The sequence below is a fragment of the Streptomyces sp. NPDC052042 genome, assembly GCF_044548345.1.
Classification (GTDB): domain Bacteria; phylum Actinomycetota; class Actinomycetes; order Streptomycetales; family Streptomycetaceae; genus Streptomyces.
Window position 1 is genome coordinate 147,771 of sequence record NZ_JBIUBU010000008.1, and the last position, 115,343, is coordinate 263,113.

The 115,343-nt window shown below is 71.7% G+C and carries 88 protein-coding genes, 1 tRNA gene and 1 riboswitch; of the genes, 62 read left to right on the forward strand and 27 right to left on the reverse strand.

What is annotated here, in order from left to right; genetic code table 11:
• The coding region (locus ACIHCL_RS16225) for an SUKH-4 family immunity protein (RefSeq protein WP_399862094.1) at nucleotides 1-1,110 on the forward strand (1,110 nt) is incomplete at its 5' end.
• Between the two features lie 208 nt (nucleotides 1,111-1,318).
• Nucleotides 1,319-2,278 carry a cellulose-binding protein gene (locus ACIHCL_RS16230; RefSeq protein WP_399862095.1) on the forward strand — a complete coding sequence of 320 codons (960 nt, stop codon included), beginning with the start codon at nucleotides 1,319-1,321 and terminating at the stop codon, nucleotides 2,276-2,278.
• A gap of 146 nt (nucleotides 2,279-2,424) precedes the next feature.
• On the opposite strand, the gene ACIHCL_RS16235 is transcribed toward ACIHCL_RS16230, so the two are convergent.
• The 3 genes from ACIHCL_RS16235 to ACIHCL_RS16245 all read right to left on the reverse strand — a co-directional run bounded on the left by ACIHCL_RS16235 (nucleotide 2,425) and on the right by ACIHCL_RS16245 (nucleotide 3,736).
• On the reverse strand, nucleotides 2,425-2,652 hold the full coding sequence (locus ACIHCL_RS16235) for a DUF397 domain-containing protein (protein ID WP_399862097.1): 228 nt from the start codon (nucleotides 2,650-2,652) through the stop codon (nucleotides 2,425-2,427).
• A gap of 66 nt (nucleotides 2,653-2,718) precedes the next feature.
• Entirely contained in the window at nucleotides 2,719-2,859 is a 141-nt protein-coding gene (locus ACIHCL_RS16240) for a DUF397 domain-containing protein (protein WP_399862099.1), read from the reverse strand.
• Entirely contained in the window at nucleotides 2,822-3,736 is a 915-nt protein-coding gene (locus ACIHCL_RS16245) for a Scr1 family TA system antitoxin-like transcriptional regulator (RefSeq protein WP_399862309.1), read from the reverse strand. The genes ACIHCL_RS16240 and ACIHCL_RS16245 overlap by 38 nt, the downstream gene beginning before the upstream one ends.
• Nucleotides 3,737-3,915: 179 nt before the next feature.
• On the opposite strand from ACIHCL_RS16245, the gene ACIHCL_RS16250 reads away from it, so the two are divergent.
• Nucleotides 3,916-4,443: an ATP-binding protein gene (locus ACIHCL_RS16250; RefSeq protein ID WP_399862101.1), complete on the forward strand. Its 528-nt coding sequence runs from the start codon at nucleotides 3,916-3,918 to the stop codon at nucleotides 4,441-4,443.
• Between the two features lie 108 nt (nucleotides 4,444-4,551).
• Here the strand turns inward: ACIHCL_RS16250 and ACIHCL_RS16255 are convergent, their stop codons facing one another.
• Nucleotides 4,552-6,189 (reverse strand): cation acetate symporter, encoded by a 1,638-nt coding sequence (locus ACIHCL_RS16255; protein ID WP_399862103.1) that lies wholly within the window; start codon nucleotides 6,187-6,189, stop codon nucleotides 4,552-4,554.
• On the reverse strand, nucleotides 6,186-6,632 hold the full coding sequence (locus ACIHCL_RS16260) for a DUF485 domain-containing protein (RefSeq protein WP_399862105.1): 447 nt from the start codon (nucleotides 6,630-6,632) through the stop codon (nucleotides 6,186-6,188). The genes ACIHCL_RS16255 and ACIHCL_RS16260 overlap by 4 nt, the downstream gene beginning before the upstream one ends.
• A gap of 917 nt (nucleotides 6,633-7,549) precedes the next feature.
• Here ACIHCL_RS16260 and ACIHCL_RS16265 point away from each other — a divergent pair.
• The 14 genes from ACIHCL_RS16265 (at nucleotide 7,550) to ACIHCL_RS16330 (ending at nucleotide 34,619) form a co-directional block, all read left to right on the forward strand.
• Nucleotides 7,550-12,844, forward strand: a complete 5,295-nt coding sequence (locus tag ACIHCL_RS16265; protein WP_399862107.1) for a DUF6923 family protein — start codon at nucleotides 7,550-7,552, stop codon at nucleotides 12,842-12,844.
• Nucleotides 12,845-13,268: 424 nt separating this feature from the next.
• Nucleotides 13,269-14,057, forward strand: coding sequence for an ABC transporter ATP-binding protein (locus ACIHCL_RS16270; protein WP_399862109.1), 789 nt, complete (start codon nucleotides 13,269-13,271; stop codon nucleotides 14,055-14,057).
• Nucleotides 14,054-16,639 carry an ABC transporter permease gene (locus tag ACIHCL_RS16275; protein WP_399862111.1) on the forward strand — a complete coding sequence of 862 codons (2,586 nt, stop codon included), beginning with the start codon at nucleotides 14,054-14,056 and terminating at the stop codon, nucleotides 16,637-16,639. The genes ACIHCL_RS16270 and ACIHCL_RS16275 overlap by 4 nt, the downstream gene beginning before the upstream one ends.
• Nucleotides 16,640-17,133: 494 nt before the next feature.
• Nucleotides 17,134-17,409, forward strand: a complete 276-nt coding sequence (locus tag ACIHCL_RS16280; protein ID WP_399862113.1) for a hypothetical protein — start codon at nucleotides 17,134-17,136, stop codon at nucleotides 17,407-17,409.
• Nucleotides 17,410-17,418: 9 nt separating this feature from the next.
• On the forward strand, nucleotides 17,419-19,422 hold the full coding sequence (locus tag ACIHCL_RS16285; protein ID WP_399862115.1) for a BTAD domain-containing putative transcriptional regulator: 2,004 nt from the start codon (nucleotides 17,419-17,421) through the stop codon (nucleotides 19,420-19,422).
• A gap of 5 nt (nucleotides 19,423-19,427) precedes the next feature.
• On the forward strand, nucleotides 19,428-21,839 hold the full coding sequence (locus ACIHCL_RS16290; RefSeq protein WP_399862117.1) for a TOMM precursor leader peptide-binding protein: 2,412 nt from the start codon (nucleotides 19,428-19,430) through the stop codon (nucleotides 21,837-21,839).
• Entirely contained in the window at nucleotides 21,829-23,904 is a 2,076-nt protein-coding gene (locus ACIHCL_RS16295; RefSeq protein WP_399862119.1) for a TOMM precursor leader peptide-binding protein, read from the forward strand. Before ACIHCL_RS16290 ends, ACIHCL_RS16295 begins: the two co-directional genes overlap by 11 nt.
• 77 nt (nucleotides 23,905-23,981) lie before the next feature.
• On the forward strand, nucleotides 23,982-25,562 hold the full coding sequence (locus tag ACIHCL_RS16300; RefSeq protein WP_399862121.1) for a nitroreductase family protein: 1,581 nt from the start codon (nucleotides 23,982-23,984) through the stop codon (nucleotides 25,560-25,562).
• Between the two features lie 69 nt (nucleotides 25,563-25,631).
• Nucleotides 25,632-28,415: a lantibiotic dehydratase gene (locus ACIHCL_RS16305; protein ID WP_399862123.1), complete on the forward strand. Its 2,784-nt coding sequence runs from the start codon at nucleotides 25,632-25,634 to the stop codon at nucleotides 28,413-28,415.
• Complete coding sequence (locus ACIHCL_RS16310) at nucleotides 28,412-29,539, forward strand: lantibiotic dehydratase C-terminal domain-containing protein (RefSeq protein ID WP_399862125.1); 1,128 nt, start codon at nucleotides 28,412-28,414, stop codon at nucleotides 29,537-29,539. Before ACIHCL_RS16305 ends, ACIHCL_RS16310 begins: the two co-directional genes overlap by 4 nt.
• An 80-nt stretch (nucleotides 29,540-29,619) precedes the next feature.
• Nucleotides 29,620-30,720, forward strand: coding sequence for a M50 family metallopeptidase (locus ACIHCL_RS16315; protein ID WP_399862311.1), 1,101 nt, complete (start codon nucleotides 29,620-29,622; stop codon nucleotides 30,718-30,720).
• A gap of 83 nt (nucleotides 30,721-30,803) precedes the next feature.
• Entirely contained in the window at nucleotides 30,804-31,790 is a 987-nt protein-coding gene (locus ACIHCL_RS16320; RefSeq protein WP_399862127.1) for an ABC transporter ATP-binding protein, read from the forward strand.
• Nucleotides 31,791-31,887: 97 nt separating this feature from the next.
• A complete protein-coding gene (locus ACIHCL_RS16325) occupies nucleotides 31,888-32,643 on the forward strand; it encodes an ABC transporter permease (protein WP_399862129.1) in 756 nt (251 codons plus the stop codon).
• The gene (locus tag ACIHCL_RS16330) at nucleotides 32,640-34,619 is read left to right on the forward strand and encodes a TOMM precursor leader peptide-binding protein (RefSeq protein ID WP_399862131.1); all 1,980 of its coding nucleotides are present in this window, start codon (nucleotides 32,640-32,642) and stop codon (nucleotides 34,617-34,619) included. Before ACIHCL_RS16325 ends, ACIHCL_RS16330 begins: the two co-directional genes overlap by 4 nt.
• A 180-nt stretch (nucleotides 34,620-34,799) precedes the next feature.
• Here the strand turns inward: ACIHCL_RS16330 and ACIHCL_RS16335 are convergent, their stop codons facing one another.
• Complete coding sequence (locus tag ACIHCL_RS16335; RefSeq protein WP_073790073.1) at nucleotides 34,800-34,976, reverse strand: thiazolylpeptide-type bacteriocin; 177 nt, start codon at nucleotides 34,974-34,976, stop codon at nucleotides 34,800-34,802.
• Between the two features lie 245 nt (nucleotides 34,977-35,221).
• On the opposite strand from ACIHCL_RS16335, the gene ACIHCL_RS16340 reads away from it, so the two are divergent.
• Both ACIHCL_RS16340 and ACIHCL_RS16345 read left to right on the forward strand, forming a co-directional pair.
• Entirely contained in the window at nucleotides 35,222-36,613 is a 1,392-nt protein-coding gene (locus tag ACIHCL_RS16340) for an amidohydrolase (RefSeq protein WP_399862134.1), read from the forward strand.
• Nucleotides 36,610-37,071 (forward strand): hypothetical protein, encoded by a 462-nt coding sequence (locus ACIHCL_RS16345; RefSeq protein WP_399862136.1) that lies wholly within the window; start codon nucleotides 36,610-36,612, stop codon nucleotides 37,069-37,071. The genes ACIHCL_RS16340 and ACIHCL_RS16345 overlap by 4 nt, the downstream gene beginning before the upstream one ends.
• A gap of 73 nt (nucleotides 37,072-37,144) precedes the next feature.
• Here the strand turns inward: ACIHCL_RS16345 and ACIHCL_RS16350 are convergent, their stop codons facing one another.
• Entirely contained in the window at nucleotides 37,145-38,143 is a 999-nt protein-coding gene (locus ACIHCL_RS16350; RefSeq protein WP_399862313.1) for a helix-turn-helix transcriptional regulator, read from the reverse strand.
• Nucleotides 38,144-38,979: 836 nt separating this feature from the next.
• On the opposite strand from ACIHCL_RS16350, the gene mfd reads away from it, so the two are divergent.
• Entirely contained in the window at nucleotides 38,980-42,513 is a 3,534-nt protein-coding gene (gene mfd, locus ACIHCL_RS16355) for a transcription-repair coupling factor (RefSeq protein WP_399862138.1), read from the forward strand.
• 79 nt (nucleotides 42,514-42,592) lie between these two features.
• The gene (locus ACIHCL_RS16360; RefSeq protein WP_399862140.1) at nucleotides 42,593-43,135 is read left to right on the forward strand and encodes a GntR family transcriptional regulator; all 543 of its coding nucleotides are present in this window, start codon (nucleotides 42,593-42,595) and stop codon (nucleotides 43,133-43,135) included.
• Between the two features lie 291 nt (nucleotides 43,136-43,426).
• Here ACIHCL_RS16360 and ACIHCL_RS16365 read toward each other — a convergent pair whose 3' ends face one another.
• Together ACIHCL_RS16365 and ACIHCL_RS16370 are read right to left on the reverse strand one after the other, a co-directional pair.
• The gene (locus ACIHCL_RS16365) at nucleotides 43,427-44,191 is read right to left on the reverse strand and encodes a hypothetical protein (RefSeq protein WP_399862141.1); all 765 of its coding nucleotides are present in this window, start codon (nucleotides 44,189-44,191) and stop codon (nucleotides 43,427-43,429) included.
• A 123-nt stretch (nucleotides 44,192-44,314) separates the two neighbouring features.
• A complete protein-coding gene (locus ACIHCL_RS16370) occupies nucleotides 44,315-45,136 on the reverse strand; it encodes a DUF4190 domain-containing protein (protein WP_399862143.1) in 822 nt (273 codons plus the stop codon).
• A 227-nt stretch (nucleotides 45,137-45,363) separates the two neighbouring features.
• On the opposite strand from ACIHCL_RS16370, the gene ACIHCL_RS16375 reads away from it, so the two are divergent.
• The 12 genes from ACIHCL_RS16375 to ACIHCL_RS16430 all read left to right on the forward strand — a co-directional run bounded on the left by ACIHCL_RS16375 (nucleotide 45,364) and on the right by ACIHCL_RS16430 (nucleotide 60,573).
• Nucleotides 45,364-47,556 (forward strand): N-6 DNA methylase, encoded by a 2,193-nt coding sequence (locus tag ACIHCL_RS16375; protein WP_399862145.1) that lies wholly within the window; start codon nucleotides 45,364-45,366, stop codon nucleotides 47,554-47,556.
• A gap of 188 nt (nucleotides 47,557-47,744) precedes the next feature.
• Nucleotides 47,745-48,488: a hypothetical protein gene (locus tag ACIHCL_RS16380; protein ID WP_399862147.1), complete on the forward strand. Its 744-nt coding sequence runs from the start codon at nucleotides 47,745-47,747 to the stop codon at nucleotides 48,486-48,488.
• The gene (locus ACIHCL_RS16385; protein ID WP_399862149.1) at nucleotides 48,485-50,056 is read left to right on the forward strand and encodes a protein kinase; all 1,572 of its coding nucleotides are present in this window, start codon (nucleotides 48,485-48,487) and stop codon (nucleotides 50,054-50,056) included. The genes ACIHCL_RS16380 and ACIHCL_RS16385 overlap by 4 nt, the downstream gene beginning before the upstream one ends.
• Nucleotides 50,057-50,672: 616 nt before the next feature.
• The gene (locus tag ACIHCL_RS16390) at nucleotides 50,673-51,329 is read left to right on the forward strand and encodes a SurA N-terminal domain-containing protein (protein WP_399862151.1); all 657 of its coding nucleotides are present in this window, start codon (nucleotides 50,673-50,675) and stop codon (nucleotides 51,327-51,329) included.
• Between the two features lie 290 nt (nucleotides 51,330-51,619).
• A complete protein-coding gene (locus ACIHCL_RS16395) occupies nucleotides 51,620-52,648 on the forward strand; it encodes a nucleoside triphosphate pyrophosphohydrolase (RefSeq protein WP_399862153.1) in 1,029 nt (342 codons plus the stop codon).
• A 228-nt stretch (nucleotides 52,649-52,876) separates the two neighbouring features.
• Nucleotides 52,877-54,160 carry a cytochrome P450 gene (locus ACIHCL_RS16400; protein ID WP_399862155.1) on the forward strand — a complete coding sequence of 428 codons (1,284 nt, stop codon included), beginning with the start codon at nucleotides 52,877-52,879 and terminating at the stop codon, nucleotides 54,158-54,160.
• A gap of 134 nt (nucleotides 54,161-54,294) precedes the next feature.
• Nucleotides 54,295-55,326, forward strand: coding sequence for a transglycosylase family protein (locus tag ACIHCL_RS16405; RefSeq protein WP_399862157.1), 1,032 nt, complete (start codon nucleotides 54,295-54,297; stop codon nucleotides 55,324-55,326).
• A gap of 302 nt (nucleotides 55,327-55,628) precedes the next feature.
• A riboswitch (cyclic di-AMP (ydaO/yuaA leader) is annotated at nucleotides 55,629-55,800 on the forward strand.
• A gap of 2 nt (nucleotides 55,801-55,802) precedes the next feature.
• On the forward strand, nucleotides 55,803-56,558 hold the full coding sequence (locus tag ACIHCL_RS16410) for a transglycosylase family protein (protein WP_399862159.1): 756 nt from the start codon (nucleotides 55,803-55,805) through the stop codon (nucleotides 56,556-56,558).
• A gap of 438 nt (nucleotides 56,559-56,996) precedes the next feature.
• The gene (eno, locus tag ACIHCL_RS16415) at nucleotides 56,997-58,277 is read left to right on the forward strand and encodes a phosphopyruvate hydratase (protein ID WP_399862160.1); all 1,281 of its coding nucleotides are present in this window, start codon (nucleotides 56,997-56,999) and stop codon (nucleotides 58,275-58,277) included.
• A gap of 139 nt (nucleotides 58,278-58,416) precedes the next feature.
• Nucleotides 58,417-58,887: a septum formation initiator family protein gene (locus ACIHCL_RS16420; protein WP_399862162.1), complete on the forward strand. Its 471-nt coding sequence runs from the start codon at nucleotides 58,417-58,419 to the stop codon at nucleotides 58,885-58,887.
• 77 nt (nucleotides 58,888-58,964) lie between these two features.
• Nucleotides 58,965-59,498, forward strand: a complete 534-nt coding sequence (locus ACIHCL_RS16425; protein WP_399862164.1) for a DUF501 domain-containing protein — start codon at nucleotides 58,965-58,967, stop codon at nucleotides 59,496-59,498.
• A gap of 133 nt (nucleotides 59,499-59,631) precedes the next feature.
• Complete coding sequence (locus ACIHCL_RS16430) at nucleotides 59,632-60,573, forward strand: exopolyphosphatase (protein WP_399862166.1); 942 nt, start codon at nucleotides 59,632-59,634, stop codon at nucleotides 60,571-60,573.
• 4 nt (nucleotides 60,574-60,577) lie between these two features.
• On the opposite strand, the gene ACIHCL_RS16435 is transcribed toward ACIHCL_RS16430, so the two are convergent.
• Both ACIHCL_RS16435 and ACIHCL_RS16440 read right to left on the reverse strand, forming a co-directional pair.
• On the reverse strand, nucleotides 60,578-60,847 hold the full coding sequence (locus ACIHCL_RS16435) for a type II toxin-antitoxin system RelE/ParE family toxin (protein WP_399862168.1): 270 nt from the start codon (nucleotides 60,845-60,847) through the stop codon (nucleotides 60,578-60,580).
• Entirely contained in the window at nucleotides 60,844-61,116 is a 273-nt protein-coding gene (locus ACIHCL_RS16440) for a type II toxin-antitoxin system Phd/YefM family antitoxin (protein WP_399862170.1), read from the reverse strand. Before ACIHCL_RS16440 ends, ACIHCL_RS16435 begins: the two co-directional genes overlap by 4 nt.
• Nucleotides 61,117-61,783: 667 nt before the next feature.
• Between ACIHCL_RS16440 and ACIHCL_RS16445 the strand changes: the two genes are divergently transcribed.
• Together ACIHCL_RS16445 and ACIHCL_RS16450 are read left to right on the forward strand one after the other, a co-directional pair.
• Nucleotides 61,784-63,169 (forward strand): NAD(P)/FAD-dependent oxidoreductase, encoded by a 1,386-nt coding sequence (locus ACIHCL_RS16445; protein WP_399862171.1) that lies wholly within the window; start codon nucleotides 61,784-61,786, stop codon nucleotides 63,167-63,169.
• A 448-nt stretch (nucleotides 63,170-63,617) separates the two neighbouring features.
• Complete coding sequence (locus ACIHCL_RS16450; RefSeq protein ID WP_399862173.1) at nucleotides 63,618-64,922, forward strand: class I SAM-dependent methyltransferase; 1,305 nt, start codon at nucleotides 63,618-63,620, stop codon at nucleotides 64,920-64,922.
• A gap of 270 nt (nucleotides 64,923-65,192) precedes the next feature.
• On the opposite strand, the gene ACIHCL_RS16455 is transcribed toward ACIHCL_RS16450, so the two are convergent.
• Nucleotides 65,193-67,721 carry an ABC transporter permease gene (locus ACIHCL_RS16455; protein ID WP_399862174.1) on the reverse strand — a complete coding sequence of 843 codons (2,529 nt, stop codon included), beginning with the start codon at nucleotides 67,719-67,721 and terminating at the stop codon, nucleotides 65,193-65,195.
• Nucleotides 67,722-67,875: 154 nt separating this feature from the next.
• Complete coding sequence (locus tag ACIHCL_RS16460; protein ID WP_399862176.1) at nucleotides 67,876-68,646, reverse strand: ABC transporter ATP-binding protein; 771 nt, start codon at nucleotides 68,644-68,646, stop codon at nucleotides 67,876-67,878.
• Between the two features lie 719 nt (nucleotides 68,647-69,365).
• Here ACIHCL_RS16460 and ACIHCL_RS16465 point away from each other — a divergent pair.
• The 7 genes from ACIHCL_RS16465 to ACIHCL_RS16495 all read left to right on the forward strand — a co-directional run bounded on the left by ACIHCL_RS16465 (nucleotide 69,366) and on the right by ACIHCL_RS16495 (nucleotide 75,240).
• Nucleotides 69,366-69,451 (forward strand) — tRNA-Leu (locus ACIHCL_RS16465).
• 474 nt (nucleotides 69,452-69,925) lie between these two features.
• Nucleotides 69,926-70,267, forward strand: a complete 342-nt coding sequence (locus tag ACIHCL_RS16470; RefSeq protein WP_399862178.1) for an ArsR/SmtB family transcription factor — start codon at nucleotides 69,926-69,928, stop codon at nucleotides 70,265-70,267.
• 77 nt (nucleotides 70,268-70,344) lie between these two features.
• On the forward strand, nucleotides 70,345-72,075 hold the full coding sequence (locus ACIHCL_RS16475) for a SulP family inorganic anion transporter (protein WP_399862314.1): 1,731 nt from the start codon (nucleotides 70,345-70,347) through the stop codon (nucleotides 72,073-72,075).
• Nucleotides 72,076-72,247: 172 nt separating this feature from the next.
• Nucleotides 72,248-72,700, forward strand: a complete 453-nt coding sequence (locus ACIHCL_RS16480) for an ATP-binding protein (protein ID WP_399862180.1) — start codon at nucleotides 72,248-72,250, stop codon at nucleotides 72,698-72,700.
• A 454-nt stretch (nucleotides 72,701-73,154) separates the two neighbouring features.
• The gene (locus ACIHCL_RS16485; protein WP_399862182.1) at nucleotides 73,155-73,502 is read left to right on the forward strand and encodes an ArsR/SmtB family transcription factor; all 348 of its coding nucleotides are present in this window, start codon (nucleotides 73,155-73,157) and stop codon (nucleotides 73,500-73,502) included.
• Nucleotides 73,503-73,821: 319 nt separating this feature from the next.
• Nucleotides 73,822-74,682, forward strand: a complete 861-nt coding sequence (locus ACIHCL_RS16490) for a Bax inhibitor-1/YccA family protein (protein WP_399862184.1) — start codon at nucleotides 73,822-73,824, stop codon at nucleotides 74,680-74,682.
• Nucleotides 74,683-74,922: 240 nt separating this feature from the next.
• Nucleotides 74,923-75,240 (forward strand): hypothetical protein, encoded by a 318-nt coding sequence (locus ACIHCL_RS16495; RefSeq protein ID WP_399862186.1) that lies wholly within the window; start codon nucleotides 74,923-74,925, stop codon nucleotides 75,238-75,240.
• 235 nt (nucleotides 75,241-75,475) lie between these two features.
• Here the strand turns inward: ACIHCL_RS16495 and ACIHCL_RS16500 are convergent, their stop codons facing one another.
• The 3 genes from ACIHCL_RS16500 to ACIHCL_RS16510 form a co-directional block, all read right to left on the reverse strand.
• Nucleotides 75,476-76,333 (reverse strand): hypothetical protein, encoded by an 858-nt coding sequence (locus ACIHCL_RS16500; protein WP_399862187.1) that lies wholly within the window; start codon nucleotides 76,331-76,333, stop codon nucleotides 75,476-75,478.
• 458 nt (nucleotides 76,334-76,791) lie between these two features.
• Nucleotides 76,792-78,012: an acetyl-CoA C-acetyltransferase gene (locus tag ACIHCL_RS16505; protein WP_399862188.1), complete on the reverse strand. Its 1,221-nt coding sequence runs from the start codon at nucleotides 78,010-78,012 to the stop codon at nucleotides 76,792-76,794.
• A 406-nt stretch (nucleotides 78,013-78,418) separates the two neighbouring features.
• Entirely contained in the window at nucleotides 78,419-79,531 is a 1,113-nt protein-coding gene (locus tag ACIHCL_RS16510) for an SGNH/GDSL hydrolase family protein (protein WP_399862316.1), read from the reverse strand.
• 178 nt (nucleotides 79,532-79,709) lie between these two features.
• On the opposite strand from ACIHCL_RS16510, the gene ACIHCL_RS16515 reads away from it, so the two are divergent.
• Nucleotides 79,710-81,116: a cystathionine beta-synthase gene (locus ACIHCL_RS16515; RefSeq protein WP_399862190.1), complete on the forward strand. Its 1,407-nt coding sequence runs from the start codon at nucleotides 79,710-79,712 to the stop codon at nucleotides 81,114-81,116.
• Between the two features lie 398 nt (nucleotides 81,117-81,514).
• On the opposite strand, the gene ACIHCL_RS16520 is transcribed toward ACIHCL_RS16515, so the two are convergent.
• Nucleotides 81,515-81,934 carry a hypothetical protein gene (locus ACIHCL_RS16520; RefSeq protein ID WP_399862192.1) on the reverse strand — a complete coding sequence of 140 codons (420 nt, stop codon included), beginning with the start codon at nucleotides 81,932-81,934 and terminating at the stop codon, nucleotides 81,515-81,517.
• A 320-nt stretch (nucleotides 81,935-82,254) separates the two neighbouring features.
• Between ACIHCL_RS16520 and ACIHCL_RS16525 the strand changes: the two genes are divergently transcribed.
• Nucleotides 82,255-83,100 carry a MurR/RpiR family transcriptional regulator gene (locus ACIHCL_RS16525; RefSeq protein ID WP_399862193.1) on the forward strand — a complete coding sequence of 282 codons (846 nt, stop codon included), beginning with the start codon at nucleotides 82,255-82,257 and terminating at the stop codon, nucleotides 83,098-83,100.
• 91 nt (nucleotides 83,101-83,191) lie between these two features.
• Here the strand turns inward: ACIHCL_RS16525 and ACIHCL_RS16530 are convergent, their stop codons facing one another.
• From ACIHCL_RS16530 to ACIHCL_RS16545, 4 genes are all read right to left on the reverse strand, one after another.
• Nucleotides 83,192-83,566 (reverse strand): hypothetical protein, encoded by a 375-nt coding sequence (locus tag ACIHCL_RS16530; RefSeq protein ID WP_399862195.1) that lies wholly within the window; start codon nucleotides 83,564-83,566, stop codon nucleotides 83,192-83,194.
• Nucleotides 83,567-83,635: 69 nt separating this feature from the next.
• The gene (locus ACIHCL_RS16535) at nucleotides 83,636-84,100 is read right to left on the reverse strand and encodes a roadblock/LC7 domain-containing protein (protein WP_399862197.1); all 465 of its coding nucleotides are present in this window, start codon (nucleotides 84,098-84,100) and stop codon (nucleotides 83,636-83,638) included.
• A 38-nt stretch (nucleotides 84,101-84,138) separates the two neighbouring features.
• A complete protein-coding gene (locus ACIHCL_RS16540; protein ID WP_399862199.1) occupies nucleotides 84,139-84,915 on the reverse strand; it encodes a winged helix-turn-helix domain-containing protein in 777 nt (258 codons plus the stop codon).
• The gene (locus ACIHCL_RS16545; protein WP_399862201.1) at nucleotides 84,912-85,334 is read right to left on the reverse strand and encodes a hypothetical protein; all 423 of its coding nucleotides are present in this window, start codon (nucleotides 85,332-85,334) and stop codon (nucleotides 84,912-84,914) included. The genes ACIHCL_RS16540 and ACIHCL_RS16545 overlap by 4 nt, the downstream gene beginning before the upstream one ends.
• 172 nt (nucleotides 85,335-85,506) lie before the next feature.
• Here ACIHCL_RS16545 and hutU point away from each other — a divergent pair, with 172 nt between their 5' ends.
• The 4 genes from hutU (at nucleotide 85,507) to hutI (ending at nucleotide 91,503) form a co-directional block, all read left to right on the forward strand.
• On the forward strand, nucleotides 85,507-87,168 hold the full coding sequence (gene hutU, locus ACIHCL_RS16550; protein ID WP_399862203.1) for a urocanate hydratase: 1,662 nt from the start codon (nucleotides 85,507-85,509) through the stop codon (nucleotides 87,166-87,168).
• 230 nt (nucleotides 87,169-87,398) lie between these two features.
• Complete coding sequence (locus ACIHCL_RS16555) at nucleotides 87,399-88,619, forward strand: allantoate amidohydrolase (protein WP_399862318.1); 1,221 nt, start codon at nucleotides 87,399-87,401, stop codon at nucleotides 88,617-88,619.
• Nucleotides 88,610-90,004 (forward strand): formimidoylglutamate deiminase, encoded by a 1,395-nt coding sequence (locus ACIHCL_RS16560; protein WP_399862204.1) that lies wholly within the window; start codon nucleotides 88,610-88,612, stop codon nucleotides 90,002-90,004. Before ACIHCL_RS16555 ends, ACIHCL_RS16560 begins: the two co-directional genes overlap by 10 nt.
• A 326-nt stretch (nucleotides 90,005-90,330) precedes the next feature.
• Nucleotides 90,331-91,503, forward strand: a complete 1,173-nt coding sequence (gene hutI, locus ACIHCL_RS16565) for an imidazolonepropionase (protein WP_399862206.1) — start codon at nucleotides 90,331-90,333, stop codon at nucleotides 91,501-91,503.
• Between the two features lie 367 nt (nucleotides 91,504-91,870).
• Here hutI and ACIHCL_RS16570 read toward each other — a convergent pair whose 3' ends face one another.
• Nucleotides 91,871-92,878 carry an RNA polymerase sigma factor SigF gene (locus tag ACIHCL_RS16570; RefSeq protein WP_399862320.1) on the reverse strand — a complete coding sequence of 336 codons (1,008 nt, stop codon included), beginning with the start codon at nucleotides 92,876-92,878 and terminating at the stop codon, nucleotides 91,871-91,873.
• Between the two features lie 340 nt (nucleotides 92,879-93,218).
• On the opposite strand from ACIHCL_RS16570, the gene ACIHCL_RS16575 reads away from it, so the two are divergent.
• The 6 genes from ACIHCL_RS16575 (at nucleotide 93,219) to ACIHCL_RS16600 (ending at nucleotide 99,280) form a co-directional block, all read left to right on the forward strand.
• Nucleotides 93,219-93,587 carry an STAS domain-containing protein gene (locus ACIHCL_RS16575; RefSeq protein ID WP_399862207.1) on the forward strand — a complete coding sequence of 123 codons (369 nt, stop codon included), beginning with the start codon at nucleotides 93,219-93,221 and terminating at the stop codon, nucleotides 93,585-93,587.
• 484 nt (nucleotides 93,588-94,071) lie between these two features.
• Nucleotides 94,072-94,587, forward strand: coding sequence for an ATP-binding protein (locus ACIHCL_RS16580; protein ID WP_399862209.1), 516 nt, complete (start codon nucleotides 94,072-94,074; stop codon nucleotides 94,585-94,587).
• Nucleotides 94,588-94,928: 341 nt separating this feature from the next.
• Nucleotides 94,929-95,612 carry a peptidase gene (locus ACIHCL_RS16585; protein WP_399862211.1) on the forward strand — a complete coding sequence of 228 codons (684 nt, stop codon included), beginning with the start codon at nucleotides 94,929-94,931 and terminating at the stop codon, nucleotides 95,610-95,612.
• Between the two features lie 31 nt (nucleotides 95,613-95,643).
• Nucleotides 95,644-96,741, forward strand: coding sequence for a hypothetical protein (locus tag ACIHCL_RS16590; protein ID WP_399862213.1), 1,098 nt, complete (start codon nucleotides 95,644-95,646; stop codon nucleotides 96,739-96,741).
• Entirely contained in the window at nucleotides 96,738-97,874 is a 1,137-nt protein-coding gene (locus ACIHCL_RS16595) for a hypothetical protein (RefSeq protein WP_399862215.1), read from the forward strand. The genes ACIHCL_RS16590 and ACIHCL_RS16595 overlap by 4 nt, the downstream gene beginning before the upstream one ends.
• Before the next feature lie 38 nt (nucleotides 97,875-97,912).
• Entirely contained in the window at nucleotides 97,913-99,280 is a 1,368-nt protein-coding gene (locus ACIHCL_RS16600) for a hypothetical protein (protein ID WP_399862322.1), read from the forward strand.
• Between the two features lie 197 nt (nucleotides 99,281-99,477).
• On the opposite strand, the gene ACIHCL_RS16605 is transcribed toward ACIHCL_RS16600, so the two are convergent.
• Complete coding sequence (locus ACIHCL_RS16605; protein WP_399862217.1) at nucleotides 99,478-100,968, reverse strand: peptide MFS transporter; 1,491 nt, start codon at nucleotides 100,966-100,968, stop codon at nucleotides 99,478-99,480.
• A gap of 492 nt (nucleotides 100,969-101,460) precedes the next feature.
• Between ACIHCL_RS16605 and ACIHCL_RS16610 the strand changes: the two genes are divergently transcribed.
• Both ACIHCL_RS16610 and ACIHCL_RS16615 read left to right on the forward strand, forming a co-directional pair.
• Nucleotides 101,461-102,138 (forward strand): response regulator transcription factor, encoded by a 678-nt coding sequence (locus ACIHCL_RS16610; RefSeq protein ID WP_399862218.1) that lies wholly within the window; start codon nucleotides 101,461-101,463, stop codon nucleotides 102,136-102,138.
• A 238-nt stretch (nucleotides 102,139-102,376) separates the two neighbouring features.
• A complete protein-coding gene (locus tag ACIHCL_RS16615; RefSeq protein ID WP_399862220.1) occupies nucleotides 102,377-103,642 on the forward strand; it encodes an ATP-binding protein in 1,266 nt (421 codons plus the stop codon).
• 41 nt (nucleotides 103,643-103,683) lie between these two features.
• Here ACIHCL_RS16615 and ACIHCL_RS16620 read toward each other — a convergent pair whose 3' ends face one another.
• A complete protein-coding gene (locus ACIHCL_RS16620; protein ID WP_399862221.1) occupies nucleotides 103,684-104,220 on the reverse strand; it encodes a GtrA family protein in 537 nt (178 codons plus the stop codon).
• 197 nt (nucleotides 104,221-104,417) lie between these two features.
• Between ACIHCL_RS16620 and ACIHCL_RS16625 the strand changes: the two genes are divergently transcribed.
• The 3 genes from ACIHCL_RS16625 to ACIHCL_RS16635 are packed head-to-tail and all read left to right on the forward strand — an operon-like array spanning nucleotide 104,418 to nucleotide 107,389.
• Nucleotides 104,418-105,611 (forward strand): 5-(carboxyamino)imidazole ribonucleotide synthase, encoded by a 1,194-nt coding sequence (locus tag ACIHCL_RS16625; RefSeq protein ID WP_399862223.1) that lies wholly within the window; start codon nucleotides 104,418-104,420, stop codon nucleotides 105,609-105,611.
• Nucleotides 105,608-106,147: a 5-(carboxyamino)imidazole ribonucleotide mutase gene (gene purE / locus ACIHCL_RS16630; RefSeq protein ID WP_399862225.1), complete on the forward strand. Its 540-nt coding sequence runs from the start codon at nucleotides 105,608-105,610 to the stop codon at nucleotides 106,145-106,147. Before ACIHCL_RS16625 ends, purE begins: the two co-directional genes overlap by 4 nt.
• 6 nt (nucleotides 106,148-106,153) lie before the next feature.
• Entirely contained in the window at nucleotides 106,154-107,389 is a 1,236-nt protein-coding gene (locus tag ACIHCL_RS16635) for a dipeptidase (protein ID WP_399862227.1), read from the forward strand.
• A gap of 156 nt (nucleotides 107,390-107,545) precedes the next feature.
• Here ACIHCL_RS16635 and ACIHCL_RS16640 read toward each other — a convergent pair whose 3' ends face one another.
• A complete protein-coding gene (locus tag ACIHCL_RS16640) occupies nucleotides 107,546-107,905 on the reverse strand; it encodes a VOC family protein (protein WP_399862228.1) in 360 nt (119 codons plus the stop codon).
• A 164-nt stretch (nucleotides 107,906-108,069) separates the two neighbouring features.
• Here ACIHCL_RS16640 and ACIHCL_RS16645 point away from each other — a divergent pair, with 164 nt between their 5' ends.
• The gene (locus ACIHCL_RS16645) at nucleotides 108,070-108,582 is read left to right on the forward strand and encodes a CGNR zinc finger domain-containing protein (RefSeq protein ID WP_399862230.1); all 513 of its coding nucleotides are present in this window, start codon (nucleotides 108,070-108,072) and stop codon (nucleotides 108,580-108,582) included.
• Nucleotides 108,583-108,850: 268 nt separating this feature from the next.
• Here ACIHCL_RS16645 and ACIHCL_RS16650 read toward each other — a convergent pair whose 3' ends face one another.
• Nucleotides 108,851-110,194, reverse strand: coding sequence for a UDP-glucose dehydrogenase family protein (locus tag ACIHCL_RS16650; RefSeq protein WP_399862324.1), 1,344 nt, complete (start codon nucleotides 110,192-110,194; stop codon nucleotides 108,851-108,853).
• A gap of 348 nt (nucleotides 110,195-110,542) precedes the next feature.
• Between ACIHCL_RS16650 and ACIHCL_RS16655 the strand changes: the two genes are divergently transcribed.
• Together ACIHCL_RS16655 and ACIHCL_RS16660 are read left to right on the forward strand one after the other, a co-directional pair.
• Nucleotides 110,543-111,700 (forward strand): acyl-CoA dehydrogenase, encoded by a 1,158-nt coding sequence (locus ACIHCL_RS16655; protein ID WP_399862232.1) that lies wholly within the window; start codon nucleotides 110,543-110,545, stop codon nucleotides 111,698-111,700.
• 1,005 nt (nucleotides 111,701-112,705) lie between these two features.
• Nucleotides 112,706-113,716, forward strand: a complete 1,011-nt coding sequence (locus tag ACIHCL_RS16660; RefSeq protein ID WP_399862234.1) for a DUF5954 family protein — start codon at nucleotides 112,706-112,708, stop codon at nucleotides 113,714-113,716.
• A 160-nt stretch (nucleotides 113,717-113,876) separates the two neighbouring features.
• Here ACIHCL_RS16660 and ACIHCL_RS16665 read toward each other — a convergent pair whose 3' ends face one another.
• Nucleotides 113,877-115,190, reverse strand: a complete 1,314-nt coding sequence (locus ACIHCL_RS16665; RefSeq protein WP_399862236.1) for an LCP family protein — start codon at nucleotides 115,188-115,190, stop codon at nucleotides 113,877-113,879.
• Nucleotides 115,191-115,343 lie beyond the last annotated feature (153 nt).

The window sequence follows — 115,343 nt, forward strand, 5'->3', positions numbered from 1 at the left end:
GCCGACCCGAGCATGGGTGGCCCCGGTGCTCCGCAGCCTCCCGGCCCTCCCGGGGTCCCTGGTGGGGCCGGTGCCGTACCGCCTCCTGGGCACACCCCGCCGCCTCAGGCGTACGGATATCCGCAGCCGTCCGGGCAGCCGACCGTCGGGCCGGGCTACCAGGCCGTACTGCGCTACCGCGCGCCCGACGGCAGCGAGCAGCAGCTGATCCGCCGCTCGGCGCCCGGGACTCCGCACCCGGAGTGGCAGATGCTCTACGAGCTGCGGGCGATGAACGTGCCGCCGCAGCAGGTCATCGAGCTGCACACCGAGCTGGAGTCGTGCGAGCTGCCGGGTGGCTACTGTGCGCGGATGATCCGTGAGACCTGGCCGCAGGTGCGGATCACCAGCGTCGCCCCGTACGGAACCGATCACGCCAGCCGGCAGCAGGGCATGCAGCATCTGCTGACGCATCAGGGCGAACTGCACCAGGTGGCGGACGGTCCGGCCCGTCCGGCGCCGGTGCGGGCGCCGCTGCCGCAGATGCCGCCCGCGCCCGCGCTGCCGCCGGACGGCATCGCCCAGGAGATGGTGCAGGCCTTCGGCCCGCAAGGCATCCTGCGCTTCGACCAGCGTTCGGTGTCCCGGCAGGGCGTGCCCGAGATCGTGGCGCAGGCGCTGGTGTGGGCGGGGCTGCCCGCCGACTTCGGGCCGTTCTTCTGGGCGCAGCCCGCGCAGCCGGTGGTGCCGACGCTGGCCGAGCTGGCCGCGCAGCGGCAGGTGCAGGCGGCGTCGGACGCGGGTGCGTACCTCGTGCTGGGGACCGACTTCGGCCGGGCGGTCTGTGTCCAGTACGGGACCGCGAACATCGTGGCCGTGCCGGTCGAGGCCGGGCCGGACGGGCAGCCTGGGGCGCCGCAGTTCGTGAACACCGGGCTGCCGGAGTTCCAGCGCTCGATGGCCTTGCTCGGCCGGATGTGGCGGCTGCGCTTCGGGCTCAACCCGGAGCAGGCGGGCCGCTGGACGGTCGACTTCCAGGCCCAGCTGGCCGCGTTGGACGCGGCGGCGCTGGCGTCGCCGGAGAGCTGGTGGTCCGTACTGCTCGAACAGATGTGGGACGGGCTGCTCTGACAGCGCGGATGGGCTGAACCGGCGAATGTGGTCGGGCCTGCGGGATCGGCGCCCGGCTCCTGGAAAGGGGCCGGGCGCCGTGGTGTGCGGTGCCTGTGATGCCTGTCGCTTCCGTCCGGAATGCAGCTGATCGATTCCGACTTCTTGGCCAATTGCCGCATCCTTGACGTATTGCTGCTGTTCGGCGAGTCGGAAAGAGGCTTGAGGCATGAGTTCTGCACCGGGGTCCGGACTTGGCTACGTCGGCGTACGGGGGCGCGGTTACCGTCCGGAGCAGGTGGACCGGTTCCTGGCCGGGTTGGTTGCGGAGCGGGACGAGTCAAGGGAGCGGGTGTCCCGACTGACCGCGAAGCTGGAGGAGCTGTCGGCCGAGGCGGTCCGGCTGCGTGAGGTGGTCGCCACGCTCGCCCCGCAGGACTACGCCTCGCTCGGTGAGCGCGCCCAGCGGATCCTGGCGCTCGCGGAGGGCGAGGCCGATTCCATGCGGAGCGCCGCGCAGGAGGAGGCGCAGACGGTGCGGGACGCGGCGGACGAGGCGGGCCGGGCGGTGCGCGGGTCGGCGCGGACGGATGCCGAGGCGATGCGTGCGGCGGCCGGGGAGTACGCCGAGGAGACGGTGGCCGCGGCTCGGAAGGACGCCGTGGGGATCGTTGCCGAGGCCGGTACGGAGGCCGAGCGGACGCGGGAGGACGCGCGGTTCGTGATGGAGGAGACGCGCCGTCGTACCGAGAGCGTCCTCGCGCACCAGGAGCAGGAGCACGCCGAGCGGTGGAAGGCGGCCGAGGACGAACTGGCCGACGCCGAGGCGGCGCAGGCGGCGCGTCACGACGAGCTGACCGACCAGGCGGAGGCCCGGCTGGTCGAGGCGCGGCGGGATCGGGACCGGGCGGAAGAGGCCGCACGACACACCCGGGAGGACGCGGACGCGCGAGCGGCGGAGCTGACGGCGGCGGCCAGGGCCGGCGAGGAGCGGGTGGTCCGGGAGACGGAACGGGTGCTGCGGGAGCACGAGGAGGCGCGAGAGGAGGTGCACGCGCACATGACGCATGTGCGCAACTCGCTGGCGGCGCTGACCGGGCGGGTGGCCCCGGCCCCGGCGGAGGAGGCGCCAGAGGCTGAGCCCGAGTCGGACGCGGAGCCGGGGTCCAGCGCGAAGCCGAAGGACTGAGCCGCCGGGTGACCTGAGGGTGGAAGCACGTGTACCAGGGCGTGGCCGCCCGGTTCGAGGTCACCCGACAGCCATCCGAGGCGGAAGGCCGGCCCCAGCCCCGACGACGGGCGGAGCGATGCATGCCACGGAGGCTCCGGCGTCGGCTACCGGCCGGGGTGGAAGCGGTGGTCGTTCTTCAGTTCGTCTATGAACGAGGTCCAGGAGTGCGTGGGGAAGGTGAGTGCCGGTCCGTCGGTCGTCTTGCTGTCACGGACGGGGACGGCTCCGGGGAATTCGTCCGCCACCTCGACGCAGTTGCCTCCCTCCTGATTGCTGTAGCTGCTTTTGCGCCAGGCGGCGGCGGTCAAATCGGGACGGGGCGGTCGCGTCATGGTGGTTGTCCTCCATCGCGGATCGGATCATGCGGTGGCGAGCGGGTTGTTCTGAGGGCCCGCTGATTACCGGCCGGGGTGGAAGCGGTGGTCCTTCTTCAGCTCGTCTATGAACGAGGTCCAGGAGTGCGTGGGGAAGGTGAGTGCCGGTCCGTCGGTCGTCTTGCTGTCACGGACGGGGACGGCTCCGGGGAATTCGTCCGCCACCTCGACGCAGTTGCCTCCCTCCTGATTGCTGTAGCTGCTTTTGCGCCAGGCGACGGCGGTCAAATCGGGACGGGACGGTCGCGTCATGATGGTTGTCCTCCATCGCGGATCGGATCGTGTCGAGCGACATATGAGGGGGCAGAGCCGCTGCCCGGAGGTGATCGTAGGTCACCGCGAAGCGCCTGACCTCCTCCGATTCCTCGATCAACTGGCCGTAGTGCGCGCCTTCCGTGTAGGCGGCCTCCGTGCCGTCGGGAAGGTCCAGAACGGTCAGTGAGCCGCCCAGGACATCATGCTCGCCGTGGGCGAACGGCAGTACCTGCACGGTGATGTGGGGTTCCTCGGCAGTGGCCAGCAGACGGGCCAGTTGGTCCCGCATGACGTCCGGCCCGCCCACCGGGCGCCGCAGCACGGCTTCGTCGAGGATCACCCACAGCTCGGGGCGGTCGGCACCGCGCAGGCGCTCTTGGCGGACCATGCGCGCCGACAGCCTCTCCTCCAGGTGTTCTTTGTTCCTGAGCGTGCGTCCGACGCTCAGGAGCGCCCGTGCGTAGGGCTCGGTCTGGATCAGGCCCGGCACGACATGCGCGGCGTACTCCCTGATCGCCCGCGCCCGTGCCGAGAGGGTCATGAACGCCTGCACCCAGTCCGGGAACGCCTCCCGATAGACGTACGGCCACAGGTCGACCAGCAGGTCGTCCGCCACCAGCGCGGCGTCCAGGGCCTGGGCCAGCTCCTCGGACGGCTTGGCCCCGGAGGCCCGCTCGATCTGGGTGATGCGGGTGCTGACGACGTGAGTCATGCGCCCCAGCTCGGCCTGGGTCAGCCCGGCCGCCTTACGGAGTCTGCGTACGCGTGAGCCGAACAAAGCGGCCATCGATTGCTGGGGGTCGATCGCTTTGGCCATGGCGTCACTTCCTCTGCTTACGGCCCGGATGGTAATGCTTCGTCACCTTCCGACCCTAGGTATGCCGGTCGATTCTTGACTGCGGAACGTAGCGGATTCCGCACTCTGTGGGATGCGTGAGGAACGATTGGATGGGAAGGGCGCGCACCATGCTCAGGACAGTGACTGTGCCGGACAACGGGCCGGAGCGGGAGCCGGATAGGGCTCAACACGCGGAAGTGCGGGAGCCGGAGGCGTGCGAAGGAGGCCAGCGGTCTTTCTTCTCACGCCAGTTCCCTTCCACCGCTCGCGGTGCCCGGCTCGCTCGGCGGGTGACGGTGAGGCATCTCGACCAGTGGGGGTTCCCGCCGATGTCGGATACCTCCTGCACTGTTGCCCTGGTGGTCGCCGAGCTCGCCGCCAACGCTGTGCGCCATGGCCGGGTCCGGAGCAGGAACTTCCTTCTGAGCGCGACGTATGAGACGAGCGTCCGGCGTATCCGCGTCGAGGTGTCCGACGCGTGCCCGGAGCTGCCGCCCGTCGACCCGTCCAGCCCGGCCGGTGACGAGGAGTCGGGGCGCGGTCTGGTCCTCGTCGACGTGCTGGCGGCTCGGTGGGGAGCGGTTCCCCGTACTCCCTTCGGGAAGACGGTGTGGGCGGAGTGCGACACCGAACCGACAGCCTTTGGCGGTCGGTGACCGGAGCGGTCGGACGATCCTCCAGCGCGCTGCACCGCCGCACCGATCGCACTCCCGGAGCGGTCGGGAGCCCCGCTCCGCTCGAAGCCCCCGCTCCGGTCGGATCCGTCATCCGCCACGCGACACTGGCGCCGCGCCTACTGGGGCCGCGCCCGCCAGGATGCGTGGTTCCTCGCCCTGGTAGAGGCGGCGGGCCACAGGTGCCGCGTGGCGGGGGAGGACCGTGCCGAGCCAGCCGGCCAGGAAACCGGCCGGGATGGAGACGAGACCGGTCGTGGTGTACGGGAACCAGTTGAAATCGAGGTCCGGGAAGACCGAGGAGGGCGAGCCCGAGACCAGGTTGGTGCCGGTGATCAGCACCATCACGCTGGCGGTGCCGACGATCAGGGTGCTGAGCAGCCCGGTGCGGGTGAAGCGTCGCCAGAACATGCTGTAGATGAGGGCCGGGGCCAGGGCGGATGCCCCGACGCAGAACGAGAGCGTGGCCAGGGCCTGCACGTTCCAGTGCCGGGCCCCGACGGCGAGGCTCGTGGCGAGGATTCCGACGACGATGGCGGACATCTGGGCCGCTCGCATCTCGGAGAGGCCCGGCAGCGGTTTTCTGGCGGGGTCGCGTACCCCGTGCAGTCCGTGAGCGAAGAGGTCGTGCGCGAGGGAGTTGGCGCAGGCCAGGATCATTCCGGCGACGGAGGCGAGCAGGGTCAGGAAGATCGCGGTCGTCATCGTCGTGACGACCAGGGCCCCGAACCGGCCGCCGCTCGCGACCGCCCCGGTGATCTGGAGGATCGCGCTGTTGCCGGAGGCCCCGGCGGCGGTGACGCGCTCGTGGCCGACGAACGCGGCGGTGCCGAAGCCGATCACGACGAGCAGCAGACAGATCCCGGCCACCACAGCGACGGCCCAGGACAGTGTGCGGCGTACGACCTGTGAGGACCGGGCGCTCGTCAGGCGCATGGTGACGTGCGGCAGACAGGCCGCGCCGAGCACGACGGTCAGTTCGGAGCTGACCATGTCGAGCCCGCTGCCATTGAACTGGAGCCCGGAGCGGAGGTACGCGGCTCCCGCGCCGCTGCCCTGCCGGGCGGCGGAGAGCAGGGCGTCGATGTCCCAGCCGAACCGGTTCATGACCATGACGGCGATGGTGAACGAGGCGACGAGGAGGACGACGGTCTTCACGATCTGGATCAGGGCGGTGCCCCGCATGCCGCCGATCGCCGCGTAGCCGATCATCAGCGTGCCGAGGCCGATGATGGCGCCCGTGCGGAACAGGGAGCTGTCGAATCCCAGGATGAAGGCGAGCAGGTCGCCGCTGCTGGCGAGTTGGACGACCATCATCGGGATGAGTGCGGCGATCGTGGTGGCGCAGGCGGCGATGCGGACCGCGCGGCCGGGGGCGCGGCGTACGAAGACATCGCCCATGGTGAACCCGCCGACGTTGCGCAGGGGTTCGGCCAGCAGGAACATCAGCAGGACGAGCGAGAGGGTGATGCTCAGGGCGAGGATCATCCCGTCGTACCCGGTGAGGGCGATGATGCCTGTGGTGCCGAGGACCGTGGCGGCGGAGAGGTAGTCGCCGGCGAGGGCGAAGCCGGCACGCCGCGGGGACAGGGTGCGGGAGCCGGTGTAGAACTCGTCGAGGTCGTCGCGGTCGGGGCCGACCAGCACGCAGAGCAGCAGGGCGAGGGTGCCGACGGCCATGAAGGCCACCAGCGACATCGACCGCGCGGACTCGTCGAATCCGTTCACTGTCCGGCTCCCCTGCTGCGGAGCCGGGCGGCGAGCGGGTCGACCGTGCGCCGGGCGGTCCGTTCGTATCGGACGATCGCGAGCAGGATCACGGGCAGTTGGCAGATTCCGAGTGCCAGACCGAGGGGGAGACCGCCGAACAGGGGTTGTTCGAGGCGTTCCTTGGCGAAGCCGGAGAGCACCAGGAAGACGAGGAAGTAGCCGAGTGCGGTCAGGACCGCGACGCGTCTGAGTGTCCGGTACGAGGTGCGCAGTCGGCGCAGATCGCCGTGGCGGGTGGGCCGTTGGTCGGGCGTATGGGCGGTGGGCGTCCGGGCGGGAGAGGAAGGGGGCGAGGAGGTTCCCGGCGTCGGCGTCGATGCCAGGGGCGGCAGGGGCTGCGAGTGCTGCCAGGGCAGCAGGTAGTCGGCCTGCTGCGGGGGTGGGGGGTTTCCGTGCGACATCGGCGTGCTGCTCCTTGCATGGCTCGGTTCCTGGCTGGACGGCAAGGCAGGAGTGCGGGTGGGGAGTGCTGTCGGAAGCGTGAACATTACTCGCCGGTATGCGGTGTTGGGGAGTCCTTGGCCCGAACTGCCGACGCGATTGGCTCAGTTGTGTGAGGTGACACCGGAGCCGAGTCGTCGGGGTGTCGTCGCGGTGCCGAGTGGGTGCCGCCCCGATGTCGACCGGGCGTCGTCCGGGCATCGTCCAGCGCCCCGCCGACGGAGCCGGGCATCGAGAGCGGGGGCGCTCCGGTGCCGCCCCGATGCCGTCCAGGTGCGGCTGTCGTCCGGGTGTGGTCCGGGAAGCGTCAGGGCCCGCCCGGTGCCCGTGCGACTCCTCGGTGCGCAGGGTGGCCGCGTGGGTCCCTCGTACGAGGGACCTCCGGCCTCGGACGGCCCGCCGCCGACCGTGTGGTCCCTGCTCATCCGGCCGAGGTTCTCCCGCCTTGTCTGGCACGGGCGAAACGCCATGTTTGCGAGAGAACCGGCAAATCATGCTGAACGGCCGGTTCGGTGCTTTACTTCGATCTTAGGTTTAGATGCCCACACCGTCACATATGTGGCCTCTATGGGTATCTGACGCCATGAGTCACTGGATGTCTCACATAGAGGGGTAGCCAGGAATGGATGGACTGAGGCGGTTCCGTGCCGTCATGCATGAGCCCGGGGGAGGACGGCCGGAGTGGTCGTCGGCGCCCCGACCTGGGACGCAGGGGGGCGAGAGGGCCCGCATGACATGGGGCGAGGCTCAGGGAGGCCGTGTCGGGCCCAGACGTAAGCCGGGAGGGTTCTGAATGGCCATCAAGCGCACCCGTCGGGGGCGACACAGACGAAGCCGTTCGCTCGCCGGTGTCCTGTCGATGGTGTTGGTGTCGGGGATGACCGCCCTCGCGGCCCCGCTGTTCACCGCCCCCGCCTCATACGCGGCGGCCGGTGACCCCTTCGACCCGGCCGACCCGACGGTCTTCGTCGCGCAGGACATGCCCACGCGCCTCTACAAGGCGATCACCGGGGCCTCCGGCAGCGTGACCTTCCAACCCGAGGGCGGGGCCGTAGCCGGACTCACCTACAACGCCATCGGCTACAACCCGGCGGACAACTACCTGTACGGGGTGGTCGGGGGCGCGTCGACCGCCATGCCGATCGGCTCGATCATCCGGATCGGGCAGGGGGGCGTCGTCACCCGCGTGGGCAACGAGGCCAAGGTGGGCTCGTTGAACTGGGGCGCGTTCGCCCCGGACGGCGGTCTCTACGTGGGTTCCACGGCCACCGACGTGGCCTATCGGGTGGACGCCGCCACCGGCAAGGTGACCTCGACGATCCAGTTGCCCATGGTGCCGACCGCCTCCGATCTCACGTACGCGGACGGCTACTTCTGGGGCCTCGATCCAAGTGGCAAGGTGGTCCGTGTCGACCTCCTGGGCGCGACCAAGACAGTCACGACCTTTGGCGCGGTGGTTCCGGCGACCGCCAGCGGATTCGGTGCGGCCTGGACGTTCGGTAATGGCAATATCGGCATCTCCGACAATGTGTCAGGCACCGTCTACCAGATCAAGATCACCAACCCGGGGTCGGCGAATCCGACGTTCACCCTCGTCTCCTCCTCACCCGGCCCCGCCAGCGGCAACAATGACGGCGCGGCCTCGCCCGGTCTGCCCACCGACCTCGCGCTCGTGAAGAAGGGCCCCGAGACGTTCAAGCCGGGGACCCCCGTCACCTACACCCTCACGGTGAAGAACAACGGGCCCGGCAACTCCAGTGGCTACACCGTCACGGACGTGGTTCCGGCACCGCTCACCAACGTCAAGAGCTCGACGCCGGGCTGCACGGTGGCCGGCAACACGGTGACCTGTGTCGGCGGCCGTACTCTCGCCGGTGCGGAGAACACGATCACCATCACCGCGGACAGCCCGGCCGGGATGACCAAGCCGGTGACCAACACCGCGAAGGTCGTCGCCAACGAGAAGGACCCGACCCCGGACAACAACGAGTCCTCGACCGAGGGCGCTCCCCTCGTCCCGGGGCTGTCCGTGCGTAAGACGGCCGACCCCCAGACCGTGAAGGCCGCGGGCGAGAAGATCACGTACTCGTTCGTGCTGACCAACACCGGGAACGTGGAACTGAAGGACCTGGCCGTCAAGGAGACCTCGTTCTCCGGCACCGGCACCGCGCCGGTGGCGGACTGCCCGGACGGCCCGCTGGCCCCGGGCAAGAGCGTGACCTGCACCGCCACGTACACGGTTACCCAGAAGGACATCGACGCGGGTTCGCTGGAGAACACCGCCACCGGCACCGGCACCCCGCCGGACGGGGGTGAGCCCGTGGTGTCGCCTCCGTCCGAGGCGAAGGTCTCTGCGCCGCCCGAGGCCGCTCTGACGGTTGTCAAGTCGGGGCAGAGCGAGAAGCCCGACAAGCTGGTGGCCGGCGAGAAGGTCGAGTACGCCTTCGTGGTGACGAACACTGGCAACGTCACGTTGAAGGACGTGAAGGTGAAGGAGGGGGACTTCACTGGTAGCGGCACGCTGTCGGACGTGGTCTGCCCGGCTGGTGCCGCGTCCCTCGCGCCTGGTGCGAATGTGACGTGTTCGGCGTCGTACGAGGTGACGCAGGCGGATGTGGATGCGGGTTCGATCAAGAACTCGGCGACGGCCACGGGTACGCCGCCGGGTGAGACCGAGCCGCCGGTGTCGCCTCCGTCGGAGGTTGAGGTTCCGGCGCCTGGAAAGCCTGACCTGAAGGTCGTCAAGTCGGCGACTACGGAGAAGCCGGGCGAGCTGGTGGCCGGTGAGAAGGTCGAGTACGAGTTCGCGGTCACGAACACCGGCAACGTCACGCTCAAGGACGTCAAGGTGAACGAGGGTGAGTTCACCGGGACCGGGAAGCTGTCCGACGTCGTCTGCCCGGCCGGCGCTGCATCGCTGGCACCTGGTGCGAGCGTGACGTGTTCGGCGTCGTACGAGGTGACGCAGGCGGATGTGGATGCGGGTTCGATCAAGAACTCGGCCACGTCCACGGGCACCCCGCCTGGTGGGACCGAGCCGCCGGTGTCGCCTCCGTCGGAGGTTGAGGTTCCGGCGCCTGGAAAGCCTGACCTGAAGGTCGTCAAGACGGCCACGACGGACAAGCCCGGCGAACTGGTCGTGGGCGAGAAGGTCTCCTACGAGTTCCTGGTGACGAACACGGGCAATGTGACGCTGAAGGACGTCAAGGTGAAGGAGGGTGAGTTCACCGGGACCGGGAAGCTGTCCGACGTTGCCTGCCCCGCCGAGGCCGCATCCCTCGCGCCTGGTAAGAGCGTGACGTGTTCGGCATCGTACGAGGTGACGCAGGCGGATGTGGATGCGGGTTCGATCAAGAACTCGGCCACGTCCACGGGCACCCCGCCTGGCGGGACCGAGCCTCCGGTGTCGCCTCCGTCGGAGGTTGAGGTTCCGGCGCCTGGAAAGCCTGACCTGAAGGTCGTCAAGACGGCCACGACGGACAAGCCCGGCGAACTGGTGGCTGGCGAGAAGGTCTCCTACGAGTTCCTGGTGACGAACACGGGCAATGTGACGCTGAAGGACGTCAAGGTGAAGGAGGGTGAGTTCACCGGGACCGGGAAGCTGTCCGACGTTGCCTGCCCCGCCGAGGCCGCATCCCTCGCGCCTGGTAAGAGCGTGACGTGTTCGGCGTCGTACGAGGTGACGCAGGCCGACGTCGACGCGGGTTCGATCAAGAACTCGGCCACGTCCACGGGCACGCCGCCCGGTGGGACCGAGCCGCCGGTGTCGCCTCCGTCGGAGGTTGAGGTTCCGGCGCCTGGAAAGCCTGACCTGAAGGTCGTCAAGACAGCCACGACGGACAAGCCCGGCGAACTGGTGGCCGGTGAGAAGGTCGAGTACGAGTTCGCGGTCACGAACACCGGCAACGTCACGCTCAAGGACGTCAAGGTGAAGGAGGGTGAGTTCACCGGGACCGGGAAGCTGTCCGACGTCGTCTGCCCGGCCGGCGCTGCATCGCTGGCACCTGGTGCGAGCGTGACGTGTTCGGCGTCGTACGAGGTGACGCAGGCCGACGTCGACGCGGGTTCGATCAAGAACTCGGCCACGTCGACGGGTACGCCGCCTGGTGGGACCGAGCCGCCGGTGTCGCCTCCGTCGGAGGTTGAGGTTCCGGCGCCTGGAAAGCCTGACCTGAAGGTCGTCAAGACAGCCACGACGGACAAGCCCGGCGAACTGGTCGTGGGCGAGAAGGTCTCCTACGAGTTCCTGGTGACGAACACGGGCAATGTGACGCTGAAGGACGTCAAGGTGAAGGAGGGTGAGTTCACCGGGACCGGGAAGCTGTCCGACGTTGCCTGCCCCGCCGAGGCCGCATCCCTCGCGCCTGGTAAGAGCGTGACGTGTTCGGCGTCGTACGAGGTGACGCAGGCCGACGTCGACGCGGGTTCGATCAAGAACTCGGCCACGTCCACGGGCACCCCGCCTGGTGGGACCGAGCCGCCGGTGTCGCCTCCGTCGGAGGTTGAGGTTCCGGCGCCTGGAAAGCCTGACCTGAAGGTCGTCAAGACGGCCACGACGGACAAGCCCGGCGAACTGGTCGTCGGTGAGAAGGTCGAGTACGCCTTCCTCGTCACGAACACCGGCAATGTCACGCTGAAGGACGTGAAGGTGAAGGAGGGTGACTTCACCGGGAGCGGCAAGCTGTCGGATGTGGTCTGTCCTGCTGGGGCTGGTTCTCTGGCGCCTGGTAAGAGCGTGACGTGTTCGGCGTCGTACGAGGTGACGCAGGCGGATGTGGACGCGGGTTCGATCGAGAACTCGGCGACGGCCACGGGTACGCCGCCCGGTGAGGGCGAGCCTCCGGTCTCGCCTCCGTCGAAGGTCAAGGTTCCGACACCCCAGGAGCCCGCGCTGACCGTCGTCAAGTCGGCGTCGACCGAGAAGCCCGGCGAGCTGGTGGCCGGTGAGAAGATCGACTACGCCTTCGTGGTCACGAACACCGGCAACGTCACGTTGAAGGACGTGAAGGTGGACGAGGGTGAGTTCACCGGGAGCGGCAAGCTGTCGGATGTGGTCTGTCCTGCTGGGGCTGGTTCTCTGGCGCCTGGTAAGAGCGTGACGTGTTCGGCGTCGTACGAGGTGACCCAGGCCGACGTCGACGCGGGTTCGATCAAGAACTCCGCGACGGCCACGGGCACCCCGCCGGGCGAGACCGAGCCTCCGGTCTCGCCTCCGTCGGAGGTCGAGGTTCCGGCACCGCCGAAGCCCGCGCTGACCGTCGTCAAGACGGGGAAGGCCGAGAAGCCCGGTCAACTGGTGGCCGGCGAAAAGGTCGACTACGCCTTCCTCGTCACGAACACCGGCAATGTGACCCTCAAGGACATCACGGTGAAGGAGGGTGAGTTCACCGGGTCGGGCAAGCTGTCCGAGGTGGTCTGCCCCGAGGGCGCCGAGTCCCTCGTGCCCGGTGCGAGTGTGACGTGTAAGGCGTCGTACGAGGTCACGCAGGCGGATGTGGACGCGGGTTCGATCGAGAACTCCGCGACCGCCACGGGCACGCCGCCCGGTGGGACCGAGCCCCCGGTCTCGCCGCCGTCGAAGGTGACGGTCCCGCCCACCGGTGAGGGACTGCTCGACCTGGTCAAGACCGCCAAGCCTGTCGACGTCAACAAGAACGGCAGGACCGACCTCGGCGACCGCATCGAGTGGACGCTGAAGGTGTCCAACAAGGGCACCCGTACCGTCACCGACATCAGGGTCTCGGACCCCACCGCCGGTCAGGTGACCTGCCCGGCGACGAGCCTGGCACCGGGAGCGTCGATGGACTGCACCGCCCCGGCGCACACCATCACCGCCAAGGACGTGACGAACGGAAAGGTCGTCAACAAGGCAACCGCCTCCGGGAAGTCGGGCGACAAGGAGATCTTCTCCCCTGAGGCCAGCTCCACGGTGAAGGTCAAGCCGGACGACAAGCCCACCGGACCGGGTGCCCCCAACGGACCGGGCACCCCGAACGGCCCGAACACCCCGTACGTCCCGGGTGCCGGACCGAATCCGCCGGTCCACAAGTCCTCCGGGCCGCTGGCGTCCACGGGTGCGAAGGCACTCACCCTCCTCGGGATCGGTGGCGCGCTGTTGGCCGCCGGTGGACTCGCCCTCGGCCTCAGCAGGAGAAGGAGCCGCACCAACTGAAAGATCTGTCCAACAGGTTGAACAGAACCGGCCCTGAACCGGCCCGGGACTGACTCGACCGCACCAGCCGGCGCCCGCCTGGCACACGGAACGACCGTGAGCCCGGCGGGCGCCTCATGTTTCCGGGCGGAGCTTTCCGGGGCGGAAGCGCCCTTAAGGGCCGCCCCCCACACAGACCGGGGGGTGGTTCGTCCCGTCGGAGGACGTGGTGGTGGCGAGCCGTTCCCTAGCGTGTTTGTCACAGCGCGCCGCCGTACCGCGAGCGCCGCCGGCCACGGGCCGGTCCGCAGCGGTGGCCGGGGCGGGGTGGGGAAAACCCCACTCGAAGACGGGGCCGCGCACCAGCGCGCCGGAGCCCCGCGAACACCAGGCTTGTACCCGTACACCGGGACATCCGACCAGCAAGCGAAATAGGAGACAAAGAGTGACAACGGCTGTGACCATTCCCAGGCATGCGGGCACTGGAAGGCGGACGGCCGTTGCCGCGCGGGCACGTCAGGTCGTCAAGGCGTACGGGTCGGGGGAGACCCGGGTCGTCGCGCTCGACCACGTCGACGTCGACATCGACCGCGGGCGGTTCACCGCCATCATGGGCCCGTCGGGGTCCGGCAAGTCGACCCTGATGCACTGCCTCGCCGGGCTGGACACCGTGACGGCCGGTCAGATCTTCCTGGACGAGACGGAGATCACCGGGCTCAAGGACAAGAAGCTCACCCAGCTCCGCCGCGACCGGATCGGCTTCATCTTCCAGGCGTTCAACCTGCTGCCCACGCTCAGTGCTCTGGAGAACATCACGCTCCCGATGGACATCGCGGGGCGCAGGCCCGACGCGGCCTGGCTCCAGCAGGTCGTGGAGACGGTCGGCCTCGCCGGGCGGCTGAAGCACCGGCCCACCGAACTCTCCGGCGGCCAGCAGCAGCGGGTCGCGGTGGCCAGGGCGCTCGCCGCCCGGCCCGAGATCATCTTCGGTGACGAGCCCACCGGGAACCTGGACTCGCGAGCCGGCGCCGAGGTGCTGGGCTTCCTGCGCAGGTCCGTCGACGAACTGGCCCAGACCATCGTCATGGTCACCCACGACCCGGTGGCCGCCTCCTACGCGGACCGGGTGCTGTACCTCGCCGACGGGCGGATCGTCGACGAGATGCGCGACCCGACCGCCGACCAGGTCCTGGACCGGATGAAGGACTTCGACTCGCGCGGGCGGACGTCGTGACCATCTGGAAGACATCGAGACGCAACTTCCTCGCGCACAAGGGACGTATGGCGCTGTCCGCCGTCGCCGTCCTGCTGTCGGTGGCGTTCGTGTGCGGGACGCTCGTCTTCACCGACACCATGAACACCACGTTCGACAAGCTCTTCGCCGCGACCGCGGCCGATGTCACCATCGCCCCGAAGACCGACGAGGAATCCGAAGGGCGGTCGGCGAACGGCAAGCCCGCCACGGTGCCCGCCTCCGCCGTCGCGAAGGCCGCCGCGGCCACCGGCGCGAAGGACGCCGAGGGAGTGGTGAGCAGCTCGTCCGTGACCGTCGTCGACGCGCACGACAAGAACATGGGCTCGACGACGGGCGCCCCGACGATCGCGGGCAACTGGACGAGGAACAGCCTGCGTTCCATGGAGATCGGATCGGGCCGCGCGCCGCGCGGGCCGGCCGAGGTGATGGTCGACGCCGACACCGCGGACAAGCACCACCTGAAGCTCGGCGACACCCTGCGCACCATCACCCCGAACGGCGACATCAGGGCGCGGATCAGCGGCATCGCCGTGTTCAAGGTCACCAACCCGGGTGCGGCGGTCGTCTACTTCGACACCGTCACCGCACAGACCAAGCTGCTCGGCGCCGACGACGTCTTCAGCGGGGTGCAGGTGAACGCCGAACCCGGCCTCTCGCACGCCGAGTTGAAGAAGAACGTGTCCGCCGCGCTCGGTGACACCGCCGGGTACGAACTGCGCACCCAGCAGGAGTCCGCGGACCTGAGCAAGGACTCGATGGGCGCCTTCCTCGACGTGATGAAGTACGCCATGCTCGGCTTCGCCGGGATCGCCCTCCTCGTCGGCGTCTTCCTGATCGTCAACACCTTCTCGATGCTGGTCGCCCAGCGCACCCGCGAGATCGGTCTGATGCGGGCGATCGGATCGAGCCGTGAGCAGGTCAACCGGACCGTGCTGATCGAGGCGCTGCTCCTCGGCGTCGTCGGCTCCGTGCTCGGCGTCGGCGCCGGGGTCGGCCTCGCCGTCGGTCTGATGAAGCTCATGGGCGCCATGGGCATGGAACTGTCCACCGGGGACCTCACCGTCGTGTGGACGACCCCGGTGACGGGGCTCGTGCTCGGTGTCGTCGTCACCGTCGTCGCCGCGTACATCCCGGCCCGGCGTGCGGGGAAGATCTCCCCGATGGCGGCCCTGCGCGACGCCGGGAACCCCGCGGACGGCCGTGCCGGACGGGTGCGGGGCGTGCTCGGCGCGGTCCTGACCCTCGCCGGTGGTGCCGCGCTGTACGCGGCGACGCGGGCCGACGCCTCGGGCGAGGGCTCGGCGTGGCTCGGTGCCGGAGTGGTTCTCAGCCTGATCGGCTTCATCGTGGTCGGCCCGCTGCTGGCCGCCTTCGTGGTCCGGCTGCTCAGCGCGGTCCTGCTGCGGGTCTTCGGCTCCGTCGGGCGGCTCGCGGAACGCAACGCGCTGCGCAACCCGCGCCGCACCGGGGCGACCGGTGCCGCCCTGATGATCGGCCTCGCCCTGGTGGCCGGCCTCTCCGTGGTCGGTTCCTCCCTGGTCGCCTCGGCCACCGACGAGCTCGACCGGTCGGTCGGCGCCGACTTCATCGTCCAGTCGACGGGGGGCTCGGGCGCGCTCATCGTGGACCAGGCGGCGAAGGCCGTGAAGGCCGTGCCGGAGATCGAGCACTTCACCTCCTACAAGTCCGTCGGCGCCAAGCTCACCAACCCCGACGGCAGCACCGCGCAGGAGCGGCTGTCCGCCGCCGACCCCACGTACCCGCGGGACCTGCGCCGTGTGACGGTCGCCGGGAAGCTCGCCGACGCGTACGGCGAGGACGCCATGTCGGTCGGGGAGAAGTACGCCGCCAAGCACCATGTGAAGGTCGGCGACCGGATCACCGTCGCCTTCGCGGGCGGCAGGACGGCGGCTCTGAAGGTGGCCGCGATCACCTCGGACGAGGCGAACGTCGACAAGGGCGCGCTGTACACCAACATCACGACCGCCGCCCGGTACCTGCCCGCCGACGCCATGCCGGACGACATGCTGATGTTCGCGAGGGCCGTGGACGGCAAGGAGAAGGAGGCCTACGACGGGCTCAAGGACGCCCTCGCCGCGTACCCGCAGTACGAGGTGCGGAACCAGGCGGACTTCAAGGAGATGATGGAGGACCAGATCGGCCAGCTCCTGAACATCGTCTACGGCCTGCTGGCGCTCGCGATCATCGTCGCGGTGCTCGGGGTGGTGAACACCCTCGCGCTGTCGGTGGTCGAGCGGACCCGCGAGATCGGCCTGCTGCGGGCCATCGGTCTCTCCCGCCGTCAGCTCCGGCGGATGATCCGCCTGGAGTCCGTGGTCATCGCGGTCTTCGGCGCCCTGCTCGGCCTCGGCCTGGGCATGGGCTGGGGCACGGCGGCGCAGCGGCTGCTGGCTCTGGAGGGGCTCGGCGTCCTGGAGATCCCCTGGCCGACGATCCTCACGGTCTTCGTCGGGTCGGCCTTCGTCGGCCTGTTCGCGGCCCTGGTCCCCGCCTTCCGGGCGGGCAGGATGAACGTCCTGAGCGCGATCGCCGCCGACTGAGACGCTGGCCGCCGACTGCGGCGCTCACCACCGGCTGCGGGGCGGCGCCGGCCCGGGTGGTCGGCACCGTCCGGGGCGAGCGGCACCGGTCGAGCCGGTCGAACCGGTTCGGTACCGGCTGGAGCGGCCGGCACGGGCCGGCGTGGTCGGCGACGGCCCAGGCGACCGGCGCCGGCCCGACACGACCGGCACCGGTCGGCGGGGAGCGCCGTCGATCGGGGTGGTGGCCGCCCGCGTAGGATGACCGATCGGCCCCGGGGTGTTCCTCCAACACCCCGGGGCCGTCGTCGTGTCATGCCGTGTCATGAAGTGTCGCGTCGTGATGTGCCCTGTCCGCGCTGCCCGGATGCTCCGTGTGCGGGGCGCCGGTTGCACGAAGCTGCCGCGCGGCGTGCAGCAAGCTGACACGACCGGGCCCGTTCGTGCCCCTTGCTCGCTGGCATCGTCGTCGTGCCGGGACCCCCCGGCAGGACGTACCAGCCGAAGGGGAAAACGTGTTCAGTTCTTCGCTTTCACGGAAGCCGGCCGCCCTCGTGCGTACCGTCGCCGCCACCGGCCTGGTTCTCGCCGCGTTCACCTTCGGCGCCGGTACGGCGTCCGCCGCCACCGTTCCCGTTGAGCGGACCGCCTCTTCGCAGGCCGAGACCGTCGGGGGCCTGCCCGCGTACGTCGTCCAGCGCGTCTGTACGGAGGCGGAGGCGATCGTGGCGCAACTGCCCCTGACCTCCGCACCGGTTCAGGTGTGCAAGCTGGTCAACGGCTGGGACTAGACAGCGGTGATGCGGTTTCAACTGCTGGGTCCGCTGACCCTCACGGACGGGCCCGAAGCCGTGGTGCTCCAGCCGTCGAAGCCGACCATCCTGCTGGCGGCGCTGCTTCTGCACGCCAACTCCGTCGTGTCCGCCGACCACCTCCAGCGGGCCGTGTGGGGGGAGGAGCAGCCGGCCACAGCCAAGGCCGCGCTCCAGACCTGTGTGCTGCGGCTGCGCAGGCTCTTCGCCAAGCACGGAGTGACCGAGACGTCGATCGAGGCGGTACCGGGCGGCTATCGGATCACCGCCGGACCGCACACCCTCGACCTGCTCGGCTTCCGGGAACAGGTGCGGCGCGCGGAGCTCCTGTCGCACGACCCGGAGGCGGAGCTGTGCGAGCTGAAGGACGCGTTGTCGCTGTGGCAGGGCTCCCTGCTGGCCAACGTGCGTTCCGACGTGCTGCACCGGGATGAGGTGCCGCGCCTGGCCGAGGAACGGCTGCGCAGTGTGGAACGGGTCTGCGATCTGCTCCTGGGGCTGGGCCGGTACGGCGAGGCCCTCGTCGAACTGTGGACTGCTACGCGCGTATACCCGGGACACGAGCGGCTGCACGAGCAGCTGATCGAGGCGCTGTACCGGACGGGGAGGCAGACGCAGGCGCTCGCCGAGTACCGGCGGGTGAAGGGGTTCCTGCTCGATGAACTGGGCGTCGACCCCTCGCCCGCCCTCCAGCAACTGGAACTCGCGATTCTGCGCGGTGAGGACCTGAGCGGTGCGGATGGTCGGGCGCCCCTGGTGCTGCGCCCCGCCGCACGGATCCTTGACGGGGGTGTCCGGGCGCTCGAAGGGCCGCCGGCCGGGGTGGCGGACGCTGCCGCACTCCCGGCGTCCGCCACCGTACGTCCGGCCGCCGCGCTCCCACCCGCGACGCCCGCGATTCCGCTCCCGGCGTCCGCGGGAGCGGATGAGCCGACGGCGCACGCGGACTTTGACGCGGCCGTAACGTCCGCCGTCACGGCCGCCCCGGGGCGGCCCACCGGCACGGCGGAGCCCGGAGCGATCGCCGACGCGGCCGGGCCGCCCGCCGTTCCCCCGGTGCCGAACTTCACCGGGCGGGAGGCCGAGACCGCCGCGGTGGCCGCCCGCCTCACCGCCCCGCTCGGCGAAGCCGTCCAGCACCCGCCCACGGTCCTGGTGTCGGGCGCGCCCGGCATTGGCAAATCGGCGCTCGCCCGGCACGTCGCCCACCTGGTGCGGGACCACTTCCCGGGTGGTCGGGCGCTGATCCGGATGACCCGGTCGGACGGAGAGGCGCGGGACGCCGACGGCATCGCGGCGGAGGCGACGGCCGCCCTGGGCGCCGGACGGGACGGCGAACGCGTCCTGCTCCTCCTCGACGACGTCGTGGACGCCGACCAGGTGCGTCCGCTGCTGCCCGCCGTGGCGCGGGCGCAGGGGGCCGTGATCGTCACCAGCCGGATGGGGCTCGCCGGACTCGTCGCCACGCACGGCGGCTGGGTGCAGCGGCTCTCCGCCTTCAGCGCGGCCGAATCGTACGCCCTGCTGCTCTCGGTGCTGGGTGGCGAGCGCGTCGAGGCGGAACCGGACGCCGCCCGGCGGCTGGCCGAGCTGTGCGGCCGGTTCCCGCTCGCCCTACGGATCCTGACGGCCCGTCTGCTGACCCGGCCCACGCTGGGGTTGGCCGACGCGGTCGACTGGCTCGGCGACGACCCGCTGGCCCGGCTCACCCTCACCGACTGTCCGGGGCTGTCCGTGACGGCGGTCCTCGACGGAGCCCTGGGCCGGCTCGACCCCCGACTGTCCGAGGCGTTCCTCCGGGTGGCCGCGGTCCCCGGGGACGGCTTCACGCCCGAGGACGTCCCGGCCGTCGGCGAGGCGGTCCTGGAACGGCTCGCCGACGCCGGGCTGCTGGAGGACGGCCCGCCCGGCCCGTACCGGATCCACGCACTGCTCCGCGCCCACGCACGAAGAACCGACCAGGAACGCATCCGCCGCACAGAGAAGGTGTGACCCCCATGGCCGAGACCCCCGAGAGCACCCCCGGCAGCGTCCGGAACACCGCCGAGAGCGCCCCCGACAGCCCCCGGAAGACCACCGGCGGCGCCTCGGCGTCCGCTGCCCCCGCGGCGCCCGCATCCGTGTCCACCGCCACGTTCGACGCGCTGGCCGCGACCAGGCCGCGCATCCGCCGGGACGTGCTGTTCACCGAGACGCCCGGCGGGGTGCTCTTCCACAACGCCGACGGCGGGTTCCACCTGGCCGGGCGCACCGCCTACCGCTTCGCCTCCCTCGTCGTCCCGCACCTCACCGGCCACCACCGGCTCGCCGACCTCTGCGCGGGCTTCGGGCCGTCCCAGCGCGCGATGGCGGCGGAACTGATCAAGACGCTGTACGAGCGGGAGTTCGCCCGTGACGTGCCCGAGCCCGGCACCGGGCCCGAGGCGGTGCCGGAGGAGGCCGCGGAGCGGTTCGCCGCGCAGATCGCCTATGTCGACCACTACGCCGACGGCGCGTCCGAGCGTTTCGCCCGCTTCCGCGCCACCCGGGTCGCGGTCCTCGGCGATGACGAGACCGCCCGCTGGTGCGCGCTGAGCCTGCTGCGCAACGGCTGCGTGCGCATCGGTACGACGACGGAGTTCGCCGACGTCATGGCCGAGGCGGGCCGGGTGGCGGCGCGCGCGGACCGGGTCACCTCCGGGGCGGGGGCGGGCTGGGCGGACCTCGACGGCTACGACGTGGTCGTGGTGACCGGCGCCGGGGCCGGGCCGCGCACCCACCGGCTGCTGGCCGCCGGGGTGCCCGAGGGCCGGACCCTGATCCCCGCCTGGCTGTTCGGCGAGCGCCTGGTCGTGGGCCCGCTCTCCACCGCGTCCTCCACCGGCTGCTGGTCCTGCGCCGTGCTGCGGCTGGGCGGCAACGTGGCCGCGGGGGAGGCCGCCGAGCTGTGGAGCCAGGCGGCGGGTGCCGCACCGGCGTCCCCGGTCGCCCTGGCCGGGCCGGTCGCCGCGATGGTGGGCAACCTCCTGGGCTACGAGATCTTCCGCCTCACCACGGGCGCGCTGCCCGCCGAGACGGACGGCCAGGTCCTGATCCAGGACCTGGCGTCGCTGGACGTGATGTCGGAGCCGGTCCGGCCGCACCCCCGCTGCGGGCGCTGCGCCGCCCTTGACGACCGCGAGCCCGCCGCTCTGCCCGAGGGGCTGGCGCTGCCGGTCACCCCGACCGTGGAGACCGCCCGTGACGCGGAGGCCATGGTCGACGAGCTGAACCGGTACAGCGCGGCCCTGGTCCGCCCGCACACCGGGATCTTCCGGCGCTGGGACGACGAGGCGCTGACCCAGACCCCGCTGAAGATCAGCCGGGTCGAAGTGGCGCTCGGGGCCGGGGAACGGCGGCGGATCGCCGCCTTCGACGTGCACCACCTGGCGGGGGCGCGGATGCGGGCCCTGTACGCGGCGGCGACCGCGTACGTCGAGCACGTGGTGCCCCTAGGGGCTGCCGGGGACGTGGTGGCGGACCGGGTGCTCGGGCCGGACGCGCTGACCACCGGCGGTGGCACCGGGGCGCTCCCGGACACCTGGACCGTGGCCACCTCGCTCATCGGCAAGGAGCCGGTCCGGGTGCCCGCCGCGGCCGTACGGAGCTTCGGGGCGCACAACCGGGAGCGCATCCATCTCGCGACCACCGCCGGCGCGGGCGCGGGTGCGGACGACCGGGAGGCGGCCGGCACCGGTCTGATGTCCGCGCTGGCGCACGACGCGCTGCTTCGGGCACTTCGGGGCGCGACGGAGGTCCGCCCGGTCGCCGCGGACGGAAAGGCGGAGGGAACGGGGGCCGTGGCCGGGACCTCGGACGGGACCGGATCCGGGACCTCGGCCGGCGACGGGACCGGAGCCGTGGACACGCGCGGGTCCGGGGCCGACCCGGAGCTGGTGTTCCTGCTGAAGTCGGCGGCCAACCTGGATCTCGGCGTGGAACTGCTGGACCTCGGCGAGGAGGAGCGCACCTCGGCCCATGTGGTGCTGGTCCGGGAGGCCGAGGGCGGGAACGCCCGGGGGCGCTGGGCGGTCGGCGCGGGGCTCTCGCGCCGCGCGGCGGCCTGCGCGGCGCTGCGGGACCTGCTCGGGCAGGCGCAACTGGCCGTCGAGGACCCGAAGACCCCGGTCGACACCGGGGACCCGCTGGTCCGTGATCTGGCGGCGGCGAGCATCGCGGTGACCGGCGGCCCGGTCGCCGTCGACGGGCCCACGACCACGTTCGGCGCGGTCCTCGACCGGCTCCGGCTGGCCGGACGTGACGCCCTGTACCTGCCGACCACCCCGGCCGACCTCGCCGCGGGCGGCATCAGCACCGCCCGGGTGCTGCTCACGGTAGGCGCGGCCGACGGCGGGACGGCGGACGGCGAGGGCGGCTCCGATGCCCGCTGACACGACCCACGCGGTGGGCACCGCCGCCCCGGCCGCCACCGCCGCCCCGGCCGCCACCGCTGCCCCGGCCGGCGCCCCGGTCCGGGAGGAGTCCCCGCCGGTCCGCTCCGCGCGTCTCCTCGCGGCGGCGCTCCGGGAGGCGCTGGCCCGCCACGGGACGCAGCCCCGGCTGGACGTGGCGCCGCTCGGCGTGCGCGACGCCTTCGCGGACGAGGCGGCGGCCCGAGCGACGGACGAACCGGTGGGCACCGGCCTCCCGGCCGCCCGGGAGGCCGGGGCGGCCGTCCCCGACGTGCCCGTCCGGTTCTACGGGCGGCACGCCGTGGTCGGTCCCTTCGCGCCCCGTGGGGGAGCCGGCGGCCGGACCTGTGTCCGGTGTCTGGAGCGGCGCTGGCAGGCGGTCCGCTCCGTGGCGCTGCGCGAGGCGCTGGAGCTCGGCTCGGGCACCCGGGCCGCCGGGGACTCCCCGTACGTCACCCCGTTCGCCGCGCACGCCCTCGCGGGGCTGATCGCCGCCCGGCTGGCCGGTGACGGGCCGGCGACCGGCGCCCGCCCGGCCGTGCACCTGGTGGACCTGGAGACCCTGATGGTCCGTCACTACCCTTTGGTGCCCGACCCGGAGTGCCCCCGGTGCGCGGAGCCGGAGCCCGACACCGCCGAGGCTGCGGTGCTCACCCTGCGCCCCGCGCCCAAGCGCCGCCCCGGCGGCTTCCGGGTCCGGGACATCGAGGCGTACGACCTGCCGATGGAGCCCTACGCCAACCCGGTGTGCGGGTCGCTCGGCCCGTCCGTCGTCCAGGACGTCTCCTCCACTTCCACGTCCGCCACCATCGGCTGTTTCTCCATGCGCTCGGCGGAGTACCTGCGCGAGACGTTCTGGGGCGGGCACGCCGACACCTTCGCCGAGAGCATGCGGATCGGGGTGCTGGAGGGCCTGGAGCGGTATGCGGGCATGCGGTCGCGGGCCAAGCGGGCCGGGATCACGGACTCCCTGGACGCGCTGCGGGCCCGCGGCGAGCACGCGCTCGACCCCAGGGTGTGCGGGCTGTACTCGGACGACTTCCACCGGGCCAACCCACGGGTCGTCCCGTTCGCCCCGGACCGTTCCATCCCCTGGGTGCAGGGCTGGTCCCTGCGCGACCGGCGCACGGTGCTGGTGCCCGAGGTCCTCACCTACTACCACGCGCCCGGTCTGGAGAACCGCTTCGTCCAGGAGAGCTCCAACGGCTGCGCCTCCGGCGGCTGCCTCGAAGAGGCCGTCTACTTCGGACTGATGGAGGTCGTCGAACGCGACGCGTTCCTGCTCTCCTGGTACGGGCGGGCCGCGCTGCCGGAGATCGACGCGGCCACCAGCCGCCGCCCCGCCACCCGGCAGATGGTCGACCGGCTGGAGATGTACGGGTACGAGGCCCGGTTCTTCGACACCCGGATCTCCTTCCCGATCCCCGTCGTGACCGGTGTGGCGGTGCGCCGGGACGGCGGGCCGGGCCTGATGTGCTTCGGCGCCGGGGCCGGACTCGACCCGGAGGCGGCCCTCGCCGGGGCGCTGTGCGAGATCGCCACCGACGCGGTGAACCTCCCCCAGCGCACCGGACGCGACCTGGAGCGGCTGCGCGCCATGGCCGCCGACTTCGACCGGGTCGAGGCGCTGCACGACCACCCGCTGGTCTACGGCCTGCCGGAGATGGGCCACCATGCCCGCTTCCTGCTCGGCGAACCGGGCGCGCCCCGCCCCCCGAAGCGGTCCTTCGCCGAGCTGTACGAGGACGGTTCGGTGCTGCCCGTCTCCGACGACCTGCGCGAGGACCTGACCGTCTGCGTGGACGCCGTCACCGCCGCCGGGTTCGACGTGATCGTCGTCGACCAGACCATGCCGGAACAGCGCGAACTGGGGCTCACCACGGTCAGTGTCCTGGTGCCGGGGCTGCTGCCGATCGACTTCGGCTGGAGCCGTCAGCGGGCGCTCGGCATGGACCGGCTGCGCACCGCCCTGCGCGCGGCCGGGCTGCGCGCGGACGACCTGACCGACGCCGACCTCAACCCCGCCCCGCACCCCTTCCCATGACCACCGGTCCCGACCCGCCCCGGCCGGGACCGCACCCCCGACCCCGCACCCCCTTTTCGTGACCGAGGAGCCCGCCCATGGGGTACGCCCATGAATACGCCGCCGCGATCCTTCAGCGCGGCCGGGTCCCGATGGACCCCGCCGACTTCGTGCCGAACTGGTCGGACGGCCCGCGCAAGACCAAGTTCTACCCGGGCACCGACAGCCTGCCGCTGCCCGACTGCGACTACCCCGCCCACGCGGACCTGGACCGGGGCCTGGCCCAGGACACCGGCGCGGACGACGCGTTCGACCTGGCGCTGCTCTCCGGGATGCTCCGCGACTCCTACGGACTGACCGGGCGCCGCCTCGGAGTCCAGGCCAACACCGACCTGAGCGCCCTGCCGTACTACCCGCTCGCCAACTGGTCCCGGGGGACCGCGTCCGGCGGCGGCCTCTACCCGGTGGCCGTGCACTGGGTCTCCGGGCCCAGCGGCCCCGTACCGCCGGGGGTGCACCACTACTCCGTCCGGCACCACGCGATGCGGCGGCTGCTGACCGGCGATGTGACCGGCGAGGTGCGGGCGGCGCTCGGGGACGGGGCGCCGGGGCCGGACACCGACCAGTACCTGGTCCTGACCATCAAGTACTGGCAGAACGCCTTCAAGTACAACAACTTCTCCTTCCACGCCGTGTCCATGGACCTCGGAGCGTGCGTCCAGACCTGGCGGCTGTGGGCCGGGGCGCGCGGGCTGTCCGTGGAGCCCGCGCTGTGGTTCGACGAGGAGCGGATCGGCCGGCTGCTCGGCGTGGACCCGGAGGCGGAGGGCGTCTTCGCCGTCGTGCCGCTGAAGTGGGCGGGCGCCACCGCCCCCGCGCCGTTCCCGTCCCCGCCGCCGGTGTCCGTGCGCCACCGGGACCAGGAGCGCTCGCGCACCGTCCTCGCCTTCGACGCGCTCCGGCGCATGCAGGCCGTCACCGCCGCCGGTGCCACCGAGCGCCCCGCACCCGAGGCGCTTGATCCCGCCGTCGCGCACCCCGCCGACCCGGACCGTACCGAGACGGCCCTGCCCGCCTGCTCGCCGCTCAGCACCGACGTACGCACCGCGCTGCGCACCCGCCGCAGCAGCTTCGGCCGCTTCGAGGCACAACAGCCCATCGGATCCGACCAGTTGGCGGCCTGCCTGGCGGCCTCCGTGGCCGGTTCACGGATCGGCGGGGACACCGGCGGGCAGCGGCTGGCCAAGCTCTACGCGTTCGTCTGCCACGTCGACGGCGTCGAGCCCGGCGCGTACGAGTACGACCCCGACGCGCACTCCCTGCGCCTGGTGAAGGCGGGCGATCCGGGCGGCTTCCTCCAGAAGAACTACTTCCTGTCCAACTACAACCTGGAACAGGCCGCCGCCGTCCTGGTGCCCACCGTCCGCACCGACGCCGTCCTCGACGCCGTCGGGGACCGGGGGTACCGCCTGGTCAACGCCGCCGTCGGGGCGATCGCCCAGACCGCCTACACCACCGCGTCCGCCCTCGGCATCGGCTGCGGGGTCGCGCTCGGCTTCGACAACATCTCGTACATCGAGGAACTCGGTCTGGAAGAGACCGGCGAGGCGCCGCTGCTGATCATGATGATCGGCAACGAGCGGCCCGCCCCGGCCGACTTCCGGTACGAGATCGCCTGAGCGCCTGTCGGGCGGCCACCCCGTGGCGACGACGAGACGACGACCTGAACGAGAAGGGGAGATCCCGACATGACGCCGGACCACCCGGCCACCGCCCCGGCCACCGCTGCCCCGACCGCGGCGGTCACCCGCCCCCGCTTCATGCTGCGGGTCGCCGGGCTGCCGGTCGACAGCGTGCGGGGGCTGCGCTGCCCGGAGAGCCGCCGCTGGGCCGACGAAGTCCTGCGCGCCACCGAACTGTTGCGCGCCGACGGCGAACGGCTCGGAGACCTGCTCCACGATCTCGTCGGCGGCAGCGACGACGAGGCACTGCGCCGCACCCTGCTCACCCTGCGCCGCGACGTCTTCAACAACCGGCTGCCGCGCGCCGGGGCCGCCGACCGGTCCCTGGCCCTGGTCCGCGGGCTCGACGCGACCGCCGGCGAGGCGCTGGCGGACTGGCTGACCGCCCGCCACCGCCTGGAGGACCACCGGGCGGCGGGCGCCGACCTGCTCGCCGCGGAGACCGCCCGCGCCCGCGAGGCCCTGCGCCGGCTGGCGGGGGAGGAGCGGCTGCGCAAGGGGCTGCTGCTCGCCTCCCCGGCGCTGGACGCCCAGCTCGACGCGTACACGCGCGCCGACCCCGCCGCGTCCCCGGACAAGAAGCAGCGCAAGATCGAGCGCTCGCTGCTCTCGTACCTCTACCGCACGGCCTGCAAGACCAGCCCGTTCTCCACCTTCACCGGGGTCGCCCGGGGAACCTTCGTCGACGGCGGCGGCCCCGGCGGCGCAGCGGGCGAGCCGGACCACGGGCTGCTGGCCCGGGTCGAGGACGTGTGGGACGGGCGGTTGCGGCTGAACGTCGCCGCCGTCGGCAGGCTCGCCGAGACCCTGGTCGCGGACCCGGTCCGCCGCGCCGACCTGCCGGTCGCCCCCGCCTCCGGCTGGGGACGCGACGACGACCGGGTCCGCTATGTGCGCCGCTGGGTCACCCAGGGCGACGAGGACACCGCGGTCACCTTCGACGCGGTGAAGGACCGGCTGTTCTTCCTGCGCCGCAGCGGCACCCTGGAACGCCTCCTCGGCCTGTTCGAGGAACGCGGCACCCTCCGCTACGGGGAACTGGCCGACTGGCTCGCGAAGGACCGGGACGCGGACCCGGAGGAGTGCGCCCACTACCTTCAGGCGCTCCTCGACGTCGGCATGGTGCAGGTCCCGTGCCTGCGGACCGAGGTCCACGACACCGATCCGCTGCGCGCCTTCCAGGACTCGCTGCGCGGCCTCGGCCGCCCCTGGGCCGACCGGCTCGCCGAACGCCTCGACGGCCCCGCGTCCCGCGTCGAGCGGTTCGCCGCCGCCGGACCGGACGAACGCCGCGCCCTCATGGGTGAGTTGCGCACCGCGCTGCGCACCCTCCAGGAGGAGGAGTTCGGCGCCGACCGGGCAAAGGTCCCGCAGACCCTGCTCTACGAGGACGTGGCGGCCGGACACCGCACCGAACTGTCCGCGCCCGCCTGGGAGGAGCTGGCCGCCGGACCGCTCGGCGCGGTGGAACGCGTCCTGCCCGCCTTCGACCTGACGCTCCCCCAACGCGTCACGTTCAAGGGCTTCTTCCTCGCCCGCTACGGACAGGGCGGGCGCTGCGACGACCTGCTGAAGCTGGTCCACGACTTCCACGAGGACTTCTTCGACCAGTACATGTCGTTCACCGCGAAACGCACCGCCTTCGACGAGGACGGCACCTACGTCCCCGAGGAGAACTGGCTCTCCCTGCCGCAGCTCAAGGCCCTCGACACGGCCCGGCAGACCTTCGTGGAGCGGATGCGCGCCCTGTGGGCGGCCTGGGAGATCGACCCCGCCACCCCGGAGATCCGGGTGGACGGCTCCCTCCTCGACGAGGTCGCCACCGAACTGGACACGCTGCGCGCCGAGTTCGCCCCGCTCGCGCACCATGTGCAGATCGCCGACCGGCCCGGGGACCCGCTGGTCGTGCTCAACCGCTCCTACGGCGGGGTGTCCTTCCCGTTCAGCAGGTTCACCCACCTCTTCGACGGGCTCGACGAGGAACTCCTCGCCGCCACCGCGGACCTGCTGCCCGACGACACCGTCCTCGCCGAGGTCACCGGCGGTCCCGTCACCAGCAACCTCAACCTGCACGGCCGGCTCACCGCGTACGAGATCGTCTGCCCCGGCGAACGCGGCACCCTGCCCGCCGAGAACCGGATCCACCTGGACGACCTCCACCTCGTCCACGACCGCGAGGCGGACCGGCTCGTGCTGCGCTCCACCCGGCTCGGCAAGGAGGTGGTGCCGGTCTACCTCGGCTATCTCGTCCCGCTCGCCCTGCCCGAACTGCCCCGCACCCTGCTCCTGCTGTCCCCGACCTCGATGTCCCCGCTGAACGTGTGGGGCGGGGTCCCCGAGGGCGCCCCGGTCGGCGGGGTCACCACCCGGCCGCGCGTCCGGCACGGCAGCGTGGTGCTCAGCCGGCGCAGCTGGAGCGCGTCCGCCGCCGTACTGCCGCTGCGCACGCCCGGAGCGGGGAGCGGGGGAGGAGGTGCCGGGGACGACGCGTGGTTCCTGGGCTGGCACGCGTTCCGCCGCGCCCACGGGCTGCCGGACCGGGTCTTCGCCACCATCGCCGACAGCGGGGCGCGCGGTGCGACCGGCGGCAAGCCCGCTTACGTCGACTTCGACAGCCCGCTCTCCCTGGCCGCGTTCGAGGCCCTGATCAAGACGTCCGGGGCGCGGGTCGTGTTCCGGGAGATGTTGCCCGACGAGGACGGACTGCACACCGTCTCCGGCCGGGGCCGCCACGTCGCCGAACTCGCGGTGGAGACCGCCGCCCCCGCCCGAAGGAGCAACCAGTCATGAGTTCCGCCCCACCCACCACCCCCGCCGAGCAGACCCGCCGGGCGGGAACCTGGCAGGCCACCCACATCTTCTACGCCGCCAACCCCCGCCCCATGCTCACGCAGTGCGTCCGCCCGCTGATCGAGGAACTGGAGGCGGACGGGCTGATCGACGGCTACTTCTTCATCAACTACTGGTTGGAGGGGCCGCACGTCCGGCTGCGGATCAAACCCGCCACCCCCGACGCCGAGGCCGAGGTCCGGCGCCGCACCGAGGCCGCCGTCGACGCCTTCCTCACCGAGCGGCCCGCCCTGTACGAGGTCGACTCCGGTTTCCTCAACGACTTCTACAACACCCTCTTCGACATCGAGTTCCCCGGTGCCGAACGCGGCCACTACACCGACGAGCAGGGCCGGATGCGGCTGCGCCCCAACAACTCGCGCAGCGCCGAGCCGTACGAACCGGAGTACGGCAAGTACGGCGGCCCGGCCGGGATCGAGCTGGCCGAATGGCACTTCCGGAAATCCAGCGACCTGGTCATCGACGCGTTCCGGACGAAGAACCTGCATCTGCGGACCGTGCTGCTCGGCACGTCGGCCCAACTGATGATGGTGATGTCCGCCGCCTTCCTGCCGGACTGTCAAGAACTGGCCGATTACCTGGACAGTTACTACGAGTTCTGGCACCGGGCGTTCCCCGGCACCGGCTTCATCGGCAGCGAGGAGTACGACCGCAACTACGCCGCCATGGCGCCGGGGCTGGCCGCCCGTTTCGCCCGGGTCCGCACCGCCGTGGCCGCCGTGGCCGACCGGGCCGGTGAGGGTTTCGGGACCGGCGGCCGGGACGGGGACGGGAACGCGGACGCGGAGGGGGACGACGCGGCACGGCTGCCGGGATTCCTCGCGGGGTGGGCCGATCACTGCGCCGAACTGCGGGAAAAAGCGGTCGAGTTGACGCTCAACGGTGATCTGGTGTTCCGCTCCTGGGACGGTGAGCACGATGAGCTCGTCACCGACCCGGCGGCCTCGCTGCCCCTGCTGCTCTCCCCGTACATGCATATGACCAACAACCGGCTGCATGTGACGATCCGGGACGAGGCGTACCTCTCGCACGTCCTCGGCCGGGCGCTGCGGGAGCCGGGGTGAGCGCCGCCCCGTCCGGGGCCGTCGAGGGCCTCGGCGACTACCGGCCCGAGCTGCGGCCCCAGGTGCTGCTGAGCGACGCCATGCTGCACGGCGCGGCGACGGTCCACCTGATCAAGGACACCGCCGATGGCGGCTCCTTCCGGGTCGGCCCGAAGGAGCACTTCCTCATCGCCCGGATGGACGGGCGGCGCAGCCTGACGGAGATCGGCGAGGAGTACGCGCGGGAGTACGGGCGCAGGCTGGACGTCGCCCGCTGGCAGCGGATCCTGCGGATGCTCGGTGCACGGGGACTGCTGGCCGGGGGGCCGGGCGGGGCGGCGGCCGGGACTTCCGGCGGTGCCGGGACCGGGGCGGCCGGGGCGGCCCGGGCCTCCGGGGCCGAGGAGGGCGGCGGGGACGACCGCCCGGCGCGCGGGGTGCTGCGCGGCAGCGTACGGCTGGTCGCCGACGCGGACGCCACCACGGACCGGCTGCACCGGGCGGTCGGCTTCCTGCTGGCGCCCGGATGGCTGGTGCCGCTGCTGGCGCTGGTGCTGGCGATGGGGGCGGTGATCGCCCTCCACATAGGCGAACTCCTTGTCAATACAAGGGAGTTGTTCACCAACCCGGTCTTGCTGATGGGGATCGCGACCCTGCTCTGGTTCAGCACCGCACTGCATGAACTGGCCCATGGCGTCGTCGCCCGGCACCACGGCGGCACGGTGGCCGAAATCGGCCTGCGCTGGCGGCTGCCTGTGGTCATCATGTACTGCACGGTCGACAACTACCTCTACCTGGGCTCTCGTTGGCAACGCATTCAGACGGCACTGGCCGGCGCGGTGATGAACCTGCTGTTCCTGCTGCCGTTCTGTGCGCTGTGGCTGTTCGCCCCGTTGGACGCCGCCACGCACGACGCCCTCGGCGCACTGCTGCTCCTGGGCAGTGTGCAGGCGTTGGCCATGCTGGTGCCGCTGCCGCCTCTGGACGGGTACCGGATCGCGAGCCAGTTGTGCGGGGCCACCGAACTGGCCGCCTCGACCGGCGCCTATCTCCGGCTGGCCGCCCGCCGCGCTCCCGCCGCGGGTGACTATCCGCACCACGCCCGGACCGCGTACCGCACGTACGCGCTCTGCGTGGTCCTCGTCCTCGCGGGCATCCTCGCCGCCGCCGTGGCGGCCGCCCACCATCTGCTGACCGCCTGACCACCCCCGCTCGGTACCCCCTGCCGACCGTCCCCCCGAAAAGTCCGACCCGCCGATCAGCGGCGGACAAGGAGAGAAGTCCCATGAGCCCCACCACCCCCACCGCCTCCCCGGGGAACCAGCCCGGCCCCGACGACGCCCGGTCCACCCCGGCCATCGTCCTCGACGCCGTGCACAAGAGGTACGGCGGGCGGCATGCCGTCGACGGGGTGTCCCTCACCGTGCCGCGCGGCGAGTTCTTCGGTCTGCTCGGCCCCAACGGGGCGGGCAAGACCACCCTCGTCGAGATCATGGAGGGCCAGCGCAAGGCCGACTCCGGCACGGTCACCGTGCTCGGCACCAGCCCCTGGCCGCGCAACCCGTCCCTGCTGCCCCGGCTCGGCGTGCAGACCCAGACCTCGGCGTTCTTCGTCCGCCTCACCGCCCGCGAGCACCTGCGCACTATGGCCGCCCTCTACCGGACCGACCACGCGGCGGCGGACCGGGCACTGGACTCCGTCGGCCTCACCGAGCAGGGCGACACCCGGGTGGACGACCTGTCCGGCGGCCAGCGCCAGCGCCTGGCCATCGCCTCCGCGCTGGTCCACGAACCCGAGCTGATCTTCCTGGACGAGCCGACCGCCGCCCTGGACCCGCAGGCCCGGCGCGCTCTGTGGCAGGTGCTGCGCGACCTCAAGGGCGAGGGCCGCACCATCGTCTACACCACCCACCACCTCGACGAGGCCGAGGCGCTGTGCGACCGGGTCGCCATCATGGTCGAGGGCTCCGTCGTGGCCCTCGACAGCCCGGCCCGGCTCATCGCCGCCGCCGCACCCACCACCCGGTTGGTCGTCCCCGACGACCGGCTCACCCTCGCCCAGGCCCGCGCCATCGAAGGCGTCGACGACGTCACCGAGGAGCCCGGCGCCCTCGTGCTGGAGACCCTCGAATCCGGCAAGGTCCTGGCCGCGATCGACGCCCTGGCCGGACTCCGGGGCGTGCAGACGCGCACCGCCGACCTGGAGGACGTCTACCTGGCCCTCACCGGCGCCGCCGAGGCCGCCGGAGCCGACGGCGCCCCGCGCCCGTAGCGTCCCCGCCCGCGATCCCACCGGACCGCCACCCAGCCCTCCGCGCACCCCAGCAGCGCGCCCCCCGCACCCCCAGCAGTGATACGGAGACACCCCGATGAGCGCATACACGGCGCTGAGCCAGGCCGGATTCCGGGCCTACACACGCGACAAGACCACGCTCTTCTTCACCTTCGCCTTCCCGCTCATCTTCCTCGTCGTCTTCGGACTGATCTTCCACGGCCAGACGGTCGAACAGAGCGGCAAGCCCTACATCAACTACATCGCCCCCGGCGTCCTCTCCTGGGGCGTCGGCAACGCCGCCGTGTTCGGCGTCGGCTTCGTCCTCATGCAGTGGCGGCGCGACGACATCCTGCGCCTCATCCGGATGACCCCGACGCCGGTCTCCGCCGTCCTCGCCTCCCGCTACGTCCTGGCGCTCGGCATCGGCGCCGTGCAGTGCGTGCTCTTCGTCTCCGTGGCCCTGCTGCCCTCGTTCGGACTCCAGCTGGACGGCCGCTGGCCGCTCGCCCTGCCCGTCCTGGTCATCGGCATCACCGCCTTCCTCGCCCTGGGCGTCATCGTCGGCAGCCATGCGAAGACCCCCGAGGCCGTCGCCGCCGTGGCCAACTGCCTGATGATCCCCATGGCGTTCCTCTCCGGTTCGTTCTTCCCGCTGGACGCCATGCCGGACTGGATGCAGAACCTCTCCCGCGTACTGCCGCTGCGCTACCTCAACGACGGCATCTCCGGCGCGCTCACCGGACGCGGCACCACCGGTGACATCTGGCTGGCCTGCGCGGTGCTCGCCGGTTTCGCCGTCATCCTGTGCGCGATCGCGCTCAAGACCTTCCGCTGGAGTGACAAGTCATGACGACGGTGACCGCCACACCGCCCGTGCGCGGCGAGACCCCGCTGGAGGCCGCCCGCGCCGACCTCCACGCCGAACTCACCCGGCGCCACCGGGAGACGACGGCCTCGAAGGCCCTGCCCGCGCCACTCGCCGCGCCGTTCGTCGTGCCGCTGGGCGCCGCCGACACGCTCGGCCACGGCAGCCCCGACCCGTACGCGGACACCCGCCCGGCCGCCAACGTCCAGCTGACCTCCCGCGCCGTGCTCATCGGCCCCTGGGGCGGCGGACCGGACGCCACCGCCTGCGGGCAGTGCCTCGCCATGCGCTGGCAGCGGCTGCGCAGCCGCTCGGAGCGCGAGGCCCTGGAACTCGGCCACCGTCCGAACGGCGCCGTCCTCTGGCCGGTCCTCACCCCGTACGCGATCGACGCCGTCTGGGCCGCCTACCGCGCGGTCCACGACGGCTCCCGCGAACTGCCCGACGTCACCCCCGCGGACCGCGCGCTGCCCCGTGTCACCCGGATCGACCTGGTGACCCTCGCCACCGCGACGTTCCCGATCCTGCCCGAACCCCTCTGCCCCTCCTGTGTCCAGGAGGTCCCCGACTCCGCCGCCTCGGCCCGCATGGACCTGGGCCCGGCCCGGAAACCGGACCCCGACGGCTACCGGCTGCGCCCCCTGTCCTCGTACCCGCTGCCGACCGCCGGGCTCGTCAACCCGGTCTGCGGCACCCTCGGCTCCGACCTCTGGATCAACCCGACGTCCACCACCACCGCCCCGGCCGCCGGCACCCATTTCGTCCGCGGCTACGCCGGACTCAACGACGTCACCTGGAGCGGTCAGGCCAACGGCTACGACACCAGCCGCGTCCTCGCCCAACTGGAGGGCCTGGAACGGTACGCCGGCACCAGGCGCAGGCGCGGCACCTCACCCGTGATCGGCAGCTACCGCGAACTGGCCGACCGCGCCCTCGACCCGGCCGCCTGCGGCCTCTACGCCCCCGAGACCTACGCGACCGACCCCATGGTCTCCCCGTTCGACCCCGAGCGACCCATCCCCTGGGTGTGGGGCCATTCGCTGCGCGACGACCGCCCGGTCCTCGTGCCCGCCCGGCTCGCCCACTACAGCGCCGGGGTCGAGGCCGACAACTTCGTCTTCGAATGCTCCAACGGCTGCGCCACCGGCGGCAGTCTGGAGGAGGCGATCCTCTACGGGCTGCTGGAGATCGTCGAACGCGACGCCTTCCTGCTGGCCTGGCACGGCCGCACCCCGCTCACCGCGATCGACCTCGCCACCTGTCGCTCCGCGGCGGTCCGCAGCATGATCGACCGGGCCGCGCTGCACGGCTACGACGTCCACGCCTTCGACACCCGGATGGATCTGGCCGTCCCCGCCGTCACGGCCCTCGCGGTGCGCCGGGACGGCGGCCACGGGACGCTGTCGTTCGCCGCCGCCGCCGGGTTCGACCCCGAGGCCACCGTCGAGTCGGCGCTGTCCGAGGTCCTCACCTACATCCCGCACCTGCCCTACCAGGTCGCCGAGCGGCACGCCGAACTCACCGCCATGGCAGCCGACTTCACCCTGGTGCGGCAGCTCAAGGACCATGCCCAGCTCTACGGGCTGCCGGACATGGCCGTACACGCCAGGGAGTACCTGGAGCCGGTCGCCGTGCGCCCGCTGGCCGACACCTTCGCCGACTGGGAGCCCCGGCGCCCCCGCACCGGGGACCTGCTGGACGACCTGAACCTGCTGCGCGATCTGCTGGTGGCCGCCGGGCACGACGTCATCGCCGTCGACCAGACCACCCCCGAACAGCACCGGATGGGCCTGCACACCATCGCCGCCGTGGTCCCCGGCCTGCTGCCGCTCGACTTCGGCTGGACCCGGCAGCGCGCCCTGCTGATGCCCCGGCTGCGGACCGCGCTGCGAGCGGCGGGAAGACGAGTCGACGACCTGCCGGAGTCCGAGGTCAAGCGCGTCCCGCACCCGTTCCCGTGACCTCCCGGGCGGCGGCCCTTCACGACGCCCCTCGCGGCTCCTGCCACGGCCGTCCGCGCGGGGCTTCCCGTCCCGCTCCCCGCCACCGGGGAGCGGGACGGGAACCGCGAAAGCCCCCTTCGCGCGCACCGCGCGAAGAGGGCTTGCGGACGTACGAACCGTGCGCGACCGAGGGACGGGTCAGGCGCAGCAGGAGGTGGTGCTGGTGGTGCTGGAGCAGGTCGACGTCGAGGAGCAGGACGTCGAACCGGCCAGCACGACCTCCGCGGCGTCCGAGTAGTCCGAGATCTCGAAGGTCTCCGACTCCAGCTCCAGGATCTCGTCGGCGAGGGTGGCGAGCTCGGTCTTGGGGGCCATGGTGTTCTCCCTTGGTCCACGGGGACGGGCCGGCCGCTCCGGCGCCGTTCCCCCGCTCTGACGCCATTGCAGCCCGGTCCGCTGTCAGATCGGCCGTGGTTCCGCTGTCACATCGCTGGCACCCCCTGACAGCGGAACGCCGGATTCCTGAAGTCGGGGCGGCGCAGGCTGATGATGCCGGCCCCACACGTGCCCGGCGGGCACGGAGCACGACCGGCCCGCCCAGCGGAACGAGGTGAGTTGACATGCAGGAGAAGCCCCTGCCCCCTCCTGACATCCCGCGCCCGCCCTCAGATACGCCCCGTTCCCCGGACCGGCCCCCGTCCCAGGCGTCCCCGGCTGCCCAGGCGTCCCCGGGCAGGGCCCGGGCTCCGGCGGCGGCCGAGGGGGAGGCCGCGGTCCGCCCCGGGGCCCCGGAGGTGCCGCGCGAGGTCCTGCGTCCGGCGTTGGAGCTGTACCTCGACGCGCACGCCCACCCCGAACTGTCCGGGGCCGAGCGGCGCACCGCGGATCTGCTCGCCGCCCGGCTGGAGGCGAGCGGCTGCGAGGTCACCCGGGGGGTCGGCGGCGGCCACGGACTCGTGGGCGTCCTGCGCAACGGCCCCGGCCCGACCGTCATGCTCCGCACCGAACTCGACGCGCTCCCGGTCACCGAGCGCACCGGTCTCGCCTACGCGAGCACCGTGCCGGGCGTGATGCACGCCTGCGGCCACGACCTCCATCTCGCCGCGGTCGCCGGGGCGGTGGCCGAGCTGGCCCGGACCCGCTCCGCGTGGCGGGGCACGGTCCTGGTGGCGGGCCAGCCGGCCGAGGAGACCCTGACCGGAGCGCGGCAGATGCTGGCGGACGGCCTGTACGAGCGGTTCGGCACCCCGCACGCGGTGCTCGCCCAGCACACCTCGCCCGCGCCCGCGGGCACCCTCGCGCACGCCGCGGAGTTCCGTACGCCGCTGATGGCGGCCGGTGCGGCGGTGGACGTCACCCTCTACGGGCGCGGCGGCCACGCCGGCACCCCGCACCTCACCGTCGACCCGGTCCTCACGGCGGCGGCCACGGTGCTGCGGCTGCAGTCCGTGGTCTCGCGGGAGACCGCCCCGGACGAGCAGGCGGTGCTGACCGTCGGCGGGCTGCGGGCCGGCGGGCCCGGCAACGTGATCCCGGAGACGGCGGAACTCTCCCTGTGCGTCCGGGCGTCGAGCGAGCGGGCGGTCGACCGGATGACGGATGCCGCGCTGCGGATCGTCCGGGCCGAGTGCGCGGCGTCCGGCTGCCCGAGGGACCCGGACTTCACCGTCTCCGCCCGCTCGCCGGCCCTGCTGACCGACGCCGCGGCCACGGCCGCCGTGCGCCGGGCGCACGAGGAGCTGTTCGGCCCCCAGAGGGTCGGCGACAGCGGTCGGCTCAACGCCACCGAGGACTTCGCGTGGTTCGGTACGGAGGGCGTGGCGACGGTCTACTGGCTGCTCGGCGTGACGGGGGTACGGCAGTGGCGCGGGGCCCGGGACGGCGGACCACCGGTGCCGCCGAACCACGCGCCGGAGTTCGCCCCGGACGTCCGTACCGCCCTGCCGACCGGGATCATGGCCATGGCGTCGGCGGCCCGGCGGTTACTGGACCCGGAAGGGAGCGTCTCGTGACCGGTCCCGCCGGGGAGACGCCGTACGGAACCGGTCAGGGAACCGGCCCTGCCCGCGGCACCGGCTACGGAACCGGCCGCGGCACCGGTCACGGAATCGACGACGGCCGCGCCACCGATCGTGGCACCGGCCACGGCACCGGACCGTGCCGGGGCGCCGATCGCGGCACGGGCCACGGCACCGGTCATCCGGGCGGCACCGGGCGGGGCACCGGTCACGGCCATGTCGACCTGGTGACCGTCCGCCGCGACCGGGCCGCCCCGACCGGCGAGACCACCGTCGTACGGCTGCTGAGCCTGCTCCCGGCCGACTGGGCCTGTGCCCCCCGGTCCGTGGGGACCGACCGGATCGCCCTGCGCATCGCCCTGGACCACACCGTCGACGACCGCACGGTCCGCAGCGCTGTCGCCCGTGCCCTCGCCGACCGGACGCTGGACGGCTGGGCGCAGGAGCCGTGAGGCCGACGGGGCGGGGCAGGGGGCGCCCGCAGCGCCCCGCGCCCCGCCCCGGGCCACCGACCGGCCCGCGCCCTCAGATCCAGCCGCGCTCCCGGGCCAGCAGGGCGGCGTGCGCGCGGCTGGCGGCGCCGAGGGTCTGGAGGAGATCGGCGACGTACCGCCGGTACGTCCGTACCGAGACGCCCAGTTCGCGGGCGCCCGCCTCGTCCTTGCCCACGGTGCACATGGACACCAGGACCCGCTGCTCGATCTCCGACAGGCCGACGTCCGGCGCCCCGCCGTCCTCACCGCTGATCCGTGAGAGGTCCTCGGCCTGGTCCCAGATCTTCTCGAACAGGGCGATGATGTTGCGTACCAGTCCGCCGCGGTGGGCCAGCAGCGCACCGCGCGAGGTGTCGTGCGGGTCCAGCGGGACGAGAGCGGCCTTGCGGTCGTACACCAGCAGCCGTTCGGCGCTCTGCTCCGTCACCCGGATCATGGCCCCGTTCTCGGCCAGCTCCCGCAGATACGCGGCGGTCGCCGGATCCCGCAGCGCCGCGCTGATCACCACGTTCCGGATCTTCACACCGCGTCGCAGGCACCGCAGGTCCAGCGGGCGCGAGCGGGCGATGTTCTCGGGCGACAGCTTGGTGTACGGCTCGACGGAGAGGATTTCGTCCCGGGCGAAGAACGCGAGGTCGTCGATCCGATTGCGGATCTGGGCCAGTCCCTCCAACTGCTCGATGCCGGGCGGAGGAGGTCTGCGCGCCCCCTGCTCCGCGCGTAGACCGTCGATGACGTGGCGTGACCGGGTGACGCGCTGCAACTCCTGGTGCAGGGCGTGCAGGCGTAAATCGATGAGCCTGGCCACCGCGATCTCCGGGTCGGTCGGGAAGACACGCCGATCGGGCCCCTCGGGGCGGAGGAGACCGAGCTCCTGGAGCCGGTCGACGCACCCGCGCGCCGCCTGCGGGTCCGCGCGCAGCAGGAGGTGCAGATCGTCGGTGGCGGTGCCGGGATTGCGTAGAAAGTGCCGGTAGACCTCTTCCTCGGCCTCCGAGATCCCGAATATGGACATCTCGTTCTCGCCCATGCGTGCCCCCGCTGCCTGGTCCCTGCGCAGCCGTGTGCTCCGGGGGTCGCCCGCGAGCACCGGTCCACGGCTGCTGTCGCTCACTGCCCGTGCAACTGTTGCGGAATCTTTCGGCCAAAGAGTAGACGCTGAGATCATTTCTGTGAGGGGGCCGGACACAACTGTGTGAGATGCGGAGATGAACGGTGTGCGTCCGGCGATGAGCGGCCCGGCGCGCGCGACGGATGGTCCGGACCGGGACAGGGGCCGTCCCCGCCCGCCCCGGCCTCCGTCCACCCGCTCCTCACCGCCCGGGTCTTCGCCCCCGCCCGCCCCTCGCCGCTCCGGCCCCTCGTCCGGCCCGGCCCCTTTGCCGTCCGCCGCCGCGAGGGCGCGGGGCCGCCCGCTCCCGGCGCCCGAATCCGGCCGCACCCGGCCGCTCCGGGTGGTTGCGGACGCGGCTGTCACGGGGGAGTCGTAGGCTGGGAGCCCCCGGCCTGCCCGGGGGCGGCTCCTGGATCATGCCGGGCCCGGCTCGCGAGGCGACCGAGCGCACCCGCGAGGGTGGGCACGCGCGCCGCCGCGTGAACGCGTTCGCCGAACGCCGTACCGACCGGTGCGTACGGGCCCGCGAGCGGCGGTCCGCGGTACGAGGGTCCGTCGCGTGAGACGGTTCGTCCGAGCGGACGGCCCGCCGTACGGGACGGTTCGTCGTGCGCGGCGGCTGTGCACCCGGCACGCCCGGAAGCCGCCCCCCGTACGCGCCGGGTCGTTCGCGTTGCCCCGGCCCCGGCAGCAGGTTGCCGGGCCCCCAAGCCGTTTGCCCTCGTCACCTCGTTACCCGGACGGAAGCCTTCATGAGTCTGCACGGTCTGCTGGATGTCGTCGTATGTGACCCGGCACTCTCCGAAGCGGTGAAGGCCGCCGGCGACGGCCACCGGATGCACGTCGACCTGGTCGGGCCGTCCGCCGCCCGCCCCTTCGCCGTGGCCGCGCTGGCCCGCGGGACCGGGCGGACCGTGCTCGCCGTCACCGCGACCGGCCGGGAGGCGGAAGACCTGGCCGCGGCGCTGCGCAGCCTGCTGCCGCCGGACACCGTCGCCGAGTTCCCGTCCTGGGAGACCCTGCCGCACGAGCGGCTCTCGCCCCGCTCCGACACCGTGGGCCGCCGCCTGGCGGTCCTGCGGCGCCTGGCACACCCCAGCGCGGACGACCCGGAGACCGGCCCGGTCAAGGTCGTCGTCGCCCCCATCCGCTCTGTGCTCCAGCCGCAGGTCAAGGGCCTCGGAGAGCTGGAACCGGTCTCGCTGCGCATCGGGCAGAGCGCCGATCTCGGCCGCATCGTCGACGCGCTCGCGGCAGCCGCGTACGCCCGGGTGGAACTGGTCGAGAAGCGCGGTGAGTTCGCCGTGCGCGGCGGCATCCTGGACGTCTTCCCGCCGACCGAGGAGCACCCCCTTCGGGTGGAGTTCTGGGGCGACGACGTCGAGGAGATCCGCTACTTCAAGATCGCCGACCAGCGGTCGCTGGAGATCGCCGAGCACGGTCTGTGGGCGCCGCCCTGCCGGGAGCTGCTGCTGACCGACGAGGTGCGGGAGCGGGCCGCCGCGCTGGCCGAGAGCCACCCGGAGCTGGGCGAACTGCTCGGCAAGATCGCGGAGGGCATCGCGGTGGAGGGCATGGAGTCCCTCGCCCCGGCCCTCGTCGACGACATGGAACTGCTGCTCGACGTGCTGCCCGCGGGGTCGATGGCGCTCGTCTGCGACCCGGAGCGGGTCCGTACCCGTGCCGCCGACCTCGTCGCCACCAGCCAGGAGTTCCTCCAGGCGTCGTGGGCGGCCACCGCCGGCGGGGGAGAGGCCCCGATCGACGTCGGCGCGGCCTCGCTGCGGGGCATCGCGGACATCCGGGACCGGGCCCGCGAGCTGGGCATGATGTGGTGGTCGGTCTCCCCGTTCGCCGCCGACGACGCCGACGAGGAGGACGACACCCTCAAACTCGGCATGCACGCCCCGGAGGCGTACCGGGGCGACACCGCCCGCGCCCTGGCCGACACCAAGGGCTGGCTCGCGGACGGCTGGCGCACGGTCTACGTCACCGAGGGCCAGGGCCTCGCCTCGCGCACCGTCGAGGTGCTCGGCGGGGAGGGCGTCCCGGCCCGGCTGGACCCGGACCTGGCGGAGATCTCGCCGTCCGTGGTGCACGTCTCCTGCGGCGGCCTCGACAACGGCTTCGTCGACCCCGGGCTGCGGCTCGCCGTCCTGACCGAGACCGACCTCACCGGCCAGCGCACCGCCACCCGGGACCTGGGCCGGATGCCGGTGCGGCGGCGCAAGACGATCGACCCGCTGACGCTGGAGGCCGGCGACTACATCGTCCACGAACAGCACGGCGTGGGCCGGTACATCGAGATGGTGCAGCGCACGGTGCAGGGCGCCACCCGCGAGTACCTCCTCGTCGAGTACGCCCCCGCCAAGCGCGGCCAGCCCGGCGACCGCCTCTACATCCCCACCGACCAGCTGGAACAGGTCACCAAGTACGTCGGCGGCGAGGCCCCCACCCTGCACCGGCTCGGCGGCGCCGACTGGACGAAGACCAAGGCGCGCGCCAAGAAGGCCGTCAAGGAGATCGCCGCCGACCTGATCAAGCTGTACTCGGCCCGGATGGCCGCCCCCGGCCACACCTTCGGATCCGACACCCCCTGGCAGCGCGAACTGGAGGACGCCTTCCCGTACGTGGAGACGCCCGACCAGCTCTCCACCATCGCCGAGGTCAAGGCGGACATGGAGAAGTCCGTCCCGATGGACCGGCTGATCTGCGGTGACGTCGGCTACGGCAAGACGGAGATCGCGGTCCGCGCGGCGTTCAAAGCGGTCCAGGACGGCAAGCAGGTCGCCGTCCTCGTCCCCACCACCCTCCTCGTCCAGCAGCACTACGGCACCTTCACCGAGCGCTACTCCCAGTTTCCGGTCAGCGTGCGGGCGCTCAGCCGCTTCCAGTCCGACACCGAGTCCAAGGCCACCCTCGAAGGGCTGCGCGAGGGCTCCGTCGACCTGGTCATCGGCACCCACCGCCTGTTCTCCTCCGAGACGAGGTTCAAGGACCTGGGTCTGGTCATCGTCGACGAGGAGCAGCGCTTCGGCGTCGAGCACAAGGAGCAACTGAAGAAGCTCCGGGCCAATGTGGACGTCCTCACCATGTCCGCCACCCCCATCCCCCGCACGCTCGAAATGGCCGTGACGGGCATCCGCGAGATGTCGACGATCACCACGCCCCCGGAGGAGCGCCACCCGGTCCTCACCTTCGTCGGCCCGTATGAGGAGAAGCAGATCGGCGCCGCCATCCGCCGTGAACTGCTCCGCGAGGGCCAGGCGTTCTACATCCACAACCGCGTCGAGTCGATCGACCGCGCCGCCGCCCGGCTCCGCGAGATCGTCCCCGAGGCGCGGATCGCGACGGCGCACGGCCAGATGTCCGAACAGGCCCTGGAGCAGGTGGTGGTGGACTTCTGGGAGAAGAAGTTCGACGTCCTGGTCTCCACGACGATCGTCGAGTCCGGCATCGACATCTCCAACGCCAACACCCTGATCGTGGAGCGCGGCGACAACTTCGGCCTCTCCCAGCTCCACCAGTTGCGCGGCCGGGTCGGCCGGGGCCGCGAGCGGGGCTACGCGTACTTCCTCTACCCGCCGGAGAAGCCGCTCACGGAGACCGCCCACGAGCGCCTGGCCACCATCGCCCAGCACACCGAGATGGGCGCGGGCATGTACGTCGCCATGAAGGACCTGGAGATCCGCGGCGCCGGGAACCTCCTGGGCGGCGAGCAGTCCGGCCACATCGCGGGCGTCGGCTTCGACCTGTACGTCCGCATGGTCGGCGAGGCGGTCGCCGACTACCGGGCCTCCCTCGAAGGCGGCGTCGAGGAGGAACCGCCGCTGGAGGTCAAGATCGAGCTCCCGGTCGACGCCCACGTCCCCCATGACTACGCCCCGGGCGAGCGGCTGCGCCTCCAGGCGTACCGGGCCATCGCCTCCGCCAACTCCGAGGACGACATCAGGGCCGTCCGCGAGGAACTCACCGACCGCTACGGCAAGCTCCCCGAACCCGTCGAGAACCTCCTCCTGGTCGCGGGCCTGCGCATGCTGGCCCGCGCCTGCGGCGTCGGCGAGATCGTGCTCCAGGGCTCCAACATCCGCTTCGCCCCGGTCGAACTGCGCGAGTCCCAGGAGCTGCGCCTCAAGCGCCTCCACCCCAAGTCGGTCGTCAAGCCGGCCGTCCACCAGATCCTGGTCCCCCGCCCCACCACCGCCAGGATCGGCGGCAAGCCGGTGGTGGGCCGCGAACTGCTGGCGTGGACCGGGGAGTTCCTGACGACGATCCTGGGAGCGTAGGCCGGACCGCCCCGCCGCCCAGACCCGCCTACGGTGTGATGCGGCAGGCCGGTGCAGGGGCGGCGAAGGGAGACATGGTGTGAGCGGTGGGGAATGGGTCGGCACCTCGGTGCCGTACCTCACAGGGTCTGCCGGTACCGGCAGCGACGCCTGGGCGGCGGAGGCCGCGGCGGAGGGCCGCCGGGGCAGCCAGCGGATCGTCCGGGCGGGCGAGACGGAGCCGCCCGACGCGGTCGCGGAATTGCTGGGAACACCCGCCGGACAGCACGTCATCGCTCGCCGCAGGATCATGTACCTCGACGACGAGCCCTGCGAGTTGACGGACACGTACTACCCGCTGGACATCGCGGCCGGCACCGGCCTCGCCGGAACCGCCAAGATCCGTGGCGGGGCGATCCGGCTGCTGGCGGACCTGGGGTACGTCGGTGTTCACGTACGCGAGGACGTGACCGCGCGCTCGGCGACCGGCCATGAGCGTGAGCAACTGCGGCTGACGGCCGGTGAACCCGTGCTGCAGCTGACTCGGCTCACCCTTGACCGGGCGGACCGGCCCATTCAGGTCGACGTGATGGCGATGTCGCCGCGACGTCAGAAGCTGCGATACGAGATCAGGATCGGATGACCGTGCCCAGACCCGAAACGGATGCCGCCGACCGCCGCTCACTGCACGAACGGATCGCCGCCGATCTCAGGGCGCAGATCATGGGCGGGGACCTCGTCCCGGGGGCGTCCAGTCCGGCGGCGCGGCGGATGGTGCGCCCGGCGCATGGCGACGGCCGTACGGACCGGCGGCGCCCTGTGCGTTGCGCCGCCGGTCCGTACGGCCGTGCCTGTGCCCTCACCGCCCCGTGCCCGCCGGTGGGCCTCCCCGTGCCCGCCGGTGGGCCTGCCGGTCAGCCGGTGGGCCTGCCGGTCAGCCGGCCAGGTTGCTCGGGTCGACGATGTCCTTGGCGTCGGGAGCCTTCACCTCGACGGGCTTGTCGAAGTCGGAGAGCGTCATCTTCGTCGGTTCCTCGGCGTTCTCGACGTCGACCTGGAGGATGTACGGCTCGCCCTCGGCGGCCACCAGCATCGTGTAGGTGCCCTCGTCGTCCTTCTCGACGAGGCGCAGCGCGCGCTTGCCGTCGACGGTGGTCTCGCCGTCCTTCTTCGCGACGTTGTCGTTGGCCTCGATCTCCTTGAACATCGTGGCCAGGTCGCAGAGTGCGAGCATCTCCTTGCTGTCGGGGTCCGAGACCCCGGACTTCATCCAGCGGCCCGCGAGCAGCTCGACCGCGGCGTCGACGTCCGCGGCGGGCTCGCCCTTGGACTGCTCGCGCAGCAACGCCTCGTCGAACTTCGTGTAGACGGTGCCACCGGTCTTGCGGATCTCCATGCTGCCGGCCGGGCCGATGGAGATGGTTCCCATGCAGTCGCCGGGGGCCGCGGCGGTGAGGCGGGCCGAGACCGCGCCCTCGTCCGTCTTCGTGTCCACGGTGATGTTCATGGACTTCGCCTTCTTGGTGGTCTCAAGGGCCTTGTTGACGACCTCGGGACCCGACATGTCCGCGAAGGGAGCGGGGGCCTTCGACGAGGCCTCGGTGACCTTCGGTGAGGATGTGTCGGTGCCGCAGGCGGCCAGGCTCACCAGGGTGAGGGCACAGAGGGCGGGAACGGTGGCACGGGCGAGAAGACGCATGACGGAAGACTTTCCGGAAAGGCCGAACGGAGGAGGGAGGCGGAGCGGAGGAGAAGGACGGAGCGGGGGGAGAGGGGGAGCGGAAGCGGGGGAGAGGAGAGGGGGAGCGGAGGGGAGCGGACGTCAGAGCTTCAGGTCCCACTGAGTGGCGTCGTAGGTAAACCCGGGGTTGACCTCCACGGTCAGGTTCCGGGCTTCCGCGGGGGCGTCGAAGGCGAAGTCGACCGTGACCTTCTTGCCCGGCAGGATCGTGCCGCTGAAGCCCGTGCCGACCTCGTCGTCGAAGATCTGCTCGGCTTCCACGCCGTTCTCGCCGGCCCGGGCCGTGAGGGTGACGAGGGCGGTGTCGAACTTCTCCTTGCCCGCGTTCTCGATGACGACGGAGACGCGGTAGGACTTGTTGCCCTTGGTGTGTCCGGCGGCGTACTCGTCCGGGGTGTACGGGGCGGCGTCGCCGACCGTGACCGTCAGATCGTCGTCGTACACGGCCGAGTCACCGGCCGCCAGCGCCCCGTCGCCCTTCTTCTTGCCGGCGCCGCCCTTCGCGCCGTCACCGCCGGGCTTCGGCTTCGCGGAGGCCGTGGTATCCGACAACGCCTTGTCGAGTTCGGCCACCGCGTCGCCCACGGCCATGAACGTGATCACCGCACCGACCACCGCCAGGACCAGCGAGACCAGACCGAGGGCGGCGCCGAAGGTGGCCACGCCCTTGTTGGTGGCCTCGCCGCGCTTGACCCGGCCCCGGCCGGACAGGCCCAGGATCAGGGCGATGATGCCGAGGATGCCCGCCAGCCAGAACAGGAGCGGGATCAGGCCCGACACGGCACCGATGACACCCAGGACGAGTGCGGCGATGCCCAGTCCGTTGCGGGCCGGGCGTGCGCCCGGCATCTGGGCGGGTGCGTACGGCTGCTGGGGCTGCGGCGACGGCGTGGACGCGGACATGGCTGTGCCCTCCGACGAAAGACGGGAATGGGATGTGAGCGGTTGACCCATCGCTGTTGTGCAGCGACGGGTCAATAAGACCAAAGCTTGTGAACCGAGTCAACACTGTTCACGATGAACGGGTGGCTGCACGCTGTGAATCGGTCACGTGCGAACGGAATCGGTATGCTCGCCGCCACCGCACAACGACAAGGGCCAGGACCAGGGCCAGGACCAGGAGAAAGTCAGTGCCGGAGAACTCGACAGAGGTGACCGCTGCCGGGATCGCCCGACTCGCCGGTGTGGGGCGTGCCGCCGTCAGCAACTGGCGGCGCCGTCACGCGGACTTCCCCAAGCCTGTCGGCGGCACCGAGACGAGCCCGTCCTTCTCGCTGACCGAGGTCGAGCGATGGCTGCGCGACCAGGGGAAGCTCGCCGAAGTCCCGCTCCGCGAACGGGTCTGGCAGCAGCTGGCCGGGCATCCGCTCGGCCCGGTCCCCGCCCTGATCCACAGCGGCTGTGTCCTGCTGGTGCTGCGGAACGATCCCGCCGCATGGCGGGAGATCGCCGCCGTGCCCGACGAGGCGATGGCCGGCGTGCTGTCCCTCGTCCTCGACGACACGCTCGGCGAGCGGTTCGGTCCGGCCGAGGAGCGCGGGCGGGCTGTTCACACCCCCGGCCGCGCGGAACTGCTTCCGTCCGTCCCGATGCTCCGCGGTGTCGCCGAGCTCGCCGCCGAGAGCGGCGCCCGGGAGACCTTCGAGTTTCTGCTGGGCCGTCAACTGGACGCGAACCCACGCCAGTACACCCTCACCCCGGCCGGGCTTGCCGCGCTCATGGCCGCCTTGGCGGACGCCGGGGAGCGGCCCGCCCGCACCGTCCTCGACCCCGCGGCGGGCACCGGCGCCCTGCTGTGCGCCGCCGGCCGCCGCGACGCCCTGTACGCGCAGGAGGCCGACTCCGACCTCGCCTCGCTCACCGCGCTCCGACTCGCCCTCCACGAAGACACCGGTACGGGCCGCACCATCCGGGTGCGCACCGGCGACACCCTCCGCGCCGACGCCTTCCCCCGGCTCGCCGTCGACGCGGTGCTCTGCCACCCGCCGTTCAATGAACGCAACTGGGGCCACGACGAACTCGCCTACGACCCGCGCTGGGAGTACGGCTTCCCGGCCCGCACCGAGTCCGAACTCGCCTGGGTACAGCACGCCCTGGCCCGTCTGCGGGAGGGCGGCACCGCCGTGCTCCTGATGCCGCCCGCCGCTGCGTCGCGCCGCTCCGGCCGCCGCATCCGCGCCGATCTGCTGCGGCGCGGCGCCCTGCGCGCCGTCATCGCGCTCCCGGCCGGAGCCGCGCCCCCGTACGGCATCCCGCTCCACCTCTGGGTGCTGCGCAAGCCGGGCGGCGGGGTGCGCACCTCGCCGGAACTCCTCCTCGTCGACACCGCCGAACCGGCCGAAACACCCGCGCCGGGCCAGCCGGCCGCCACCCCGGCGGGCGGGCGCGACCGGATCGACTGGCAGGCGGTGCACGGCACCGTGCTCGACGCCTGGCGGCCGTTCGCGAGCCAGGGCGAGGGGGGAGCCGACGGCGGCGAGGGCGAGGGTCGGGCGGAGCAGGCCGGGCCCGGACGGCCCTCACCGGCGCCCTTCGGAAACGGCCGTCCCCCGTCGGCCGCTTCCGGTGCCGCCCGAGCCGTTCCCGTCATCGAACTCCTCGACGACGACGTCGACCTGGCCCCCGCCCGCCATCTCCCGCCACCGGCGGTCACGGGCGGACCGACCGAATTGGCCCGGGTACGCGAACGGCTGGCCGAGACCCTCGGCCGCACCGGCGCCCTCACCCCGCCGGCCGTGGTCCCCTCCGAGCCGGCCCACTGGCCCCTCACCACCGTCGGCGAACTCGCCCGCGCAAGCGCGCTCCGGTTGCACACCGGCGGCGCCGGCAAGGGGCCCGCCACCGTTCCCGTCCTCACGGAACACGACGTCCTCGGCTTCACCGCCCCCTCCGGCACGCTCCCCGCCGACGGTCCGGCCGAGGAGCCGGTCCTGGTCGAAGTGGGCGACGTCGTGGTGCCGGTGCTCGGCGGCGGTTCCGTCGTCCGGGTCGTCGACGACGCCACGGCCGGTGCGGCGCTGGGCCGTAACCTCCAGTTGCTGCGCCCGGACCCGACCGCCCTCGACCCCTGGTTCCTCGCCGGATTCCTGCGCGGCACCGCCAACAACCGCCAGGCCAGCAGCTACGCCTCCACCGCCATCCGGCTCGACGCCCGCCGCCTCCAGGTTCCCCGGCTGCCCCTCGCGGAACAGCGCCGGTACGGTGAGCGGTTCCGCGCCCTGGCCGAATTCGAGGAGGGGCTCAGACTGATCGGCCGGCTCGGCGGCCGACTGGTCCAGGGAATGTACGACGGGCTGACGGACGGCACGGTCGCCCCGAAGTGATCGGAACCACAACGGTTCGGTACAACCCCGCGCCTGTTGTCGTTGTCGCCCTTTACGCTCGGATCCGCGTACATGGACGCATGTGCGCGGACGTTCCACGACCAGGTCTCCAGGGAGCAGCCATGTACGCCCCGGGTCTTTCACCGACACCGCCGCGTCGGGTTTCCAGCAGGGCCTGGATCATCTCGATGCGCGTGCTGTTCGTCGCGCTCGCGGTGTGCTCGGTGGGCCTGCTGCTGTGGACCCCGCTGCTCCGGCTGGCGATCGTGCGGCGCCGGACGGTCGACTGGTGGCTGACCGGGGCCGGTTTTCTGTTCGTCTGCATCACCCTGCCGATCCTCGGCAGGGAAGGGAGCGATGAACCGGCCGGTATCGACTTCGTCCTCATTCCGCTGCTGCTGGTGATGATGGCGGCGGCCGTCGGGTACTACGTGGTCGAGGACATCCGGTACTACGAACAGCTCACGCGACCGAGGCCCATGGGCGGATACAGGGCCGTGACGGTACCGGGGTACGGATACCCGCCCTCGGCGCTGACGGGCGTACCGGCCGTCACCCCCGTCCCCGGCTCCGTGCAGCCGCCCGCCGCCTTCCCGTACCAGTCGGCGCAACCGCCCGCCGTGTCGCCGCAGCCGCAGCGGTATCCGCAGCCGCAACCACAGCCGCAGCCGCAACCACAGCCGTTCGCCGGGCCGCCGCAGCCGCACCCGGCACACGCGCCCCATCCGATGGGGCCCCAGGACCCTGCGCCCGCCCCCGCCGCTCACCCGTACCCCGCTTCCGGCTCCGCCGCGCCCGACCCGTCCCCACAACCCCAGCAGCCCCAGCAGCCCCAGCAGTCCCAGCAGTCCCAGCAACCCCAGCGCATCGAGCAGGTCCGCGCGGAGCTGGACGAGCTGAGCGCCTACCTCCGCAAGGAGGAGGGCCGATGAGCGGACGCGTCATCGCCGGGCGGTACGAACTGGCGACGGTCATCGGCCAGGGCGGCATGGGCCAGGTCTGGACGGCCTACGACCAGCGGCTGGACCGCCGGGTGGCGGTGAAGCTGCTGCGCCCCGACCGGGTCGCCGGCCCCGTCGACAGCCAGGGCGCGGACGAACTGCGCCGCCGCTTCGTCCGCGAGTGCCGGATCACCGCACAGGTCGACCACCCCGGCCTGGTCACCGTCCATGACGCGGGCAGCGACGCCGAGGACATGTACCTCGTCATGCAGTACGTGGAAGGCGCCGACCTCGCCGACCACCTCGCCGAGCACGACCCGTACCCCTGGCCGTGGGCCGTGTCCGTCGCCGCGCAGTTGTGCGCCGTGCTGTGCGCCGTGCACGCGGTCCCGATAGTGCACCGCGACCTGAAACCCCGCAACGTGATCGTGCGTCCGGACGGCGCCCTCACCGTTCTGGACCTCGGCGTCGCCTCCGTACTGGACACCGACACCACCCGTCTCACCCACACCGGCTCGCCGATCGGCTCCCCGGCCTACATGGCGCCCGAGCAGGCGATGGGCGGCGCCGTCGGCCCGTACACCGATCTGTACGCACTCGGCGCGCTCCTCCATGAACTGCTCAGCGGCGACGTGCCGTTCGCGGGAACCACCGCCCTGGGCGTGCTCCACCGCCACCTCCACGAACCGCCGGTCCCCGTCCGCCGCGTACGGCCCGACATCCCCGAACCGCTCGAAGCGCTGGTGCTGCGGCTGCTGGCCAAGGACCCGCAGCAGCGCCCGGCCGACGCCCAGGAGGTCTACGAGCACCTCGCCCCGCTGCTTCCCGCCCGGGGCACCGGGCTGTCCACCGGGCCGCTCGACCCGACCCGCCCCTTCCTGCGCCCGCACGCCCCCTGGCCCGACCGGAGCACCGTCCCGTCGCCGTCGCAGGTGCCCCCGCCCGTCCTTCCGCCCCCGTCGGCCGCCCCGGCGGGGCCCGCGGCGGCCCGGCCCGATGTCGCCACCGCCGTCGACGAGGTCAAGCGGCTGCTCGGCGAGGGCCGCATCACCCAGGCCGTGGACATGCTCGGGTCCCTCCTCCCCGTCGCGGCCGCGCAGCACGGCGAGGACTCCGCCGTGGTCCGCATCCTGCGCAAGCAGTACGCGACGACGCTGATGGACGACGGCCAGTACCGCCGCGCCCTGCCCGAGCTGCGCCGCCTCGCCGCCGACCGCGCGGCGCACGCCGGACCGGCCGACGCCCAGCTCCTCCAGTTCCGCCAGGACGCGGCCCACTGCCTGGAACAACTCGGTGACCCGGCCGCCGCGCTCGCCGAGTACCGCGCGGTGCTCCCGTACTGCGAGAACCCCCGGGCCACGGGCGGCGACCCCGCCCGCTCCTTCGAGATCCGCAACCGCATCGGGCATCTGCTGCTCGCGCTCGGCGACCACACGGGCGCGCGCGTCCAGCTCCAGGGACTGCTGTACGACGCGGAGCGGGCCTATGGGCCGCACCACCCGCTGCCGGTGGAGCTGCGCCGACGGCTCGACCGGCAGGCCGAGGTCCAGAGCGGCTGAGGGAGCGCCCGCTGTCCCGATGGGTAATGGGCACGCCAAACGTGCGCAAGGGAATGTCACGGATGCCGCCGTGGGCACCCGCGGCATGAGATCGTGTCCTGCCGCCGGGGCGGCTGACGACCCCGCCTGCTCCGTCGGCCTCTTACCTCGTACCTCTCTCTTCGATACCTCTCTCCTCACGTTTTCCGGGCACCACCGAGGTCTCCGTGTCCTCCGCCTCTCCAGGAAACGTCGCCGCGTCTCCCCGGCCTCGGCGGCCGTCGCCGCTGTCGCGGATGGTGCGTTTGTCGCGGGTGGTGCGTTCGCGGCCGAGGGTGCAACCGCCACGATGATCGGGGCTGCGCCGATGCCGTATCCCCAAATCAGGTGCAGAACCATATAGTTCGCGCGATATACGCCCATGAGTGGTCGAACTGGTCTGTTTCGCCCAAGATATGAGGCGGGGAAGCCGTGGGATTCGTGGAACGGGGAAGCCGCGGAGCCCTTGGGCGGTGCCACAGCTCCAACTCCGCCCGAATCGTTGGCCGAACCGGTGGCCCTGAGCACGTCCACTGCCTACCATCGATCAGCGCAAGGTCTTGTGCACTGATGCACAAAGTCTCCCCGGGAGGTTCCTTTGCACCGCCGCCGTCGCACCGCGCTCACCGTCTCCGCCGCCCTGCTGGTCGGCACCCCACTTCTGGCCGCTTGCGGCGGTCAGGCGCAACCGGGTGCCGCGGCCCTCGTCGGGGGCGACCGGATCGAGGTGTCCACCGTGCAGGGGCAGGTGGCGGCGGTGCGCGAGGCACAGAGCGAATCCCGCGACGGCGACCAGCTCGTCGACAAGTCCGGGCAGCTCGGCCGGGCCAAGCTGCACAGCCTGATCTTCGACCGGATCCTGGACCGGGCCGCCCAGGACGCGGGCGTGTCCGTCACCCGCGGCGAGGTCCAGGAGATGCGGAAGGCCGCGGTCGCCCAGTCCGGGGGAGAGGCACGGCTGCTGGCGGCGATGCTCCAGCAGAGCTGGGTGGCGCCCGACCAGATCGACGCCGTGCTGCGCGAGCAGGTCCAGCTGACGAAGCTGGCCCAGGCACTCGGCGCCGACCTGCGGCAGCCCGAGGGACAGAAGATCGTCGGTGACGCGCTCAGCAAGGCGTCGAAGGCGCTGAAGGTCGACGTGAACCCGCGCTACGGCACCTGGAACGACCAGCAGACCCAGCTCGCCGACTACAAGGCCCCCTGGATCAACCAGGTCACCAAGCCCGCCGGGGCGGTGCCGGAGCCCGGCCTCTAAGGGCTGTCCCGTCGTCCGTGGTGGCCCGGCGCGTGCGTCGGATGCGGTGCGTCGCCGGACGGAGGGGCCGCGTACCGGAGGTGCGCGCGGGCGTTTCGGCAACGCGGCGAGGTGCCGCGGCCGTCGTCGGGCGCCCGCCGGGGACGACCACAGCCCCTGGTGCGGCGACCTGGCAGGCCCACCGGCCCGGGAGCTGCGGCGAGGCGCTGGGGTCGGGGGCACCACGGGGGTCGCGGGGGTCGCGGGGCCGAGCGAACGGTGGCCCGCCCGGCCGGAGGTAGATTCGAACGGTGAACGCTGAAGCCCCCGGCCGCGTCGGAGCCTCCGGCCGTACCGAGCCCTCCGGTCCTGCCGAAGCCCCCGGCCGTATCGTCCTGCTCACCGCCAGCCACCGCGTGGCGCCCGGACTCCTGTCCTGGCCCGCCTGGCAGGCGTTGCGCGCCGCCGACCGGGTGCTCTGCGCGGAGCCGGACAATCCGCAGCTGCCGTATCTGCGCGAGGCGGGCGTCACCGCCGAGCACTCCGTCCCCACCGCGCACGAACTCGTCGACGCCTGCGCGGGCGGACGCACCGTCGTCGTCCTCACCGGTGGCGAGGGGAACCAGCCGCTGACCGACGGCCTCGCCCGGCTCGCCGGTTCGGGGCGGGTGAGCATGCCGGACCTGGAACTGCTGCCCGGCTCCTACGACCTGCCCGGTGCGCGGCTCCTCGACCTGGTCCAGATCATGGACCGGATCCGGAACGAATGCCCGTGGACGTCCCGGAAGACCCACGAGGGCCTCGCCAAGTACGCCATCGAGGAGGCGTACGAACTCGTCGAGGCGATCGAGGACGGCGATCGCGACGAACTGCGCGAGGAACTGGGGGACGTGCTCCTCCAGGTCGTCTTCCACGCCCGGATCGCCGAGGAGGGCGGCCCCGGCGAGGGGGACGAGCCCTTCTCCGTCGACGATGTGGCCGCGACCCTCGTCGAGAAGCTCATCCACCGCCACCCGCACGTCTTCGGTGACGAGACCGCCGAGACCCCCGAGGACGTGCACGCGCACTGGCTGCGGACCAAGGCCGTCGAGAAGCGGCGCACATCCGTCACCGACGGGGTGCCGCTCGGCCAGCCGGGGCTGGCGCTGGCGGCGAAGCTCGCCTCCCGGGTCCGCACCGCCGGGCTCGACGTGCCGCTGCCCACGGGCCGGGGCATCGGCTATGAACTCCTCGCCCTCGCCGTACGCGCCGAGCGGGACGGCGTGGACCCCGAGGCGGCGCTCAGGGCCGCGGGCCGCGCCTACCGGGACGCCATCCGGGCGGCCGAGGGCCACGGCTGACCCCCGCTGGGCGGCGATCCGCGCCTCCGGGGGCGCCGACCGGCTCCGAACGGCGGGGGATAACGTCAAAGGGTGAACCACAGTCCCGCCGACCGCCCCGCCGATCAGACCGTGGGACGGCCTGCCGGCCGGTCCGCCGAACGCCCCGGGGGCCGCGCCGCCGGCCGGCCGGTGAGCCCTCCCACCGATCAGCCCGTCGGCCGTTCCGCGGACGCGCCGGCCGGCCGCTTGACGGATGAGGGCGCGGACCGCCCCGCCGCCTGCCCCGCGGGCGCACCCGAACTCTTCACATGGGAGTTCGCCACCGACCCGTACCCCGCCTACGCCTGGCTGCGCGAGCACAGTCCCGTGCACCGCACCACGCTGCCCAGCGGTGTCGAGGCGTGGCTCGTGACGCGGTACGCGGACGCCCGACAGGCGCTCGCCGACGCGCGGCTCTCCAAGAACCCGGCGCATCACGCCGAACCCGCGCACGCCAAGGGGAAGACCGGCATCCCCGGCGAACGCAAGGCGGAGCTGATGACGCACCTGCTGAATATCGACCCGCCCGACCACACCCGGCTGCGCCGCCTGGTCTCCAAGGCGTTCACCCCGCGCCGGGTCGCCGCGTTCGCACCGCGCGTGCAGGAGCTGACGGACGGGCTCATCGACCGCTTCGCCGCCGAGGGCCGGGCGGACCTCATCCACGACTTCGCTTTCCCGCTCCCCATCTACGCGATCTGTGACCTGCTCGGCGTCCCGCGCGAGGACCAGGACGACTTCCGGGACTGGGCGGGCATGATGATCCGCCACGGCGGCGGCCCGCGCGGCGGGGTCGCGCGGTCGGTGAAGAAGATGCGTGGCTACCTCGCCGAACTCATCCACCGCAAGCGGGAGAACCCGGGGGACGATCTGATCTCCGGGCTGATCCGGGCCAGTGACCACGGCGAGCACCTCACCGAGAACGAGGCCGCCGCGATGGCCTTCATCCTTCTCTTCGCCGGTTTCGAGACGACCGTCAACCTCATCGGCAACGGGGTGTACGCGCTGCTGCGCAACCCCGCCCAGCGCGAGCAGTTGCAACACTCCCTCGACGCGGGGGAGAGCGCGCTGCTGGAGACCGGTATCGAGGAACTGCTGCGGTACGACGGCCCGGTGGAACTGGCGACCTGGCGGTTCGCCACCGAGCCGCTGACGCTCGGCGGCGAGGACATCGCGGTCGGCGACCCCGTACTGGTCGTGCTCGCCGCCGCCGACCGCGACCCGGAGCGCTTCGAGGACCCCGACACCCTCGACCTCGCCCGACGTGACAATCAGCACCTCGGATACGGGCACGGCATCCACTACTGCCTCGGCGCACCCCTCGCCCGGCTGGAGGGGCAGACCGCGCTCACCACACTGCTGAGACGCCTTCCCGACCTGCGGCTCGCGGTGGAACCCGCCGATCTGCGGTGGCGCGGAGGGCTGATCATGCGCGGACTGCGCACGCTCCCCGTGGAGTTCGAGCCCCGGCCCAGCCCCAGCTTGTTCTGACGGTCCGTCAAGAATGTGATGTGCGCGTGATACGTGCTGCATCGACTTGTGACACGCGTTCGAGTCCGGTTAGGTTCACCGTTCGACCCACCGGTCGCTCGTCAGAACTCGTCCGTCACACGGAAGGCAATCTCATGGGCTCCGCGAACGGCAGACACCGTCGTCCTCGCCAGGCACCCGCCATCGTCGTCGCGGCGGGCGTGACCGGATCCGCCCTCGCCATCCCGCTGCTCGGCGCGGGCGCCGCGCAGGCGGCCGATGCCGCGACATGGGACCGGGTCGCCGAGTGTGAGAGCGGCGGCACCTGGAGCGCCGACTTCGGGAACGGCTCCTACGGCGGTCTTCAGCTCACCCCGGAGATCTGGAAGGCGTACGGCGGTGAGGAGTACGCCCCGCGCGCCGACCTCGCCAGCCGCGCCCAGCAGATCGCCGTGGCCGAGAAGATCCTCGGCGACCGGGGTCCGCAGGCGTGGCCGAGCTGTGCCCCCCTGTCCGGTCTCGCGACGGACGGGTCCCTGCCGGGCGTCGACCCGGGGGCGACGCCCTCCGGCGGCCCCGCCGAGGGCGCCGGCGCGAAGAAGGGCGCGGGGGCGAGGGGCGGCACCGGTTCGGCGGAGGACGCGCAGTCGGGCGACGAGGGGCGGGAGTCCCCGTCCGGCGGGCACGCCACGCCTTCCCGTGGCGCCGGGAAGCCGGCCGCGAAGCCCTCGCCCACCGAATCGGCCACCGAGTCCGGCGCGGGCGCGTCCAGTTCTTCTTCCGGTGCGCATCGTTCATCCGGGTCTAGGGATATGGGCGATTCGGGTGTTTCTTCCGGACCGTCAGAAAAGTCCGAGGCGACCGGAGGATCCGGGATGTCCGGAGGCGTGGGTGGCAAGCACCGTGGCGCACCGGCCGCCGAGGAGCAGGAGGCCGGTGACGGCGTCGGCCGCGAGTCGGGCCGCCATGCCTCGCGCGGTGGTGAGGGCGGGCGCGGGGCGGGCTCCCCGGTCGCGGATGACACGTACACCGTCCGTCCCGGTGACAATCTCTGGGCGATTGCCGAGGCGGAGGACGTCCCCGGTGGCTGGCCCGCGCTCTATGAGGCCAACAAGGAGGTCCTGGGCTCCGATCCGGACCTCATCCTCCCTGGTCAGAGCCTTGAGGTCGATGTGAAGGCCGACTGAGGCCCGGTTCGGTGACCGGCTGATGGGGCCTCAAGAACCGGGGCGCTTCGGAGACCTGTGTCCGCTTGTGCGTAAGTGAGACATGGGTCTCTTTGCGTCAATTGGCGCGTCGGGCTCAGAGGGTCCTTCCGTAGCGCTCCCCACCTGCGAAAACGACGGTTCCTCAGATGCAAGTAAGAGATGATTGTCCGATGTGTCTATCTTTGAATATGAGGCTTATATGTGTTTACGGTCAGAACCGCTCGCACCGCGGGCCCCGTCGACCGTCACGCCGAATCCTGCCGTCGGTCGGAGGGAACAGACGCGTTCAAGCGCCGTAGGCAGGAGCGGGGGACCCAGGTAGGCGTCGGCCCCGACCGTCGGAAGACGCGTCAGGACCGGCTTGGGGTGAAGTCGCGTGCTAGGACGTGCGACCGGGCAACTCACTAGGCCCGAACCCGACAGCTCACCTCGTAGGCGTCGGTGAGGAGACTTCCATGCTGTTTTCCGGCAAGGGCAAGCACCGTCGCCCGTCCAAGGTCGTCCGTGTCGCCACGCTCGCCGGCGTCACCGGCTCCGCCGTCGTCGTCCCGCTGATGGGTGCGGCCGACGCCTCCGCCGCCTCCGTGGCCACCTGGGACGCCGTCGCCCAGTGCGAGTCGGGTGGCAACTGGTCCATCAACACCGGTAACGGCTACTACGGCGGCCTGCAGTTCTCGCAGTCCAGCTGGGCCGCTGCCGGTGGCCTGAAGTACGCGCCCCGCGCCGACCTGGCCACCAAGTCCCAGCAGATCGCCACCGCCGAGCGGCTCCTCGCCATGCAGGGCCCGGGTGCCTGGGGCTGCGCCGGCGCCGGCAACCTGCGCAACGACGGCGTCAAGCCGGGTGTCGACACCTCCTCGAAGAGCTCCGGCACCGTCAAGAAGCAGAACACCCAGACCGCCCCCAAGCAGCAGACCCAGCCGACCCAGCAGGCCCAGCAGCAGGTCGAGCGCGGCCAGGCCCCCGCCTCCCGCTCCGAGCGTCCCGCCGCCCCGCAGACCGGCGCGAAGAAGACCGTCACCACCCCGACCGGCAAGAAGGTCAAGAAGGGCGACGGCGAGTACAAGGTCGTCTCCGGCGACACGCTCAGCAAGATCGCCGCCGAGCACGGCGTCAAGGGTGGCTGGCAGCGGCTGTTCGAGCTGAACAAGGACATCGTCGAGAACGCCGACCTGATCTACCCGGGTCAGCAGCTCCACCTGACGAAGTAGTCCGGCACCCTCTCCTCTCCTCACCTCCCGGGCGTCCCCGGACGCTCCGGTGCCCCAGGACCCCCCGGCCCGGCGCGCGTTCCCCGTGCGCGCCGGGCCGGGGTTCTCCGTTCGGCGCGCATGGCGTGCGACGCGCACGGTGCTCCGCGGGTGAGGTCCGGGCGGTCCGTCACCTCCGGGCGCCGCGCCCCGTTCAGGCGGTCCGTCACCACGGCTCCGCGCCCCCGGTCGCCCCCCCTGCGGGGCCGCCCGTTCAACTGTTGTAGTTACTGATCCGTAATCTTCTGGCCATTTGCCCGGGATCGTTCTCCCTTGGGTTCTTTTTCGTCCCAGGAGGCGGGCGGTCGTCGGGCTGAGCGGGCGGGGCCGGTTAGGCTCTTGTCGCAAGGCCAAAGTGACCCTGCAGAACCAGTGTCATATCCCAGAAGGAGATGCCTCGTGCCGTCCATCGACGTCGTCGTAGCCCGGGAAATCCTTGACTCCCGGGGGAACCCCACGGTCGAGGTCGAAGTCGGCCTCGACGACGGCAGCACGGGCCGTGCCGCCGTGCCGTCCGGTGCCTCCACCGGCGCCTTCGAGGCCATCGAGCTTCGCGACGGGGACCCCAACCGCTACCAGGGCAAGGGCGTCGAGAAGGCCGTCCTCGCCGTCATCGAGCAGATCGGTCCGGAGCTCGTCGGCTATGACGCGACCGAGCAGCGGCTGATCGACCAGGCGATGTTCGACCTGGACGCCACCGAGAACAAGGGCTCGCTCGGCGCCAACGCCATCCTCGGCGTCTCGCTGGCCGTTGCGCACGCCGCCTCCGAGGCGTCGGACCTGCCGCTGTTCCGCTACCTTGGCGGCCCGAACGCGCACCTGCTGCCGGTCCCGATGATGAACATCCTCAACGGCGGGTCGCACGCCGACTCCAACGTGGACATCCAGGAGTTCATGATCGCCCCGATCGGCGCGGAGTCCTTCTCCGAGGCCCTGCGCTGGGGCGCCGAGATCTACCACACGCTGAAGAAGGTCCTGAAGACCAAGGGCCTGTCGACCGGTCTCGGCGACGAGGGCGGCTTCGCGCCGAACCTGGAGTCGAACCGCGCCGCCCTCGACCTCATCATCGAGGCCATCAAGGAAGCCGGCTACGTCCCGGGCAAGGACATCGCGCTCGCGCTCGACGTCGCCGCCTCCGAGTTCTACAAGGACGGCACGTACGAGTTCGAGGGCAAGTCCCGCTCGGCCGCCGAGATGACCGAGTACTACGAGGAGCTGGTCTCCGCGTACCCGCTGGTCTCCATCGAGGACCCGCTGTACGAGGACGACTGGGACGGCTGGAAGATCATCACCGACAAGCTCGGTGCCAAGGTGCAGATCGTCGGCGACGACCTGTTCGTCACCAACCCGGAGCGCCTGGCCCGTGGCATCGAGGAGGGCTCCGCCAACGCCCTGCTCGTCAAGGTCAACCAGATCGGCTCGCTGACCGAGACCCTGGACGCCGTCGAGCTCGCCCAGCGCAACGGCTTCAAGTGCATGATGTCGCACCGCTCCGGCGAGACCGAGGACGTCACCATCGCCGACCTCGCCGTCGCGGTGAACTGCGGCCAGATCAAGACCGGCGCCCCGGCCCGCTCGGACCGTGTCGCCAAGTACAACCAGCTCCTGCGCATCGAGGAGATCCTCGACGACGCCGCGGTGTACGCGGGCCGCTCGGCGTTCCCCCGCTTCAAGGGCTGAACTCCACTGGCCCGGGCCTCCGACCCCCACGGACGATCCCGGTCCGCAGGGGCACCGAGGACCCCGGCCTCCGTCCGTCCCCGCACGCGGTCCCGTACCGTGTGCGGGGACGGACGTGTGTAACAGGGGAGGCGGAGACATGGCCGCGAAGGACCGGGACCGGTTCTCCACCGCGACCCGGCTGCGACTGCTGGGCGAGCAGACCGCCGCCCGCGTCTACCGTTCGCAGACCCGTCGGCAGGACCGCCGCTCCCGCCTCACCGGCCGGGCCGCCTTCCTGGCCCTCGTCGTCTGCTCCCTCGTGGTCGCACTCGCCTACCCGATACGGCAATACGTGTCGCAGCAGGACGAGATCGCCGACCAGGAGCGGCTGGCGCGGGAGGCACGGGCCCGCACGGAGGAGCTGCGCGACGAGAAGGCGCGGCTCCAGGACGACGCGTACATCAAGCAGCTCGCCCGCACGCACCTGCACTATCTTCTCCCCGGGGAGACGGGCTACACGGTGATCGACCCCGACGCGGTCAAGGAGCGCGAGGGCGAGAAGGACGAGTCCGGACGGCCGTGGCACTCCAACCTCTGGGACGGGGTCGACAGCGCCGACCGGGGCTGATTCCCGTCCACCCGTACCCTCCCGTCCGCAGACCCCCGGATCCGCCGGATCCGGCAGAACCCCAGAACTAGGCAGGCATGGAAACCCCTCCTCCGCAGACCGAGCCCACCGAGCCCACCGAGGCGGACATCGACGCGTTCCGGCAGCAGCTGGGCCGCCCGCCCCGCGGGCTGCGCGCGATCGCGCACCGCTGCCCGTGCGGCAACCCGGACGTGGTCGAGACGCAGCCCCGGCTGGAGGACGGCACGCCGTTCCCGACGACGTACTACCTGACGTGCCCGCGCGCCGCGTCCGCGATCGGCACCCTGGAGGCGAACGGGGTCATGAAGGAGATGACCGAGCGCCTCGGCAGGGACCCCGAGCTGGCCGCCGCGTACCGGGCCGCGCACGAGGACTACGTCGCCCGGCGCGACGCCATCGAGGTGCTGGAGGGCTTCCCCAGCGCGGGTGGCATGCCGGACCGGGTGAAGTGCCTGCACGTGCTGGTCGCGCACTCGCTGGCCGCGGGCCCCGGGGTGAACCCGCTGGGCGACGAGGCGATCGCGATGCTGCCGGAATGGTGGCGCAAGGGGCCGTGCGTGACGCCCTGCGCACCGGACGACGAGGGCTGACCGACCCTTCCCCGAGGGGCCCTGCGCCCGGATCCGCGCTCCTCGGCCGCCGCCGGGGCCGGTCCGGGGGCCGCGCCCCGGACCTCGTTCCCGGCACGGCCCCGAGGGGCCCGACTCTCCACAGGAGCACTCAATGACCCGCGTGGCCGCGATCGACTGCGGTACCAACTCCATCCGTCTGCTCGTCGCCGACGCCGACCCGTCCACCGGTGAGTTCGTGGAACTCGACCGGCGGATGGAAATCGTCCGCCTCGGCCAGGGCGTGGACCGCACCGGCCTGCTCGCCGCCGAGGCGCTGGAGCGGACGTTCGACGCCTGCCGCCGGTACGCGGAGGCGATCGAGAAGCACGGTGCGCGGCGGATCCGCTTCGTCGCCACCTCCGCCTCCCGCGACGCGGAGAACCGCGACGATTTCGTCCGCGGCGTGCGGGACATCCTGGGCGTCGAGCCGGAGGTGATCAGCGGCGACCAGGAGGCGGAGTTCTCCTTCACCGGCGCCACCAAGGAACTGATGGGCCGCGATCACCTCGTCAAGCCGTACCTCGTCGTGGACATCGGCGGCGGTTCCACCGAGTTCGTCCTCGGCGACGACCATGTGCGGGCGGCGTGCTCCGTGGACATGGGGTGCGTCCGGATGACCGAGCGGCACCTCGTGCGCGACGGCGCCGTGACCGATCCGCCGACCCCGGGCCAGCTCGCCGCGATCCACGCCGATGTCGAGTCGGCCCTCGACCGTGCGGAGGAGAGCGTCCCGCTCACCCGGGCCGCCACCCTCGTCGGCCTGGCCGGGACGGTCACCACGGTCGCCGCGATCGCCCTCGGGCTCGACACGTACGACTCGGAGGCGATCCACCACTCCCGCGTCTCCCTGGAACAGGTCGAGGAGATCACCGCCCGCCTCGCCGCCTCCACCCACGCGGAACGTGCGGCGATCGGCGTGATGCACCCGGGCCGGGTCGACGTGATCACCTCCGGGGCGCTGATCCTGCTCGCCGTCATGCGGCGGACCGGCGCCCGCGAGGTCGTCGTCAGCGAGCACGACATCCTCGACGGGATCGGATGGTCTTTGGCCTGACCGCCTACAGGTTGCGGTACACGTCCCGGCGGTCGCCTACCTTGACGACGAGGATGACGAGTTCACCATCGTTGATCTGGTAGGCGACCCGGTAGCCTCCGACCCGGAGCCGGTAGAGCCCGGACGGGCCGGTGAGCTTCTTGACGTCGGTGTCCTCGCGGTACGGATCGTCACCGAGCGCGGTCAGCGCGGTCAGGATGCGCATGGCGTCGGGCCGGCTGATGACCCGGAGTTGCCGCTGCGCCGCCGTGGTGAACCGGAAGGCGTACTTCACGGCGCCTCGCCGTCCTGCTCGGTGAACAGGTCCGCCAGCAGTTCCGCCATCGTCACTGTGGGGCCGCCCTCGGCCAGGACCGCTTCGGCTTCGCGCGCCAGCATGACGTCGGCCGCTTCCTCCAGCGCCTCGAAGTCCGCGATCGGGACCACGGCTGCCACCGGAGCGCCGTTGCGCGTGATGACGGTCGGAACGCCTTCCTCGGCCCGGTTGATGTGGTCGGCGAGGTGCGCGCGGGCTTCCCGCACGGTCACGGTGTTCTCAGTCATGAGATTAGTGTACGCGCTCGCGTGTACACGCGACCCGGTCCGGGAGCCGCGTTCGTGAGCCATGCTCGACGGCATCGCCTGGTACGCGGCGGGCCGCGGCGACTGACCGGCGGCCGGGCGTGCCTCCGTCGCAGGGGGTGCGGGGGCCGGCGGCGCATCGGCCGCGGCAGCGGGCGCGGGGCCCGGGTGACGGGTCCCGGTGGTGGGGCGCGGTGGTGAAGGTGGGGTCCGGAAGGGTGCTCGGCCGGGGTGCGAAGGGGGCTCACACGCATTCCCGCCTGCGTTTCTGAGCCCTGCGGGCCGGTCGAGCCGGGGGTTCGCAGGGGCGCGCCGCGAGAAACTTCGTGAACTTCTTCACAAGTAATTCCGCCCCGCGGAGGGTGGTTCCGGCCCATACGGGTGTCCGGAGCCGCCCGGGGCGTCATTCCGTGTCGGCGGGAAGTCGTTCCGAGGGTGTTCCCGGAAGGTGGGCCGGGGTGGTGGTCCACCGCTCCGGAGAGCCCAAGGGCCAGCTCACAGGCGGTGATCAACGTCCGCGCGGGCGTCCTGGTTCCCTTTCGGTGCCATGACCTCGGTCACGTGGGCGGGGCAGTGTAGCAGAGGGTGGAGACAACCTTGTGAAGGGGCTCACGAGGGGGGTCGCGGGGTGGGGTGGATACTCGATGGCATGAGCACCACGGAGCGTCCCAGGATCCTCGTAGTAGGCGGTGGGTACGTAGGCCTGTACGCAGCTCGTCGCATCCTGAAGAAGATGCGCTACGGGGAAGCGACCGTCACGGTCGTCGACCCGCGCTCGTACATGACGTACCAGCCCTTCCTCCCCGAAACCGCCGCCGGCAACATCTCGCCCCGGCACGTCGTCGTCCCGCTGCGGCGCGTACTGCCGAAGGCCGAGGTCCTCACCGGCCGGGTCACCACCATCGACCAGGACCGCAAGGTCGCCACGGTCGCCCCGCTCGTCGGTGAGGCGTACGAGCTGCCCTTCGACTACCTGGTCGTCGCGCTGGGCGCGGTCTCCCGCACCTTCCCGATCCCCGGCCTCGCCGAGCAGGGCATCGGCATGAAGGGCGTCGAGGAGGCCATCGGCCTGCGCAACCACGTCCTGGAACAGCTCGACAAGGCCGATTCGACGACCGACGAGGAGGTCCGCCGCAAGGCGCTCACCTTCGTCTTCGTGGGCGGCGGTTTCGCCGGTGCGGAGACCATCGGCGAGATCGAGGACATGGCCCGCGACGCGGCGAAGTACTACACGAACGTGAAGCGCGAGGACATGCGCTTCATCCTCGTCGACGCTGCCGACAAGATCCTGCCCGAGGTCGGCCCGAAGCTGGGTGCCTGGGGTCGCGAGCACCTGGAGTCCCGCGGCATCGAGGTCTTCCTCCAGACCTCCATGGACTCCTGCGTCGACGGCCACGTGGTGCTGAAGAACGGCCTGGAGGTCGACTCCGGCACCATCGTGTGGACCGCCGGTGTGAAGCCGAACCCGGCGCTCGCCCGGTACGGTCTGCCGCTCGGCCCGCGCGGCCACGTGGACACCAGCGAGAAGCTCCAGGTACAGGGCACCGACTACATCTGGGCCGCGGGCGACAACGCCCAGGTGCCGGACATGGTCGGCCGCCGGGCCGGCAACCCGAACGCGTGGTGCCCGCCGAACGCCCAGCACGCGCTGCGTCAGGCCAAGGTCCTCGGCGACAACGTCATCGCCGGGATGCGCGGCTTCCCGCAGAAGGAGTACAGCCACGCCAACAAGGGTGCCGTCGCCGGTCTGGGGCTGCACAAGGGCGTCGCGATGATCAACCTGGGCAAGATGAAGATCAAGCTCAGGGGCCGTCTCGCCTGGTACATGCACCGTGCCTACCACGGCATGGCGGTGCCGACCTGGAACCGCAAGATCCGCGTCTTCGCCGACTGGACCCTCGCCATGTTCCTCAAGCGCGAGGTCGTCTCGCTCGGCGCCGTCGAGACGCCGCGCGAGGAGTTCTACGAGGCCGCCAAGCCGGCTCCGGCCCCCGCCGTCGCCAAGCCCGAGGGCGAGAAGGCCGCGGCCTCCTGACGCCCCGTCGCGGGCCCACTCGCCCGCACGGTGCGCCGGTACGCGCACGACGCCCGAAGGGGCCGCCCGCCATCCGTGGTGCGGGCGGCCCCTTCGGCGTACTCGGGCGCCCGGCGTCGTTCCGCCCGCTGTCGTTCCGCCCGGCACGGAATGGCAGGCGGGGCGTGACGGCCGGGGGACGTCAGGCGGGGGTGCCGGACGGGCATGACGGGCGGGGCCGCCCGCGCGGGGTCGGCCGGCGGACCGGGTGACACGCTCTCACATGGGTGTAGCGCGCAGGTATTTTACCGTTCCATTGCGCTGTAGCGGGATGGGGGACGTCCGGCGGACCGTTGAGGGTGATGTACCTCGCCGTGGCGCCGCGGGTGCCCGGCGTGGTTCCAGGCATGTCCGGTCCCGTTCGGGCATGTTTGGGCCTATTGGGAACACCATCACGGAGGTGTGCGCCATGGCAGACGCCGCGTTGCGGCTGACCGCTCTCGTCGAGGAGTTTCTGGGAGAAAGGCTCCGGATCCGGATCCGGGCCTGGGACGGCAGCGAATCCGGACCGCCCGGTGCCCCCGTCCTCATCATCCGACACCGGCGCGCTCTGCGCAGGTTGCTGTGGAAGCCGGGCGAACTGGGCCTGGCCCGCGCCTGGGTGGCGGGTGAGATCGACATCCAGGGCGATCTGTACGAGGCCCTGGACCTGCTGGCCTCGCTGATCTGGGAACGGGATGTGGCGGAGGAGGACGCCGTCCACCCGGTCCGCGATCCGAAGGTCAGGGCCTTCGCGAAGGGGCTGCTGCGCCTCGCGGGACCCGGGCTCCCGCCGACGCCGCCGCCCGAGGAGGTACGAGGCCGCTCCGGCACCCTGCACACCAGGCGCCGCGACAAGGCGGCGATCAGTCACCACTACGACGTCGGCAACGACTTCTACGCCCTCTTCCTCGGCCCGTCCATGGTCTACTCCTGCGGTTACTGGGAGGGCGGCGGGACCCTGGAGGAAGCCCAGCGGGACAAGCTCGACCTGGTCTGTCGCAAGCTCGCGCTGAAGGAGGGCGACCGGCTCCTCGACGTCGGCTGCGGCTGGGGCTCGATGGCCGTGCACGCGGCCCGTGAGTACGGTGCCCGGGTCACCGGGGTGACCCTCTCCGCCGAGCAGGCCGCGTACGCCAGGAAGCGCGTCGCGGACGAGGGCCTGACCGACCGGGTCGAGATCCGGGTACAGGACTACCGGGACGTCAGGGACGGCCCCTACGACGCCGTTTCGTCCATCGGCATGGCGGAGCACGTCGGCGCGGTCCGCTTCCGCGAGTACGCCGACGAGGTCTTCGCACTGCTCAAGCCGGGCGGCCGGCTGCTCAACCACCAGATCGCCCGCCGCCCCGAGAAGGACGAGTCCGCCTATCGCGTGGACGAGTTCATCGACGCCTATGTCTTCCCGGACGGCGAACTGGCCCCCGTCGGGCGGACCGTCACCCTTCTCGAAGCGGCCGGATTCGAGGCCCGCGACGTCGAGTCGATCCGCGAGCACTACGCGCTCACGCTGCGGGGCTGGGTCGCCAACCTGGAGAAGCACTGGGACCGCGCGGTCCGACTGACCTCGGCCGGACGGGCCCGGGTCTGGCGCCTCTACATGGCCGCCTCCGCGCTCTCCTTCGAGCACAACAGGATCGGCGTCAACCAGATCCTCGCGGTGCGCCCGGCGGCCGGCGGGGCCTCCAGGATGCCGCTGCGGGCCCGTGCGTGGACGGAGGCGGCCAGGGCCTGACCGGTCGCTCCGCAGGGCTCCTGCCCGGCGCCGGAAGGCGTGCGCGGGCACGTGGCGCAGAGGCGTGAGGGAGGGTGCTTCACGGCACGTGCGCCCGGCGCTCGGCCCGGGGTGCGTACGACGGCGCGCGGACCCGGAACGCACCGGGGGCCGGTACCCGCAGCACTGGGCTTGCGGGTACCGGCCCCCGACCGTGAACGCCCACCGGGGCGCTCGGTGGCGAGCGGTCCGCCGTGAACCGCCCGGCCCGGGCGGCCGGCCGGCCCGGAACTACTCGGTCTTGATCGCCGTCAGCATGTTCAGCTTCGCGGCGCTGCGGGCCGGCCAGAGCGAGGCCAGCACGCCCACCAGGCCCGCGAGCACCAGGAAGATCCCGATCCGGTCCCACGGGATGACCAGGGCGTAGCCCGGGAGGGAGTCCTTCAGGGTCTGCCCGATCGCCCAGCCGAGGAACGAGCCGAGCGCCACGCCGATCACCGCGCCGAAGAGCGAGATGACCACGGCCTCCAGCCGGATCATGCGCTTCACCCGGCGCCGGTCCAGGCCGATCGCGCGCAGCATGCCGATCTCCTGCTGGCGTTCGAAGACCGACATGGCCAGTGTGTTGACGACGCCGAGCACCGCGATGATCAGGGCCATCGCCAGCAGGCCGTACATGATGTTCAGGGCGGTGTTCACGAAGCCGCCGAACATGTCCCGGATGCCCTGGCGGTCGATGACGCTCATCGCCGGGTTGTCACCGAGCGCCTTGACCACGGCCTTCTCGTTGGCGGCGGTCTCGCCGCCGTCCATCTTCAGCCAGATCTCGCGGATGTACGGGTGGTCGGTGTGCCGGTTCAGGAGGTCCTTGGACATCAGGGCGGAGGAGAGGAACTCGTTGTCCTCGTAGACCGCCCCGACCTTCAGCTTCTCCTTCTTGCCGTCCTCGTACTCGACCGCGACGGTGTCCCCGGTCTTCCAGCCGTTCGTCTTGGCGGCCTTCTGGTCGACGGCGAACTCGTTGTCGCCGAGGGAGTCGACCGAGCCGGAGACCGTCTTGATGGCGAAGAGCTTCGACACGTCGCCGGGGGCGACCCCGGAGGCCATGAGGGGTTCGCCGCCGATCTCCGGCCAGGCGTACTGGTGGGGCGTGATGGCCTTGACGCCGTCGGCCTTCTCCAGGGCGGCGAGCGCCGACGGGTCGAGCGTGTCCCCGTTCGCCATCGAGACCATGTAGTCGGCCTTGATGTTGTCCGTCGTCATCCGGTCGACCGCCTGGCCCAGGGTGACGCCGAGGACCGAGATGCCGGTGACCAGGGTGAGCCCGATCGCCAGGGCGGAGGCGGTGGCGCCGGTGCGGCGCGGGTTGCGGACCGCGTTCTGGGCAGCCAGCTTGCCGGAGACTCCGAACAGGCGCTTCAGCAGCGGGCGGACCAGTGCGACGACCGGCCGGGACAGCAGCGGGATCAGCACGATGACACCGATCAGCGCGAAGAACGCGCCGCCCCCGATGACGGTGCGGCCGTCCGAGCCCATGGCCGCGCCCGCCACGATGCCCACGCCGCCCAGTGCGGTGAGGACGCCGCCGATCGAGTTGCGCAGTACCAGGGACTTGACCGTCGCGGCGGCGTGCACGCTGTTCATCGCCGCCACCGGCGGGATCTTCGCGGCCCGGCGGGCGGGGAGCCAGGCGGCCAGCACGGTGATCAGCACACCGACCGCGAGCGCCGCGATGACCGCGGTGGGCGAGACGATCAGCGGTCCGGCCGGGATCTTGCCGCCGGTCAGGCTCATCGCGGAGCGCAGGCCGACGGCGAGTCCGAGGCCGAGCCCGAAGCCGATGACCGAGGCGAGCGCGCCGACCACGGCCGCCTCCAGCAGCACCGAGCGCTTGACCTGGCGGCGGGACGCACCGACGGCGCGCATCAGGGCCAGTTCCCTGGTGCGCTGGGCGACCAGCATGGTGAAGGTGTTGGCGATCAGGAAGATGCCGACGAAGAGCGCGATCGCGGCGAAGGCGAGCAGCATCGTGTTGAGGCTGCTGAGCCCGTCCTCGATGCTCTTGGCCTGCTCGTCGGCGAGGTCCTTGCCGGTCCGGGCCTCGGCGTCCTTCGGCAGCAGCGGCTTCACCTCGGCCAGCAGCTTGTCGGCGGAGGCGCCGGACGCGGCGGAGATGTCGACGTTCATGAACTCGCCGGGCCGCAGGTACAGCTTCTGCGCGACCGGGGTCTCGAAGAGGACCAGGCTGCCGCCCGCGTTGACGGCGCCGTCCTCGGTGGTGAAGACACCGGAGAGGGTGTACTCCTTCACCGGTCCGTTGGTGGCGACCCGGACCCGGTCGCCGACCTTGTACTCGCCCTTTTTCGCGGTGTGCTCGTCGAGCGCGATCCGGTCGGGCCCGTCCGGGCCCTTGCCGTCGACGAAGGCGTACGCGGCGTCCTTGCCGTCCTTGCCGGGGAAGAAGTTGGCGCCGGTGTTGGTCCAGCCGTTGCCGATCAGCTTGCCGTCGGGGTCGGCGACCCCGGCGAAGCCGTTGACCCGGCCGGTGGCGGTGTCGACGCCCTCCAGGCCCTGGATCTTCGCGAGGCCGGCGGCGGTGACCCCGCCGGGCGCCTTCGGGTCGCGCTGGTCGGCCCGGGTGGTGATGGCGACGGCGATGTCGTCGTAGCTCTTCGCCGACTGGTTGCGGAAGGCGTTGCCGAGGGTGTCGGTGAAGACCAGGGTGCCGGATACGAAGGCCACGCCGAGCATCACGGCGAGCACGGTCATCAGCAGCCTGGCCTTGTGCGCGAGCACATTGCGCAAGGCGGTACGGAACATGTCTGTCAGTCCTGGGAAGGGGAGGAGGTCCGGCAAAGGGCGCGTGCGCGGGCGGGCCCCGGGCGCGCGGGAGGAAGGGATCCGGCCGCGCGGCGGGTGCGGGCGTCGGGCAGGTGCGGGAGGAGCGGGACTCGGGCGTGCGGGAGGGCGGGACTCAGCTGGTGCGGCCCTTGCCGTCGAACGCCTTCATCCGGTCGAGGACCCCGTCCGCGGTGGGGTGCATCATCTGGTCGACGATCCGGCCGTCCGCGAGGAAGATCACCCGGTCCGCGTAGGAGGCCGCCGCCGGGTCGTGGGTCACCATCACCACGGTCTGTTCCATCTCACGCACCGAGTTGCGCAGGAAGCCGAGGACCTCGGCGCCGGAGCGGGAGTCCAGGTTCCCGGTCGGCTCGTCACCGAAGATGATCTCCGGCTTCGAGGCCAGGGCGCGGGCCACCGCCACGCGCTGCTGCTGGCCGCCGGAGAGCTGGGTCGGCCGGTGGGACAGCCGGTCGGAGAGCCCCACCATGTCGATCACCCGGCGCATCCACGCCTCGTCGGGCTTGCGGCCCGCGATGTCCATGGGGAGCGTGATGTTCTCCAGCGCCGTCAGGGTCGGCAGCAGGTTGAACGCCTGGAAGATGAAGCCGATCTTGTCCCGGCGGAGCTGGGTGAGCTGCTTGTCCTTGAGGGCCCCCAGCTCCGTGTCGCCGATGCGCACGGAACCGCTGGTGAAGCTGTCGAGACCGGCCACGCAGTGCATCAGTGTGGACTTGCCGGAACCGGACGGGCCCATGATCGCGGTGAACTCGCCGCGCGGGAAGTCCACGGAGACCCGGTCCAGGGCCGTCACCCTGGTCTCGCCCTCACCGTAGACCTTCGACAGGTCCGTGGCGCGGGCAGCCACCGTGATGACGCGGTGTGCGGTGGGAGTGGTGGTCACGGGAATCTCCTGATCCGGGGCTCCGGCCGAGGGCCTCGTCCGGGGTCGTGTGCCTGATGAGGTGCGTTCGAGGTGTCCGATCGTTTTCGGACCTCTTCATCCTCACCGCCGTATTGCCGTGTCGCGTCAGCCCCCGTGCCCGTTCCCGGGGTCGTCTTGAGTCGCATCGGCCGACCCGCATGTCCTCCTCCGGTATGACATCGACCCTGAGACCGTCCGCCCGCCCGGGAGGACAAGGCGTCAACACACAGCCTCGGGAGCACCGTGTTCCGCACCGCGGACGCGGGGCCCGAGCGCCCATCCGGCCTTCCGTCCGCCCCCTTCCGAGGGACGTCGAGGGGCCCGTGGCTGACGTTTCCGCCGGGTCCGCGAAGCGACTCCGCGGTCCCGGCTCCGATCGCCGACACCCGGCCCCGACCGCTGGCCCTTCCGTCCGTCACGACCCGGACGAGGGCCCGGCCGACCGGTCGGGTGGCGGGGAGCGTGGCGGCCACTGGCGTACGCCCGACGAATGTGCCGTCCGGGTGCGGCGACTTTACGTCAATCCGGATTGCCGTCCGCGGTGCCCACTACCCCGCCCGGGCATGTGAGGATGCACGCACGCAAGTGCTGACGCACCCTCAAACAGTCAATAAAATAAGACAACATCGCGCCACTCATCCGCTGATCGGAGGAAGCCCCCGGATAGGGTCATGTGCCAACGCGGAGCCGCGCGCCAGGCCCGGATGGTGGAATGTAGACACGGCGAGCTTAAACCTCGCTGCCCCTCGGGGGCGTACCGGTTCGAGTCCGGTTCCGGGCACCACTTCGCGCATGACGGCCGAGCGTCGGACCACGCGGTGACGCGTCTCCCACGGCCTCGGCCACCGCCTTCCGAACACCGCCTCCGGGCCGCCGTTCTTGAGCCCCGCCCCCGGCTCGCCGCCCGTGACCGCCGCTTCGGGCGCCGTTCCCTTCCCCACGTCCCCGTCCCGCTTCGCCCCGGCCGCGCCCCCGCCCCCTCCGTCTGGCGCGGGCGGCCGTCGTGGCGACCGGATCGACCTTGTAGCGAATTGCAAATTTATGCAATTCACTACATGCTGTCTTTGTTGTATTCGCAAGTGGAGTGTGTCTGCTCCGCACGTCACGGCCGCCACAGCAGGCGATGGCCGGGCCGAGAGTCGCCCCGCTTCGACGGGGACGCACGAGGCCCGGTCCGACGGGGCCACGGACCGACGGCTGACAGGACGACAGCCGATGGCCCACAGGTGAGCCGACAGGGTGAAGGGAGTCTGCGGACGTGCCGGTTCCGCTGTATCAGGCGAAAGCCGAGTTCTTCCGGATGCTGGGGCACCCGGTGCGCATCCGGGTGCTCGAAATGCTGCAGCGCGGCCCGATGCCGGTCCGCGCCCTGCTCGCGGCGATCGAGGTGGAGCCCTCGGCGCTGTCGCAGCAGCTCGCGCTCCTGCGCCGCTCCGGGATCGTGACGTCCACGCGGAAGGGCTCGACCGTGGTCTACGAACTCGCGGGAGGGGACGTCGCGGAGCTGATGCGGGCCGCGCGGCGGATCCTCACCGAGATGCTGGCCGGGCGGAACGAGCTGCTGGCCGAACTGAGGGAAGCCGAGGTCACCACGTCGTGAGCACGGTCAGTACGGTTCTCGAACGATCCCTGGGCCGGGTGCGCTCACTGCTGCCGGTCCGTGCCGACTTCGCGGCCATGGGCCGCAACCCGCGCCGCGACCTGCTCGCCGGTCTCACGGTCGCCATCGTGGCGCTGCCGCTCGCACTCGGCTTCGGGGTCTCCTCCGGGCTCGGCGCCGAGGCGGGGCTCGCGACCGCGGTGGTGGCCGGGGCCATGGCCGCGCTGTTCGGCGGCTCGAACCTCCAGGTGTCCGGGCCGACCGGGGCCATGACCGTCGTCCTCGTGCCGATCGTCGCCCAGTACGGCCCCGGCGGGGTGCTGACCGTGGGACTGCTGGCCGGGGTGCTGCTGATAGCCCTGGCCCTGCTGAGGGCCGGCCAGTACATGCGCTACGTCCCCGCGCCCGTCGTGGAGGGCTTCACCCTGGGCATCGCCTGCGTCATCGGGCTCCAGCAGGTGCCCGCCGCGCTCGGTGTGGCCAAACCCGAGGGCGAGAAGGTCCTGGTGGTGGCCTGGCGGGCGGTCGAGGAGTTTGTGAAGGCGCCGAACTGGACCGCCCTCGCCCTCGCGACCGGTGTCGCGGCGGTGATGCTGCTCGGCGCGCGCCTGCGGCCGGCCATCCCGTTCTCCGTCGTCGCGGTGATCGCCGCGACGCTGGTCGCCCAGCTCCTCCACCTGGACGGGGCGGCGCCGATCGGTGATCTGCCGTCCGGGCTGCCCGCCCCCTCGCTGGCCTTCCTGGACCTGTCCGCGCTGGGTTCGCTGCTCGCGCCCGCCGTGGCCGTGGCGGCCCTCGCGGCCCTGGAATCGCTGCTGTCGGCCACGGTCGCGGACGGCATGACCGTGGGCCAGCGGCACGACCCGGACCGGGAACTCTTCGGGCAGGGCGTCGCGAACCTGGCCGCCCCGCTGTTCGGCGGCGTCCCGGCGACGGCCGCCATCGCCCGCACCGCGGTCAACGTCCGTACCGGAGCCGGATCCCGGCTCGCCGCGCTGACCCACGCCGCCGTCCTGACCGTCATCGTGTTCGCCGCCGCCCCGCTGGTCTCGAAGATCCCGCTGGCCGCGCTGGCGGGCGTGCTGCTGGCCACCGCGATCCGCATGGTCGAGGTCGGCTCGCTGCGCGCGATGGCCCGTGCCACCCGCTCCGACGCCGTGGTCCTCTGTCTGACGGCCGCCGCCACGCTCGCCCTGGACCTCGTCTACGCGGTGATCATCGGCCTGGTGGTGGCGGGTGCGCTGGCGCTGCGGGCGGTGGCCCGCCAGGCACGGATGGACCAGGTCGACTTCCGCCCCGATCTGCCGGGCGAGCACAGCGACGAGGAACACGCGCTGCTGGCCGAGCACATCGTCGCCTACCGGATCGACGGACCGCTGTTCTTCGCCGGGGCGCATCGCTTCCTGCTCGAACTCTCCGAGGTCGCCGACGTCCGTGTCGTCATCCTGCGCATGTCGCGGATCACCACCATGGACGCCACGGGCGCACTCGTCCTCAAGGACGCCGTGGAGAAGCTGAACCGGCGCGGCATCACCGTGCTGGCCTCCGGGATACGTCCCGGCCAGCGGCGCGCGCTCGACGCCGTCGGCGCCCTGGACCTGCTCCGGCCCGACGGCCGGGACTACGCCACCACCCCGGAGGCCATCGCGGCGGCCCGGTCTCGGCTCCAGCACGCCGGTCTCGTGCCCCCTCGTCCCGCCACCGCCTCCTCCGCCGAACCCGCCGTTCCGCGCCCCGGTGGCCCCGCTGCCCCGGTCCCGGCCTCCGACCCCGTTCCGGATTCCAGGTCCGAGGGGGCGACCCGATGACCGTGTGCGCCGTCGGCCACCTCGTCGGCCCGGACCGTGCGGGCGTCGCGCCCGACCGTCCGCTTGCCGACGACCGCCCGCTTGTCGACGACCGCCCGCTTGTCGACGACCGCCCGGGGGGCCACCGCCCGCGGGCGGTGCCCGGATGCCGCCCCAGCCGCGAGGAAGCCCCATGACGGCCCAGCCCGACACCCTGCCCCTGCGTCATGTCCTGACCCTGCCCACCATGGGCGCCGCCGTGCGGGCGGCCCGCGAGGCGACCGAGCAGGTGCTGGCCGAGTGGGGCGTCGGCCCGCACCACCCCGGTGTGGGCCCGGTGCTGCTGATCCTCAGCGAACTCGTCACCAACAGCGTCCGGCACGCCGCCGTACTGTCCCCGACGGTGACGGTGCACTACGCGGCGGGCCCGGACACGTTCGCGTTCGGGGTCCACGACCGTCACCCGTACCGGCCCGCGCTGTACGGACCGGGCACCGGAACGGCCGGCGGCCTGGCCATGGTCTCCGAACTCACCCAGGACCTCGCGGGCACCGCCGTCATCCGCGAGGACCGGGACGGCGGGGGCAAATGCGTCTGGGTCACCGTGCCCCTGCGAGGCGTGGCGGTCCCGGGTCGTGGACGGTGACCCGGCTCTCGGGCCCGGCCCCGTCCGGCCGTCCTGGGCCCCGCCCTGTCGCCCCGGTACCGGCCCGGCCCCGTCCGGCCGTACCGGACCCGGCCCGTGGCGGGCACCCCGGCTCCGTCCGGCCCCGGACTCCCGTCGGCTCCGGTCCTGTGCCGGCCCCGGCCCGGGGCCGGGCCCCGTGGCGCCCCTTCCAGCGGCGGCCGGTCAGAATGTTCCGGGCTTCGGGCTTCTCGTCACCTTCCCGGGTTTCTCCTCGGGCTTGACGGTTTCGGGGTCCGGTCCTGTTCCCGGGCCTCCGGTTCCGGGTTTCGACAAGTGACGAGGTCGGCCCGTCCGGGCGGACGCGCGAGGATGACCCCATGGCGAAGAGTTCTGAGTGGACGCGATGCAGGACACACACATGGCCGAGATGGGCCGGCCGGGTGGCAGGGGCCGCGGGGACAGGGTCGGTTCGATGAGCGCGCCGCTTTACCAGTTGAAGGCCGAGTTCTTCAAGACGCTCGGGCACCCCGTCCGCATCCGGGTGCTCGAACTGCTCAGTGAACGCGAGTACGCGGTGTCCGAGATGCTCGCCGAGATCGGTGTTGAGCCCGCCCACCTCTCGCAGCAGCTGGCCGTGCTGCGGCGGGCCAATCTCGTCGTCGCGCGCCGCGAGGGCTCGGGTGTCTACTACTCCCTGGCCAATTCGCAGGTGGCGGAGCTCCTGCGGGTCGCACGCACCATTCTGTCCGGGGTCCTGGCCGGGCAGGCCGAGCTTCTCGCCGACCTGCGTGCCACCGAGCCGGGCAGGACACAGGGCTGAACGGGCCACGAGACGGAACGGCCGCGAGCGGACGGGACCGACGGGCCAGGGGCGGGGACGGAAGCGGCGGACGGGGCGGGGCACGGGGCGGCGGACGGGGCGGGCCGCGGACGATGGGCTGCGGGCTTGTGGGCCGGTCGGCCGGTCGGGATGCGGGCCAGGGGAACGAGGCAGCGGGGACGGTCCGGGACACCGGGCGAAAAATGTCTGCACATCGTCCCTCGGTTCGGTAAAGATCCTCCTCAGGCACTAGTCTGGATCCTTTGCCTACCCATTACTCTTGTGGGAAGGCCACGCAGGGTGGCCATGGAGGAGTGAGATGAGGAGCAGCAACCCGGTCTTCTCGCGACGGGGCTTCAGCCGCGACAACGGATACGCGGGCTTCAACGCGGCGCCGCAGGCCGGGGCCCCCGTCACGGGTACCAACCCGTACGCCACCAACCCCTACGCCCAGCCGGATACCCAGTACGGCGCTCCGCAGGCACCGTCGCGCTCGGGCGTGATGACGATCGACGACGTCGTCACGCGCACAGCGATCACGCTGGGCACCGTGGTGCTCGGCGCCGTGTTCGCCTGGGCCCTGCTGCCGGTCGACCCGGCCAGCCTGGGCAAGTCGTACGGCATCGCGATCGGCGCCGCCCTGGTGGCGTTCGTCCTGTCGCTCATCCAGTCCTTCAAGAGCAAGCCGGTCCCGGCGCTGATCGTCGCTTACGCGGCCTTCGAGGGTGTCTTCCTCGGAGTGATCTCCAGCGCGGTCAGCACCTACATCGGCCCCGGCGTCGTGATGCAGGCGGTGCTGGGCACCATGTGCGTCTTCGCCGGTGTGCTCTTCGCGTACAAGATGCGCTGGATCCGCGTCACCCGCCGCTTCTACGGCTTCGTGATGGCCGCGGCCATGGGCTTCATGCTGCTGATGATGGTCAACCTGCTGTTCGCCGTCTTCGGCGGCGGTGACGGTCTGGGCTTCCGCTCCGGCGGCCTCGGCATCCTGTTCGGCGTCATCGGTGTCGTCCTCGGTGCGTGCTTCCTGGCCCTGGACTTCAAGCAGGTCGAAGACGGCATCACCTACGGCGCTCCCCGCGAGGAGTCCTGGCTGGCGGCCTTCGGCCTCACCATGACCCTGGTGTGGATCTACCTGGAGCTGCTGCGTCTGCTCTCGATCCTCAGCGGCGACGACTGACACACGCACCCGCGGGGGTAGGACCCGCGACGGGTGGTACGTGACGGATACGGAGGCGGCCCGCAGGCACTGCGCCTGCGGGCCGCTTCCGTGTCCGTGTCCGTGTCCGTATCCGTATCCGTACCGGTACGGGACGGGACGGCGGGCAGGGGACCAGGTGTCCCGGGGCCGCCCGTCGAGGGGGTGAGCCCAGGGCCATGCGCGCCGGCAACGGCCCGGGGCGGGCGGTAGGGTCGCGGAGTGCTCGATACGACTCCGCTGACCACCGCCGTGGACCGATTCGCCGACCGACTGCGCGCCGCCCCGCAGAGCCGTCTGCGGCGCGGTGCCGCCGCCGAGGGACTCGCCACAGCCAGGGAACTCGCGCTGCGGGCCCAGCGCATCGACGCACCGGACCGGGAACCGCGCCTCATGCCGGACGCCGGGATCTTCGCCGTCGGCGACCAGCTCGCGGTGGCCGGACACGACTTGGCGGCGGCACTGGAAACGGCCCCGTCGACGGAGCTGGACGAGGCCGTGCGATTCGTTGAGGAGGCGGCCGAGCGGGCGTTCGCCTAGCGGGCGTTCGCGTGGCGTGCGTGCGCGTGGCGCGACGGGCCGACGGGATCCCATGGGCGGGGCGGCGGGACGACGGGCCGTCAGGGATGCTGGGCCGGTGGGCCGGTGGGCCGGTGGGCCGGTGGGCCGGTGGGCCGGTGGGCCGGTGAGAGCGCGGGCCCTTGGGGGCGCGGCCGGCGAGGGCCGCTGCATCCGGGGCTGGCTCAAGGGGAATGGCCGGGGGCGGCCGGGATGGCTAGAACGAGGCGATGACGCGGTCGGCGAGTATGTAGACGTTCTCCTCGCCGCACGAGAAGGTCAGGGCGTACGCGCCGGACACCCCGGAGCCGCCCAGCAGCACGGGGCGCTCCCCGGCGAGCAGCGACGCGGCCAGGCGCTCGGCCGTCTCCCGGTGACCGGGCGTCATACAGAGCGTGGTGCCGTCGGCGAAGACGTACACATCGAGGGTGCCGAGCGGGCCGGGGCGCACGTCGGTGAGTTCCGTACGGCTGTCGGCGAGCTCTTCGAGGCGGTTCACGGTGCGTTCGTGATCGGCGACCACGGGGGTCCGCACCGGTACGAAGTCGGGGTGCGAGGGGTGGCGGCGGCGGGCCGCGGCCAGCTCGGCGGAGTCCTCGGCGAACTCGGCGGTCTCCGCCAGTTCGGTCACCTCCGCCAACTCGGCGACCTCGGCCAGCTCCGACAGCTCAGACAACTCCGACAGCTCTTCGAGTGCCTCGGCGGAGTCGAGATCCATCGCCTCCAGGCCCGCGAAGTCCGCCTGGCGCGGCATGTACAGCGACGCCTCCTCGCCGATTCCGGACAGACCACCCAGCAGGGACGGGCTGTCTTCGGCGTCCCGGGCTTCCTGCGAAGCCCAGAAGGCGCGGGCCTCGGCGAGCTCACGCTCCCGTTCCTCGGCGAGCGCCTCGGCGACCGCCGCACGTATCTGCGGTGGCACGGCGGCGCCGTCGGCACGGGTCGCGGCCAGCTCCGCACGGAGGGCGGAGATCTGCTTGCGCAGCCCGTGAGCAGCACGCAGCGCAGCGGCGCCCACGGCCGTGGCGGCGGCGGTGGTCAGCAACAGGGCAAGAGACATGGCGCTCACTGACATACTCCCGGTTCCGATGGATTCCCCGACTTCCTACCTCAGCTTGTCCTCTGCCCGCGCCCGGTGTCAGTGCATTACGTCACGAATTGGACAGGTCTTTCGGCCCGGTGTTTAAGGTCGGTACTGGTGCGACCTGCGGGAATGGTGCTCTCCTGGGACGTAGGTCACATCCTGGGGGAGATTCGGTCACGGCTGGGGCTCGGAAACCGGCCATTCTTTGGGCCCGAACAAAACGAACGCGCCCACGCTCGTCGGCGAGGCACCCGCCGTCGCGTCCGTGGCCGCGTTTCATTCCGCTTGGTCTCCGCGGAGGGCAGCTGCCGCCCTCGTTCCTCTGGCGGTCCCTGCCCTCTGCTCCAACTCGGCTCAGCCGCTCGTGTTTGTGGTCGCATTTCGCTTCGCTTCCGCTGCGGGCAGCTGCCGCCCTCGTCCCTCGGGCGGCCCCTACCCTCCGCTCCAGCTCAGCTCAGCCGCTCGATGACCATGGCCATGCCTTGGCCGCCGCCCACGCACATGGTCTCCAGGCCGAACTGCTTGTCGTGGAACTGGAGGCTGTTGATCAGCGTGGTGGTGATCCGGGCGCCGGTCATGCCGAAGGGGTGGCCGACGGCGATGGCGCCGCCGTTGACGTTGACCTTCTCCAGCGGCAGACCGAGGTCGCGGTAGGACGGGATCACCTGGGCGGCGAACGCCTCGTTGATCTCGGCCAGATCGATGTCATCGATCGTCAGCCCGGCCCGCTTCAGGGCCTGCTTGCTGGCCTCCACCGGCCCATACCCCATGATCTCCGGGGAGAGGGCGGAGACGCCGGTCGAGACGATCCGGGCCAGCGGCGTCAGGCCCAGCTCGCGCGCCTTGGTGTCGGACATGATCACCAGTGCGGCGGCGCCGTCGTTGAGCGGGCAGCAGTTGCCCGCCGTGACCAGCCCGTCGGGGCGGAACACCGGCTTCAGGCCCTGTACGCCCTCCATGGTGACGCCCGCGCGGGGACCGTCGTCCTTGGAGACCACCGTGCCGTCCGGGGTGGTGACCGGGGTGATCTCGCGCCCCCAGAAGCCCTTCTTGATGGCCTCCTCGGCGCGGTTCTGCGAGCGGACGCCGAACTCGTCCATCTCCTGACGGGTGATGCCCTTGAGCCGGGCCAGGTTCTCCGCGGTCTGTCCCATCGCGATGTACGCGTCCGGCAGCAGACCGTCCTCGCGCGGGTCGTGCCAGCCCTCGCCGCCCTGCTCGGCGCGGGCGGCGGTGCGGGCCTCGGCGTCCGCGAACAGCGGGTTGTGCGTGTCCGGCAGGCTGTCGGAGTTGCCCTTGGCGAAGCGCGACACCATCTCGACGCCGGCCGAGATGAAGACGTCGCCCTCGCCCGCCTTGATGGCGTGCAGCGCCATCCGGCTGGTCTGGAGGGAGGACGAGCAGTAGCGGGTGATCGTGCAGCCGGGAAGGTGGTCCATGCCCATCTGCACGGCCACGATGCGGCCCAGGTTGTTGCCCTGCTCGCCGCCGGGGAGGCCGCAGCCGAGCATCAGGTCGTCGATGTCCCTCGGGTCCAGCTCGGGAACCTTCGCCAGCGCGGCCTGGATGATCGCGGCGGTCAGGTCGTCCGCACGCAGGTCCTTCAGCGAACCCTTGAAGGCCCGCCCGATGGGCGAGCGGGCGGCAGAGACGATCACGGCTTCGGGCATCACGCGGCTCCATGAGGGCTGGAAAGCGGGTTCGGGCAGGTACTGACTTGGAAGTTACCTGTACGTAGATGCTGGGTCATCGGGCAGCGCATGTGACGCCGACCTCTTTTCTAAGCGCTTGCTCAGGCCGGGATCGGTCGATTCCAGCCGGTCCCACCGGTCTGGCCGATTCTGGTCGGTCCGGCTGGTCCAGCCGTCTCCGGCACCCGTACGTCCGGCCGGTTCCTGTTCTCTGTTCGATCGTTTCCTGGCGCCCGTATCTCCGGACGCCACGCCATCTCCGGACGCCGCCCCGCCGCATCCGGGCGGCCGTCGATGCGGTCGCCGAGCCGTCCCGCGCGCCCGTCGCCGTGCGGCGGATCGCGGTCGATCAGCCGGCCGGCCGGGCGGTCGGGCGGTCGGCCGGTCAGTTGGCCCGGAGGTCCCGCGACGTCCTTCGGGCTTCCTTCCGCCGCTCCCCGCGCCGCTTCGTCCCTTCCGAGTCTGCCTTCGTCTTCGTCGTGGTGGGAGCGGACCGCGGTGTCTCCTGGCCGTCCGGCCCCGGGTGCGGCTCTGGGTGGGGTTCCGTGGCCGCGGGCAGGCGCCGCCGCCTGCGGTGCTTGAGGAGCGCCCAAGGCGCCCGGGCCGCGGTGACCTCGGTACCGGCCTCCTTGGCCGCCTGGGAGGCCGCCTTGGCCACCGGCAGCATGTTCTCGTGCCGGGCCCCGTCCAGGCGGTCGGAGTCCGGCCACAGCCCAAGCGCCGCGCAGAGCGTCGGCAGCACGGCCATCGCCGCCGTGGCGTACCCCTCCGCCGACGGGTGGTAGTTGTCCGGTCCGAACAGCTCCCGAGGATTCGCCTCGAACTCCGGTCCCAGCAGGTCGCCCAGCGACACCGTGCGCCCGCCCTGCTCCACCGCGCCGATCGTCTGGGCCGCCGCCAACTGCCGGCTCGCCCGGCGGGCCAGCCAGCGCAGCGGCTGGTAGACCGGTTCGATCGTGCCGAGATCCGGGCAGGTGCCGACCACCACCTCCGCGCCCGCCGTGCGCAGCCTCCGTACCGCCGTGGTCAGACAGCGCACCGACTGTGTGGCGGGGATCCGGTGCGTCACATCGTTCGCGCCGATCATGATCACGCAGACGTCCGGTGTGGCGGACGGATCGGCGAGCAGCAGCGAGACCTGCCGCTCCAGGTCGTCCGACCGGGCGCCCGGCTGCGCCACGTTGCGCAGGTCCACCGGCCGTTCGGACACCGCCGCGAGCCCCGAGGCCAGCAGCGCCCCCGGCGTCTGACCGGCTCGGCGCACCCCTAGTCCCGCCGCCGTCGAGTCGCCCAGCAGCCCCAGCCGAAGCGGTTCGGCGGGTCCGGCGAAGGCCACCCCGTACCGCCCGTCCGCCTTCGGCGGAACCGGTGCGACACCGCCGCCCACGTGCCGTTTCGCCAACTGGACCTCCGCCAGCAGGACGCCCACCGCCGCCGCGCCGAGCAGCCCGATGCTGCCACCGCCGTAGGCCGCGCCCGCTGCGATCCGCCGTGCCACTCGTGCCCTCGACACAGTCCGGTCCACCTCTCGTCGCCGTACCGCCGTACGTACATCTCATTGCCCCGCGGTGGCCGTCGCTCAATCACGCCGACCCATCTCCCGCCCGTTCTCCCGTCCCTTCTTCCGCCAGTGCGCATACGCTGGCCGCACCCATACGGAGACTGCGGAGTACACGGTGCAATTCCACGATTCAATGATCAGCCTTGTAGGCAACACCCCGCTGGTGAGGTTGCGCAGCGTCACGGCCGGCATCCAGGCGACGGTCCTGGCCAAGGTCGAGTACTTCAACCCCGGCGGCTCGGTCAAGGACCGCATCGCCCTGCGCATGATCGAGGCCGCCGAGCAGAGCGGCGAACTGCGGCCGGGCGGCACGATCGTCGAGCCGACCAGCGGTAACACGGGCGTCGGCCTGGCGATCGTCGCCCAGCAGAAGGGGTACAAGTGCATCTTCGTCTGCCCGGACAAGGTGTCCACGGACAAGATCAACGTGCTGCGCGCCTACGGTGCGGAAGTGGTCGTCTGCCCCACGGCCGTTGATCCCGAACACCCTGATTCGTACTACAACGTCTCCGACCGGCTGGTCCGCGAGACCCCGGGAGCCTGGAAGCCCGACCAGTACTCCAACCCGAACAACCCGCGCTCGCACTACGAGACCACCGGTCCGGAGCTGTGGAAGCAGACGGAGGGGAAGATCACCCACTTCGTCGCGGGGGTCGGCACCGGCGGCACGATCAGCGGCACCGGCCGCTACCTGAAGGAGGCCAGCGACGGCGCCGTCAAGGTCATCGGCGCGGACCCGGAGGGCTCGGTCTACTCCGGAGGTTCCGGGCGTCCCTACCTCGTCGAGGGCGTCGGCGAGGACTTCTGGCCGACCGCCTACGACCGGACGGTCACGGACGAGATCGTCGCCGTGTCCGACAAGGACTCCTTCCAGATGACCCGCCGCCTCGCCAAGGAGGAGGGCCTGTTGGTCGGCGGCTCCTGCGGCATGGCGGTCGTCGCCGCCCTGGAGGTCGCGGAGCGGCTGGGGCCGGATGACGTGGTCGTCGTCCTGCTGCCGGACAGCGGACGCGGTTACCTCAGCAAGATCTTCAACGACGAGTGGATGGCCGACTACGGCTTCCTGGAGGACGCGGGTCCGTCGGCCCGGGTCGGGGACGTGCTCGACCACAAGGACGGCCCGGTCCCGGCGCTCGTCCACATGCACCCCGAGGAGACCGTCGGCGAGGCGATCGAGGTGCTGCGCGAGTACGGCGTCTCGCAGATGCCGATCGTGAAGCCGGGCGCGGGCCACCCGGACGTGATGGCCGCCGAGGTCGTCGGCTCGGTGGTGGAACGTGAACTGCTGAACGCCCTCTTCGCCCAGCGCGCCTCGCTCTCCGACCCGCTGGAGAAGCACATGTCGCCGCCGCTGCCCCAGGTCGGGTCCGGCGAACCGGTCGAGGACCTGATGTCGGTGCTCAGCGGCGCGAACGCGGCGGACGCGGCGATCGTGCTGGTCGAGGGCAAGCCCAAGGGCGTGGTCAGCAGGCAGGACCTGCTGGCGTTCCTGGCGAAGGACATGACGGGCGGCAAGCCGTAGCGACCGGGCCCGGCGGTGACGGCTTCGCGGGGCGCGCGCCGGTGCGGGCTTCGCGAAAACGGTACGCGCGCGACACATGCGCGCAGCACCCGCTTAACACGGGTCCGACACGGTGAGGGGTGTCGGCGGGGAATCCGGCCGGCACCCGATACGGCGACACGGACTACGGAGCGGCTCCCGGACCTCCCGTCGCCCGGACGCGGCGACCGGCTCTGCCCCGGACCCGCGTTCCTCGCGGGGATCGCCGTCGTCCCGCCCTCCGGGGACCGGGGGTGCGGCGGTCCCCGCGTCGGCCTTCCACGGGCGGGGCTCGGTTGCCGCGCCCCGCCGGCATCCTGGTCGTCCCGGCCGGAGCCTCGGTCATCCCAACCGGAGCCTTGATCGTCCCGGTCGGCGTCTCAGTCGTCCCAGTCGGACTTCGAGTGTCCGGAACGGCGCTGGAACCAGGGCCAGTCGCGGGCCGCGTACACGGCGTTGACGCCGAGGATGCCGAACCAGGCGATGATCAGGCCCTCGGTGTGGGCGATGGCCGCCGCGATCGCCGACAGCGGGATGGCCAGGACCAGCGAGACGATCCCGAAGCCGAACCGTTCCCAGAATCCGCCCAGGGGCTGCGGCTGTCGCCCGCCCCGGGCGGCGCTCACCTGCTGCTCGGCGAGATGACGCCGGACGCGTCGGTCGAGGGTGGCGTCGAGCCGCTGCTCGACCTTCTCCAGGAACGACTCGACCAGCGCGGACTCGTAATCCGAACCGAGTTCACTACGGGCGTGCAAGGTGGCGTCGAGTTCGCTCTTGAGCTCCGGGTCTCGGGATTTCATGTCTGTCACCGTACGAATCGGCCCGCCCTGCGGGCAGTGGGGCTATCCCCCCTCTTTCCCGCTCCCTCCGCTTCTTTCTTCTTCTCTCTTCCCTCTTCTTCCGCTGGTCCGCCCCTTCCCACCGTCCGCGCCGACGTCCTTTCGGGCCGGTTCGGCACAGTCCGTTCATGCCACCGCGACCACCGGCCGCTGAGGCCCGCGACGGAGCCCGCTGAGGCCCGCGACGGAGCCCGCTGCATATGGACATGCAGACGCCTTGCTGGCTGAATGGTCTCTGTCGGCGCCGGACCGTGGTGCGAGGGAACTACCGAGAGGACAGCATGAGCGGGAGCAACCCGGCCGCGCGGTTGCAGCAGCTCTTCGAGGGGCGTCGGCTCACCCCCACCCAGCGGCGCATCGCGCACTGGATGGTGCGCAGGGCCGAGGACGTCCCGTTCCTGTCGAGCGTGGAACTGGCCGAGCTCGCCGGAGTCAGCCAGCCGTCCGTCACCCGGTTCGCCGTAGCGCTCGGCTTCGACGGCTACCCGGCGCTCCGCAAGCACCTGCGGGAGGTCGCCCCCACCGGGTCCGGGGCGGGCGGCGGTGACGACGCGTACAACGAGTACCAGCAGGCCGTCCTCGGCGAGATCGAGAACCTCCGGCACCTGGCCGACCTGCTCGCCGACCCCGCGCCCATCGAACGCGCGGGCAGGATGCTGGCGGCCTCCCGGCCGCTGCCGGTGCTCGGGCTGCGGGCCGCTTCCTCGCAGGCCCGGGGGTTCGGCTACTTCGCGACCAAGGTCCACCCCGACGTCCGGGTGCTCGACGAGGGCGGCAGCATGCTGCACGACCGGATCGACGCGGCGCGACGGGCGGGTGCCACGGCCCTGATGTGCTTCGCGCTGCCCCGGTACCCGAAGGAGGTCGTCGACGCCCTCGGGTACGCGCGGGAGCAGGGGCTGGCCGTCGTCTCGGTCGCCGACTCCGCCTTCGCGCCCGTCGCCAGGTTCAGCGATCTGCTGATCCCGGCGGCCGTCGGTACCGGACTCGCCTTCGACACCGCGTGCGCGCCCATGCTGCTGGGCCGGGTGCTGCTGGAGGCGATGTGCGACGACCTGCCCGACGCCCAGGCACGACTGGAGGAATTCGACGCGCGGGCGGTGGCGCGCGGACTGTTCGCCGAGTGACGCCCGGCTCCGGTGCGCGCCGGGCACCGGCCGGCCGATGACGAACGACGCCGCGCCCGGTGGGGCGCGGTGTCGGTGCCGGTGTCGCGGGTCAGACCTCCAGGCCGGCCTCGATCCGCTTCAGCTGATGGCGGGCCATCGCCAGGTTGGCGCGGCCCGAGTCCAGCACCAGGTAGAGGAACAGACCGCTGTTGCCACGGGCCGTGAGCGGCCGGATCAGGTGGTACTGGGAGCCGAGGGTGATCAGGATGTCCTCGATCTCGTCCTGGAGGCCGAGGTGTTCCATGGTGCGGAGCTTGGCGCGTATGACATCCGTGTTGCCCGCTGCGGCGACCTCCAGGTTGAAGTCCTTGCCGCCGCCGAGGGTGCCCAGCGCCATTCCGCTGGTGTAGTCGACGAGTGCGACGCCGAGGGTGCCCTCGATGGACGACATTGCTTCCTTGAGGGACGCTTCGGTGTTCGCCATGTGTGCTTGTTTCCTTTCCTGACCGGCCGGGTCGGCCGGATCGCTGGGTTGTCTCCGGGGTTGCCGATGTCACATACGGCGTGGCAACGGCCCCGGTTGTGGGGTCAGGTGGTCGGGGACGTGGGCCTGCGGCACCGGGTGCGCGGCGCGTTCGAGCGCGGTGTCGACGAGTTCGCCGATCAGGGTGCCCGCCCGGCGGCCCTCCAGATGGAGCCGGCCGACGTTGATCCGGTCCTCGGCCAGCAGCGTGAGGACGGCCGAGGACCCGGCGGCGTACGTGGCGATGTAGCCGCTCTCGCCGCGTACGAGAAGTTCACGGAAGCCGTTCCGGCCGGTCGCGTCCGTCAGCCGGACCGCCACCCCGAGCGCGGCCGCGGTCAGTGCGGCGACTCCCTCGGCCTCCACGCCCGGGGTGTCATGGGCCAGGACGAGTCCGTCGGTGCTGGCCGCCAGGGCGCCGGAGAGGAGTGGGACCCGCGCCCGTAGACGTTGGAGCTCGGCCAGGACACCCCGCACTTCGGCCTCGGGCACCATCGGCTGTCTCCTCCCGGCACGCTGTCTGAGCGCGCGTATCACAGGGCCTCCAATGCGTCCCGGAGCCGGTACAGCAGGGCGACGTCGGGGTCGGCCGCGACCTCGGGAAGCGTGATCCGGCCGGGGGAGGCCGAGGGCGGCTCCGGTACCGTTTCGACCAGTCCGGCGGCGGCCAGGCGCCGCAGTCCCACCAGGACGTGGAACGCCGAACCGCCCAGCTCCTGGGCGATGTCCGACGCGGTGCGCACCCCGTCCACGAGATCGAGCACGCGGCGCCGGGCCGGCGGAACGGGGGCGTCGACCGGACGGGGCGTCCGGACGAGCGGTGCGCTGTCGGTCTCCGTTTCTGGCCAGATCCGGTCCAGCAGCTCCCGGCGCCGGAACGTCTCGCGCTGCACGGCATCGACGGGGACGGGCCGGACGGGGCCGATCCAGTGGGAGACCCCGTAACGGAAGCGGGCCGGGTTCCGGGTGGGGGCCAGTGCGAAGAACGCCGCGTCGTACAGCGCGCCCAGGTGGCACAGCTCCAGCGCCCCGCCCGGCACGCTCCCGCTGTCCACCAGGTAACGGGCGACCTGCTGCTCGGCGCCCGCCTGGGCGACCGCCTCCCACCAGCCGCCGGGGTGCAGGACGCCGCCCCTGGTGAGCAGGACGTCGATGCCGGGCGTCAGCGGACTCTCGGCGTGCACCACCCGGCCCTCGGTGACGTAGAGGGTGCCGCCGTCGCGTATCAGGGCGCCGGTGGCGCGCTCGGCGGCGAGGCGCTCCAGCATCGGGGAGAGGGGCGGGAGCGGGGCGGACGTGGTCGCCCTCATGCCAGGACCAGCCGCTCGGCCGTTTCGCCCAGCCGTATGCGGGCGAGGGCCAGATTGCCCTCCGCGCGGTCGAGCCAGAGGTGGACGACGACGCTGCTGTCGAAGGTGGTCTCGACGAAACGGAGGATGTGGTACCCGGCGCGGGTGGTGACGATGACGTCCTCGACCGGGGACGACGGCCGGTCGGCCGCCCCGTACGGCTCCGCGGCCGACGGCCCCGTGGCCTCTGCCGCGAAGGCGGGCTGCTCGGCCGCCATCCGTGCGACCTCGGCCGTCTCCGCCGCGGTGGCCTCGTGGTCACCGTTGGGCGATTCGCCGATGGTGCCGAGCGCGAGGCCGCTCGTCCAGTCGACCACCGCGGCGCCGCGGGCACCGGGCAGCCTCATGACCTCGAGCAGGCACTCGTCGATTCCTGGCACGCGCCCTTTCCCTTCCGACGTGACGTACAGCTGTGACCCTGAGACTACGCAACGTACTTGTGCATTTTCTACACGCATATGCGCAAGGGGGGCCTCCGAGGGGCTGTTGACTACGAGTATTCAGAACATCAGGATGTGAATAGAAGAGTTACAGTCGCGAGGAGGCGTCGCCATGTCAGGACCCCGACCGGTACGGGCACCGCGCGGTACGGAGCTGAGCGCCCTGGGATGGCAGCAGGAGGCCGCCCTCCGGATGCTCCAGAACAACCTGGACCCCGAGGTCGCCGAGCACCCCGACAGGCTCGTCGTCTACGGCGGCACCGGCAAGGCGGCCCGCGACTGGCGCTCCTTCGACGCGATGGTGCGCACGCTGCGGACGCTCAAGCAGGACGAGACGATGCTCGTCCAGTCCGGGCGTCCGGTCGGTGTCATGCAGACGCACGAGTGGGCGCCGCGCGTGCTGATCGCCAACTCCAACCTGGTGGGCGACTGGGCTAACTGGGAGGAGTTCCGCCGCCTGGAGGCGCTCGGCCTCACCATGTACGGCCAGATGACCGCGGGATCGTGGATCTACATCGGCACCCAGGGCATCCTCCAGGGCACCTACGAGACCTTCGCCGCCGTCGCCGCCAAGAAGTTCGGCGGGACGCTGGCCGGAACCATCACGCTCACCGCCGGACTCGGCGGCATGGGGGGCGCCCAGCCGCTCGCCGTGACCATGAACGACGGCGTGGTGATCTGCGTCGACTGCGACCCGCGCGCCATCGAGCGCCGGATCGGGCACCGCTACCTGGACGTGCGCGCCGACTCCGTCGAACACGCGCTCCAGCTGGCCGTCGAGGCCCGGGACGCGCGCAGGCCGCTCTCGATCGGCCTGTTGGGCAACGCGGCCGAGGTGCTGCCGCGCATGCTCGCCGAGGGCGCCCCGATCGACATCGTCACCGACCAGACCAGCGCGCACGACCCGCTCTCCTATCTGCCGATCGGGGTCGACTTCGACGACATGGCCTCGTACGCGGCCAAGGACCCGGCGGGCTTCACCACCCGCGCCCGGGAATCGATGGCCGAGCACGTCGAGGCGATGGTCGGTTTCATGGACGCCGGGGCCGAGGTCTTCGACTACGGCAACTCGATCCGCGGCGAGGCGCAACTCGCGGGCTACGAGCGGGCGTTCGCGTTCCCCGGCTTTGTTCCGGCGTACATCCGGCCGCTCTTCTGCGAGGGCAAGGGGCCGTTCCGCTGGGCCGCGCTGTCCGGTGAGGCGTCCGACATCCACAAGACCGACCGGGCGATCCTCGACCTCTTCCCGGAGAACGAGTCGCTGCACCGCTGGATCACGATGGCCGGGGAACGCGTCCACTTCCAGGGACTGCCCGCCCGGATCTGCTGGCTCGGCTACGGCGAGCGCGACCGGGCCGGCGAGCGGTTCAACGACATGGTCGCCTCCGGCGAACTGGCCGCCCCGCTGGCGATCGGCCGCGACCACCTGGACTGCGGCTCGGTGGCCTCCCCGTACCGCGAGACCGAGGCCATGCTCGACGGTTCCGACGCGATCGCCGACTGGCCGCTGCTGAACGCCATGGTCAACGTCGCGTCCGGCGCGTCCTGGGTCTCCCTCCACCACGGCGGCGGTGTCGGCATGGGCCGCTCCATCCACGCCGGGCAGGTCACCGTCGCCGACGGCACCCCGCTGGCGGGCGAGAAAATCCGCCGGGTGCTCACCAACGACCCGGGCATGGGCGTCATCCGGCATGTCGACGCCGGATACGACATCGCGGAGTCCGTCGCCGCGGCCAAGGGCGTGCGCGTGCCGATGGCGGAGGGCGAGCAGTGAGCCGGCCGCCCGGTTCCGAGGCCGGTACGCACGGCATGGACGCGGGAGCCGACGCAGGTCCGGGGTCCGCCACGCGTACGGGCGCAGACCGGGGCGCAGGTCCGGACACGGGAGCCGGAGCCGGTCCGGGGCCCTTCACACGCACGAGCGCGGGCACGGGCACGGAGACGCGCGAGGCCGTGACGCGGGCGCCGGGCCCGGTCCCGGGCAGCGCCTCGTCCTTCCACGCCATGTGGCGCGAGCTTCTCCCGATCGGCCGGCACCCGGAGAGCGGCGGCTACCGCCGCTACGCCTGGACCGGCGCCGATACCGAGTGCCGTGCCTGGTTCCGCGCCCAGGCCGAGGCACGCGGGTTCACCTACGAGGTCGACCGGAACGGCAACCAGTGGGCCTGGCTCGGCGACCCCCTGGCCGGGGACGCCGTCGTCACCGGGTCGCACCTCGACTCCGTGCCGGACGGCGGTGCCTTCGACGGACCGCTCGGCGTCATCTCCTCCTTCGCCGCGCTCGACGAACTCCGGCGCAGGGGAGCAGCGTTCACCCGCCCGCTGGCCCTCACCAACTTCGGCGACGAGGAAGGGGCCCGCTTCGGCCTCGCCTGCGTGGGCTCCCGTCTCACCGCCGGGCAGCTGACCGTCGAGGCGGCGCACCGGCTCCGCGACGGCGACGGCATCACCCTGCCGCAGGCCATGGAGGCGGCCGGATACGACCCGGACGCCATCGGCCCCGACCCCGAACGGCTCGGCCGTATCGGCGCGTTCGTCGAACTCCACGTGGAGCAGGGGCGCGCCCTCGACCTCACCGGCGACCCGGTCGGTATCGCCTCCGCGATCTGGCCGCACGGGCGCTGGCGGTTCGACTTCCGGGGCGAGGCCAACCACGCCGGCACCACCGGGCTGGCCGACCGGCGCGACCCGATGCTCACCTACGCCGAGACCGTGCTCGCCGCCCGCCGCGAGGCGGAACTCGCCGGAGCCGTCGCCACCTTCGGCAAGGTCGCCGTCGAACCGAACGGGGTCAACGCCATCCCCTCCCTCGTCCGCGGCTGGCTCGACTCCCGTGCCGCCGACCAGGACCGCCTGGACACGGTGGTCAGCGGTATCGAGCGCGCCGCCCGGGAACACGCCGAGCGGGCCGGTGTCGATCTCGACGTCGTACGCGAGTCCTTCACGCCCGTCGTGGAGTTCGAGCACGCCCTGCGTGACGAGATCGGCAAGATCCTCACGGAGCGGGGTGGCACGGGGCACGCCGCCGGGCGCTCCGTACCCGTGCTCGGGACCGGCGCCGGACACGACGCGGGTATTTTGTCCGCTTCGGTTCCGACCGCCATGCTGTTCGTACGGAACCCCACCGGGATCTCGCACTCGCCGGCCGAGCACGCCGCCGAGGACGACTGCGTGGCCGGGGTGATCGCACTCGCCGACGTACTGGAGGGTCTCGCGTGCCGCTGACGACACGGCCGAAGCAGCCGACGGGCGGGCCCGTCACCGAGACGTACTGGCTGTCCCACGCCTGGCTCGGCACCCATGTCGAGCCGGACATCGCGCTGGACGTGGCCGGCGGGGTCGTCGCAAGCGTGCGCACCGGTGTCACCGCCCCGCCGCCCGGCGCCACCGTGCTGCGCGGGCTCACCCTCCCCGGGCTCGCCAACACCCACTCGCACGCCTTCCACCGCGCTCTGCGCTCCACCGTCCAGGTCGGTTCCGGCACCTTCTGGACCTGGCGCGAGATCATGTACCAGGTCGCCTCCCGGCTCACCCCCGACTCGTACTACGACCTGGCCCGCGCCGTGTACGCCGAGATGGCCCTGGCCGGCATCACCGCCGTCGGTGAATTCCACTATCTGCACCACGCGCCGGGCGGCACCCGCTACGACAACCCCAACGCGATGGGGGAGGCGCTGATCGCGGCGGCGGGCGAGGCCGGTATCCGGATCACCCTGCTGGACACCGCGTACCTCGCCGCCGGGTTCGGCGACGGGCCCGAACGGTACCGGCAGCCCGACCCGCACCAGCTGCGGTTCTCCGACACCAGCGCGGACGCCTGGGCCGAACGCGCCGCTCTCCTCAAGGGCGGCGACCACGCCCTGATCGGAGCGGCCGTCCACTCCGTGCGCGCCGTCCCCGCCGGGCAGCTCGCCACCGTGGCCGCCTGGGCCGAGGAACGGCGTGCTCCGCTCCATGTCCACCTCTCCGAACAGCCCGCGGAGAACGAGGCATGCCTCGCCACCCACGGCCGCACCCCCACCCGGCTCCTCGCCGACCACGGGGTGCTCGGCCCCCGTACCACCGGCATCCACAACACCCACCTCACCGCCGAGGACATCTCGCTCCTCGGCTCCTCTGCCACCGGCACCTGCATGTGCCCGACCACGGAACGCGACCTCGCCGACGGAATCGGCCCGGCCGTCGCCCTGCAACGGGCCGGTTCGCCACTCTCCCTCGGCAGCGACAGCCACGCCGTGATCGACCTCTTCGAGGAGGCCAGGGCGATGGAACTCGACGAGCGCCTGCGCACCCGGACCCGCGGCCACTGGACGGCGGCGGCCCTGCTGCGCGCGGCGACCGCCGACGGGCACGCCGCGCTCGGCCGCCCCGAGGCGGGCATCCTGGAACCAGGTGCCCCCGCCGATCTCACGACCGTCGCGCTGGATTCCGTCAGAACGGCGGGGCCGGCGCCACGACTGGCCGCCGAGACGGTCGTATTCGCCGCCTCCGCCGCTGATGTGCGGCACACGGTCGTGGCAGGCCGGCACATCGTCCGCGACGGGCACCACACGCTGGTCGAGGACGTGCCCGGAGCACTCGCCTCGGCGATCTCCGCACTGCACCGCTGAGCCCGGCGGCCTTTGGGCCGCCGCCGTCCCCAAAGCCGTCGACCGGTCCCAGGCCGTCACCCCCGGGACCGCCGTACCACCCGGACACCCGGGCGGCTCCGGAACCGCCGACGGGCCCGGGGCCGTCACCCCCGGGAGCCGCCGAGGCCCCCGGGCCGCTGTTCTCGGGGGCGGCGGCTCCCCCCGGACCGCCACCGCCCCCGGGACCGCCCCGCGGGCCGCCCTCCGTGCCCGTCGGCCGGATGCGCCGCGCGGCCCCCCGCGATCCCGGCACATCCCCCGACGAGCCGACCCGCACCCCCATACAGAAGGAGAGCAGTCGCCCGATGACGACGACCGCCATCACCAACATCGCCGGCCTGGTCACCAACGACCCCTCCCTCGGTACGGATTCCCCCCTGGGCCTGATCCGGGACGCGGCCGTCGTCATCGACGGCGACCGCGTCGTCTGGACCGGTGAATCAAGCAAAGCACCCACCACTGACAACGCCGTCGACGCGGGCGGCCGGGCCATGATCCCCGGCTTCGTCGACTCCCACTCCCACCTCGTGTTCGCGGGCGACCGCACCGAGGAGTTCAACGCCCGGATGTCCGGCCGTCCGTACAGCGCGGGCGGCATCAGGACCACGGTCGCCGCCACCCGCGCCGCCACCGACGACGAACTCTCCGCCAACGTCGCCCGCTACCTCGCCGAGGCGCTGCGCCAGGGCACCACCACCTTCGAGACCAAGTCCGGCTACGGCCTCACGGTCGAGGACGAGGCCCGCGCCCTGCGCATCGCCGCCCGGCACACCGACGAGGTCACCTTCCTCGGAGCCCACGTCGTCCCCTCGGAATACGCCGACGACCCGGCCGGCTACGTCGACCTGGTCACCGGGGCGATGCTCGACGCCTGCGCCCCGCACGCCCGCTGGGTCGACGTCTTCTGCGAGAAGGGCGCCTTCGACGGCGACCAGGCCCGTGCCGTGCTCACCGCAGGCCGGGCCAGGGGCCTGCACCCCCGCGTCCACGCCAACCAGCTGGGGCACGGCCCCGGAGTCCAGCTCGCCGTCGAACTCGACGCCGCCTCCGCCGACCACTGCACCCATCTCACCGACGCGGACATCGACGCCCTCGCCCAGGGGAACACCGTCGCCACGCTGCTTCCCGGCGCCGAGTTCTCCACCCGCGCCACCTGGCCGGACGCCCGTCGGCTCCTCGACGCGGGGGCCACCGTCGCGCTCTCCACCGACTGCAACCCCGGCTCCTCGTTCACGTCGTCGCTGCCCTTCTGCATCGCCCTCGCCGTACGCGACATGGGGATGACCCCGGACGAGGCCGTCTGGTCCGCCACCGCGGGCGGAGCGGCGGCGCTGCGGCGTACGGACATCGGCCGCATCGCCCCCGGTGCCCGTGCCGACCTGGTCCTCCTCGACGCCCCCAGCCATGTCCACCTCGCCTACCGGCCGGGGGTCCCGCTGACCCACGCCGTCTGGCGCCACGGCGAACGCGTCGTCTGAGCCGGAGGACCCCGAGCCACCGGAAGGACCCGAGCGGTCCGCGACGATCACACCGCGCCGGGCCACCCAGGAACCGAGTCGTCCGCGACGACCACCTCGCGCCCCGGTCCGGGCTCCTCGGCCCGGGGCCTCCGGCCCGAGCCGACCGGGGACCCGTCCGAAGCCCGGGTGGCCCGTTCGAAGCCGGGCCGCCCCGGGGCCGGGGGCCGCTGTCCGTCGGCGAACGCAGTCCGCGTCGGAGGGCGGTGGCTGGTGCCCGGGGCGGACATGCGGAAGGACCCGCCCGTTGCCGGGACGGGTCCTTCCGCAAGGGGGCCGCGATGCGTCGCGCGGGGGCGCGAGCGCCGCGTACGCGAAACGCGCCCGCTCATTCCTCCAGCGTCAAGCCTTTCCGTAGCCTGGTCAGCGTGCGGGAGAGCAGGCGCGACACATGCATCTGGGAGATGCCCAGTTCGTCGCCGATCTCCGACTGCGTCATGTTGGCGACGAATCGGAGCGAGAGGATCCGGCGGTCGCGGCACGGCAGCGAGGCGATCAGCGGTTTCAGGGACTCGACGTACTCGATGCCCTCCAGCCCGTGGTCCTCATAGCCGATGCGGTCCGCCAGCGCACCCTCGTGCTCGTCCTCCTCCGGCTTGGCGTCCAGCGAGCTCGCGGTGTACGCGTTGCTCGCGGCCATGCCCTCGACGACCTCGTCGTGGGTGATGCCGAGGCGGTCGGCGAGTTCGCCCACGGTGGGCGAACGATCCAGCTGCTGGGCGAGCTCGTCGCCCGCCTTGGCCAGGTCGAGCCGCAGCTCCTGAAGGCGGCGCGGTACGCGCACGGACCAACTGGTGTCGCGGAAGAAGCGCTTGATCTCACCGACGATGGTCGGCATCGCGAAGGTCGGGAACTCCACGCCCCGGCTGAGCTCGAAGCGGTCGATCGCCTTGATCAGGCCGATGGTGCCGACCTGGATGATGTCCTCCATCGGTTCGCTGCGGGAGCGGAACCGGGAGGCGGCGAACTTGACCAGCGCCAGGTTCAGTTCGACGAGGGTGTTGCGGACGTACGAGTACTCGTGGGTGCCCTCTTCGAGGGATTCGAGCCGCTCGAAGAGCGTCTTCGACAGGGCCCTGGCATCCAGAGGCTCCACCTCGTCGTACGGCGGGATCTCGGGAAGTCCTTCGAGAGCGTCGGTGACGTGGTGCGGAGCGGCGGACCGGTGGTCGACGCGGTCGGTTCCGCTGCCGTCGACGGCATCCGTGGTGATGCCGGTGGTGCTGTTGCGCGCGCCGTCTGCGGCGATCGCGGCAGGGGAGTCTGAGGGGGTCAGTCCCACAGAAGGTGCTGACGTCGCGTCGGGGGTACGCGGTTCGTCGAGCCGGGGTGACATGGTCTCCTCCATCGTTCTCGGCATATGGCTGCCGATGCCCATACGTGTTCCTGCGGTGAAGCGGCGCCTCCGAAGCCGTTCGTGTTTTGGGTGTCTCTCTACCCTTACCCGGTTCGGAGAGAGAGTTACAAGCGCCAATTGATGCTATATGTCCGAATTGTTGGGGTCTTCGGCTACCACGTGGCGTACGGAACGCGTACTGTTTCAAGGGCGTCGGCGACGACCAGGACGAATCCGTGCGCCCGCAGACACGCGGAGGTGCACGGAGCACGATGCGCGGAGACCACGCGGAGATGCGGTGGTGGCCGTGGGCAGCGACGGACGGCGAAGAGGGACGGGCATGGACCGCGGGACGGTCGGCAGTGCGAACCGGGGTCGGCTTCAAGTCGAGACCCGCACCGAGGGAATCAGTGAGGTCGTGACGCCGGTGGGTGAGTTGGATCACCATACGGCCGATCTCTTGAGAGAGCCTCTGGAGCGTGCGGTCGAGGAGGGGCGAGCGCGCCTGGTCGTCGACTGTTCGCGACTCGAATTCTGTGATTCCACCGGGCTCAATGTGCTGCTCGGCGCCCGGCTCAAGGCGGAGGCGGTCGGGGGAGGGGTCCATCTGGCCGGAATGCTGCCGGTGGTGGCGAGAGTGTTCGAAATCACGGGGGCCGAGGCGGTCTTCACCGTCCACGACTCCCTGGACGCCGCGCTGGACACATGACCGCGGGGCGGGGCCGGCGAGATGTGTTCCATGACACATCCTTCCGGGGCCGGCCTTCTCGTGGCACGTTCCTTCGTGGCCCGCACCTCCACGGCCGGTTCGTCCGTGATCCGCGCCCTGGTGGCCCGCCCGTCGGCGGTCTGTTCCTCCGTGACCTGTTGGCCTGTGAGGCTTCCGCCGCCGGCGTGCCGTTCCGTGGCGCGTGTTCTGTGACGTACGCCTCCGGAACCTCGGGGGAGCCAAGTGTTGCCCGCGTCACGCGCTCCGCGTGCGCGAAAGGGGTGTTGTCACGATTCGGCCGGGCAGGAGACCCCTGACGGAGCGGTACGTGACTTCTCGTACGACACACGTGTAGGTGCCACGGCTGTGGGTGCTGTATTTCTACGTGCTGTATCTGTCTGTATCCGTACGTGCTGCAACCGCTCGTGCTCGGTACTTGTAAATGTTCGATGGCGACATGGCGAATCGGTGAGGTGAAGCGCTGATGAGCACCACCCGGCAGCAACCGCCGGGCGACCTCGGCCGCGAGTCGGAGGGCGCCGACGGGGACGCGGACGCGGACGCCGACGCGGTCTCCTCCGAATCGGCCGGGCCGCAGTGGCGCACGCTGCCGTTGCGCGGGGTCGGCGGCGTCGTGCCGACGGCTCGTGACTTCGCCCGTCAGGCGCTCCACGCGTGGGGGTGGCTCCCCGCCTCCGGCGCGGACGGGCGGGCCGCCGCCGAGGACGTCCTGCTGGTCGTCTCGGAACTCGTCACCAACGCCTGTCTGCACGCCGAGGGCCCGGAGGAGATCCGCCTCGCCTGCACGGCCAAGGTGCTGCGGGTGGAGGTCGTCGACGCGGGCGCCGGGCAGCCCGCGCCGCGCACTCCGCACCGGTCCGGACGGCCGGGCGGGCACGGCATGTTCATCGTGCAGCGCCTCTGCCTGGACTGGGGCGTGCTACGGGTACCGGGCCGCCCCGGCAAGACCGTCTGGGCGGAACTGGCGGCCCCTGCCTGATTCCCGAGCGGAGCTGATGGCCCCCGCCTGATTCCGGAACGGAACTGATGGGCCGTAAGTGATTTCGGGTGCTGCTTCCGCGGCACCGGTTCGGGGGCAGGGCTCCGGCGCCGGGGAAAGGGGGCCGGTTCCAGGAGGGGGCCGCTCCGGGGGGAGGGGTGCAAAGGCCCCCGGGCGCGAGCCGCACGTCCGCACTCGAAGAGCGCGCCGGATCGGTGCGCTCTTTGTCTTCCCTCCACAGGGCCCCCGGCGTACCTTGAGCGCTCATCTGATGTGTCGTCAGCTATGTGCGTCGAGTCGGAGACGACGCGCGACGACTTCCGGCATGAGGGGAAATCAAGGTGTCCTACCAGAAGCGAACGGCTCTCACGCTGGCGTCCGCGCTGGCGGGCACGGTGGTGCTGATGACCGCGTCCGCCGCCCACGCCACGGTCGTGGACGTCGACTACCGGTGCAAGACCCCGATCGGCGACAAGGGCGCCGTTTCTCCGATTGACATCAAGAGCGTGAAGAGCGGCGCGAGTCACCGGCTCACGCTGTCCTTCCAGAAGGGCGTCTCGTCCAGCCCCGTCGAACTCGGCAAGGGCGCGATGAACCCCAGTGCGGTGATCAAGGTGAGCGGTGCCGACCAGGGGGAGGTGCGGGTCTCCGGGCCGCCGAACGCCACGGCCATTCCTGCCAACTCCCCGATCAAAATAGGCGACCTGTCGGGAACGTACACCCCGAAGAAGAGCGGAAAGGTCGACTTCACCGCTGGTGTGCTCACCATCAAGGCGCTCGGCACGACCACGACCTGCACCCCCTCCAACGACCCCGGGCCCTCGCTCCGGCTCGACGTGACGGCGGCGGGCAATGCGTCGAACACTCCCGACGACGGCGGTCAGTTGCCGAAGACCGGGCCGCTCGACTCGGCGATGGCACTCGGCATGCTCGGCGGAACCGTGCTGCTGACCGGTGCGGCCGGGGTGCTCTGGCTGACCCGGCGGGGGCGGGGGGCCGTCGGCGCGCAGGGCGAAGCCGGTTGATCCAGCCGTCCTCGTGCACCAGGGAGCTGCCATGCCGTCGACCATCGGCCACCCCGCGCGACTCGCCGCCCTCGTACTGCTGTTGGTCTTCGTCGCCACCCCGGCGGTCGGTGCGGAGGCCCGCGCGCCGACCACATCACCGCGGGCCGCCGCCTGGACGGCGCGACCTGCGGCGAGCGGTTCGGGAGAGGGCGGGGACCGGCCGTACTTCTACCTGGAGGGTCCGCCCGGCGCCGTCCTCCAAGACCGGCTCTCCCTCACCAACCCCGGTACGGCACCGGTGGTTGTACGGCTACGGGGCGCCGACGCGTACCGCGCCGAGGACGGTGGCCGTGCGGTGCGCGGTGGCTGGAAGGCCACCGGTGCCGGCGCCTGGCTCCGGACCGCCGCCGCGAAGGTGACCGTGCCCGCCCGCACCCGCGCCGAGGTGCCGTTCTCCGTGACCGTGCCGACGGACGCGGCGCCCGGCGACCACCCCGGCGTGATCGTCGCGCAGAGCGGGGACCGCTCGGTGGACGTGCGGGTTCACCTGCGGGTCGGCGGGCCCGCGTTGGCGGCGCTCACCGTCGAGGACGTCACCGTCTCCGGGAGGGCCGTCCACTACACGCTGGTCAACCGCGGCAACACCGTCCTCGTCCCGAGGCTCGGCGTGAGCGCCGACGGGGTGTTCGGCGCACTGCTGCGGCGGGGTGACCGCACGCTGCCGGTGCGGCTGCCGCCCGGACGGAGCGTCACGCTCACCGAACCATGGCGGGACGCCCCGGCACTCGACACGGCGACCGTACGGTTGCGCGTCACGGCGGCGGGCGGCGCGCACGACGAGGCGTCGGCGCGGGCGGTCTTCGTCCCGTGGGCACCGACGGCGGGCGGAGCGGTGCTGCTCCTGACCGCGGCGGCCATGCTCGCCTCCGCCTACCGGCGGCGCCTCCGGCATCGGCACCGGCGTTCATGCCGGTCGGGCGGGACGGCGGCCACGGGTGCCGCCACCACGTCCGAGGGCGTGCCCACCACCTACGAGAACGCGACGCGCGGACGGTCTTCGCGAGGACGGGCGTCGCGCGGATGGCCCGCGAACGCTCGACAGACTTCTGGCACACGGCATGCGACGAGGACGGGAGGGGCATCGTGAGCGGACGGGCCGGACCGGCGACATCGGGGGAGCGGCGGTGGGGCGGGCGTCAGTGGGGTGCCGTGGCGCTGCTCGCGCTGCTCCCCGTCCTGCTGGCGCTTCCCACCGCTGCCGCCGCCCGAGCGAGCGGAGCGGAGGCGAAACCCGCGGTCACCCTCTCCCAGCGGCAGGCGGGCAAGGGCGGGGACATCACCGTCAAGGGCAGCGGATGGCGTCCCGGCGCCCTGCTGATGATGCTGATCTGCGGCCGGTCCACTCCGGAGCGGGGAGTCATCGGCGGGACCAACTCCTGTGCCAACGCCGAGGGCCGGGCAGTCACCACCGGAGCCGACGGCGGCTTCGCCAAGAAGATTCCGGTGGCTGAGCCGCCCGTGCCCTGCCCGTGCGTGGTGCACGTCGCCACCGTCACCGGCGAACAGGCCACCGTCGATGCCGTGTTCGTCGTGGCCGGGCACCCCGTCGCCGCGCTGCCGAAGGAGACCGGCGGCAGGCTCGCGGTACTGGCCGCCACCCGGCTGGAGGGCGACAGCGGGATCCTCACCTGGTTCGGCGCACCACCCGCCCGCCGCCTCGTCTTCACCGTCGGCAACCCGGGCACCGCCCCGGTCGAGGACCCGGTCTTCCGGATCGGCACCGCGCACGGCGTGTTCGCCCCCCAGTGGGAGGAGCGGCAGTGGCGCGGCACTGTCGGGCCGGGCGGCAGGGCGCGGATCGAGCTGCCGGTCGAACTGGCGGCGGGCGCCCACGGCGACTACCGGGTCTCGCTGGAGTACGGCGGCAAGGTGCTGGCGGAACAGCCGTGGGGGGTCGGCCGCCCCTGGGGCGTCACCCTCTTCTGGGTCCTGCTGTGTGTCGTGCTGCCGGCCGCGGTGTTCCGGATCGGCATGGCGGTCGTCGACAAGGTACGGCCCCGCTCCTCGCGCACGCCGGCTCGCTCCCGTCGGCGCCGTCCGGCGCGTACGACCGGCCCGGCCACGGGCCCGCGACGGCCGGGCCGCTCCGCGGGGCCCGGGCCGAGCCCCGCGGACGCGACCGCGTCCCCGCCCTCGCCCGCGAGCACGGCGGCGCTGCCGTGGTTCAGACCGGATTCCGCACCGTCAGGGAACACACCGACGACGAAGGGACATTCGTGAGTACCCAACGGAGAACGGTCGCGGCGGGAGTCGCGATGATGCTCGGTGGCGTTGGCATGCTGATGGCCGCGAGTCCGGCCCGGGCCGCCGACATCTCTTATCAGACGGAGTGCGCGCCCCCGCCCATCTCCGGCCTGCCGCCGGTGCAGGGGACCACCGTGGTGCGGCTGACGGCGCCCGCCGAGGCCGAGGTCGGGGACACCGTCGAGGTCGTGTGGAAGACGGTCCAGGCCGCTTCGAAGAACCCCGACATACTCGATCTGGACGAGGACACGGTCAAGCCGACCGGCACGGTCAAGCTGGGCGGAGCGGCCACCGGCACCCTGAACATGGAGGGGCCGCGGCAGAACCCGCCGATCCCGAAGAACAGCGCCATGGTGCTGCCCGACATGAAGGGCACGCTGAAGCTGGAGAAGGCCGGTGAGATCACGCTCACGCCGGACGCGTACGACATCAACGTCTCCAAGCCGCTCTCCACGGACACCAAGTGCACCCCCGAGGAGGCGGTGCAGCCGGGCGCCACCATCAAGGTCACGGACGGCGGCTCGGGCACCACCGCGGGCGGCACGACGAGTGGCACCACCAGTGGCACGACGAGTGGAACTACCAGTGGGACGTCCGGCGGCTCCACGAGCGGCACGTCCGGCGGCTCCACCACCGCGGGCGGCACGACCTCCTCCGGTGCGTCCGCCGCGGGCGGCTCCGACGGCGGCTCCACCACCTCGGGCTCCGGAGGCGGCGGCGGGCAGACGGACTTCCCCGGCAAGGAGGTCGCCGTCCGGTTCGCCTGCACGTCCCCCGGGCCCGCCGGGATCTCCTCCAAGGTGACGATCGACGCCAAGAAGAACAGCGGTGGTTACGCGCTGACGGTCCGGACCGCCAAGGGCGTGATGGACAGCCCCGCCGCGCTGCCCGCCGGTGCGCTCAAGCCCTCCATGGACGTCGCCGTCGGGGGCGCCGACAAGGGTTCGGTGAAGGTCACGGGCCCCGCCAACGCCGAACCGCTGGAGCAGGGCAAGCCGGTCGACCTGCCCGACATGACCGGCACGTACAAGCCGGGCGCCACCGGGAAGTCCACGCTCAGTCCCGGCACCCTGACGATCGACGTCACCCTGGGCGCCTCGAAGATCAGCATCCCGTGCACGGTCGAGGGCTCGGTGACCCCGTCGCTGGAACTCGACACCACGGAGCAGGAAGGCGGGGTCTCCGGCTCGGCCACCTCGGGCTCCGCGGGCTCCACCGGCACTACGTCCGGCGCCGGGGGCTCGGGCGGCGGGCTGGCGGCCACCGGGGCGGAGGACCACGGCACGCTGCGCGCGCTCGGTCTGGTCGCGGGGACGGCGATCCTGCTGGGCGGCGCCGTGTTCACCTTCACCCCGTGGCGCAGGCTGCGCGGCACCAGGTGAGCCGGTCCGGGGCACGGGCGTGACCGTCGCAGGTGCGACCGCGTGACCCCGTGACCGCGTCGCGGCGGTGCGGGAGCCGTCGCGGTGAACGACGAGAGGGCCGCCGCACCGGCGCCAGCGGTGCGGCGGCCCTCTCGCCGTTCAGTCGTGCCGGCCGTCGGACAGGGTTCACCGTCCGACGGCTCGCGGCCACGGTGTCAGTGCACGTCGCCCATGAGCTGCGTGACCTTCTTGCGGTACATCCAGATGGAGATACCCGCGACGAGCGCGAGGCCCGCCTCCAGGCCCACCATGCCGGTCTTGTTCAGGTTGACGCCCGCCAGGGACAGCAGGCTGGTGGTGCAGTCGCCCGCGGTGACGGCGAGGAACCAGACGCCCATCATCTGGCTCCCGTACTTCGCGGGGGCCATCTTCGTGGTGACCGACAGGCCGACCGGGGAGAGGCAGAGCTCACCGACCGTCTGCAGGAAGTAGATCGACACCAGCCACATCGGGCTGACCTTGTCACCGCCCGACGCCATGGTCAGAGGCAGCATGAAGACGAGGAAGGAGACACCGACCAGGAACAGGCCCGAGCCGAACTTGACGACCGTGCTCGGCTCCTTGCCCCGCCGGTTCAGCGCCAGCCATATCCAGGCGACGACCGGGGCCAGCGCCATGATGATGACCGGGTTGATCGTCTGGTACCAGGACGTCGGGAAGTGCAGGCCCAGCACGCTGTTCGTCGTGGAGGACTCACCGAAGAGCGAGAGCGTGGAACCGCCCTGGTCGTAGATCATCCAGAACACGGCGGCGGCGACGAAGAACCAGATGTAGCCGGACATCTTCGACTGCTCGGTCTTCGTCAGCTCGCGGTCGCGCTTGATCCGCACCAGCACGGCGACCGGGATGATCAGCCCGGCGACGGTGATCGGAACGAGCGCCCAGTTCAGCGTGTACACGTCGGTGGCGACCAGCACGCCGTAGAACACGACGGCGGCGATCAGCCACAGCAGGCCCTTGCGCAGCGTCGAACGCCGCTCCTCGACCGACAGCGGCTTTGGCACCTGGCTGCTACGGGGGCTCAGGTGGCGGGTGCCGATGAGGAACTGGACCAGGCCCAGCGCCATGCCGACCGCGGCGAGGGCGAACCCGAGGTGCCAGTTCACCTTCTCGCCGATCGTGCCGATCACCAGCGGCGCGGCGAAGGCACCGAGGTTGATGCCCATGTAGAAGACGGTGAAGCCGCCGTCGCGGCGCGGGTCCTCGGGGCCGTCGTAGAGGTGACCGACCATCGTCGAGATGTTGGCCTTCAGCAGACCGGAACCGAGCGCGACCAGTGCCAGACCGGCGAAGAACGAGCCGGAGCCCGGAAGGGCCAGCGTGAGGTGGCCCACCATGATGATCGAGGCCGCGACGGTGACCGTCCTGCGCGGTCCCCAGACCCGGTCGCCGAACCAGCCACCCGGCATGGCGAGCAGGTACACCATCGCCAAGTAGATGGAGTAGATCGCGGTGGCCGTGGTCACGCTCATGTGCAGACCGGAGCCGGAGACCAGGTACAGCGGAAGCAGGGCCCGCATGCCGTAGAAGCTGAAGCGCTCCCACATCTCCGTCATGAAGAGAGTGGCCAGGCCGCGGGGGTGGCCGAAGAAGGTCTTCTCGGATCCAGAAGTACTGGCCGGTTCCTTCGTCAGGCTGGACGCCATCGTCGTTCCTTGCGTGCTCGGGACGCGGCGCCTCGTGAGCGTGACGCGCCCGGTGGGGGGAGGTCGGCACCGACCCGGCCGAGAATCCCACCCCACGCCTGACAGGGAGCGCGTCCCGATCGCCGTACTCATCGAGGAGCCGACGGACGGGGACGGGGACCGACCGCATCGGGATCCACGCCCGGTGCGCGGGTAAGCGCTCCGAGCCCGGCCACAGGTCATTCGCTGAAGTCACGACTGGTGGGTACCAGCCGGCAGAACAAAAGAGACCCTCGGCGCTAAAAGCTGCCCAAGGGTCCTTGAGTCGTGCAACAGGCGTTTGGCCACCATACGCCACGACAGAGTCTGAAATGAAAGGACTTGAGAGATGGATCACAGGTGAGGGCAGGGTTGCGCTCTCCTATTCGAAGGTTCGCACCCGCTTTCCGGGTGGGCTCGAAGTGCTTCTCGATCACCTCACGGCACCCGCCCCGCGCGGACTACCATCACTGCATGACCCGTGTACTGCTCGCCGAGGACGACGCATCCATCTCGGAGCCACTGGCCCGTGCCCTGCGTCGGGAGGGTTACGAGGTCGAGGTCCGCGAGGACGGTCCGTCCGCTTTCGACGCCGGACTCCAGGGCGGGATCGACCTGGTCGTGCTGGACCTGGGCCTGCCCGGGATGGACGGCCTCGAAGTCGCCCGCAGGCTCCGTGCCGAGGGCCACACCGTACCGATCCTGGTGCTGACCGCCCGGGCCGATGAGGTGGACACCGTCGTCGGGCTGGACGCCGGCGCCGACGACTATGTGACCAAGCCCTTCCGCCTGGCCGAATTGCTCGCCCGGGTCCGGGCCCTGCTGCGCCGTGGCGCGGCCGAGCCCGCGCCACAGCCCGCCACCCACGGCGTCCGGATCGATGTCGAGTCGCACCGGGCGTGGATGGGTGACGAGGAACTCCAGCTCACGGCCAAGGAGTTCGACCTGCTGCGGGTCCTGGTCCGCGACGCCGGCCGGGTCGTCACCCGCGACCAGCTGATGCGCGAGGTCTGGGACACCACGTGGTGGTCGTCGACCAAAACCCTCGACATGCACATCTCCTGGCTCCGCAAGAAGCTCGGCGACGACGCGGCCAACCCCCGCTACATCGCGACGGTACGGGGCGTCGGCTTCCGCTTCGAGAAGAGCTGAAGCCCAAAAGAGCCGAAGCCCGGAAGGGCCGAGGCGAGGGCTGAAGCCACGGAAGGGCCGAAGCCCGACGGGACGGGCCGAGGCCCGCGCCGGGCGGGGCCTCGGCCCAGGTGGAGCGAGGCCCGGCCACGGAAGGGCCGAGCCGGTCCGGGAAGAACCGGCGTCGGCACGAACCGGCCCGCGCGGGTCGGACCGCGACGAGCCGCCCCCCACGACAGGCTGACCTACAGAGGCACCCATGCGCCGAAGACTGATCAACTCCACACTCGCCGTGGTGCTCGTGGTGATCGCCGTCTTCGGCGTCTCCCTCGTCATCGTCGAGAGCCGCACCATCAGCAACAGCGCCCAGGAGAGCGTCGACTCCGAGGCGCTGCGGCTGATCAGCGTCGTCGAAAGCCGGATACTGGGCGCCGAGCGGATCAACCCCGAACTGCTGGCCCAGCAGCTCTCCGGCAACCGCTACGCGCTGGTCGAGATCCCCGGCCGCGCCCCGCTCGAAGTCGGCACCCGCCCGACCGGCGGTGTGATCAGCGGCAAGGCCGCGGGCGAACACGGCGAACGCGTCACTGTCGAGGAGTCCAGCTCCGCCGTCACCCGCGAGGTCGGCCGCACCCTGGTGATCATCGGGGCGGTGGCCCTGCTGGCCATCGTGTCGGCCGTGCTCCTCGCCGTGCGCCAGGCCAACAGACTGGCCTCACCGCTGACCGATCTCGCCGAGACCGCCGAACGCCTGGGCTCCGGCGATCCGCGCCCCCGCCACAAACGGTACGGGGTGCCGGAGCTGGACCGGGTCGCCGACGTCCTGGACGCCTCGGCCGAGCGGATCGCCCGGATGCTGACGGCGGAACGCCGACTGGCGGCGGACGCCTCCCACCAGCTCCGCACGCCGCTGACCGCGCTCTCCATGAGGATCGAGGAGATCTCCGCCACCGACGACCTGGAGACGGTGAGGGAGGAGGCGAACATCGCCCTCACCCAGGTCGAGCGGCTCACCGACGTGGTGGAACGGCTGCTGACCAACGCCCGCGACCCACGTACCGGTTCGGCCGTCGTCTTCGATCTCGACGAGGTCGTCAAGCAGCAGATCGAGGAGTGGCGCCCGGCCTACCGGAGCGAGGGCCGCGCCATCGTCCGGTCGGGGAAGCAGGGGCTGCGGGCCATTGGCACCCCGGGCGCGGTCGCCCAGGTGCTGGCCGCCCTGATCGAGAACTCGCTGATGCACGGCGGCGGCACGGTCGCGCTGCGCACCCGCGTCACCGGAAACCAGGTGGTCATCGAGGTCACGGACGAGGGCCCGGGTGTGCCACCCGACCTGGGCGCCCGGATCTTCGAGCGGACGATCAGCGGCCGCAACTCCACCGGCATCGGCCTCGCCGTGGCGCGGGACCTCGCGGAGGCGGACGGCGGACGGCTCGAACTGCTCCAGCAGCAGCCGCCGGTCTTCGCACTGTTCCTCAGCCGGGTGGCCCTGAAGAAGCAGGAGCCGGAACGCCCGGTGCGATGAGCGCGGGGGGAACGAGGGCGTAGTTTGGTCGGTGCACGATCTCAGTGGTGCACCGACTCCGTGTCGACACGCGACGCCTGTTCGGAGCGCCGCTCCTGTCTCAGGAACCCCTCCAGGCCCTCCGCGCTCAGCACGGGTTCCGGCGCGGGAAGCGCCTTGAAGACCCACGTCCGGTAGGACCAGAAGCGGAACAGGGTCGCGACGCCGATGCCGAGGATCTTGAAGACATTGCTCTGGACGGGGGTGTTCCAGCCGAAGCCGTATGTCGCCATGTAGAGCACACCGGTCTCGATGACCGCACCCACTCCGCTGAACAGTAGGAACAGCGTCAGTTCCCGGGTCCGTCCGGTCTTGTCGCGGTCCCGGTACGTCCAGTAGCGGAAGCCCAGGTAGTTGAAGAGGATGGCGACGAACGTGGCCAGCAGACCGGCCCGCACCACCTGGAGGTCCGTGGTCCGCCACAGCAGGTTCGACACCGCGATGTTGACCACGAGACCGAACGCGCCGACCGTGCCGAACTTGGCGACCTCCCGGGCCAGCTGATCCAGCCGGGTTCGCAATGCGCCCCGTTCGCTCATGGTGATCGCTCAGCCCGTCTGTCGGTTACGTCAACCCGGTCATGCTAGCGACCCCTTTCACGGGGCGCCCGACGGTGCCCGGACAGGGGTGGCCGGATCGGGTCGGAGACGGGGTCGGCGGGAGGGCGTGCACGGCCCGCGACCACCGTCGCGGGCCGTCGTCGGGCGACCGCCGGGGCGCCGGATACCCTGGACGGGTGACGTTCCCGGTAGTCGGCATGGTCGGCGGCGGTCAGCTCGCCCGTATGACCCACGAGGCGGGCATCCCCCTCGGCATCAGGTTCAAGCTCCTCAGTGACACTCCACAGGACTCGGCGGCCCAGGTGGTGAACGAAGTCGTCGTCGGCGACTATCGCGACCTGGAGACGCTGCGCGCCTTCGCGCGTGGCTGCGACGTGATCACCTTCGATCACGAGCACGTACCGACCGAACACCTGCGGGCCCTGGAGGCGGACGGCATACCCGTGCGGCCGGGCCCCGGCGCGCTGGTGCACGCCCAGGACAAGGGTGTGATGCGCGCGAAGCTCGCCGAGATCGGCGCGCCCTGCCCCCGCCACCGCATCGTGGCGGACCCGGCGGACGTCGCGGCCTTCGCGGCCGAGCTCGAAAGGGGCGGGCACGAAGTGCCCTCCGGCGGGGCCGGTGGTGGGCGACGGGCGGACGGCTTCCCCGTCGTCCTCAAGACCGTGCGCGGCGGCTACGACGGCAAGGGCGTGTGGGTGGTCCGCTCCGAGGCCGAGGCGGCCGAGCCCTTCCGGGCCGGCGTCCCGGTCCTGGCCGAGGAGAAGGTCGACTTCGTGCGGGAGCTGGCGGCCAACATCGTCCGCTCACCGCACGGCCAGGCCGTCGCCTACCCGGTCGTCGAGTCGATCCAGGTCGACGGGGTCTGCGACACGGTCATCGCCCCGGCGCCCGAGCTGGACGAGCGGCTGGCCGGCGAGGCCCAGCAGCTCGCCCTCCGGATCGCCTCCGAGCTCGGCGTCGTCGGCCACCTGGCCGTCGAACTCTTCGAGACGGCCGACGGCCGCATCCTCGTCAACGAACTCGCGATGCGCCCGCACAACTCCGGCCACTGGACCCAGGACGGCGCGATCACCTCCCAGTTCGCCAACCACGTGCGGGCCGTCCTCGACCTGCCGCTCGGCGACCCGCGCCCCCGCGCCCCCTGGACGGTCATGTGCAACGTCCTCGGCGGCGACTACCCGGACATGTACCAGGGCTACCTGCACTGCATGGCCCGCGACCCGCAGCTAAAGATCCACATGTACGGCAAGGACGTGAAGCCCGGCCGCAAGGTCGGACACGTCAACACCTACGGCGACGACCTGGCGGACGTGCGCGAGCGCGCCCGGCACGCGGCCGACTACCTGCGAGGAACGATCACCGAATGACCCCTCCCGCCACCGCCGCGCCGGTCGTCGGCGTCGTCATGGGCTCGGACTCCGACTGGCCCGTCATGGAGGCCGCGGCCAAGGTCCTCGACGAGTTCGAGATCCCCTACGAGGTCGACGTCGTCTCCGCCCACCGCATGCCGCGCGAGATGATCGCGTACGGCGAGCAGGCGGCCGACCGGGGCCTCAAGACGATCATCGCGGGCGCGGGCGGCGCCGCCCACCTGCCCGGCATGCTCGCCTCGGTCACCCCGCTGCCGGTGATCGGGGTGCCCGTCCCGCTGAAGTACCTGGACGGCATGGACAGCCTGCTCTCCATCGTCCAGATGCCCGCCGGGGTTCCGGTCGCGACCGTCTCGGTCGGTGGCGCGCGCAACGCGGGCCTGCTCGCCGCGCGCATCCTGGCCGCCCACGACGCCGACCTGCTGGCCCGGATGCGTGAGTTCCAGCAGGAGCTCAACGACCAGGCGACGGAGAAGGGCAAACGGCTGCGCAGCAAGGTCGGTGGCGCCGACTCCTTCGGTTTCGGGAGGTAGGCGGCCGTGGAACAGCGGAGCGCAAAGGAGCGGCAGAGCGCCGGGCGGCGGCTGGAGCGGGCGCGGGAGCTCCTCGCCGAGCACCCCGTCGTCGACGGCCACAACGACCTGCCGTGGGCGCTGCGTGAGCAGGTCCAATACGACCTGGACGCCCGCGACATCGCCACCGACCAGTCCGCCCACCTGCACACCGACATTCCCCGGCTGCGTGCCGGGGGAGTCGGCGCCCAGTTCTGGTCGGTCTATGTACGGTCCGACATGGCGGGCGACGAGGCCGTCAGCGCCACCCTGGAACAGATCGACGTCGTCACCGAACTGCTGGCCCGCCACCCCGGCGACCTGCGGCGCGCCCTGACCGCCGACGACATGGAGGCGGCCCGGGCCCAGGGCCGCATCGCCTCCCTGATGGGAGCCGAGGGCGGCCACTCCATCAACAACTCGCTCGGCACCCTGCGCGCCCTTTACGCGCTCGGCGTCCGGTATATGACGCTCACCCACAACGACAACATCGCGTGGGCGGACTCGGCCACCGACGAACCGGGAGTCGGCGGTCTCTCGCCCTTCGGCCACGAGGTCGTGCGGGAGATGAACCGCACCGGCATGCTCGTCGACCTCTCGCACGTGGCGGCCACCACGATGCGCGACGCGCTCGACTCCTCCGTGGCGCCGGTGATGTTCTCGCACTCCTCCTCGCGCGCGATCTGCGACCACCCGCGCAACATCCCCGACGACGTGCTCGAACGGCTTCCGGCCAACGGCGGCATCGCCATGGCCACCTTCGTGCCGAAGTTCGTCCTGCCGGAGGCCGTCGCCTGGACCCGGGCCGCGGACGAGAACCTGCGCGCCCACGGCCTGCACCACCTCGACACCACGGCGCGGGCCATGGAGATCCACGCCGCGTTCGAGGCGGCCAACCCGCGCCCGCCGGCCACCGTGGCGACCATCGCCGACCACCTCGACCACATGCGCGAGGTCGCCGGGATCGACCACATCGGCATCGGCGGCGACTACGACGGCACGGCCTTCCTCCCGGAGGGCCTCCAGGATGTCTCCGGATATCCGAACCTGATCGCGGAACTCCTCGGCCGAGGCTGGTCCAACGCGGATCTCGCCAAGCTCACCTGGCGGAACGCGGTGCGGGTACTGCGCGACGCCGAGGCCGTGGCGCGTGACCTGAGCGCCCGCCGGGGCCCGTCGCACGCCACCATCGAGCAGTTGGACACACCGGCCCGAACCGCCTGAGCGCGGCCGGAGCCATCGAGTGCGGGGCGCCCCGGGAGGGCGCCCCGCACTCTTTTCCGCGGGTGTTCCCTCCTGTATTTCCGTGTGTGTTTCCGCATTTCCGTGTGTGTTTCCGCCTGTGGACGGATGGGCGTCAGCCCGGACACGGACCGGATGTCACCCCCTGCACAGGCAGAACGGGTGCCCCGCAGGATCCGCGTAAACACGGAAGCTCCGCTTTTGGTCCTCCGCGTCCAGCACGGTCGCACCCAGGGCGAGCACCTCACGCTCCGCGGCGTCCAGATCCGGCACGGTCAGGTCCAGGTGGAACTGCTGAGCACCGTCCTGCCCCGGCCACCGCGGCGGCACATGATCCGGTGCCGACTGGAACGCGAGCAGCGCGCCCCCGGTCCCGGTCAGCTCCACCCAGCCGTCCTGCCCCTCGACCGTGCCACCGAGCAGCCCGGCGTAGAAGCCCGCGAGCGCGACGGGGTCGGGGCAGTCCAGAACGACGGCACCCAGAGCGGCGACAGCCATGACACGTCCTCCTCGTATGCGGTTCGGTATGAGCGGTTCGGTACCGCTGAAAGCGGTCGGCCATCGAAGGTCGTTACTGCTATGGACCCTCAGTCGGTAACGGTTACTGCATGCTGCCGCAAAAGAGGTAACGTCGCAACCGTGAACGCGAAGGATTCCGCACCGTGAGCGCGAAAAACGCCGCGCCTGGCCGACTCGCGCTGATCGAGGCCCTGGTCAACACGCTGGATCTCGAAACGGGTGTGGACGCGCTCGACACGGTGGAAGGGCGTGCCGCCTTCGGCCTCGTGGAAGCGGATGTCCCGCACGCCCGTGCCCTGCGCGAGGCGCTCCGCACCGCCTGCCTCGCCCACGCGGGCCATCGCCCGGCCGAGAGCGCGGAGACCTCCGAGCTCGACCGGCTCCTCGCCGCCGCGCCCCTGCGGGTGACCGTGGACGCGGCGGGCGCGGCGACGCTGCGGCCGGTGGAGGAACCGGCCGGACTGACCGCCCGGATCGCGAACGCCGTCGCGGAGGCGGCGGCCGACGGCACCTGGGCCCGGCTCAAGGTGTGCGAGGCCGAGGACTGCCGGTGGGCGTACTACGACCGCAGCCCGGCGGGGCGGCGGCGCTGGTGCTCCATGTCGGTGTGCGGCGCCCGCGCCAAGATGCGCGCCTACCGCGCCAGGCAGGGCTGACCCCGGCCCGCTCCTACGGGCCCCGGCCCGCCCCCGACGGGCCCGGACACCGGTGTCTGACGGCGGCCGGGCGTCACACCGTACGGGGGGAGAGACAGCACGGGACTTCCGCGCGGTACGGTCCTGGTGGCCTGGTGGCCTGGTGGCCTGGTGGCCTGGTGGCCTGGTGGCCTGGTGGCCTGGTGGCCTGGTGGCCCGGGACGCCGGACCGCCCATGGCCGTGGGGCGGCGGGGCCTCGTGGAAAGAGGGCCGTCGATGGTGCGGCAGTCAGGCCGTCGGCCGTCCCATCGCCCGGTAGGTCCAGCCGGCGGCCCGCCACAGCTCGGCGTCGAGCGCGTTGCGTCCGTCCAGAATCGTCCGGCGGGACACGACCTCGCCGAGCGCCACCGGGTCCAGCTCGCGGAACTCGCGCCACTCCGTCAGATGCAGCACCACGTCCGCGCCGCGCACCGCGTCCAGCGCGGACTCCGCGTAGCCGAGGGTGGGGAAGAGCCGCCGGGCGTTCTCCATGCCCTTCGGGTCGAAGACGGTGACCTGGCCGCCCTGGAGGTGTATCTGCCCCGCCACGTTCAGCGCGGGCGAGTCCCGTACGTCGTCCGAGTCCGGCTTGAAGGCGGCCCCCAGCACCGCCACCCGTCGGCCGAGGAACGAATCACCGCCCACGGCCTCCCGGGCCAGCTCCACCATGTGGGCGCGGCGCCGCATGTTGATCGAGTCGACCTCGCGCAGGAAGGTCAGCGCCTGGTCCGCGCCCAGCTCGCCGGCGCGCGCCATGAACGCCCGGATGTCCTTGGGCAGGCAACCGCCGCCGAAGCCGATCCCGGCCCGCAGGAACTTGGACCCGATCCGCTCGTCGTGCCCGATCGCCTCGGCCAGCTTCGTCACATCGCCGTCGGCGGCCTCGCAGACCTCCGCCATGGCGTTGATGAACGAGATCTTCGTGGCCAGGAAGGAGTTGGCGGCGGTCTTCACGAGTTCGGCGGTCGGGAAGTCCGTCACCACGAACGGCGAGCCCTCGGCCAGCGGCACGGCGTACACCTCGCGCAGCACCTTCTCGGCCCGCTCGCTCGTCACGCCGACGACGATCCGGTCCGGGTGCAGGGTGTCCTGGACGGCGAAGCCCTCGCGCAGGAACTCCGGATTCCAGGCGAGTTCGGCGCCCGCGCCCGCCGGGGCCAGCTCCGCCAGCCGGGCGCCCAGCCGGGCCGCCGAGCCCACGGGCACGGTCGACTTGCCGACGACCAGGGCGGGTCGGGTCAGGTGCGGGGCCAGCGACTCGAAGGCGCTGTCCACGTAGCTCATGTCGCAGGCGTACTCGCCGTGCTTCTGCGGGGTGTTCACGCACACGAAGTGCACATCGCCGAACTCCGCCACCTCCTCCCACGAGGTGGTGAACCGCAGCCGGCCCGTGGACCCGTCGAGGCCCGCGACGTGCTTGTGGAGCAGCTCCTCCAAACCCGGTTCGTACATCGGGACCCGGCCGGTGCTCAGCATCTCGACCTTCTCGGGCACGACGTCGAGGCCGAGCACCTCGAAGCCCAGTTCCGCCATGGCCGCGGCGTGGGTGGCGCCGAGATATCCGGTGCCGATCACAGTGATCCTGAGGGCCATGCGGTGCTCCTGGGAGTTACGGGCGGACGTGTGGTGGGGCATGCCGTGGAACATGCGGTGAACGAGCATAGTCGCGCCCCCACGAGCCCCGTTTCCGGCCGCCCGCGCAGCCCCGAGGGCTCGTTCGCGCAGGCCGGGGAACGGGGCCCGCGCAGGCCCGGAGGCCGTGCGCGCGCAGGCTCGGAGGGCCCGCCCACGCAGGCTCGGAGGGCCCGTCCGCGCAGGTCGGGGGAAGATCGGGGGACCCCTGTCGCCAAGCTCACGCACGCATTGCATAGGCCAATGTGGGCGCACCGCTCTAAAATTGGGTTACTTAACGGTAGTTAGCTTCTTTGGGGAGTGAGCGTCTTGGCGGGTTCGACCGATTTCGACCTGTACCGTCCGGCCGAGGAGCACGAGATGCTCCGCGAGACGGTGCGTGCGCTCGCCGAGGCGAAGATCGCCCCGCACGCGGCGGCGGTCGACGAGGAGGCGCGCTTCCCGCAGGAGGCGCTGGACGCCCTGACCGGCGCGGACCTGCACGCCGTGCACGTACCGGAGGAGTACGGCGGCGCGGGCGCGGACGCCCTCGCCACGGTGATCGTGATCGAGGAGGTGGCCCGTGCCTGCGCCTCCTCCTCCCTCATCCCGGCCGTGAACAAGCTGGGCTCCCTCCCGGTGATCCTCTCCGGCTCCGAGGACCTGAAGAAGAAGTACCTGGGCCCGCTCGCCAAGGGCGACGCCATGTTCTCGTACTGCCTCTCCGAGCCCGACGCGGGTTCCGACGCGGCCGGTATGAAGACCCGCGCCGTGCGCGACGGCGACTTCTGGGTGCTGAACGGCGTGAAGCGCTGGATCACCAACGCGGGCGTCTCCGAGTACTACACGGTCATGGCCGTCACCGACCCGACCAAGCGTTCCAAGGGCATCTCCGCCTTCGTCGTCGAGAAGTCGGACGAGGGCGTTTCCTTCGGCGCCCCTGAGAAGAAGCTCGGCATCAAGGGCTCCCCGACCCGCGAGGTCTACTTCGACAACGTCCGCATCCCCGCCGACCGCATCATCGGCGAGGAGGGCACCGGCTTCGCCACGGCGATGAAGACCCTGGACCACACCCGCATCACCATCGCGGCCCAGGCCCTCGGCATCGCCCAGGGCGCCCTCGACTACGCCAAGGGGTACGTCCAGGAGCGCAAGCAGTTCGGCAAGCCGATCGCCGACTTCCAGGGCGTCCAGTTCATGCTGGCCGACATGGCCATGAAGCTGGAGGCGGCCCGCCAGCTCACCTATTCCGCCGCCGCCAAGTCCGAGCGCGTCGACGGCGACCTCACCTTCTTCGGCGCCGCGGCCAAGTGCTTCGCCTCCGATGTCGCCATGGAGATCACCACGGACGCGGTCCAGCTCCTCGGCGGCTACGGCTACACCCGGGACTACCCGGTGGAGCGCATGATGCGCGACGCGAAGATCACGCAGATTTATGAGGGCACGAATCAGGTTCAGCGCATCGTCATGGCGAGGAACCTTCCCTAGCGCCGCATCAGGCAACGTTCGCCCCGTCGCGACGTCCGGCACGCCCTCTCGCCGCACCGGCCGAAAACCCGAGTACGTCCAGTACCAGGGTTTCCGGCCGGCACACCGAGAGCACGCACCGGACGCGCTCCTTGACGGGCAAACGTTGCCTGCCGCGGCACTGGCGAAGTTTTTGCAGATCAGCGGGACAGTCCTTAGTGGCTGGCGAGCTGTGATCGGTTTCCGGTCCGCGCGAGTCCGTTTCGGGCCGACCATGGGCGTCATGCTGGGGGAATCCTGGGCTGACGCTGGGCAGGAAACCGCCTCTCACCTGCACAAACACAGCGGCCCTCGGCGCTTTGCCGGGGGCCGTCCGCATGGACCCTGCCAGGCGACTTCTGCCCGTCCTTTTGTGGGGTCGTCCGCGCCGGGCACCAGCATTGAGCCCGTGCCCGAGCCGAAGCGCTCGGAACCGCTCGCGTACAACCCCTTCCGGGCACTGCTCTCACCACAGCAACACAACAGCCCCGGCCTGAAATGGGCCGGGGCTTGTCTGATGAGACCTACTGCAATGGACACTCCAGTTCCGGCATGGCCCGATTCGGAGAACAGCACACCAGGGCCATGGGCAGGAACGAGGGTTGTTCGAGGTAGAAGCCGTGCGACACGTCACCACCCCAACCGAGTCGTTCGACAGCGGAGTTGACCAGTCCCGCCAGGCGCGTGCTGTCGCGGGGCGCTGCGGGCCACCGCTACTCGCAGTGCCCGCAGCGCGGCTCCAAGCTGTGCTCTGTTCACGCCCCGTACTTGGCCCACCATTCGGTGAACGGCTCCGCGCGCGCGAGTGCCGTGTCACGGCACCGCGTGAACTCCTCCGTGTTGGGGAAGACGGGCCGACCGGCCACCGTTTGAGGGTGCTGTCCGGGCGGAACCGACGCAGGCACTTCGGCGCCGGGCGGTGGATCCAGGGCGCCGGATTCCTCCGTTTCCCCCACCTTCGGGCGATGAACTCGGCACACTGAGTGCATGATTGATCACTATCAGGAGCGTCCGGAGCACCTCGTCATCAACGTGGAGCACCGCGACGACCCGGTGTCCCGGGTCACGGAGGCCGACGCCTTCGCCGCGTCCCGGAAGTACGCCAAGGTCGTGGTCCGCGGGCCGCTCTTCGGCATCGCCGAGCAGCGCCGCGGTGAGCGGCCACGGTGGCGGCTGCTCACCGACATGGACACCGGCTATCCGCAGGACGCCCGTGACGAACTGAACTCCTACCTCTGGTTCAAGGCCAAGGACGAGACGGACGATCCCCGGGAGCGGCGCCTCCTGCTGGACGCGGTGGCCCGGCTGGAGACCGAGCCGGTGAACGAACTGACCGTCGGCGACACGCGCTACCGCGTCGTGCGCGCCGACGAGTTCGCCCGGATCGGGGACGGGCGCCTGGAGCCGCCCAGGCCCACGGACGTCGACTGCGAGGGCTGGGACTTCCAGACCCACACCCCCTCCACCACCAAGGGCTTCGTCATCGACCACGCGGCGGCGGTGGGACTGACGGAGGGGCTGGACCGGATGGGCCTGCTGCCGTACCAGTACACCTCGGACCGCTTCCCGCCCGAGGTGCTGTCCGATTCGCGGCGGGCGCTGCGGACCCATCCGGGCCTGGTGCTGCTGCCGGTCGCGTTCCGGGTGATGGAGAAGAAGTCGCACTCCTGGTCGATGGCGTCGGGCCAGCACCCCACCCCGCAGGACGCGCGGCGCTCCTTCGCCCACTACCTCAAGGAGGTCCGGCCGCTGGTCGAGGAATCCGACGAGAAGGAGGTCAACGCGTATGCGCGGGCGGCGGACGCGTTCATGCGACAGGTTCGGCCCAACGAACTGAACGTGCGCGGGCGTTGCTTCCAGATCGTCCGGATCGAGCGGATGATGCGGATCGGTCCCGCGGGCCCCGAGGGCCCACGGCGCTCGGACATCGACATCCAGGAACCCACGCAGATCCATCCGTACATGGATGAGCAGGGCCACATCGACTACTCCAAGTAGGCCGAGGGCCGGATGAACCGCGGGCCGCGCAGGCTGCGGGCCGGGGAACCGTGCTCCTGCCGGGGCGGCTGGTCAACGCGCCGGGGCGGCGGAACGGACAGACCCCGGTGGTTCTCACCCCGGGGCCCGTCCGCGTTCGACGCTTTCACCGCGTCCGTGTTCAGTTCTCGGTGACGGTGACCTTCTCGTCGTTGTTCAGCTGCTCCACGAGCTGCTTGACCTTGGCCTTGTCCCAGACCAGGTTGCCGCCGACGGAACCGGAGATCGGCATGTTCATCGAGGTGCCGTCGCCGCCCGTGACGCCCTTCATGGCGAAGAACATCTGCCCCAGGGACCAGATCGACATGTCCTTGTCGACGATCAGGGTGTCCAGACCGGCGCTCATCGTCGGGTACAGCTTGAACGGGTTGAGGATCGTGGACGGGGTCGCCGTCTGGCTGGCGAGTGCCGCGAGGAACTTCTGCTGGTTCTTCGTGCGGGCCAGGTCGGACTCGGCGAACGCGTACCGGGTGCGGACGAAGGCCAATGCCTGCTCGCCGTTCAGGGTCTGCTTGCCGGCCTGGAAGTCGGCGCCGGACTTCTTGTCCTTGAACGCCTTCGGAATGTCCAACTCCACCCCGCCGACGGCGTCCACGATGCCGGCGAAGCCGCCGAAGCCGATCTCGACGTAGTGGTCGATGCGCAGCCCCGTGTTGAACTCGACGGTGCGGACGAGGAGTTCGGGGCCGTCTTCGGCGTACGCGGCGTTCAGCTTGGTGAACCGGCCGCGGGCCGGGTAGAGCTTGCCGGAGTCGGAGCCCTTGTACGAGGGGATCTCGACGTTCGAGTCGCGCGGCAGCGATATCAGCGTCGGCCCGTTGGAGCCGTCGTGCAGGATCATCATCGAGTCGGTCCGCTTGCCCTCGGCGGAACCGGTGTGCAGCCGCTTCTTTTCCTCGTCCGACATGCCCGCGCGGCTGTCGGAACCGACGATCAGGTAGTTGGTGCCGTCGCCCTCCTTCGGCCGCTCGATGACCTTGGAGAGATCCACCTCGCGGTTGAGCTTGGAGTCGGCCCAGAAGTACGTGCCGATGGAGACCGCGAGCACTACGACCACCAGCGACAGCGCGCCCACCTTGATCCGGCGGCCCCAGTCGGGCGCCGGGCGTCCCCGGGCGTACCCGTCGCCCCCTCGGCCACCGCCACCGGGGCCGCTGTTCCGGCCGCCGCCCTGTCCGCCGCCGTAGACCTGGCCCGTGTTGTAGCCGCCGTCGGCGTACCGGTCGTCGGCGTACCGGGGGGACGCCTGGCGGGGCCGAGGCGGTGTCTGATGGGGGTGGGGCGGTGCGGGGCGCTGCTGCGGGGGCGCAGGCCGCTGGACGTGCCGCATCACGCGGGCGCCCTCGGGCCGTTCGCTTCCGCTGCCCTGCCCGTAGCGGTCGCCGTGGTTGCCGCGGCGGTGGTCGTCGGTCCAGCCTTCGGGCCAATCACTCATGTGGTCCAGTGTGCAGGCCGGGTGCCCTCCTCTTACAGGGTGTACCGAAAATCGCATCGGCGCTGTTGCGAAGCTGATGCATTGCCCTCGGCGCGTAGGCCCCGTCAGTGCCTCCACCTCGCGGCGTACGCGCCCCGGCGCCGCTTCCTCACC

Coding starts and splice junctions, on each gene's coding strand:
- ACIHCL_RS16230 (WP_399862095.1), top strand. CDS start 1,319: ATGAGTTCTGCACCGGGGTCCGGACTTGGCTACGTCGGCGTACGGGGG.
- ACIHCL_RS16235 (WP_399862097.1), bottom strand. CDS start 2,652: ATGACGCGACCGCCCCGTCCCGATTTGACCGCCGCCGCCTGGCGCAAA.
- ACIHCL_RS16245 (WP_399862309.1), bottom strand. CDS start 3,736: ATGGCCGCTTTGTTCGGCTCACGCGTACGCAGACTCCGTAAGGCGGCC.
- ACIHCL_RS16250 (WP_399862101.1), top strand. CDS start 3,916: ATGCTCAGGACAGTGACTGTGCCGGACAACGGGCCGGAGCGGGAGCCG.
- ACIHCL_RS16260 (WP_399862105.1), bottom strand. CDS start 6,632: ATGTCGCACGGAAACCCCCCACCCCCGCAGCAGGCCGACTACCTGCTG.
- ACIHCL_RS16265 (WP_399862107.1), top strand. CDS start 7,550: ATGACCGCCCTCGCGGCCCCGCTGTTCACCGCCCCCGCCTCATACGCG.
- ACIHCL_RS16285 (WP_399862115.1), top strand. CDS start 17,419: ATGCGGTTTCAACTGCTGGGTCCGCTGACCCTCACGGACGGGCCCGAA.
- ACIHCL_RS16290 (WP_399862117.1), top strand. CDS start 19,428: ATGGCCGAGACCCCCGAGAGCACCCCCGGCAGCGTCCGGAACACCGCC.
- ACIHCL_RS16295 (WP_399862119.1), top strand. CDS start 21,829: ATGCCCGCTGACACGACCCACGCGGTGGGCACCGCCGCCCCGGCCGCC.
- ACIHCL_RS16300 (WP_399862121.1), top strand. CDS start 23,982: ATGGGGTACGCCCATGAATACGCCGCCGCGATCCTTCAGCGCGGCCGG.
- ACIHCL_RS16305 (WP_399862123.1), top strand. CDS start 25,632: ATGACGCCGGACCACCCGGCCACCGCCCCGGCCACCGCTGCCCCGACC.
- ACIHCL_RS16310 (WP_399862125.1), top strand. CDS start 28,412: ATGAGTTCCGCCCCACCCACCACCCCCGCCGAGCAGACCCGCCGGGCG.
- ACIHCL_RS16315 (WP_399862311.1), top strand. CDS start 29,620: ATGCTGCACGGCGCGGCGACGGTCCACCTGATCAAGGACACCGCCGAT.
- ACIHCL_RS16320 (WP_399862127.1), top strand. CDS start 30,804: ATGAGCCCCACCACCCCCACCGCCTCCCCGGGGAACCAGCCCGGCCCC.
- ACIHCL_RS16325 (WP_399862129.1), top strand. CDS start 31,888: ATGAGCGCATACACGGCGCTGAGCCAGGCCGGATTCCGGGCCTACACA.
- ACIHCL_RS16330 (WP_399862131.1), top strand. CDS start 32,640: ATGACGACGGTGACCGCCACACCGCCCGTGCGCGGCGAGACCCCGCTG.
- ACIHCL_RS16335 (WP_073790073.1), bottom strand. CDS start 34,976: ATGGCCCCCAAGACCGAGCTCGCCACCCTCGCCGACGAGATCCTGGAG.
- ACIHCL_RS16340 (WP_399862134.1), top strand. CDS start 35,222: ATGCAGGAGAAGCCCCTGCCCCCTCCTGACATCCCGCGCCCGCCCTCA.
- ACIHCL_RS16350 (WP_399862313.1), bottom strand. CDS start 38,143: ATGGGCGAGAACGAGATGTCCATATTCGGGATCTCGGAGGCCGAGGAA.
- mfd (WP_399862138.1), top strand. CDS start 38,980: ATGAGTCTGCACGGTCTGCTGGATGTCGTCGTATGTGACCCGGCACTC.
- ACIHCL_RS16365 (WP_399862141.1), bottom strand. CDS start 44,191: ATGCGTCTTCTCGCCCGTGCCACCGTTCCCGCCCTCTGTGCCCTCACC.
- ACIHCL_RS16370 (WP_399862143.1), bottom strand. CDS start 45,136: ATGTCCGCGTCCACGCCGTCGCCGCAGCCCCAGCAGCCGTACGCACCC.
- ACIHCL_RS16380 (WP_399862147.1), top strand. CDS start 47,745: ATGCGCGTGCTGTTCGTCGCGCTCGCGGTGTGCTCGGTGGGCCTGCTG.
- ACIHCL_RS16385 (WP_399862149.1), top strand. CDS start 48,485: ATGAGCGGACGCGTCATCGCCGGGCGGTACGAACTGGCGACGGTCATC.
- ACIHCL_RS16405 (WP_399862157.1), top strand. CDS start 54,295: ATGGGCTCCGCGAACGGCAGACACCGTCGTCCTCGCCAGGCACCCGCC.
- ACIHCL_RS16410 (WP_399862159.1), top strand. CDS start 55,803: ATGCTGTTTTCCGGCAAGGGCAAGCACCGTCGCCCGTCCAAGGTCGTC.
- ACIHCL_RS16420 (WP_399862162.1), top strand. CDS start 58,417: ATGGCCGCGAAGGACCGGGACCGGTTCTCCACCGCGACCCGGCTGCGA.
- ACIHCL_RS16425 (WP_399862164.1), top strand. CDS start 58,965: ATGGAAACCCCTCCTCCGCAGACCGAGCCCACCGAGCCCACCGAGGCG.
- ACIHCL_RS16430 (WP_399862166.1), top strand. CDS start 59,632: ATGACCCGCGTGGCCGCGATCGACTGCGGTACCAACTCCATCCGTCTG.
- ACIHCL_RS16440 (WP_399862170.1), bottom strand. CDS start 61,116: ATGACTGAGAACACCGTGACCGTGCGGGAAGCCCGCGCGCACCTCGCC.
- ACIHCL_RS16445 (WP_399862171.1), top strand. CDS start 61,784: ATGAGCACCACGGAGCGTCCCAGGATCCTCGTAGTAGGCGGTGGGTAC.
- ACIHCL_RS16450 (WP_399862173.1), top strand. CDS start 63,618: ATGGCAGACGCCGCGTTGCGGCTGACCGCTCTCGTCGAGGAGTTTCTG.
- ACIHCL_RS16455 (WP_399862174.1), bottom strand. CDS start 67,721: ATGTTCCGTACCGCCTTGCGCAATGTGCTCGCGCACAAGGCCAGGCTG.
- ACIHCL_RS16475 (WP_399862314.1), top strand. CDS start 70,345: ATGGGCCGCAACCCGCGCCGCGACCTGCTCGCCGGTCTCACGGTCGCC.
- ACIHCL_RS16480 (WP_399862180.1), top strand. CDS start 72,248: ATGACGGCCCAGCCCGACACCCTGCCCCTGCGTCATGTCCTGACCCTG.
- ACIHCL_RS16485 (WP_399862182.1), top strand. CDS start 73,155: ATGAGCGCGCCGCTTTACCAGTTGAAGGCCGAGTTCTTCAAGACGCTC.
- ACIHCL_RS16490 (WP_399862184.1), top strand. CDS start 73,822: ATGAGGAGCAGCAACCCGGTCTTCTCGCGACGGGGCTTCAGCCGCGAC.
- ACIHCL_RS16500 (WP_399862187.1), bottom strand. CDS start 76,333: ATGTCAGTGAGCGCCATGTCTCTTGCCCTGTTGCTGACCACCGCCGCC.
- ACIHCL_RS16505 (WP_399862188.1), bottom strand. CDS start 78,012: ATGCCCGAAGCCGTGATCGTCTCTGCCGCCCGCTCGCCCATCGGGCGG.
- ACIHCL_RS16520 (WP_399862192.1), bottom strand. CDS start 81,934: ATGAAATCCCGAGACCCGGAGCTCAAGAGCGAACTCGACGCCACCTTG.
- ACIHCL_RS16525 (WP_399862193.1), top strand. CDS start 82,255: ATGAGCGGGAGCAACCCGGCCGCGCGGTTGCAGCAGCTCTTCGAGGGG.
- ACIHCL_RS16530 (WP_399862195.1), bottom strand. CDS start 83,566: ATGGCGAACACCGAAGCGTCCCTCAAGGAAGCAATGTCGTCCATCGAG.
- ACIHCL_RS16535 (WP_399862197.1), bottom strand. CDS start 84,100: ATGGTGCCCGAGGCCGAAGTGCGGGGTGTCCTGGCCGAGCTCCAACGT.
- ACIHCL_RS16540 (WP_399862199.1), bottom strand. CDS start 84,915: ATGAGGGCGACCACGTCCGCCCCGCTCCCGCCCCTCTCCCCGATGCTG.
- hutU (WP_399862203.1), top strand. CDS start 85,507: ATGTCAGGACCCCGACCGGTACGGGCACCGCGCGGTACGGAGCTGAGC.
- ACIHCL_RS16555 (WP_399862318.1), top strand. CDS start 87,399: ATGTGGCGCGAGCTTCTCCCGATCGGCCGGCACCCGGAGAGCGGCGGC.
- hutI (WP_399862206.1), top strand. CDS start 90,331: ATGACGACGACCGCCATCACCAACATCGCCGGCCTGGTCACCAACGAC.
- ACIHCL_RS16570 (WP_399862320.1), bottom strand. CDS start 92,878: ATGTCACCCCGGCTCGACGAACCGCGTACCCCCGACGCGACGTCAGCA.
- ACIHCL_RS16575 (WP_399862207.1), top strand. CDS start 93,219: ATGGACCGCGGGACGGTCGGCAGTGCGAACCGGGGTCGGCTTCAAGTC.
- ACIHCL_RS16580 (WP_399862209.1), top strand. CDS start 94,072: ATGAGCACCACCCGGCAGCAACCGCCGGGCGACCTCGGCCGCGAGTCG.
- ACIHCL_RS16590 (WP_399862213.1), top strand. CDS start 95,644: ATGCCGTCGACCATCGGCCACCCCGCGCGACTCGCCGCCCTCGTACTG.
- ACIHCL_RS16600 (WP_399862322.1), top strand. CDS start 97,913: ATGCTCGGTGGCGTTGGCATGCTGATGGCCGCGAGTCCGGCCCGGGCC.
- ACIHCL_RS16605 (WP_399862217.1), bottom strand. CDS start 100,968: ATGGCGTCCAGCCTGACGAAGGAACCGGCCAGTACTTCTGGATCCGAG.
- ACIHCL_RS16610 (WP_399862218.1), top strand. CDS start 101,461: ATGACCCGTGTACTGCTCGCCGAGGACGACGCATCCATCTCGGAGCCA.
- ACIHCL_RS16615 (WP_399862220.1), top strand. CDS start 102,377: ATGCGCCGAAGACTGATCAACTCCACACTCGCCGTGGTGCTCGTGGTG.
- ACIHCL_RS16620 (WP_399862221.1), bottom strand. CDS start 104,220: ATGAGCGAACGGGGCGCATTGCGAACCCGGCTGGATCAGCTGGCCCGG.
- purE (WP_399862225.1), top strand. CDS start 105,608: ATGACCCCTCCCGCCACCGCCGCGCCGGTCGTCGGCGTCGTCATGGGC.
- ACIHCL_RS16640 (WP_399862228.1), bottom strand. CDS start 107,905: ATGGCTGTCGCCGCTCTGGGTGCCGTCGTTCTGGACTGCCCCGACCCC.
- ACIHCL_RS16650 (WP_399862324.1), bottom strand. CDS start 110,194: ATGGCCCTCAGGATCACTGTGATCGGCACCGGATATCTCGGCGCCACC.
- ACIHCL_RS16660 (WP_399862234.1), top strand. CDS start 112,706: ATGATTGATCACTATCAGGAGCGTCCGGAGCACCTCGTCATCAACGTG.
- ACIHCL_RS16665 (WP_399862236.1), bottom strand. CDS start 115,190: ATGAGTGATTGGCCCGAAGGCTGGACCGACGACCACCGCCGCGGCAAC.